Origin of the sequence: Paenibacillus lentus, assembly GCF_042714055.1 — a bacterium.
Lineage (GTDB): Bacteria > Bacillota > Bacilli > Paenibacillales > Paenibacillaceae > Fontibacillus > Fontibacillus lentus_A.
This window is the reverse complement of the sequence record NZ_JBHGVC010000001.1, coordinates 115,344-230,686: the sequence shown is the minus strand read 5'-3', so window position 1 is coordinate 230,686 and position 115,343 is coordinate 115,344. Positions and strand designations below refer to the sequence as shown.

Sequence of the window (115,343 nt, the reverse complement as noted above, 5' to 3'; positions counted from 1 at the left end):
CGATCAGAATCACGGGCTGCATATCCTCGTTTCCCGGAAAAGTGAAGGGCTCCAGTCGGCCATTCTTAGCTTGGCCGATTACCGTAATCCAATCTCCCGAAGAAACTGCATAATATCCGTAAGCCGTACTTTTAGACTTCTCTACCAAAAGCGGTCGGGACGAGCCCCCCTCGTATATGCGAAAGAGATGATCTGATTCTACAGTTTCGATATTAAGCGGCAGCCAGTTCGTATAAAAATGATACCGTTCAGCCTGAATATCTAGACCGTTAACGGTTAAACCTCCCCAGATCTTGGGATTGAGGCTATCATTCAGCTTATACTCACATCCGCTGCGGCTGCATTCCCAACGGAATGGTTCCTTCTGGAGCATAGCATATTTTTGTCGCAGTGTGCCTTCATCCGTCACCGCTGTCTCACTAATAGCCACCCCCTCCAGCCTTACGATTCCTGTCATATCGGCAGACAGCTGAGTAACTGGCTTGGAATGAATAATGATTGAGATCAGTCTGCTGGAATCCCAATATAATAAAAGCATCCCTATGAAAAAGATCCAGCCAATCCCTTCTAACAATCGGATCCAGAACTTGCCGTTTGTTTTCTTTTTGGGGGAATTTAGGTATTTACGCTTGTATGTATACGTTTGTGAGTTCTTAAATTTGTTTCTTTGTTTCGGATTCACAACTACACACCTTCCCCGTTAGCTAGTCTGTATAATACGGTAATAAACAGCCGTTCGTTTCAGGATAAGCATAAAAAAAGCCTGACTGCAGATGGATATCCATGCCCATCTCACAATCAGGTAAAACAAGACTCTATGGCACTTCTTTGATAGATAAATAATGATTACGTTCATTCTGCGGACTCTTAAACATATATCGAATACCTTTACCAGCTAGGGACTCATCTTTATATCTCGGAATAATATGAAGATGGGCTTACTCTACTATATATTTAAGTTACTTTAGTGATTTTCCTGCCTGATTCTCCATTTCGTAAAACAAACAAGCCGCCCAATGGGCGACTTATTTATCAAAGCCATGTTCTGGTCATTATTAAAAAATAGTCGGCACCATTCCACCATCCATCCGGATAGGAGAACCTTTAAATGCGGATGCATAAGGACTGCATACAAATGCAACTAATCTACCTATTTCAAAAGGTTTGATAAATCGCTGTATTTCAGATTGCGGCAGGTTTGAAGTCATAAATTTTTTCTCTTTTTCCGAAAAAGTCAGATCCTCATTGGGGTACATCCCCTCAATGATTTGATGCACATTTTCAGAGAGTGTCGGTCCCGGCATGATCGTATTGACTGTAACTTCTGTTCCTCTAGTTAACTTAGATAAGCTTTTTGACAATGATAATAGCATTGATTTGGTCATTGCATACTGCGGCATTTGCCCCGAAGGCATAATGGCTTCCTCACTCGCGATAAAGATAATGCGGCCATAATCATTTTTCAACATTTTAGGCAAATAAAATTTAGTTAAGCCATTTGCAGCAAGAACATTAGTACGGAAATATTTTTCCCATACTTCGTCGTGGGCGTCCTCATATTGCATCACTTCATAAATTCCCATGTTGTTAACTAAAATATCAATATTGGGGAATTTCTCAAGTAAAGCTTCTCTTTGCTCTATATCTACAATATCGGCTGTAGCATTTTGAGGAGAGGTAGCCGGGAAATCTGATTTGATTTCATTTACAGTTCGTTCTACCTCTTCGTAATTTCGTCCATTAATGAGTACATTAACGCCTTCCTTGGCAAGTTCAATGGCAATGGCTTTACCTATGCCTTTCGTTGATCCTGTGACTAAAGCGGTTTTATTGTTTAATTCCATTTCCATAATATAATCCATTTCTCCTTTGTGCTCCGGATAAGATTATATTACCTTGTCTGAATTGTTCGGTAACTAGCATACTGCGCCAAAATTCTTGTTTAACACGCCAATAAATTTCAGTTCGTACCTAAATGTTGAGTACGCCAATTTGATGGGGTAACACCTTCCCAAAGGCGGAAGGCCCGGTAGAACGAGTTCTGATCCTCATACCCAATCAAATAAGCCACTTCTTTCATATCGAGCGAGGGGTCTGCCAAGTACTCTCGTGCCTGCTCATGTTTAGCTTGTATCAACAGTCGCTTGAAGCTCGTGTTTTCGTCAGTAAGCCGGCGCTGCAAGGTACGATCACTCATACTGAGCTCCTTCGCGACAGCCTGAATGTTGGGGCGCCCTCCAGTGAGACTGCGTTTCATGATCCATTTGACCATCTCGGTCATGGAAGGGCTGCGCTGTTGTTCATAAAGAGATTGATCCAGAGCGGGGGTCAGGATCTCCAGCAGCTCTTCGTTGTAGGAGACAAAGGGGCGATCCAAATCTCTTCGATGCAGCGTCAACCGGTTACGCTTTGCACTAATCTGGATACGGCAGCCGAAGTAAGCCTCAAGAACCTGTACATCGCCCATCGAGTTCGAAAATTCGACGAACTGTGCCGTCAAAGGGTGACCTGTGCCCCGGCGCCCAAGCTCCAGAAGGAATGCCAGCGTGATACCAACCAGCATCGGCGGTCCGGGCTGTTCGGTATCCTGCCATTCCAGTTCAATTGTACAGTGCTCGCCCTCCTCGGTGATGCGTAAGCTTTCGGGTGGACACAACTGCTTGTACCGAGCCATTCGGTTCAGAGCATCGCGGTAGTCACGAGCGTGGTAAGTCGCTAAGACGGTCGGTGGGTACTTCGCAGTTTCAAAGGCTGTCGCAAGCTTGGTGATTCCTTTGGCGGTGTCGCCAGTGAGATCGGAATAAGCCTGCCAAATCGCGAAATACTCGGCGGTGGTAACTACCGGTTCAGTAATAATAGTGAGCGGTAGTCGTGCTTTACGAGCTACGTCATGGGCGGCAATCCCTAGTTGACGTAGCCCTGCCCAAAATCCTGGCGGGATTTTAATACGTTCAGAGGAACGAGACTTCATATATATGGGCCTCCTTTTCTGCATCAACCCTTGTTACTCAATCTCTGCTGGAGTATTACTGCCAGTTCTTCGGCTGTATTCCAAGCCATGGGACGGATCTCTTTTGATTTTACAGGAAGTCTATCGGAATCGCTGCTGTTCACGGTCCATATCACCGGGATGTTCAAACCGAACGCGTATCCCGCCGCAAAATACACCTCAGGGGATTGGCCGGTTAAATCCGCAATAATCAGTTTACTGTCTGCTACAAGTTCTAAGGAATACTGTTCGGAGTTCTCTGTTTTCTTAGGTGTAAGCAATCGCGGCAGATAACCGTACTGCTCGATTTTAGGCATCAGTATTTGCAGCCACTTCGTCCGCATGTCTCCCTCATCCGAAATAAGGACGGAGCACGGCAATAATTTTTTTCCTCCAGCGCTTGCTTCTGCTTCCCTCCATCCTTTTTCCGTCAGCTGAAAGGCCATTCCTTCCCTGTTAAGCAGCTGCTCGCTTCTCAGCTTATCCATGATATACACCAGCTCTTGCAGATTCGGAGAATACGTCAGGTTGTAGCTGCTGGAGAGTGGATGAATGACAACCGATTCCCCAGGGCCTTGGGAATGTCTGTACAAATATTGCAGTAGACGTTTTCCTTTATCTTCAATGGACACAGGAATTTTCGAGGAGTTTACTATGGATTCCAAATCCTTGGCTGATAGGGCAACCTTTTCATTACAATCTGTTAGCTCCCGGATATAAGCCGATACTAAATGAAACAGATCGCGTTTCTTTTGGTGTGGGAACGAATGAATAGGCTCGTAGCTGTCTCTCAGCAGGCTGTAGAAGCCGCCAGGCGAACAAGAACAGCCGATATATTTATCGTAATCGCCTTCCGGTTTAGTGGGGACAATCTCATCGCAGAACAAACAGTGCTTCTTTATCATGACGACTCATCACCTCTTATCAATTGCTATCCTCTACCTTACCAAGATTTTTTTTAAAAATAGACAAGAAGTTTTTTCCTCTAGTTGAGAAAACGGCAGCCGAATATTCGACTACCGTTTTCTCTGCTTATATAATTTCTTTCCGCTTGTATAAATAAGTAAATAATATGATTCCCGCAACTGAACTTAGCGCTGCGCATAAACCGATAACTCCATAGCCGGCCTGAAGCCCCCGAAACAGGCCAATTTGCGAATCTGCTCCGAAAATGGCCTTCGTGATTTCGATAACTCCCCCGATCAGATAGTTGCCGATGACGCTGCCTACTCCCATTAGTGTAACGGTAAACGTAATTGCAGTATCACTGCCCTTCGGGTATCTTCTGGCGATAAAAGCCATAACCGTTGGATAGATCATCGCAATGCCTATACCGGCGGCAGCGAATAAAAATGCTAAGCTTTCTCCGCCCAAGATCGCTGCAAAAGTACAAGCGGCCGATAACCCCGAGAATACAATCAATGATAAAGTAAAGCCTATTTTATCGGTTAACGGTCCAAGCAAAAGCCGCGCAAGCGCAAAGCATAGGAAAAAAGCAGATAACATTCCTGAAGCCGAAACCGTGCTCCAGCCATAAGCTTTTTCCAGAAAGTTAACGAGCCAGCCCCCAACGGCCAATTCGGATACGACGCCAAAGGTTAAAACAAGCACCATTAGCCATAGAACGGGATCCTTGAGCAATGTTTTTAGAGGTACACGTTCTTCATGCTCGATGTCATCCCCAGGAAAAGTACTGAAGAATGCAAATACAATCGGTATGACGGACAAGAGCAGCATGATCAGATACATGCCTCGCCAGTCCAGCGTATAACCGTTGATCGTAACCTCCATTAGACCTGTCGCGATCAGTGGCGCGACCGTCGAGCTCAGGCCATAGAAGCCGTGGCTTAAATTCATCATCGTTCCCGTGTTTTTCACAAAGATGCGGGCACCCAGAATAGCCAGCCCGATCTCCAGCATCCCGTTTCCAATATACATTAGGAAATAAGAAGCCGAGAACAAGGAATAGTGCTGCGAGAGGAATATGAATATACCTGAGACGGCCATCGCCGCAAAAGCAGTTATCGTTACCCGCTTTATTCCCCATATCTTTGTCAAATAGGCTGTGAAAGAGCAAGCGATTAAATAGCCAAGCGCATTCAGGGACAACAAGGTCCCAAGCTGTGATTCGTTTAGCATAAAATCCAGTTGAATTCGCGGAATGGCAGGACCTTTTATATTTTCCGAAAATCCGAAAATGACGAATCCTATGAATATTGTTGCGAGCTGCATGGCGTACATTTTGTTGAAATTTCCTGATCGTTTCCCCACTCTTAGCTGCTCCTTATCCGTTATCTTTTTTCTATGACTCGCAGGTGATAGGCTAGGCTCTCCAGTGTCTCCGTCACCATGCCTTTCATGTATTCCTCGTTCGTGTCGTTTTTAACAAAAAGCTTAGGCATGTGCTCTTTCGGGATGTGTCTCACACACCCCTCATATATTTTATCCAGCTGCGTCTCACGGGGCAGATCCCCTGTTATCGCTATGGATACCGGGTTAATCAATGCAATGACGGAGGTGAGTGTTTGAACAGCCAGCCGGACAAAGCCTTCATCGGTGTGTAATTGCAGCAACTGCTCCTCTCGGGAGATTCCAAAAGGCAAAAAAGAAGCCTCTCCAGCGAACTTCGTGTTACCGGATAGTATTTGGCCGTTTACGATAAAACCTGCACCGGGAAAATGGTTCTTTGGAAACGTAACAACGGCAAATGTTTTTTCCTCCTCAAAGTTTTGTAAATGGTAAAATCCATAGACCGTCATATTCATATCGTTTTCAATAATAACCGGAATTGTATATTTTTCTTCCAGATACGGACCCAATGATTTGCCTGCAAGGTCAGGGACATCACAAACACCGATTACGCCGCAATAGGCCACCCCGGGCACTCCAATACCAATGGCCTGTGCATTGCCGTGCTTGTTGAGCAATTTGCCGACAAGGCTATCGACCTCATCGACATCGATATGCTTTAGTTCTAATATGGCATCTTCGACGGTCTCACCCACAAGATTAACGATACTGTATCTAATAGAGTGGATGCCTCCTTCCGTCTTGATTAGCAAACAAACGACGCAGCCAAAGTCAGCGTTATACTTGTACTGCATCGCTGGTCGACCGCCGCTTGGTTCATCCGGTTCCACCTCGATCACTTCGCCGATTGCCACAAGTTCGTTTAATATGGTGCCGCATGTGGCCACGCTTAAGCCGGTTAAGTTTGCAACGGATGCTTTGGTTGCCGTCCCCTGCGCTTTTAAAGCATTTTTTACTAGCTCAATGTTCATTCTTTTTACTTGACTCGTATTATACGAGACAGGCTGCACTGTTCATAACCCCATTTCATAATACTTATTAAAAGTATTTTAATAATCGGATTATACCTTCCCTTTCTTGATCAGTCAATTGCGAAATAAGGAACAGATCAGCGGCTGATAAGCCAAAGGCATATTTTCGTTGTTTTTCGGGATAATATGAAGGATTAGTATATGGAAGGCGGGGTGAGAACCATGAGCGAAAATAGCTTGGTACTTCTCAAAGAATTACTCTCCGATAATCCAGATATCGTATTTAAATCATTCCTCATAGATGGTAGGACATGTACGTTAATCTACATCCCAAGCATTATCGATAACATGACCCTTCAAAAAAACATTTCTCATCTATTACATGTAGAAAGTCAATCCGACAGTAAATGGGATCATTTCCGCACTAGGCTAGAGCAGGGGCAAGCATTTCCTATTTCTTATCAAGCCGAATCAAATTCTAAGCATGCTGCTGAACTGGTCGTGCAAGGAAAGGCCCTGCTTTATGTACAAGAACTCGCGACTTTTTATTATTTTGATATCGTACAATACCAGAAAAGATCGATTACCGAGTCGCAAAACGAATTAGTCGTCACGGGTCCGCAAGAGGCTTTCATCGAAGATATTCACAGCAACCTTTCATTGCTTCGCCATAAGCTTAGGCACCCTAAATTGAAATTAAAAGAATATACGATTGGAGATTATTCTAATACATTAGTCTATGTTGTATATATTGAGGGGCTTCCAAAGAAGGAGATTCTGAACAAAATTGATAAAAAGCTACAAAGTATATCCGTAGACGGCGTTTTTGGAATCAGTTATATAGTTGAACAATTCAAGGATCAACCTTCTCTTTTTCCCATTTTTCAGTACACGGAACGCCCTGACGCGGTTGCTGCTTCCATTCTGGAAGGCCGGATAGGCATATTAATGGACGGAGTCCCTGACGCTGTCATTGCACCTGTAAGCTTCTTCTCCTTGCTACAATCCTCTGAGGATTATTATCAGAATTTCTATGCTGCCAGTTGGATTCGGATCATTCGATTTACATTTTCTATTTTATCTTTGCTTCTGCCCGCTTTATATGTTGCAATTACGACTTATCATCCTCAAGTGCTGCCAGCCAATCTACTGATCACAATCTCTGCGGCTCGTGAGAACATTCCCTTCTCAGCATTATCTGAAGCTTTAATCATGGAGCTCACCTTTGAAGCACTCCGGGAGGCGGGAACACGAATTCCTAAGCCTGTCGGACAGACGGTCTCCATCATCGGCGGGATTGTCATTGGACAAGCCGCTGTTCAAGCTGGAATCGTATCCGCTCCTATGGTCATTGTTGTCTCTATTACAGGAGTTGCATCTTATATTATCCCTCATTTAGAGCTGGGGTTGATTCTAAGGCTGCTTCGTTTCCCCTTTCTTATTTTAGGCGGATCGATGGGACTGATCGGCATATTCGCCGGATCATTTGTCATCTACGCTCATTTAGTCAGCTTAAAATCTTTTGGAGCTCCATACTTGCAGCCGGTTGCTCCTCTGGTCTTTTCCGATTGGAAGGATACATTCCTACGCGTCTCCTCACCTCTAATGAAAAAACGCAGCAGCGCCTTTTCTAGAATCATGAACCGAAGGAGAGACAATTAACATATGAGAAGATCGCTTTTGAACATCGTTTTCTCACTGTTAGTTCTATCCATGATGACCGGATGCTGGTCCAAAGTGGAGCTGGATGAGCGTGTTTTTGTTAACGGATTATATCTGGACGTTGGTAAAACCCCTGGAACCGTGGCCGTGACTATCAGCACCCCCCTCTCGAATCGGCTTCAATCTGGTCAGGAAAGCGGTGGCGGCAGCAGTAGTGAAAAACCATATTCCCTGCTCACCCAACAATCGACAAGTATTAGCAAGGCCCTCGAGACTATTCACAAAGATCTTTCCCGCCAGCTCAGCCTGTCAGAGATAAAAATAATTATGATCAGCCAAAAATACGGTAAACAAGGGATTTCCGATCTACTAGAATGGATCAAAAGGGAGCCCGATGTCCCGATCGGAGCCTATATATTGGTTACATCCGGAGATTTACAGGAGACTGCACATCTAACGCCCGTTTTTGAGCAGTTACCTACAACTGTTCTTCTGAGCTTTGCTTCCCAAGGTTATATGTTAAATACAACGATTAGAGACTGTATCGTTTCGGAAACGGCAGGGTTAGGCTTTGCTGTTACCCAACTGAAAACCGGTACGATCATTTCGGCTGCAGATGCCGGCAAAAAAGAAGCTTGGGCAGGGATACAAGGCGCTGCTTTGTTTCAGCAGGACAAGCTAAAAGGAGCATTGCCCTATGAAGAAGCCAAAGTTATAGCTTGGGCTAAAGGAAATCTTAGGTTTCCTATTTACTCCGTTCAATGGGATGAGACACGAGGCAATGCCGATGTGAAATTCACTTACACGAACGGACGAACCTCCGTCAAGATGACCAATGAGGGGCCGGTCTTCACGGTTCACCTAAAGGGGAGAGCTAGCATCATTGCTAAGAAAGATGCCTTGAACCGTCCAATCAAAGACATCAGCGGAATTATTATGGAACGGCTAAATCATAGAATCTCAGCTGACTTTAACAAAAGTATAAAGGCATCTCAAAAATCAGGTGCTGATGTCCTTCAGCTTGGATTTCTATTGGAGTGGAACTACCCTGCTTTTTGGAACAATGTAAAAGAAAAATGGCCGGACTACTATAGCCATCATGCCAAAATTAATGTGGTAACGAACTTCAGCTTCGATGATTTCGGCAAAGAATACTGATCTGAAGGAGAGAAAAAACATGAAACCGAACAACTGGCGGTTGGCTAGATTTGCTTTTGTTTATTTTAACTCCCAGGCCTCCATTTTTTTAATCCCTTCTCTGCTGGACACCTCTAATTATCAGGGACTTGCTGGTATCGTGCTCGGATCTCTCCTGAGCCTGGTCGTTTTATGCGCAGTCGTATATGTTGGGAAATTGCAGCCTTCGGCTTCTTGGGTAGAATTCGGCAAACAAATCATGGGCAAAGGACTCCATAGCCTCATGATTTTCTTACTGCTGGTGTGGTGCGTATATTATGCTTCCTATGACATTCAAAACTTTGTTTTGTTTTTCGGTACAAATTACTTAAAGGGCACGCCGCCCTGGTTTATTCAGATGATTATTGGTTTGGTGGTGATCTATGTCGTCAGTAGAGGGGTAAGAACCATCGTGTATATGTCTGATGGACTTTTTCTAATCATTCTTTCCTCGATCTTGTTTATTTATTTCTTTTTTGCGCAAAAAGCGAACTTTCAGATGTTACCTGCCTTAATAAATTATTTTGATTTCTCCACCTTTTTCAAAAACACCTTGGCAACCTTTTCGGTAGTCACGGAGTGGGTTGTATTCCTCTTTCTTTCCCCTGAATTTAAATTTGGAAAGGGGACTTTTCAAAAGCTCGCGGTTGCTTCGGCAGGGAATTGTATCATCGTCATGGTGGGTTGGATCTTCACTTTGTTAAACTTTAGTCCTCATTATGCTAAACAGATTCAATATCCTTTCCTCGAAATCATTCGAAGTATGATCAACGAAGGGCTGCTAGAGAATTCAGCACCATTTATCATCGGTGTATGGACGGCCTCTATGTTCATCCATTGCTCTTTCCTGATTTATGTGGCCACAAAATGCATGGCATATTTAACGAAGGGTAAAGGCGAAGCAATCATCCTCCCCGTTTTAGTTGTTATAGCAATTGCTATCGCGTTATATTACGCCTATCATTTATCAGCATATCAAAAGCATTATTTTTCTTTTGCTGTAGTGCTTATCTGGATTTTCATTGAGTGTCTACCTTTGTATTATGCGATTGTGGCCATGATTAGGTTCCGAAAAAGGCCCCTTCATAGAAAGGAATCGATCCAATAACATATGACAAAATCTATTGATTTCATTTTTCATCTGAATCAGCTGCGGGTATCCAACCGGCTAGCAGCGCTCCCCCCTCGGGATGGTTGCTTACGGCAAGCTCTCCTCCGTGTCGTCTAACAATTCTTTGCGAAATCGTTAACCCTAATCCGCTGCCTCCCGTCGAACGACTTCTCGATACTTCTCCACGATATAGAGGTTCAAAAACGCGTTCCAGTTCTTCCGAAGAGAAGCCCGGCCCGCTGTCGCGTATCGTAAACTTTACTTTGTTGCCATCTTTATAACATTGGACAATAATTACATCACCCGAGGGTGTATGTCTGACAGCATTATCCAAAAGATTGTTCACAGCACGCTCCAATAAGTGCGAGTCGCCGCTAATGATGCAATCATCTGTAAAAGGCTTTGAGATAGAGATGTGCTTTTGCTGCGCTAGCGGACTCAGGCTGTCAATGGACTTTCGTATGATAAGGTTTAAATCAACTGTGTTGTTGCTGAGTTCCGTCTCCAAATACTCCATTTTTGTAAATGTGAAAAGATCCTCTACCAGGCGATCCAATTGAGCCGATTTTTCTTTACAAACCGCTAAGTATTTGGCTATTTTCTCCGGGGATTGAGCGATCCCCTGCTCCAATCCCTCCAAATAACCTCGTAAGGCAAACAACGGTGTCCGTAAATCATGCGCGACAGCAGCAATCACGAATCGGCGTTCATCTTCCAATTCTACTTGTTTTCGGTATGAATTCTGCAGCCCCTTTACCATAACTTCAAATCCGTCGCGTACTTCAGCGATTTCTGTGACCCTCGACAAAGGCAGCTCCACATCCCAATCTCCTGCTGCAATTTGTCTTGCTGCCGCGCTCATCTTCTCCAGGGGTTTAAGCAGAAACCGTCTCATTTCAATACCGACAATAAAGAAAGCCAGCAGCAGACCGGCAAATGCCGAAATCATTTGAACGGTATTGGACTTGGGCACATAAAGAATAACCCTTCCCAGCAAATGACCGTCCTCGATGACGGAGAACCGTTCCGTTGACGTGAATGCGCGGCGTTCTGGATTAGAGCGATATATTTCCTGTCCTGACGCAGATTGAATGGCGACATCTATCTTCGCTTTCCGCAGCTCTTTATGCAGTTGGTCTTGCCAGCTTGGATCCATCCATTGATCCGAGCCCGCTTCGATCAGTTGAATCGTCTGGGTCAGCTGTCGTTGCAGATTCTCATTTTGCGAGTGATACTTTGTGATGCTAAGCGTTTTTGTTTCCATCAAGTGAGCTGTGACAAAGAAGATCCACGGCAATAAAAGTATGAGGAAGAAGCACAGCAAAGTAAAGGTACGAATGCGAATGGTGCTCATGTTATCCTCCCTCGAAGCGATACCCTACTCCCCACACGTTGACCAGGTGTTGCGGGTGGTTCGGATCGGATTCAATTTTCTCGCGAAGCCGGCTAAGATGGACTCGAATCGTATGTCTATCGCCCACCCCATCCCAAAATTTTGCAAGTAATTGTTCATATGAAAAAACATGTCTCGGGTGCTCGGCAAATAAACACAGCAGCTCATATTCCTTTGGTGTGAGCACTACGTTTTTTCCTTCCACGATCACTTCTCTTGTAGACAGATTTAACTGGATACGGCCATAATTCAGAATTTTTTCCTCCATTTGCTGCTTGGAAGCTGAACGCCGCAATACAGCTTTTACCCTAGCAACAATTTCTCCAGGTGAAGCGCTTTTAACGATATAGTCATCACCGCCGAGGGTCAGGCCTCGAATCTTGTCCACATCATCACTGCGAGCACTCAAGAAAAGGATAGGAACGTTGCTCTCCGCCCGAATCCGGCGGCATAGCTCAAATCCATTCTGTCCCGGCATCATGATGTCAAGAACAATGCAATGTATGGAACTCTGCTCAAACAAGGCCCATGCTTCGGCGGTGTCGCAAGCGGTTATGACACGAAAATGATCGTTCTCCAAAAAATCCCTCAATAGATCGACGATACTTGGGTCATCATCTACAACAAGTATCGTATTGAATGCACTCATAAATATCCCACCTTCACGTCCTAGTTTATCATTTTTTCTCCAGGAACAGACGGAACCTATGTTTTGTGATGGTTTGTTATTGTTTTGTGACTTTTTTACAGCTTCGTTTGAGATATTCGTTTGTTATATTTCTACAAAGCAAATTTGAAGGGGGATTGCATCATGCTAAAAGTTCAAATCGTGCTCTTCGATGGCTTCGACCTTCTGGACGCCATTGCACCTTACGAGGTTTTTTGCGCCGCTGCAATGAATGCCGAAGACACATTAAATGTAGAATTGGTCACCGCCGAAGGGCCAAGATCCGTACCAAGTGGCATCAACGGATTAAAAATTGAAGCAAGCGGCAGACTGAACCCGGAACAAACGGGCATCATTCTCGTACCTGGCGCCTCCGGCGACGTTGAGGGAGATGGCCCAGACTCCATCCCGGCTATTCTGAACAGAGCCAAGAATACGGAGTTGACCGGTATGATTGAACAAGCACTCGGGCAAGAAGACATCGTAATCGCCACGGTATGCGGCGGTTCACTGCTGCTTGCCATGGGAGGGTTGTTGGAAGGCAGACCAGCGGTAACCCATCATATGGGTATGGATGTACTTGGAGCAACCGGAGCTATTCCTGTCCCCGCGCGTATCGTGGATGACGGCAACCTGGTCAGCGGCGGCGGCGTAACTTCCGGACTCGATGTAGCCCTGTACCTGGTGGAACGTGAGCTTGGATCCCGTATCTCACATGCGGTAGAGCAATTGTTCGAATTTGAACGCAGAGGGACGGTTTGGAGAGAGTCAGGAATGCCTCCTATTAGCCGCCAAGCATTGACGGGCGATGAACCGAGCATTGCGTTAGACACAGCGGTGATCAATTGCAGTACCCTGGATAACAGCATCGCACAGATCTCTGTCTTCGAGGGAGATTGGGATGCGACGATCGTTACGCCCATCGGCAAATTGCAGGTCAAGCTCTCGATATCAACAAGTAAACATATGATTCAAGGTACGGCAACACAAGGAGATGAGACGGTCGAATTTTTAAACCCCGTATTTCAGGACAACCGGCTTATTTGGTCGCTTCGAATCACGAAACCTATGCGATTAAATCTGAAATTCGAAGTTACAGCCAACGGAGATCACATGACCGGAATTGCCAAAGCCGGTATACTGCCGGCATCCAAGCTGACAGGAAAACGAATTAACTAACCCGATTGTATATCGGTCATAAATATGGAGCCACGGGGGTTTTTGAATCACATGAAAAATCGGAGAACATTTTACAGACTTTTGGCGATTGTCACCGTTCTATTTATCCTTTACGCTTTGCTGAAAAGTTATATTATCGATCCCGGAGCTGCAGGATTTTTAAGCCATAAAACCGGACTTAAGCGCGAGCTGAATCTCCCGGTCTGGTTGAACGTCATGTACATTCACGTTGCATTTGCATGTATTGCGATGGCGTCGGGGCTGCTCAACTTTTCAAATCGGATTTTAAAAAAAAGCCGCAAATTCCATCGCATCAACGGCTATATTTACTTGGTGTCCGTACTTATTGTTGTGGTGACTTCCGGATATATGGCACCTTACGCCACTGGAGGAAAAATAACTAGTATAGGGTTCAATGCGATAAATATTGTATGGCCGCTTATAACCATTAGAGCCCTCTTCCTAATCAAAAAGAAACGAATGATTCAGCACCAGAACTGGATGATCCGAAGTTACGCCTTTTGTTTTACGAACCTGCTGATTCATCTCGTTGCCTCCCTCTTTCATCAGGGATTCGGGTTCGTATACGCGGCGAGCTACACGATCGGCGTTTACGGCTCTATTGTTTTGCTGCTCGTTATTCCTAGTGTCATCATCCGAAAGGTCAATCCATCCAAAGAACCTATCCCAAAAGAGACAAGAGTCTCTGCTTAAGGGGCTCACTATAATGAAGCTTTCTTGGATTATAATCCTTGAAGCTTCGCTTTATCCTGTAATGTAAACCCGAGTACGTACAAAACCCGCAAAAGACCTGATTTACAAGGCCATCCGCGGGTTTTAACTTCTCCCCAATTCACTTTATTTCCACTTGTGTCCCCCAATAGCACAGGCAGCCCAAATTCAGCCCTTAAAATTTATCGAATGATTATCTTTCAAATCGCCCGACAACTTTCCGACGTCAACCTCTTTACCGTCCATCCATACGGACGGGCAAGATCGTCCATTCTCCTCTACCCCGCTATGCACCACGATCTCGCATTTAGGACATGCCAGCTTTTTGACCAACTGGATTAGCGATTTGCTGCGGGCGCTTCCATCCGAGAATACTTCAATCTTCTTGCTCATTAAATTTCCTCCCTTGCTTAATACTTTGGAAGAGCGGACAATTCGAAAGTGACTCGTTCGAGTGACGTGCTGCACGCTCCAGAAGGGTCTTCATCTCCCATAGCTGCTCTATTCTCTTCTCGATTTCCGCTATCTTCTCCTCAGCATGGCAGCGCAGCTCTGCTTCCGAAACTGCAGCACCGTCTCGCATCGCAAGCAAATAGAGAATTTCCTGTAACGTGAAACCGATCGCCTGTGCCTCGCGAATCCAACGGATGTCGTCTACGACAGATTCGTCATACATGCGATAGCCCGCTTTCGTCCGCGGCGGCTCCGCAATCAACCCGCGTCTTTCATAATACCTTACGGTTTCCAGGTTTACGTTGGCCTGCTTCGATAATTCCCCAATCGTTAGATATGCCATACACCGCTCCTCCTTCAAGGTTCATCTTACTTCCTGTACTTAGCTACGGAGTCAATAGGCTGTTTACAGCTCTCTCATTTTTTAAAAATTCCAAACCGCTTAAAACGCCTGTAATCGACCTTTTTAGGCGTAAACACCAACTAATGTACCCCAGCATTACCATCGTCATATTTAACGAAAATAGAGGTGTAAGAACGCGTTAAAATGCATGTTTCAAACCACACTCCCCTGTGTTATCATCACCTTAGTCTTATTGTGCGACAGATTATTAATATTTACCGTGCTCTAAAGACTAGGGTACAAATAAAATGACAAGGAAGATTGTGATGAACACTAACATGAATTACCGATTTGCTAATGAAAGAATTCCAAAGCTAATTCTCTCGCTTGCTGCTCCTGCCGTCGTTGGGCAGGTCATTAATGCACTATACAATGTAGTTGACCGAATGTTTATTGGAAGGATGCCGGAAACAGGGACGCTTGCCTTATCTGGCATCGGCGTAGGATTTCCGATGATCATGGTGATTTCAGCTTTTGCTGCGCTTATTGGATTTGGCGGAGCGCCTCTCGCTTCAATTCATATGGGGGAAGGGAATCCCAAAAAAGCAGAAGAAATGATGGGCAATTGTTTTGTTATGCTTCTGATCGTTTCAGTCGTGCTGACCCTATCTATTCTCATCTTTAAAACTCAGTTATTAACTTTATTCGGGGCAAGTCCGGATACTTTGCCGTTTGCAGACGATTATATGGGAATATATTTATTGGGCACGGTCATGGTGCTCCTATCCTTAGGCTTAAATCAATTTATTGCGGCACAGGGATTTGCAAAAACGGCAATGATCACAATATGTGCAGGGGCAGCCGTGAATACGATTCTTGACCCCGTTTTTATTTTCGGGATGAATATGGGCGTCAAAGGCGCGGCACTGGCTACAGTAATATCACAGACCATCTCAGCGATATGGGTGTTGTGGTTTCTCACTTCGAAACGAACCCATCTACGTCTGCGAATCAAATACATGCGCATCAACCCTAAAATTGTTATAAGTGTACTTACATTGGGACTTTCCCCGTTTATAATGCAATCGACGGAGAGTCTTATTCAAATTGTATTCAACACTTCCCTTGCTAAATATGGCGGAGACCTGTATGTCGCTGCAATGGGAATTATGAGCAGTCTCATGCAAATTTTCACCCTGCTTTTGCAAAGTTTTGCACAAGGGGCACAGCCGATTATAGGATTTAATTTTGGATCCGGTGATTTTAAACGGGTTAAATCTACTATAATCTATTGCAGCATTTTTTGTGCTGTTTTTGGGTTAGCTATGTGGAGTATCGCTATTTTTCTGCCCCAGCTTCCTACTATAGTCTTTACGAATAATCCCGAGTTGATCACACTAACGGCCAAGCTTATGAAAATATTCTTTCTCGGTACGTGCATTTACGGCCTTCAGTTAGCATTTCAGCAAATTTTTATTGCCTTGGGACAAGCTAAAGTTTCTATTTTTATTGCCATCTTGCGCAAAATAATTTTACTTATTCCGTTGGTATACATACTTCCAGTATTCATCGAGCCCAAAACGGATGCCGTTATTATTGCCGAACCGATTGCAGATGTCTTAGCGGCTTTAACTTGCTGCGGTTTATTTGGATTAACCATAAAACGGCTTCTAGATCCCGATAGAGCGGTACGGCGTCCTTAAATTTCATCGTCTACTCTTAAGAAGCTTCGATTTGCTCGGGACGGGACGGCTGTCGGTACGAATCTATGCATAAAAAACCCAGTCCGCTTACTGGACTGGGTTTAGCCTAATTTAGCCTAAAAGAAAATAAGCAGCAAAGTGCCAACTAAAAAGCAATAATACGTGAAGTAAATGAGCTTGCCTCTCTTCATAATTCCCATAAACCATTTCATGGCGAAATAGGTCATGAACAGTGTCGCAATAAAGGCCGCTATGTATGGAATGGCCAGTTCGCCTTTATTAGGTTCATTCATAAAATCAGAAAACCCGAGCACAACACCGCCAAGGCTAACAGGAATATAGAGCATAAATGCGAAACGCAGCGCTGTATCCTGTTTGATGCCGGAGGCAATGGCAGAAATAATTGTAGCCCCGGAGCGGCTAATGCCAGGTGCAAGTGCGACAGCCTGTCCTAAGCCAACTAAAATGGCATCCTTCAGCGTCATATCCGCCTCGTTTTTAGTGCCTTTCATATTACGGATTAAAAATAAGGCGATACCTGTAACAAATAACATGATTGCAATCGTCGTCATACTTACACTGTCTGCAATAAAATCCTTTAGGACGACCCCAAGGATACCTGCTGGAATCGTACCGATGATGATATACAGCACAAACCGGAAATCGCTTTTGTAGCGTGTATCCTTGGTTAGCAGATAGCGGATTGAATTTTTGATTAGGCGTATGATATCCTCGCGATAAATCCATAATACGGCGAGTAATGAAGCGGTGTTCGTTAGAATCGCAAACGTGAACCCCTGTTCACCCAGCCCTAAAATCTCACTCGCAATCATCACATGTCCACTAGACGATACAGGAATGGGTTCTGTAAAGCCTTGAACAAGCCCAATCACGATCATTTTTAAAATAAATAAAATGTCTGTCTCTCCCATAAATCCTCCATGTCTATTACAGTATGTATCTTGCTTTTAGTACTCACTCTTTCTATTTTACATAAAATTAATAATTAAATCGTTCTATTAATATAACAAAATCATATGGCAAGTGACAATTTCGTCACCTGCCATGTGTTAGAACATATCGATTGACTAATAGAATGGGTATGCTGCTAGACTGTATAGACGTGGTTAATGACCTGCCCTGACGTACCTGTACAGTACAAGGTGACCGTAAGAGCTGCAGCTGACGTATCTAAGAATTGAATATCCCCGCTGGCCTGTCCCACGCTCCGAACCTGCTCGTCCGAGGTAGTTAGATGAATGGTTATACAGTTCGCTACATCCCACTTCAAATAGTACTTGTAACTGCCATCCGGCTGACGGCTTCGGCTATATGACAGCAGCTGTACTTTCAAAAAATCCGTAACCGTGATCGTCATGCGCTCCTGTACAAGACAATCCGGTCCCATACAACTAAGAATGTATTCTGTAGATGCATCCCCAGGCACAACGGATATCGAGCCACCTGATACTCGCCCAATACCTTGATTCAAGTAAATCCCATATGCATCTTTTACTTCATAGGACAGGATAACCGGATGACCAAACAGCGTTGCATGATCCGGACAATTGGATGTAAACCTGGTAATAACGGGACGCTCCACATAGACCGTTGCAGTACGGGAAATTTGCTCATTTGCGCCAAGAGCATACAATCGAAACGTGGTATCTGTGAAAATCTCTACCTCACGACTCCCCACACGATCAACCGTAATGTCTCCCGGTGTGAGTACGCACTTTACGGCATCCCCAGCTACAGCCCATTCCAGTTTTACCGTATCGCCGACAGCAACTTTAGTTCGGCTGCACTCGAAGTCCAAAATCTTAAGAGGCGGTCTCTTCTTAAAATAAGCAAGAAAATCAGTCCCTCCCAAATCCTCTTCTGACCCGTCAGTCCGAGATGGCCATGTTGCCCCGCCGCTCATCGGAATGTTAGTAAAGCGAACCGCCACGTAGACCATTTTCTCCATTTCGCCAAAAGAGACCAGATTACCGACGCTAAAATACATCTTGTCTCTTGGAACCAGGTCATAGTCATTAAGGGGGTATAACTTGAAATACACACCATAACGATCAGGATCATAAGCTTGCTCCACACCCCAGTTATACGGAGCATAGCAGATCATTTTCTCCGCCCATTCCTTCGTGGTCAGATAAGCCTCTCCGCGGCCAATTGGAAAATAAACATAGATGACTGAAATTTGATCTTGCTCTGCTCCAATATCCGGAATCGGCGCCCCCTCGGGCAAATGATTGATAAAGGAAGCGGTCTCCACACAACTGACATTGACTACTTCAACATCCAGCGAGTTTGGAAACAATAAATCCTTCCCCTGTTTGTGCTCGCTGAGCAGAATCTTTTTCTCCCCCAGGGCATTAGCTTGGATCAAACGGTCCATGACATGACCTCCCCCTCGAGCAGCAGAACGGGATAGGCACTTCCATCACTTTTGGTACAAATTAATTTTGCACCAAGCAGCTTTTCTGGATTTTTCGGTTTATCAGGCCTTTCCGATAAATATTCAAACTCCCCTGAGCTGACTGTTGCAGCATTATGCCAGTTAGATCCGTCTTCCGTAAACTGGAAAACAACTTCCTTCGTGTCCTGGGTTCTCCATGTCCACTTGGTATGGATATAATGAGGATAGACACGAGCATGGCTTCTAAATATTTGCGGCTTATCCAAAGTGAGTCCCTGTAGATGAAGTGCGGCATACTCCGTGTAAATGCGCCCCTGTGCGCGCAGGACGACCTGAGGCTTGGAAGGCATTTGAATTTCCATCGTACCACGCTCTTTTACAGACATATAAGCTGCGCCCACCGCAAGCTGTAAAGCCTCACTATACTGTGTTCGCCATATCACCTGCCTCGCAGCCGGATCATAATCCAGCTGCAAGATGTCCGGAGGCTGCACATACAAATTCACAATGGCGGCAGTCTCCGCAGCGTTTCCTTTTAGCGACAGACGGTATTCCATACTCCGATTCAGATCAACTTCCACACCGGGAGCCGGCAAAGTAAAAATGTTAATCCCGCCGGGTGTAATCTGCCCGTCTTTTGCCCCGCTGATCTGCCATTGCAAGCGCGGCTTCCCACTCCCGCCAGTCGTCGTTTGTTCGCTGAAAAAACGATGAATCTGAGGAACGGCCGGCTTTTTCTGGATGGGAAACACCTTAATGATATCGTCAATGCCCACCACATTTTTAATCTCAGCATACACATAAGTTAACCCAACCGGTGCATAAGACTGGATGTTCTTGCCTCTGAAATAAACGCTAAACAAGGTTTCAATGATTTTTTGATTATAGCAGCTAATGACAAAGCTAATATGCCTCTCTTCTACAACGCCCTCTGCGACAGACCAATCACTGGACTCCGTTTCGAAAGTGATCAGCTTCCCTCGCTCCGCATCGATGAAATCCCCTGCCTCTGTTCCAAAAGGAAAGAAAAAACGAATATACGACGTATCCTCCACCGGTTCGCGGTTTTGAAGTTTTTTGAGAATGGCTTCGGCGGTGAGCTTCTGGGGGTTATTAAATACCATTTGATGTACCCGATCCGGATTAAGGAGTTGAAAGGTTAATACATTTTTCACGCGATTATCAAGATCCAGAATCGCATGATCGTTCACCGCGATATGATTGTCGTCAACGTCCAGCAAGTATCGGCAATGATTAAGCAGCCCCTGCTCATTTTGTAGTTTCTGTTCCATGCGGCCCCCCTACTTTTAACTTCAGCCATCCTTCCACCGCCCGGAAAGGAGGTTTGGCCAGAAAAGCATTTCCGTTGGATGGATGAAGATTTTCGGCTTCGATCCATTCCTCCGCCTCGCCAGGCGTGATGAACTCCCAATCCCGATTAGGCAGCTTGGTCAGCGGCATAACATAGCTTTCTTCTCCTACCAGCAATGGCCCTGCATACAAGGTCAAATAAAGCTTATCCAGAGCAGCTTCAATGCGATCCAGCGGGATGCGCTGTTCCGAAACGGGCAGCATTCCGCTGATCAGATGTATACTTGCGAGCGGATCCATAATTAGGGAGATGGTTGTTCCTTCGACCTGATCATCTGCTGGAACTTCAACCCGGCGGTTTTGTTTCAAATAATCGGTCGCTGCATCAGGTTCGGCAAAGGCGCTGTTGAACTGCTTATAGTCAGATTGGCCATCTTGAATGAAAAAACCAATGACCCCGTCCCCTGTATGATGCTGTTCCCCAATCCATAAAGGCATCTCAAACTGCTTAATGGATGTATCTGGTATAGGTACAGGCTTCTTCGTATTGCCTTCAAGCAATTTATAGCCTTCAGGCGGCCCGGCTTGCACCAGCTTGACGTTGGCTTTGGCCAATACAAGCGGTTTCCCCACAAACAGGCTTAATCCGCTGGCACTTGCTGATTCAGGCTGTTGAATATCCCACAACGCAGAGTCAATCAACTGAAGAAATGGTGTAAGCACATCCTCGTGACGCTCCTGACTGCGACGTAATATCTCACTCAACAAGGCTTTCATATCCGCATTCATCGTAGCTGGAAGCTCTTCCGAGCCGGCTGCAAAAAATGGCTGGTCATTCGTAGACGGCATACCTGGCGCATTTCTCCACTGAACACGATCCCCATCAAACGCCGTTGCAATCAGACTTCCAAGCATCACACCCTCTTCGTCATAGATCAATAGGCTCTGGTCTGTATGATTCGGGATCATCCAGCCGCAGATCGGAGAGTCCGGAAGGTTAAAATCGCAAAACTCGGGGCTTCTTGCCTTGATCCAGTTGAATCCAAGCCGGGTAGGCTGCATGAAACGAGGAGGCAGCATAATGTACTGTCCCATCGGCGCCTTCGACATCCTCAAATCTTCTGCAATCGCATATTCGTTACAGACAATATCTTGAAATTGGCCAAAGGTATCAATCAATCTAAGCTGGTCGAATTTAAAGAATCCTCCCCTTAAAGGTGAAAAAAACTCGTTGAACAACGGCTTTTCAATGGCAAAGTCCTTCAAAGCATTGCTGACTAGAGCTGCTAAATCGATGCTTCCCTTGTGAAGCACCAGGACAGGAAAGCGCAGCGCTAGCTGACTCATCAAAAATGTTTCATTAAATCCATCTAACGCCTGCGACAAGTAATCCGATTGATCCAGCGCCCCAAATGTCTGAGCAAGCTCAGCTCCAAGCTGCTTGACGACCATCGCTTGCAGCTGTTCCGCGATATGAGGCGTTATAAAAATTTTCCCCTTCATCGCTACAGAATCTTTGGTAACGGGCATAGGGCCGTTAAATACATAATCCGTCCCTTGAAATGTCCAGCTACTCAGTTTCGGATGGCTTTGGGCAAGCTCTCTGTCGGGATAATACAGACCGCGCCAGCATAGCAATACAGGATTCCAAGGCGGTTTCCAAAGATTTATAAATAAACGTTCCGGAAACTCTGCTCCTTTCTCCACCAGTCCATTCTCCATGTCGCGCTGCACTTGACGAATATACTCGGTCATCTGAATCCGTTCCTCTTTTGAAAAAGGCAATAACCCTAGCTGCTGTCCGATCAATGTTGTAATCAGCTCAGCACTATGCATGCTAAACAGTGCACCCTCAAGCAGTAATTCCGGATAGCTTCCCTTCACTTCCGTTTCAGGCAATAGTTGATTTGTGCGGATCACTGCGGAATAGGCGCTTCCTCTCAATGTAAAATCAAACTGCAGAGCCTGTACCGTTTCTTTCAGAAGCCGGCATTTTAATGGATGTCCCTCTCCGTTTACCAGATTCGAGTCGAAGAGCGATCCTCGATTGGCACCTGACAGAAGCAGAACAGGCGGATTCGGCTCATAGTATCGGTCTCCCGCAGTCTGCTGCAAATCATAGAACTCTTGAATGGAAAGGGTTAATTGTTGCTCCAGGATCTGAAGACGTTCCTGAATCTCTGCAATTTCGCTTTCGGATTGATCCAGCGCCTGAATTTCTTCCGCTATTTTCTGCTGATACACGGCCATCCATTTTTTCGCTTCTCCGCTTTCAAAGGGATCTCTGATATGAGCCTTAATCATGTACTTGCACCAAAGATCATAAATCGCCGACCGCTTGGCATCAGCACCAAATAGCTGCTGATACAGTTCATGGACCCCCTGCTGCAAATTACGGAATAAAACTTGATCGACTGGTGATAAATCCGGCAAGTCTTTGTAATCCTTGTCATTGATCTTGCTCTGAAGTTTGTACGTATTTTGAGCAGCAGCCATTTGAAAACGCCTGTCATGTTCTGCATAGTCTGCCTGATAGATCCCGTTCAAGTTCAGCAATTTATGACTTTGATCATTCAATAGCACACGCATCAAACGCTCGTTCGACTCCTCTTTCATACCATGCAAAGCCGAGAGCGCTTCTGCAGACGTATTGCCCACAGCCAGCTTGGGCATAGGAAGATTGCGGATGACTGAACCGTTATAATCGATTCTGTCATTGCTCCAATGCAAACCCGTTACAATGCCATGCAAAGCCAGGGAAGCAGGATACATCAAGCCATCCGGGGACTGCCAGCCGTACCGGTCCCGGCATATATCTGCAGATTCTACGAGAGTCAGTCCATCCTTGTAAAAACCTCGCACCACATAGCTGATACTAATATTTTCGAGGCGCCTGCCCATCTGATCGGTCAATTCATCATAAAAGCCAAATACATTACGATGATACGGATACATGGCAGAAAATGCGGGATTTCCCGGCCCAAGAGCGGTAAGCGTGTCCAGCCTCTCAGCAGGCTCGGCCATGTTCGCTTCAAAGGGATAAGACCGACCCAATATCCGATAAGGCCTTGCTGGATCATCGAGCTTCGGGAACGTCAAACTTCCTTCATTTCCGTATTCAGGAGCGCTTGCCTTTTCCAGTGCATCACTTTCCACAACCCAATGCCTGCATAATAAAACATCCGCTTGTTCGTCAGATGACCATAAACGAGAGATGATCCACCTCTCTGGCACTTTTGGATATTCAGGCTCCTGGTTCTCACTGTCTTGGGAGCCCTGCCTCAAGCCTTCAGGCAGAATCCAATGCAGATGAACACCTGGCTTTTCCTGTGTTTTTTCACTCATAATGCCGGAAGGCACTTCATCGCCCAATGGGTTGATAACGATCCGGGAAAAGTCGTCAGGTATATTGGCAAAGACAGTCGGTACGGGACTTGCTCCAACCATCATCGCTTGGATCTTTATCGGAACACACAGTATATTCGTATCCGGTCCGGTTATTGTCATGGACTTTTCACCTCTTTACAAGTTCCACATAAACTCAACGAAGGTCTCGTCTTTCCCGGTATCCACAACGATACTCCGATAGCCTTCCTCATCCTCAGAGCTGACCTCCAACGTGACGCGGATTTCGAGCTTCATCTTGGCAATACTGGCGCTGAAGTCTTTCGCAGAAAGTTTATTCTTCCACTCCGGGGTCGCTTTGAGATGAATAACCCCTGTTGCCTGATCCGTTTCCAGGCTTACAAACTTGGAGTTGTTGCAGTATTTAAATACTTGTCCTGAGGGCAGATGTTTCATCGAGATGCTAAGATCAGCATAATCCAGCATTTTGAACCCATCCGCCAGTTTCAACTGCAGATCGATAGGAGCATACAAATCTAGATGGGCATTTCCTTCTTGCGAAATATACATGGCGTTTAACGGGTAGTTATAATCAGCGCTTCCACTTTCTGAGCCATTCACAATTTGTATTATCGGCCTTTTGTTTTTACTATGCGGTTCCAATAGCTCCTGGCTCAGAATGATTGCTGCACTCCCGTTGATTGAATATTCCTTCTCGAATGTCTCTTTCCTCGACTTGCCCTTTTCATCTTGCCAAACCAAATCCATCAGGGCAATCAAGTTCTGATTTTGTTCTGGAATGTTCAGCGAAAGCTTTTCATGGATCGTCTGTGTATTTTTGTAGGTGTAAGTGGATGAAGCAATTTGCTCCTGAGTATCTGCATCAAAAATGCTGACCAGCATACCCAGCGATGGCAGCTTGGTCGGCAAAGAGGCGGAAATGATAAGCTCATAGCGATCTCCGCAAAAATGTGGATCAGAGGTATCACAAGTTATCGCATCTGTACTCCACTCCTCGGCATTCAACGTATCGCACGCCTCCTTTGATTTTCCCATCACTGCATCTCTGACATCTTGAAGCATCAGCAAGAAATCAAAATAGCCCTGCTGGTCCGGTTTTAAATGTGGATTAAAATCCACGATAGACTGCCGCACCGCATCTTCATCATAATCATATTTCAAGCCAGTCTGGCTGCTCCAATGCCGCTTCAAGTCTTCATAGTTATGGGCATCGGTATTCCAACCCTTAGTCAGCGTAGGCAAAAGATTATTTCTCCAGTCCTGATCTGAAGGTTCTTCCCCGCGAAAATAGCTCAAGAACCCATACACGGCCTTAGCTGCATTGGCAAAGCAATCATTATTGATCCGGGTGTAGCTGACCGGAGGTATGCCTCTAGACAGAATGAACTGCACGTTATAGTCGTCGCTGACCCCGCTCGTTCTGAATTTGCCCACATTCGGATAGGATGCATATTTTTGCGGGTCGTATTGCTCCGTAATATTGTTGAAGGTTCTCGTATCTTTCACTTCCACTATGGCCCAACGATTCACATCGCTCGTATAACCGTTGAACGGAACATAAGCAAAGCTGTCTGAGGCAATATGCAGCAATACCCCAAGGCGTCTCAATGCATAAAGTGCGTCAGGTGCTTCCAAATTTGAGCGATACTGCTCTTCTGCTCGCTCGAATAATAGTCTAAAAGTATTGCTGCTTCGGAGTGTTTGAATAGGAGCAACCCGATACTTGCTTCCATCAGCCGCGACAGTATCAGAAAAGTAATAAAAAGGAATCAGAATCTCTTCCTGGTTTTTGCGGCTTGTTAATGCATCCCGATCGTTCTCATCTTCAAGTGCAGACAAAAGCAAGGGAATCTTGCACATATTTGCCCCCTTGGATGGTTCACAAAGGCCGCGGTCTTTGATGGCTTCAGAGATTTGATCTTTCGGCAAATACAATGCCGCTTCCTGGTGATTGTCATTAATAAACTGGCAGGTTGCTGCGATCAGTTGGGCTTCCTGCTCACTGTATCCCGATCTGGAGGCGATGGTTTTCACCGTGAAATAATGAAAATTAAGCTTCATATGCAACCAGCTCCTTTACACGGTTTTGCAGCATGGAATCGCCAAGGAGCAAGCCGTTGCCGATCAGAATCGTTTCTTGCTCAAACTCAAAGTTATACACTTTATCCTCATAATCCGACCACTCTACTGCAATCACCTCTTCTAAACCTGATACGGTTCGTAACCGCATGCCAACCTGTACATCAATCGCAGGCAGAAGCCCCTCTTCAGTACAGACGATATGATCTGGCGTCATCCGCACACTGCGTTCGGAAGTAGAAATTTTATAGAGTTCAGCTTCATGTCCCGTCAGTACCTTTTTGACTTGAACGCTGTCTCCTTCAGCACTTCGCACCCGCTCACCGATCTGAATCTGATCTGCGCGCTTCAGTGTTCCGTCTGCCATCAAGATTTCAGTATCTCGGGCAAGGCATCCCCATTGAATAAAGATTTGAGCGCATTGAATGTTGAGCTTGTCGTAGTCCTTGCCGTCACTTTTCACGGAAACACCTACGGTGATAGGAGGAATGCCCTTACAAGACATAGCCACGCCGAAGCTGGAATAGAAATCCACGTCCGTATAGACTCTGTTCTCGATTTTCCTGAAATCGAGTATATTGTTCCACGATTCCGGAAATATGAAAGTCATTTTAGTACAGCGATTTTGGTCATCAAAGGCATCTTTACGCTGAATAATAGCATCGGAATTGCAATAATGATTGATCGTCCCATTAACCATATTTTTCAACCACATCCGGTAGCCGTATGTTTCATCAAAGCCGGTAATCCACCATCGATCCGCAGCCTCAACGGTAACGGAAAAAGGAACGCGGACAAGAATTCTCCTATTGTCTCCATCCTGGAACGGTTGATCATCATTGGTATAATCGTAATCGGGGATGGCCCCTGCACGTCTATAGGATATTTTGACTTTCGTATGATTAGGGTCTTTGCGATGAGATTCTTTAATGACAGGGGCATTTAGTGTAAAAGATTTGATCATGTCCGTGTTGCCACCCAACGTAAATCCTACGGATTTTGTAACGTATCCTTTCAACTGGGCAAGCTCAGATTCATTTTTGGCTTTATTCGAACAATAGAACGTGCTCTGAATCATAAATTCCCGAGGGGTATCTTGGAAATATTGAGGATAATCGGCTTGGATTTTGCCTTTGTACTTTGAGGAATTGACAACGTCTTCCGCTGTAGTATGCAGCAGCATTTGATTGGTCACGTCATAGAGCTGGGAAACAACGACAATTTGGTCCTTTACTTCAATATAGTCCGCCATAATTTCGGCCATCGTTGTTCCTTCTATGGAAGCAGCTAGAGACGGATCCGTTTGGAGGGTTTGACGAGCATGAAATATCATGTTCTCGATGGCTATTTTATCTTCGGGTCCTTCACGATAACCATCCTTTGACACATTCACTGATCGCTGTAGAGGCTTTGTCCTAAGTTCCTGAAGCGTAGACGCAAGATGAGGATATTTCTGATTAAAACTTTCCAAGCCGCCCACTTGACTCAGAAAAAAGCGGTAGTGATCATCATCGGCAAAATCAAGCTCCAGCATGCCTGTCTCGGGATCAATCTGCCCCAGCACCTTGTTATGGAAATCCGGTAAAAAATGATACACGCTACATTCTCCTTTCTATATGAAACTCGCGATTTATTAGTCAGCGTCTGTTCTAGTCACTCTGCCTATATATGGAGTTTTAATCATCTGTAGGGCAAACTCGGCAGAAGTAATCTCCTTATTCAAGAAATCTTTCATATGTTTTGCCGTTTGGCATACATCAATGGTACGCAGCTTTTCATTGTGAACGGCAACCTCAGCCGTATATTTTTCAGCAAGCAGTTCTCCGCTTTCAAAACATCTTAATCGTTTATAAAATCGCCCGTTGATATGGTTGAACCCAAAATAGAACCCCTCCGGCGGCTGCGCAATTTCCAGTGTATAGGGGACTCCGTCAAACAAGCCGATCAGCACCTCATCGGATACTTGCTCGATTCGCAAAGCCCGCAAAGGTGTGCCTTCGGATGAGAAGGCCTGAAATTCCAGCCCTCGCCAGCCACGTACCAAAGGGGACCGCAGAATAAACCCTCCCATGATGTGCACGCCTTCCTGAAGCTCCTCAGCTGCAACCAGCTTCTTCTGCAGAATGGGCCGAACGGCTTTCATTCCTTTGCCGATCTGCGCAAATACCGCATCGATCATTGCTTGATCATGGGATAAATCCATGGAAGCATTTCTCCCCAAGCTGCATGCTCCATCTACAAGCGCCTGCTGCCAGTTTGGATTGACGTAAAATAAGCGAATGGCATTGCTCGGCAGCATACTTTCCGAAGCGATCAAATAGTGAAAAGGCACATTACTCAATAAACACAGCTCACTTAGCCAGGCAATCAGCTCATCCTCGGGATGGTCTGGACTTACTGGCCGATCATCTGCGAGTGCAGCAAGCTCGCCGAACACGCGATGAACATGCCTGCGAAGCACAGGGGCGAAATTTTCCCAATCAGTCCTCGCTTGCATCAGCAATCACCTCACTCAAAAGCGATTTATAACGATCGTTCAGCTGCTGTAAAACGGTTTGTTTTCCGCTATATTGAGTACCTTTCTCATCGAAATTCCGGGCAGCTTGCACAAACGGATGTCCAATGGATTCATCGTCCTGATAATCTCCAATACTTCTGTTGGCAGACTGGGAAGATAGGTACCTGCCTAACAGTCCGTGATAGACCGAAGTCCGGGCCAGCATTTCATTGCTCTGACGCCACGCGTATAACTTTTGTCCGTAAGATTGATCCGCCAAGGCCATCGACTTGCCGATCTGCCAAGCGCTGGAATAGCGAATATCCATCATGCCCATATCCGGATCATACGCCAGCAGCTGATCCGCAAAACGTGAGCACCTGGTTTCCCTTTTCGATTCATCATAAGGAATCAGAGGCGATTGGTACCACGAAACGGTCTGGCTGCCGTCCCTAACATGATGGTTCATCGGAAAGTATCCTTGGCCGCATAATTGCTGAATTTGTTCGTTGCTTCCCTCGTAGGGGGTTGACAACATAGCTGCGTCGAGCGAAGCTACCGTAGAGCCAAAATCAAAAGCAGCTCTTGCCATAGAGAAGCTCCAATTCGCCAGCACCATCATTCTGGCCGTATGACAATGAGCCAAAGCTGCTTGCCGGCCTTGCTCATCTTCAAGACAAGCTTCGTATCCTTCCAAGGATACCAGAAGGGCCGTATGGCGTATGGCCTGCCGATCATCCTCTGGCTCCAGACAAAACCTGTTCGCTACGACGGTCGCAAACCAGTCATCCCTGACAGAGGCATCGGTCACTTTATGATCCAGACTTACTCCCTTTCCATGCGCTAACAGAGATAATGCCTCAGCGTAAGGGAGAATTTCGGCCAATAAATCTACAGGAATATGTACGTAAGTACAAGGATCATCCGGTTTCTCATAAGCCTCCATGACCAGTGAAGGCACAAATATTCCGGTTTCGGGTTTAAGCGCTTCTTGGCAGGTACTCTCAACCATCTGGATGCCTTCCGTCTCGTCAAATACGAGCAAAGCCAGCCAAGCCATATTCGAATGGCTGTTCAGCAGCATTTTCTCCCAAGGCAAAGTCCTTCGATTCAGCACGATATGAGGCAGGCAATTTGTATAGTCGCCGACAGCCTCTCTCGGCGGATACACCGAATAAATCTGATCCGGCGGTAAACGGAACCTTTCCGTTGCGACCGTAAAGTCAATCATTTCACTCGCAAGCCGGCAGTTGATATTCGTCACAGCTTCAACCTTGATTTGATAGATCCCGGCCTTCAAAGGCGGTTCACATCTTTGCGAGAAACGGATCGATTCCCCCATAACCACTCTCCTTTCCATGTTTTATGGATTAGCTTCCCTGCTGCCTGTTGTACGAAGTTCAGGAACAGCAAATAGTACCGCTTGCGGATCATTCGCCAGTGACCGCATCTTCGCTTGATTCCATGTTCCAAATGCAGCAGCAGTATCACTCAGGAGCTTATCCCGATTCGGATTGCTGCCAATCGTGGTTTGTACGACTTTCATCACGGTTTCGGGATCTGTAGGATAAACCTTAGCCGGTTCAAAAACAGGGACGCGATAAATGATATCTCTGGTGATTGGTTCTCCCGCACTCAGAACCGCTTCATCATAGGCACCTTCCTCAGGAAGGATATGTACGAGAGAAACTGAATCTTTTACGGTGACAGACATGCCCATGGGCACATCTTTGAGCATTGGCGAATTTGGGTCTGCGCCGCTCTTCCCCCAAAGTGCAGACGGTACATTCTTTATTTCAGGTACTGCATGCAAGCCGGATAAAGATGGCTCATCACTCAAGCTGCTGATGGTTACATGCTGCTCCATCCGAACATCGCTTAGTCCCATAGGCGCGATGCCGAATCCAGCTTGTCCGCTCAGAAGTTTCTGACCATTAAAAAACAGATCGGTACAAGGCGTCTTCTGCTCCATCAAAAAGCGGGCCCTGAATCCGTCCACCACATAAGCTTCTCTGCCATCGGCGGCCTGATATTGCGCTAGAAGTCCATCGGTAATCGTCACACTGCTGAGCCTGGCTTCATTTGTCGGCATAGAAAGCGCGGGAGCATACTTGGCGTTACGGTCTTCAAATGCACCAGGGATAAAACTATCCGCAAATTCACCCCATTCAATCGGTTTCGGCTCATTCGGGCTATTAGCTCCAAAACCAATCGTGAAGGAGATAATATACCAGTTCACTCTGACTTTGCCGGAAAATTCGGGGCCCCAAAGCGACAAGCCAGCTCCTAATTCAATCTTGAATGTTTTGCCGATGCCAAAAATGCTGATGCGATAAGATGCACCGATACTGATATGAACCCTTGCTTGATAAAAAAAGGGCTTCCATTTTAAAATAAAATCCGCGGCAGCGAAGAACCAGGCTTTAAGCCTGCCCATTTCAAAGAGAAGCTTTAAACTGGCCCCCGCCATCATACAGGAAGGAGTCAGGGCAAAATAGCATTCGCCTTTGATCGAAATGTTTTTATTTACAATCCAGGTCACACCCAGAGGCGGTATGGAAGGATAGTGGATGTTATGAAAAGCCGGATGATGACATCCGCCCAAGGTCACAATGAAATCGCCGCTATACGTTCCCTTGAACCAGAATCCGATCGCAAATCCACCCGTGAGCTTACAAGCGGGGTCAAATAAAAACGAGCGGTCAGTCAACGCGGCCATCATTATAAATTCTCCCTGACCAGGATCAAAAGCCACCTTCAGGGCCAATTCAGCCCGTATGATGGGACTGGCACCACTCACTTTAGGCGGGATGGATGCATTGGATAGTCCAAGCAATGAAATCACGAGCCGGTTCCCCATCTCAATATTGAGCAATGCAAAGCTTTCCAGCACGCCGTACGTCAGAAATCGTATGCCGGCAGAAATGAAATACTGACCGGAATCTGGGACAATCGACTTACTCAGCGCTCCTAAAGCCTGCTTAGGCGGGGTATTGGGCTTAAGCCCCGAGTCGTCCCCCATGGCCGCCGCCACCAGCGGGAAGGTTCTGACCCCATTTAAGTCCGGCAATTTTAAAGAGCGATTCACCCCGAAACCAAGCGCCAAGCCATTGACGAAAAAGAAAGGCGGTCCACCCAGCGGCAAACCCAGCATCAGGTAGGCAAAAAACGTCTTTTCACCGCTGCCGGGCATCTCACCGTATGATCCCACGGCCTGAAAGCTATACTGGCTGATCTTTAAGCCGAGAATCCCGTTGTATAGCTCTTCTTCGCGGGATTTATACAATCCGCCTATCAAGCTAAAGCCCGGCTTCTCCAATGTCACCATCAAGCCGCCTAACCCAAAGCCGATATCTGTCAGTTTCTTCAAAGAAGTCGAGACGTAAAGCTCATAGAAATCCATTCTTAACAACGCAATCGTAAAGCTAGCATCCAGGTAAAACGTGATCTCCGACTCTACCAAACTGACTCCTATTTTGGAAAAATACAACACGCTGAAGCCTTTATTGATATCAAGCCAGTAAATCGTATTTTTCGGAGCTTGAGACAAAGCCGTAAGAGCCGGGGGCTTCGAGCGCTTGTATTTTGGTTTTGGCTTCAAAGATTTGATATAATCCACATTTACATCTACAGCATGCTGTTTAATGACCAGCTGCGAAAGAAAAGAAAAAATAAATTGAACCTCCGGCGTATATCGCAGATCAATGCCTTTGAAGATAAATCCATCCCCTGGATCACAAAACTGGCCGATAATCGGAAGGCTGGAGAACTCCAAATTTCGGTCAAAATCGAGTGCCAACTTATAACTTCGCTCTTGTTTGTTCGGACTCTTCGAGGTGTCCAACTGTAATTTGCCAAAATGACGAATGACAGCTTCGAAGTCCAATTGACTGCTTGACGATGCATACTTAAGTCCTACGTTCTCGATAAACAACTCAAATTTCAAACAATCCGGAAATACAATATCAAAGTACGCAGCCACATCGTTCATTTCAAAAGCAAAATCCCGATTGATCCACTCTCCTGAAACGGTAGTTCCTTTCCCATCCTTAAGAAAAACAATTTGAAACAGAGCGTCCTTGATGTAAAACTCACTATGCAGCACGACGGTTAACGATTTGGCGGATTCAGCATCGTATGCTTTCATCGCATGACGTCTCCCTGGATCAAGCTAAGAGCTCGTCAATATTTTCAAGTTGCATGCGCTCAATGATTTTTTTGCGATCCGTGTTATACACAGCGAGCCCCAGTGATTTAATATGAAAGAGCTTTAAACTCTGATCCGGTTTTACCGGATTCAAAATAACAAAGTTGAATGCATACTCACAAGGCTTGGTTCGTCCCTCAATACTGGACTTATCAACATAAATAAAGAGCTGTCTGATTTGTACGCTAATTTCCGCAATGCTTTTCAGCCCCATAGATTCAAGCGTGCCCTTCATGCTATCTTCGGAGACTGGATCGCCGCCGCCAAAGGATTTGATAATGCTGTTAATCTCGTCAATTAGCTCTAATAGAGTCATGCTTTGAGGCTCCGCATCCGTTGGCATAACGAGAATTTTCGTTTTCGTTTCCTTTTCCTTTTCCTCAGATTTGCCCTCGATCACCTGATACTGATATACGCCTTTCAGGTTACAATTCAACAACGTCAAATCAATAAAAGCTTGAATATTGATGCCTGGAGCCGCCCCGAAATTTCCTACAACTTGACTTTGACTCATCTTATTCATCCTCTCCCAACAATTGATATCATTCGAACCGATGTATATGAAAGCTGCGATGCTGAATCGCTATAGAAAGAAAGCCAACCATCCTAGCATGATTCAGACAGTTGGTGAACTGGTAGATGAAAAAGACGGTGAGATATTTCTACATCGCGATAGACCGAAACGTTATGAATCTAACACGATAAGCAGAATGCAAATAGAGAGTATTAGTATGTACAGAGATTATCATACTCTATTGTGATTTAGTGGTAAATAGAGGTTAAAAATTTAATTAACTCGATTATGCAAGCCTGGGGAAGAGATGCGATCAACTCGGATCTCAGAAATGTGCATCAGAATCCGACTTATCGCAAATACTGGACAAGCAGCGGTGCGTCATTCCGTGTAATGGATTGTACTATTGGAAACAGGAGGAAAAAGATCCTATACGGTGAGGGTGGTCATGAAAGACCGGACATTGATCGACAACAGCAGGCATGATACGGATGAATGCATTTGGGAAATGGATTTGAACCGGGCCTGGGTTAAGCGCTGATTTCCCGGCGCCCGGATCATTGATTACTTCTACTCTTCTAAAAAATTCACTTTCGCTTGTTTGTTTAAAATAAGGTTTACTTTCTCCACACTCAGTAACATGAAAATAAGAAAAGCAAGCACAACAAGCGGTAATAAGGTTATGCTCGTTTGCGTGGCGATGAGTCCAAAAGTTGGAGGAAGCAATGTGGTTCCTGTATAGGCGACAGCCATCTGGTAGCCCATCAGTTTTGCTGAATTCTCTCTCCCAAACCGGGACGGCGTTTCATGGAGCAGTCCAGGATAGATAGGCGCAAGGCCGAGTCCGATCAGAATGAACCCTAATAGAGAAAAAGAAACCGGTAGCGGAAGCAGGAGAATGATCCCGCCGACAATACTAATCAGCTGACCATAACGGATCAGCACGCGATTGCTTACTTTCAGCGTAATAAAGCCGGTAATCAGCCTGCCCACCGTTATACCGCCATAGTATAAAGAAATCCATCCCGCAGCCGTCTCTGCTGTAATATTTCTTGCCCCAACCAAGTAACTGGCTCCCCACAACCCTACCGTGGCCTCCACCCCGCAATAGAATAAAAAGGCGATAAGGGTTGGTTTGACGCCTTTAATACGCAGAATGCCGACTTTGGCAAGCGTCTCCGATTGCAGTTTATCCCGTTCGACTGGCTCATCGTTCTGCGGAGGCTCAAGTTTTCGAGCTGTAGCGACCCGCTTCCATAAGGGTAGCGTAACAAGCAATACAATAACGAGTATAAACTGAATGATGGCAACCGCAGCATAACCTCCCCTCCAGGAGTTTTGGCCTGCAATATAGGCGGACATAATGATGGGTCCCATCGTTGCTCCTACACCCCAGAAGCAGTGTAACCAATTCATGTGATGAGCCTTATAGTTTTCAGCTACATAATGATTCAAGGCCGCATCAACGGCACCTGCGCCCAGACCTAGCGGAATGGCCAGAATGGCAAACCAGAGCATGGAGGGTGCCATAGAGAAACCAAGCAGCGCTCCTGCAGTCAGGAAACAACTGAACAAGGTGATGGTTCCTGTACCCCATCGTTGAATCATGCTGCCGCTTGCCAAGCTCGATACGATGGTTCCCCCTGCTATAATCATGAACACGATTCCTGCAGATCCGAATGAAGATCCAATGTCAGGCCATATCACCGGCCAAGCCGATCCAAGCAAAGAATCCGGAAGCCCGAGGCTTATAAATGCCAGATAAATAATAATCAAAAACCAGGTTGCCAAGAGTACACCTTCTCCCATTGAGAATGAAGTTTAATTACAGTTCTACAACTTATAAAAAGAGCTTTATAAAGTATCTTTATTTAATATGCATCAGGCATTTTTCTTTGTCAAGATACGTAACGAAAACAACCCCTGAAATCTAATTCGAGGGGTTGTCGTTAACTGAATTGAGCCAGGCTCGGCTCCAAAGATTTGAGTGTTAGCCAGCGCATGCCAGCCTCGAAATCCTGTTGAAATGTCTGCTGCAAAACCACAGCAGGATATGACGGCATAGGCTGCTGAAGCTGATAAGATTCCCAAGCTGTATTCCAGACATCTGCTTCCACTCTGTCCTGATAGATCACGATTTTGTCTGGAGCAAGAACGGCATTAACGGTTTGAATGATCTGGCAGACGGCATCCACAAATGCTGACTTACTCATCTCACGCTGCCAATCTGGACCGTGTGGAAGAAATTTGATTTCTCCCGACATGCCATTTTTTCCTTTGACCATCTTTCCATCCAAATAAATTCCCATGCCTGGCGGATATCTCATGGGGAAATAGATGCCGAGCACACACTGCTCCAAATCGATATTCTGCCTCATACAATACCCGCTGATCGCTGCATTAACATCATTCTCGACTATAACAGGCAGCCCAAACTCCGATTCAATTCCTTCAATTATACGAGAACCTCTCAACTCCTGATGACTGCTTACCGTAATCTCACCATTGACTGCCTGCCCAGGGATGCCTATGCCAATTGCCTTGATGGAAGGATACAATGTGAGGAAATGCCCAATAATCTCATAAAACCTCTGCCGATCAAATGCAGGCATAATATATTCTTCTTTTGACACGATGCGATCTTCCAAATTCACAACCGTCGCTGACACCAGCTCCTGACCCTGCTGCTCTTTCAAATAAAGAACGAGCCCAAGGCTGAAATCATAGTTGTAACGATAGGTTTGGGCAGGTCTCCCTCCGTTCGATGGAACGGTATCATCTTCAAGAAGCTCCCCCAGATCATGCAACTCCTTGACCAGGGAGTTTATCGTAACTACGCTCAGCTTGGTAATTGAGGCCAGTTGGGGTTTGGATGCTGTCTCAATACGTTTCATGACATGGCGTACATGGTTCAAATTGATTTCTTTCATCAAATTTGCGTTTGCCTTTCTCATACGCCCCCCCCCTTTATTCATACATTGAACTCTTGATATCAGTTATAAATATAACTTGATTCTACATGAATGTCGCTTGGTTTTCATCCTTTGCTTCTTAAAAAGCATACTATAAAAACTCAAGTATTCCGAGTATCCTGTTCCGTCACGAGGTCGTATTTGTGTACAGATATCTTTTCTAGTACAACCGTTCGGAATATGTGGTTAATGCTTTCTTAAACCACGCTTCATTAGCCTCCATTACGTCCTGCTTTCCTGCAAACATAAGTAGGGTATATTGGCGCGAAGAAAGGGTAATGGCTACAATAACAGTGGCTTTCGTGCCATTGCTCGTTCCGGTACCTTTAAAGTAGATAGCATCATATTCTTGGATCTTTATGGACTCAGCCTTTGTCCATGTGGGATTTTCTAATCCAGAATCATTAATATAAAATTCATATAGATCCTCTACAGTCAGGGCGTCGTCTTCGGAAGCTTCCTCACCATAAGCATAGAACCACGTATTGTCTCCTGGATGTATTGCCTGTAACTGAGCATCTTGATCTATGTTTATTTTCTTCCATTCTTCTGTAAGCTCGATCTTCATTGCAGCCAGTTTATTATCAAATACTTTAGGCTGTTCATTTTCCATTCCAAGAGACTTATTTTGCTCTTCAACCTTTTTTAACACTTGGAAGGACTCTATAATACGTTTATACTCTCTTTCATATATTAGAAAATCCTCAACAGGACTAGAAATCATCATTACATAATAGGCATTATCTTTAAGCAGCGCGGTAATTAGTAAACCTTGCGTTTCTCCTTTATACTCACATCTTCCTTCCAGTTGATAAGCGGGCTGTCCATCAATTAGAAGCTGCCTCCAGCCAATTACTTCTCCTTGTTGAAATTGTTTATAATAATCAAATCTTCCATCTACAATTTCTTGAAGAGGTGTCTCCTCCGTTTTTCCTGAGGCGAACTCCCGCATAAGCAGCAATTCCGCTTTCCGATCATTTTTTAAGATGAATTCACCGATTTGGTTAATATCAGTTCTGGCCTCTCTCCAATTTAAGGGTACTGTAATTTGCAATGACTGATCATCATTAACCATCGTTTGACTGTTGGTGGAGTCAAATACTTCCTTCTCTGCTGGCTTAAGCACTTTAAATGTTCCAGTCATCTTCTGCAAATCCTCTTTATTTGAGGAATACGACAATTCAGAGATGGAAATTGAGATCAGATAGAATGCACCATCTTTATCTAGAAATGTCTGCATCCAAAAATATTGCGAATTGTTTTGTACATATTTGATAAATCTCTCTCTAGCCGGTACTCCATCGATCTCCAGCAGGCGCTCATCTATGATAGTGATTTGTCCTATTTCCGCATTGAATTCCTCTGTCCATTTTTCTAAATCCATATTCTCGTTTGCATCTGCATGAAGCTCCTGAATAATGTTTAAAACAATAGAAGCTTCATCATTATGTGTGACAAGGCGGTTATTCCCGTTCGGTGAGACTTCTCTCGTTATCCAATCTCCAGGAACAGAAATTTGCACCGTTTCGTCTTCGCTCAATACGGTTTTGGTTGGCTTGTCAAAAAGCATGAATTCGGGTATGTTTGCTGTTGTCTCCCCCGACATCTCTTTTTTAATCGACGTACAAGCCGTTAGCAATATTAGCATTGCCATGACGGCAAACCACGTCTTAATCCTCATAGATTTCATAATTTCTCTCTTCCTCCCCATGCTTTAACTGAACTCATCTAATATCGGTTAAAAAAAGGAAATTTGTAATATCTAGGACGCGACTGTAACTGTACTTGCTTACCGCTGAGTGATGTTGTAACATGCAAATATAGCTATCCGTTTAAAAGTTTAAACATTTAATCATATTAAGTGAGGTCACACATGATATGGGAAAAGAAGCTCTGAACATCTTTCGGAAAAGCCTTCCTGTTCTTCAAACCTTAAGCGACGCGCACCGTCAAGACATCTTACTCCTTCTTTCCGAAAGCGGTAGTTTGACGGTGAATGAGATTACGGAACGAATGACATTGTCGCGGCCGGCCATTTCCCACCATCTCAAGCTGCTAAAAAATGCGGGCGTGCTCCAGGTCGAACAACAGGGAACACAGCGTTATTATTCATTGTCCCTGGAAGAATCCGTACAATTGTTAAAGCAATTATTAGCCACATTAGAACGAGATTGCTTATAAGTGAGGAGGTAGCATATGAATATGGATAATTTAACATCGAATCAGGTCGATCAAATCCTGCAAGCGCATCGCCGATATTTTCACAACGGTAACACGCGAAGCATTCCATTTCGCCTGGAACAGTTAAAGAAGTTGTCAGATGCGATCCGACGCCATGAGCAAAAATTGCTGTCTGCCTTGTACAAGGACTTGCGCAAAAATGAGTTTGAAGCTTATACGACGGAAATTGGATATACACTGAACAGTATCCGTCATTCAATGAAACACTTACGGCAATGGGCAAAGCCACAAAAAGTAAGAACCCCCATGTATCATGTGGGTTCTAAAAGCTATATGTATAAGGAACCCTATGGAACCGTCCTGATCGTCGGACCGTTTAATTATCCGTTCCAATTGTTGATCGAGCCGCTCATTGGGGCGATCGCAGCAGGAAATTGCGCCATCTTAAAGCCTTCCGAGAATACTCCTACCGTTGCTGCCGCCGTCAAGCAGCTGATTCAGGAAACCTTCGATGACAGTTACATTCGTGTGATTGAAGGCGAACGAGAAACAACCTCGGCTTTAGTGAATGCGCCCTTTGACTATATCTTTTTTACCGGCAGCGTACCTGTAGGTAGAATCGTCATGGAGGCCGCTGCCCAAAATCTTGTACCGGTCACGCTTGAGCTTGGTGGCAAAAGCCCTGTCATTGTAGATCGGACGGCGGATATTGATGCAGCAGCCAAAAGAATTATATGGGGAAAGATGATTAACACAGGCCAGACCTGCATAGCCCCAGACTATATACTTGCGCACTCGGATATTAAAGCGGAATTGATCGAAAAGATGAAAACAGCTATCACATCCTTTTACGGGCCGGATGCAAGACAGAGCAGCGATTATGGCCGCATCGTGAATGAACGGCAATTCGATCGATTAGCAGCAATTCTGGAAAAGGATCGAACTAATGTGCTGTTCGGCGGAAAAACACTCCGGGAAGACCTTTATATCGAGCCCACCCTTCTTGATGCCACTTCCTGGTCGGATGCGGCGATGCAAGATGAAATCTTTGGCCCGATCTTACCCATTATGGGCTTTCAACAATTAGAGAATGCGATTCAGACGATTATTTCCCGCCCCAAACCGCTAGGCCTATATTTATTTACGAAGGATAAAAGTGTCGAAAATGAAGTTCTTACCCGAGTATCATTCGGAGGCGGCTGCATCAATGACACTATCACACATGTGGCCAATCCCAATCTGCCGTTTGGAGGAGTTGGGAACGCAGGTATTGGCGCTTATCATGGAAAATACAGCTTTGACCTGTTCTCCCACACGAAAAGCATCATGAAAAAGAGTACAAGGTTTGACTTGAAGATCTTGTTTCCGCCTTACGGCGACAATCTGAAATGGATAAGAAAGATATTGCGTTAAATTTCTTTCTCCATCACGTAGTCGTCCATAACAAAACCGTTTCCGATATCGGCTACTTGGGTTCGGATGGTTTTAAACCCTTTTTTCTCATACATCGCAATCGTAGAAGCATTATGCCGGTTGACTGTAAGCCAGATGGCGCCTAAATTCCGGTTCCGGCAAATATCCACCAGCAGTTCCATCGCCCGGCTGCCATAGCCTTGGCCGCGATATTCTTTTTGTAGATAAAACTTGCTGAGAAACAGCTTACCATCTTCTTCCTTGATACCCAGGTAACCAATAGGGCTGTACTCAATGTTCATAAAATAATATTCATATCCCTGATTCGTAATTTGATCCGTCAACGCCCGAATGGATTGAAATTTCTCAACCATGTAATCGATTTGTTCATTGGAAATGATAGCGACGAAATATTCGTGCCAAATCTCCGATGCCAGATGGGCCAAAATCGCAATATCTTTCTCGGTATCGATTTTCGCTATAGACAGCTGCAAATAAAATCCCCCTAATTGCAAGATGCATGAATTAACGATGACTGCTATTTCAATTTCTACTTTCTAATTTAAAAGAAATCGCCGCTTTCTCTATTTGATGATCTGAACTTCAGGTTCTGGAATGAACCCATATTCCTTGTAAATCGCTTCAGAAATGATCCTTTGCAAATGAAGAATATCTCCCGCCGTGGCATCATTTACATTAATCAACATATTGCCATGGTGAGGGGAAATCATTGCACCACCGTACGTTGTCCCTTTCATTTGCAGATGATCGACCAACGCGCCAATGGATTGTCCGATATCATAATTATTTTTAAAATAGGATCCACATGAATGATTTATAAAATGCTTATTTTTAGAGCGATATTCTTCGATCTCTTGTATGAAAATCGGTGTTTCAGGCTGCGAAAGTCTTTTCATCTCACCAGAGAAAAACGCATGAAATTGCATTAAATTCGATTTGTTATCTTTCATTAGCATATATCTTTCCAGAATCGATTCTATCTCTGTTTCACTCAACGATGGATAGTCTTCTACAGTTATATCCGCGCCCAGCACAATCCAGGGCTTTTCTTGGAATATAGACTGTTTATAGCCATACTTGCACTCTTCGACGGGTATAGACTTGATCTCTAAGCTCGGTTCAGCCATATCCAAATAATAAACCCTGGAGATTACATCTCCTATTTGCCCATGGTAGTACTTGGCATTCATGTAAATACCAGCGCCAAAACTGCCCGGTAATAAATGCGTGAATTGAAAATCTTCGCTTTGAATTAACTCTCCTGCAAGAGCTAGCATCGACATCGGTATTCCAGCTGACACAAACCACTCGTTGTCTTTAACATCGAATTGCAATAGTTCCTTTAAAGAAACATACATAATGTTTGCACTCGGTTGATCTGAAAATAAAACATTGCTTCCAATTCCAAAAATAGTATATTCTAACCCCTGTTGACTACAATATCGTAGAAGTTCAACTAACTCTGTTATAGAACGTGGGCTTGCAAAATACTCAGCTCTCCCACCTATGCCATACGAGCAATGGTTCGCTAATTTTTCTTGCTTATTAATGAATTGTTCGATTTGACGTGGCTCTTTATGTGAAATCAATCGTGTTCACCTTTCTATCTCTGTGGTTGATTTGTATTATTCATTTTATATTTATCTTATCATATGAAGCTGATGCCTAAAAAGTCAAAAAAGCGCCCGAATACCGGACGCTGCGTGCCAGATGTTATCTTGTCGAGTTCATTTCTTATCCACTAACTGTTCCTATTCGATGGGAAGAAAGCTTTACATTCGCTTCGATTGTATCCCATAGCTTATCTTCACGGATCTGATCAAATTCCATGCCAATAAATTGCTGTTCGATTTGTTCATTATGAACAATGCTAAGACTGTCGGTATAGATTTTTAATTTTTTGATCTTACCATTCTCAACACTTAGAAGAGCCTGAACAATGCCAAGAGATGCTTTTCTTTCGAGCATGACATCGTACTTCGGACACTCCCCATATATCCATCCGGGATCTTTGTACTTTTGCAAATTTTTAGGTTTGTAACATTGGCTATTATACTCTAGCGGCTTGCTAGTCCCTCCATAGTCTTCTTCAAAATAGTACATAAGCGAGTCGATCAATTTGCCCACTGAAAAAGAAGGTTTGAGTGTTTTCAAATTAATGACTCTGCTTTTTACCGAAGTAATTCCTTTCGCTTCCATCTTTAACTTGGAAGGCTTCAGCACTTTAGCTAATTGGTTCACATCTACATCGACCATTAAAGTCCCATGATGAAATTCATTGCCGTCCTCCGCGTAGAAAGCATGCCCGGAAAATTTTTGGCCCTGTATCGTCAAATCGTTTCTGCCGGACAGTTCAACCGCAACATCAAAGGCTTCAACTGCTTTTTTTATTACATTTAGCTGCTTTTCTAGATCCTTATTGCTCTCTTTATAAATGAAGGTGAAATTCACATTACCTAAGTCGTGGTAGACTGCGCCCCCACCTGAAATCCGCCTGGCCAAGCGCACCCCATTCGAACTCAATTGCGAAACATCACATTCAAGATAGGGATTTTGATTTCTGCCAATCACGACGGTTTTTTCATTTTGCCAAATATACAGGATTACCTCATCCTGTTGAACCTGTTTTAGCAAATCTTCTTCCAGTGCCAAATTATAATAAGGATCGTGCTCGCTTGAAATAACAATCCTATTCATCGAAATGCAAAGCTCCTATGCTCAGACCCAGTATAGCTTCATGAATAACTTCTCCCGTCGTTGGATGAGCAAAAATGGTATGCGCAATTTCGCTTTCGCTTATATTGGAATTAATCATCACCGTTAAAGTACTAATCAAGGCAGAAGCTTCGGGACCTAGGATTGAGGCACCAATCAGATTGCCGCTGTCCAGATCTTTAACCAATTTGATGAATCCCCTTGCTTCTCTCATCGTTAATGCCTTTCCATTGGCCTGAAAAGGGAATTTACTCACCTGAATGTTTTTACCCATCAGCTTAGCCTGGTCTTCGTTTAATCCAACTTCAGCTATTTCGGGCGATGTAAAGATGACATTAGGCACCAAATCATAATCAACATGTCCGTCCACACCCAACATATGATCGACCGCTGCTATTCCTTCATGCGAAGCCACATGGGCGAGTTGGATGCGATTGGTTACGTCACCGATCGCATAAATATGATCGACCGAAGTTTTCAAATGTTCATCTACAGCGATGCCTTTTCCATTGTCATTGAGCTTAATTCCCGTATTCTCAATATCCAACCCATCAATATTCGGCGTTCTGCCAATGGCCACCAATACCTTTTCGCTCGTAATAAACTTTTCGGCGCCATCCTTTTCAAAAATAACGACAGCTCTTCCTGTTTGATCCTTCTCAATTCTTGTAACCTTGGCTCCTGTATAAACACCTATCCCTCGTTCAACAGCAATATTGGAAATCTCTTCTGAAACATCTTTATCTACCATAGTCAGCAGCCTGTCGCAGAATTCCAACACATGAACCTGAACTCCGAAATTGGAATATAGGAAGGCAAACTCCATTCCGATCACGCCGCCACCGATAATTGTAACTGAGCTAATGTTCTCCCTGTATGCAAGAGCAGACGTACTGTTCATAACAAAATCATGATCTATGCCCGGAAGATGAATATCCGAAATCTTTGAGCCTGTCGCAATTAAAGTGTTTTTTGCATCTATGGTGTATTCATCTTTCCCGTTCTTGACGAGCACCTGACTGTCGTTAACAAAGGAAGCCGTTCCCTTTATGACTCTGATGTTATTTTTGCTCAGAAGATATTCAATACCTGATACCAAAGTACCTTTGATTTCATCTTTTTTATCAATCACTTTTGCCATATCCAATTCAAGTTCTTTGACGGCTAGTCCGAAATCATCGGCATGCATCATTTGATGGAAAACCTCGGAGGATTTGATTAAAGCCTTCGTAGGGATACAGCCTACATTAAGGCATGTTCCGCCCATGTTATCCTTCTCCACAAGAACGGTTTGGATTCCTTTCTTTGCTGCATAAAGAGCAGCTACATAGCCTCCAGGGCCGGCACCGATAATTAATAATTCAGTCGCCAGCTCTTCCTTTTTACCCTGCAGCAGCCCGCCAAAATAATCCAATTTCGGCTTGGCGGGTACGGATTCTTCGGAAGTCACCTCAAACAGGCTTTCCCCGATTTCAATTTCCTGCCCTTCCTCGACCAGCACTTTATCTATTCTACATTTGTATTTGGATAATAATGGAGAATTTCCTTTTTTGCTCTCCATCTGAAGTAATGCTTGACCAACTTCTACCTGATCTCCTTCGGCAACATTGAGCTTTCCGATTTTCGTCTTCTTGTCATGCCCTGTTAGTTTCTCCAGCTTAATGATCATGATGATTGCCTCCGATTATACGTGATGTGATGCATTAGTTGTGAAAAATAGCAACCCCCTGCCCTTGTCAGGAGGTTGCCGTGATTAAGCTCATTTAAAGTCCTTTTCAAACTCGTCAATGGAATCTTTGAGTAAAGTTACAGAATAAGCCATGCTTGGCCCGCCGCCGAATGCTACGGCAACCATAGCCGCCTCTATGATCTGTTCTCGGGTAGCCCCTGCTTCCAAAGCTTTGTATACATGAAAAACGATACAGTATTCGCAGCGGTTGTACGCGGCAATCCCTATGCTGATTAACTCTTTCGTTTTCGTATCGAGAGCACCCTCCGCATAGCTGGTGCCAAGCAAATTCATAAATGCATTTACGCTCTCCGGATTCGTTCCGGACAATTCTTGCAAGCCACCCATAAAGTCATTCAGCATTTGTCTAACATCCTTCTTCATTCTTACCAGCTCCTCATTTGTGAATTTATTCACTTGTTATCTAATTAATACTTTACACTGCATTGGTTGCTATGTAAAGTATTTTAGAAAAAATAATCAAGCAAATAACTCAAAGCTGCTTTTTCCTTCATTATTTCGTTAAATTTGATACCATTTTTTCCAGTACATTCTTGAAAATTTCCAAGTCTTTTGAGGAAATGTCTTTCGTCGCATCCTCATGAAAATTTTCTCCTAATGGCAGGAGCTCTGTCCTTAATTGCTCTCCCTTTGCTGTCAGGTTAATTCTTATAATTCTGCGATCCGCTGTATCTCTAGTTCTAACGCATAAATCGTCCCTTTCCATCCGCTCCATAAGTCTGGCGATGGAAGATTCGTTGGCATTCATCTTGAAGGCTAATTCTTTCTGAGAGATATTTTTTTCCTCGCCAATAAAAAAAAGAGCAATCCATTTCACTCTAGTAACATTATTTTCTCTTAATCGCGCATTAAATGCGTCGACGATTTTTTTGGAGGCTGTATTTGTAATGAATCCGATACAATCGTTAAGATTAAACACGATGGGATCCCTTCCTTATTGTTTTCAGATAAAGTAATCTTCGTACGTTCATTCTAAACTATAACATATCATAGTAATCATTTACTCCAGTACTTTTGTCGTCTAACTGCTGTTTTTTTGCAAGGCTACGTTTAATCTTATTGTTGATTTTTAGCAAAAATAAAACCGCACAAGAATAAAAAGGCGGCTAAATTTTCACTACAACAAAAATTCAATTCGAACTTGCTGCTTCATATCCGTAATCTCGTTCGACCTTGCAAACTCTCGTTTTGTATTTGAGATACCATTCTGACATTCCTTTACGTTGTGCAATTAGATGTCTCTCGTTTTGTTTCCATTTTTGTATAGCTTCGAGAGAATCCCAATAAGACACAGTGATGCCTAAACCTTCACGCACACTTTCTACTCCCAAAAATCCAGGTTGGATGGATGCAAGCTTCACCATTTCATCTGCCATTTCAGCATAACCATTATCTCCTTCTGTTCGTTCAGAAGTGAAGATTACCGCATAGTAAGGTGGCTGTGGTGTTTGGGCAATACCGCTCATATAAATCCTCCATTTTATAATTATTTGCAAAGCCACTCTAAGCCTTCCTGCTATTAACGACCAATTACGCCAGAGAAAGTCATCTTCTGACGGTTGCAGGCAACCATGACACAGATTTGATCGTTACTTATGCAGCTACTCTATTATAGAACAAACGTTCTTAATCATCAAATATTAACAATATAATTTAACATAGCCTTTTGCAAAAAAAATGGAGACCCGCTGCTTTAGAGCCGGATCTCGGCATGTTACTTACAGTATTCTTGTTCATATGAAGCTGCTGAATCACTAGAGCTTAATCGATCTCTTTACCTGTAAATAGAGTTACTCTTTCTTTAACAAGCTCGGTATATTCTTTTTCCATCTTTTCGGCGCCCACTTGATTCAATTCGGCGATAAAATCGTCATAGATTTTTTCGAAATCACCTGGCTTGGCCAGTACCGCTTCTGGAATTCGCTTGCGAACGATATCCTACGTTTTATTGTAAATAATTTGATAGTCTCCGTCCGTCGGTACCTGCATATTGTACAGAGCTCCCCACTCTTTGACTGGAAACTCATCTTCGCTTGGGAAAAGATCCTTCCAGGTGGTGGCGTTATACGCGGCCAATGTTTCCTTCTCGGTTTCCGAGTAGCTGGCGATGATTTGTTCAGGAAAGTTGGTTGTGAGACGCTGTATCATTCAAAGTTGCTTTGTTTCCCCACAGTGTAAGATATCCTGATCGTTCCTGTAATGACCAGCTTTCCGGCTGCGGATTTCGCAAAAACGTCTAGTCAAAGCCTAGCAGTGAATGTTTAAAGTCATCTCGAATCGGCTTATCCGGCCAGCGGCTTTCTGGCAGCGGCGGCGCGTCCGTGACGGGCTCCACCCGGCCGTCATTGCCAATAATTGGCCACCCATCGTCCGTCCAATTCACGGGCGCAAGGAAAACCTCTCGCCCAAGATAGTGTTTCATAGGATATGAGACGGGCCTAATGCCTAAACAAACAGCCCACCAGCTGCCATCTTGAATCTGCACCAGATCCGCATGTCCCGTCGCATGTATGCTGCTCTTCATGCTTCTGTTCGAAAGAATGGGATTATGGGGACATGATTCATAGGGCCCATACGGATCCATGCTTCTGGCGATCGTTACCATATGGCCGTATTCGGTTCCACCTTCGGCGATCATTAAATAATAATAGCCATTGATCTTATAAAGATGAGGAGCTTCTGGATACGCCCCACCTGTCCCTCTCCAAATGAGACGGCTTTCCGTCAGCATTTTTCCGGTTTCAATATCAATTTCGCATTGGTAAATCCCGTCCCCCTGATCGCCTGTTCGGGTGGACTGAAAGTAGACATGGCCGTCGTCATCAAAGAACAGTGAAGGGTCTATGCCGTTCTGCGCCACCGGTATTGGATCAGACCACAATCCGGATGGCTGCGTACTTTTCACGTAGAAATTTCCGATTCCGCCAAGGTTAGTCGTCGTCAAATAGAACCAACCGTCATGATAGCGTATCGTCGGTGCGTAGATTCCGCCTGAACTCCATGCATTAGCAAGGGGCAACTGCTCTTCTGTCGTTAGGCAATGGCCGATTTGCTGCCAATTTACTAGATCTTTGCTATGAAAAATAGGAACACCGGGAAAATATTCAAACGAGCTGGTGACCAAATAGTAGTCGTCGCCCACACGGCAAATGCTGGGGTCGGGATAAAAGCCGGGGATTACAGGGTTGGTATACTGCATCTAAGCTACACTCCTACTCCTTCAAAATTTTGCAATACTCCTAATTCTCGATCTGGCATCCATTAGACAGACCATGTCAGGCTTCATTGATCATTTTAGTTCACAAATCGGAGTTTAACCTTGATTTTCAAGTCATACGAATAGCATGAAATAGACTTAACGATATGATCAACATATTGTAGCGAACTCCTATCGGTTTGAAGGGTGATTCGGAAATAAAAACTAACGAAAAAAGGCATCCAATAACCCTGCATTGGCTGCCTTTTCCGCTTATTCTTACTGAAGCTGCTTGCGATACCAACAATCCCACTCTCTATGATTGATATAACGAAGATAGTCTATCTGCCGTTTGCCTCCATGTAAAATTCTGAATTATGCTGCTTCTTCCCTTCGCCCCCATATTGCGCCCAAGCTCTTTATTTTTTCCCAGTCTGATCAAATATTCTGCAAAGCGTTCAGCTTGCTGATACTCGTCAATTAAAAAACCATTGCTCCCGTGTTTCACAATTTCAGGGATGCCGCCAATTTTCGAAGCAATAACAGGCAATGCGGAAGCCATTGCCTCAACATTTACAAGTCCAAAGGCCTCATGCTTTTGGGACGGGCAAACAAAACAATCCGCGATCTGGTATATCTTATGAATATCTGAATGTTTCTGTTTACCGACCCACTTTACGGGGACGTTCAATTTAGATGCTAGAGCTCGTAACTTCTTCAAATACGAACTGCTCCCCCTCCCTGCAACGACCAATTGTATTGGAACCTCTTTCCTGGCAAGGCTAACGGCTCTAAGCAATACTGGGACACCCTTGCGCGCAATAACTCGACCAACAAACAAGACGGTATATTTGTCACCTATACCATACTTTTTCCGATACCGTAACCGTTCAGCCTCCGTTGCCGGGTGAAATCTGGTAGTATCTACCCCAAGTTCAACAGTTCGAATTTTTCCTGCCTGATCCGGAAAACGGCTTATTAATCTTTGTTTCAACGAGCTGCTGTTTGCAATGATGAATTGGGCATGCCTCAAGCTATTTGCAACATGGCTGGTAGCCGGTACAAACGTGAGTGAATGCAGGAATAGCGTTACCTTCATTTTGGGAAAGGCCTTTTGGATTAGTGACATGTAATGAGGACGATTGTCAACCTGAATGACGTCATATGTCTTCCCCTGAATAAAACGAAGAACAGAGGCAATATATACCTTTGAATTGCCGGATCGAACTCTGACAATGTTCACACCGCTCTCATTGCTTTGAACGGGAAGCCCCTTTGAAGCTCTGCTTACGACAGTCACTTTATGTTTTCTTGAAAGCTGTTTGGCAATCGCGAGAATACATATTTCTACCGATCCATTCCCAGGAACAGGAATTTGCTCAGGGGCAACAATTAAGATATTCATTGTTCTTCTCTCCCTCTCAGGGTACGAATTCCGCTTGAATACTAACTATACTTATTCGATCTTTTGAGTTGGGTATAGTCTTATTCACCTTGTTATCAGCCTTTTTTTGTAGATAGATGTACCAATAGTCTATTTGTTTATAAAATGGACGGTTTCCCTGCTCAGGCAAAGAGAAATGAGCATACAATATAAAATCGAAAACATTACGCAACATCAAGATAGGTCGGGAGGGTCAAAGGATTGAGCGAAAAGAAACTTCGCAGTGTAGTGATGAGCAAATGGATTAAAACAAAAGTACTTCTTGAGAGAATTGAGGTTCGCCCTTTTATTCCTGACACCCGTAAGTTCAGTAATTCTACCCTGAGGAAGATGCTGGATCTTTATAGCATGGTTTACGTTAAGCCAGAGAAAGGAAGCTTTGGCAAAGGAGTTATACGTGCACAACTTCTGAAATCCGGTAAATATACGTACCAAATGGGTACGACAGAGAAAACTTTTGGGGATTATGAATCATTTCTCAGCTCCATACAGAACATTACAAAAAAGAAGAGCTATCTTATTCAGAAGGGTATTCATTTATTGAAATATAATAAGCGGCGTTTTGATATACGGGTTATGGTACAACTGAACCCCAAAGGAGAATGGGAAACGACAGGCCTCATCGGGAGAGTGGCTCATCCTGAAAAGATCGTGACGAATTATCACAGTGGGGGCAAGCCGATGGATGTAAAGCCTCTTCTTGCCGCCCACACCTCAAATAGCGAAATTCAAAAAGTGATTCATACCCTGAAAGAGTTGGGTGTAACCACGGCAAAATGCCTGCATAAAAAATATCCTGGCTTCAAGCAAATTGGATTGGATATTGGACTCGATCATTCTTGGACACCGTGGATTATTGAAGTGAACACGAATCCGGATCCATATATATTCAACCAATTAAAGGATAAATCGATGTACAAGAAAGTCATTCGTTATAGAAAGACAGCAGTGAAGTAGTAAATAACTTGGCTTTTATAATCAGCAATTTCCTGTTCATCATAAAAAAAAAGGCCGCTAAATTGCGGCCCTCTGTATTTTCATCATAGTTACAGTCGAAATACTCCTCATAAAATATTTAGTCTTTTACAGCCGGGAGTATGCATTCCTTAATCAGTGTCCACCGATCATGAGGATTCATGATGAATTCTGAAGCAATGGCGATGACCAGGTCTTTTTCTGGAATGCAGCAAATGACATTACCGCCATCGCCTAGAGCTGAGTATGCAAATATTCCGTCCTCTTCGCGCAACCACCATAGGTACCCATATTTATTGGGGTTCATCACTATTGATTCGAGAATCCATGCCTCCGAAATCAATTGTTTATTATGCCAAAAGCCACGGTTCAGATATAGTAGACCAAAACGTGCCATGTCGCGCGGACTTAACGTTAGTCCCCAGCCTCCAGTGGAGTAATTGCTAGGGTCATGCACCCATCCCTTCACATTTTTCCCGAACAAATCCTCAAACCCAAATGATTTCATTTCAAAATCCGGGATTTCTTTCATGCCGATGGGCTGGAATAAGTGCTCGTTGGCAAACTCACGGGCACTTTTTCCTGTGCTGCGAGTGAGGATCGCGGAAAGCAGATGCGCCCCTGCGGTCGAATACTTAAAGGCTCCAATGCTTCCTTTTTGGCCTAGCATATCCAGCGTATACTTTACCCAATCAGGCTGCATACACATCTTGTCCAGCGGTTCATGCCAGTCCTCAAATGGATAAGGAGCCGTCATAGTAAGCAGATGTCGAATGGTGATTTCTCGTTTCTGCCTGTCGTCAGCATCCGGAACATATTCGGGGAAAAAATCCAGTACCTTCTGGTCTACGCTTTTCATATATCCTGCATCTATAGCGATCCCGATAAGTGCTGATAGAATGCTTTTCGTGACAGATGCCACATGGTGCGTATCCTTCGGGCCGTAGCCATGATAATATTTTTCATAAGCAATATATCCTTTGCGCACAATAACAATACCGTTTATATTGCTATACTCTGATATGATCCTAGGTTCAAGTTCTGACAGCCTTGCTGAGTCGATGCTCAGGGTTGCCGGGTCTACAGCCTTCCATTCTGCAGTTGGCCAGTAGTTTCTTCGCATGATATGCACCTCACTTTACAGGAAAATATACCTCGGTAACAATTCCCTCAGGAACAGCAGCTTGATCGGGGTCGGTTACATATACTTCATAGGGGGCTTTCACCATTTCATAGCCTTCCATCTCTACCCATTCTCTTAGCTTCGCATAAACCGAAGTCAATTCCGAATATGATCCCTTTACCACAGACCTGGCGCAAAAGCCGCCAGATAAAACTCTCGTTCCCTCAACAGTCTCCTTGATCGGAATGGCAAACTCCGTATCATTGCCGGCAGGATTGTACTCAGCGCTGTGATAGAAAGTCATTGGCGTGCCAAGCAAGGTAAGCTTTTCAGCAGCAATCTTCTCGTACAGCCTGCTAAAATACTGTCCATATCCTAAAGCATAATCATCGCCACTCATCATCTGACGTATATAAAGGATATTCATAGGCGGGGTTTCCACAAGCTCCACCTCGATATGGTCAAGGTACGACATAATAGGTATGCCTTTCTCTAAAAATACAAGGTCACTGCTTATTTGTGTAAGGGTATATTCTAAAGCATGTAGCTTTTCCTGTATTTCCTTTCTTTTGCGATTAAAAATAGAGTAAAGCTTCTCTTCTGACCGATCTTTCTCCAATTCCAGAATGGATTTAATTTCCTCCAGTGAAAAATGATAAGCTTTCAAACGGCTGATAAAGAGCATCTTTTTTAATTGCCCGATGGAATAATACCTATAACCGTTATCATAATTTATTTCATCAGGATGAATTAATCCGATTTCATCATAATACCGAAGCGTTTTCGCAGATACTCCGCATATCTTTGAGAATTCTCCAATCGATAACAAGAGGTCACCTCCATTCCGCATATTAATACTTTGATCAATCCAACCATACACCTTACCCTAAGGGCAAAGTCAACCGCAATCCCATAGATCAATCATCCGAATACATTTTTTGGAGTCGGGTTAAGATGAAAGTAATCATTTTAAGGAGGGTTTCATTTTGGGAGCGAATAATGAAATGAATACTTCAAACGAACACGACGTGAAGCGCGAGACATTGACAACGCGCCAAGGCCATCCTGTGAAAGATAACCAAAATATTCGCACGATTGGTAACCGCGGTCCAGCTACACTCGAGAATTACCATTTTATCGAAAAGATTTCCCATTTTGACCGTGAAGAGGTGCCGGAGCGTGTAGTACATGCTCGCGGAACCGGAGCATTCGGGTATTTTGAAACCTACGGAAAAGTCGGAGATGAACCGGTAGAGAAGTACACTCGCGCAAAGGTTTTCGCCGAAGCCGGAAAAAGAACACCGCTAATGGTTCGTTTCTCCACAGTGGCGGGAGCAAAGGATTCGCCGGAAACCGCACGCGATCCGCGTGGCTTTGCTGTGAAAATGTATACCGAAGACGGCAACTGGGATCTCGTTGGAAATAACCTGAAAATATTCTTCATTCGAGACGCGATGAAGTTCCCCGATATGATTCACGCGTTTAAAGCGGATCCCGTTTCCAACGTGCCGCATCCTCAGCGAATGTTTGATTTCGTTTCCCGTTCGCCTGAAGCAACGCATATGATTACCTTCCTGTTCTCTCCATGGGGGATTCCAGCGACATACCGCCATATGCAGGGTTCTGGCGTAAATACCTACAAATGGGTCAACGACAAAGGCGAGGCTGTGCTAGTGAAATATCACTGGGAGCCGAAGCAAGGGATTCGCAACTTGACGCAAGAAGAGGCCAACGCGATCCAAGCGAAGAACGTCGGTCATGCCACACAAGATTTATTTGAAGCGATTGAGCGCGGTGATTTTCCGGAATGGGAGCTTTTTGTGCAAATCATGGAGGATGATTATCATCCAGAACTGGATTTTGATCCGCTCGATGATACGAAGCTTTGGCCGGAGGATAAGTTCCCATGGCTGCCGCTGGGCCGAATGGTTCTGGATCGCAATCCGGTCGATTTCCATGCGGAAATTGAGCAAGCCGCCTTTGGTACGGGGGTACTGGTTGATGGGATGGATTTCTCTGACGATAAAATGCTGCAAGGCCGTACCTTTTCTTACTCCGATACGCAGCGCTATCGTGTAGGTGCGAACTATTTGAAATTGCCTGTAAACGCTCCGAAGGTACCTGTTCGCACGAACCAGCAGCGAGGCCAAATGGATATCCGTGACCCTAAAGAGTCTGGTGAGAACCCGCATATCAATTATGAACCATCAATGATTGGCGGATATCAGGAAGCAAACAAGGAAGATCGTCCGCAGCATCGCCCGATGTATAATGCGGCAGCAATGAGTGCGCCAATCGATCGTCCCAACAACTACGGGCAAGCGGGCGATACATACCGGAGCTTTGAAGACTGGGAGCGCGAGGAACTGATCAAGAACCTGTCCGAAGCGCTTGCGGTATGTGACAAACGAATTCAGGAGGCCATGATCCAACACTTTACCCAAGCCGATGAAGAGTACGGCCGTCGTGTGAAGGAAGGTATCGAAAAAGTGATGGAAGAAATTCAAAACATGAAAAAGGATCACAACGTTCCGGGGCGTGAAGCAGGCAATTCGAAATTCGGCCAAGGTTCATTAGCCGCGAACGAAGCCACAAAAGAGGCTGTGAAGAAAAGCCACGAAGCTGATCCATATTAAAGATGTAAAGGCTGCTTAAGCGTCAGGGAAAACCGACCGCTGCAGCCTTTTTTTGCTCCTCGTTTCACATCTGTATAGAGTTTGAATCAAATACTTATAACTACATATCTTTGTGGTAATTTGTTCATATTAATTAGGGTATGATATGAAGCTGCTCCAGGAGGAGATAACTATGGCAAACATTGTGTTTATTTCGCCTAACAAATACATTCAAGGTCAGGGGGCCTTGCAGGAAATTGGAAAGCATATCAAGGAGTTGGGACGCAAGCCCCTTGTCCTCGCTGATGAAGTTGTTTGGAACATAACGAAGGAAACGATTAGCGAAAGCTTATCGTCGGAGAAGGTTGATTTTCAATTTGTATTATTTAAGGGCGAGGCTTCTGTTAATGAAGTAAGACGGATTGCCCAAGAAGGACAGTCGCAATCCGTTGATTTTGTAATTGGCGTCGGCGGAGGTAAAACACTGGATACCGCCAAGGCGGTGGCAGACGAGCTTAAGTCGAAGGTGGTCATCGTTCCAACCACGGCATCGACCGATGCTCCAACAAGCGCTTTATCCGTCATTTATAGTGACGAGGGTGTATTCGAATCGTATAGGTTTTACAACAAAAACCCCGATCTGGTGCTGGTGGATACCACCGTTGTAGCAAAAGCTCCAGCCCGATTATTTGCTTCCGGCATCGCCGACGCAATGGCAACATGGGTGGAAGTTCGAGCTACGGTGAGAAACCGCGGCAGCGCTATGTCGGGAGGCAAACCAAGCATTGCTGCCCAAGCGATTGCGAAGGCCTGCGAAGAGACACTATTCCAATACGGAATTCCCGCCTATAAAGCTGTAAAAAAAGGGCTGGTCACCCGGCATGTTGAGGCGGTTGTCGAAGCTAACACTCTTCTATCAGGTCTTGGTTTCGAAAGCGGCGGCTTGGCGGGCGCACATGCCATTCACAACGGAATGACGGTTTTGTCTGGCGAAATTCATCATTTGACTCATGGTGAGAAGGTAGCTTACGGGACACTTGTCCAGTTGGTACTTGAACTCCATCCTGAGGAAGAAATCCTCAAGTACATCAACTTTTACCGCGAACTGGGACTTCCAACAACCTTGGAGGAGCTGCACCTGGAGAATGCTGCCTATGAGGACTTACTGAAGGTCGGCGCAGCCGCCACCCAACCGAACGAAACGATGGCTAACCTGTCCAATGAGATAACGGCCGAGCAAGTAGCTAACGCCTTGCTCGCTGTAGATGTCCTGAGCAAACAGAATTGAGAAGCAGCCAGCCCACCGGACACCGGTGGGCTTTGTAATATGCAAAAATACATAGATCAAGCATGGAACGGTTCCTTTACTTCATAAGATGTTAAAGATGAATCGTTGTCAGGAGGGTACCATTATGCAGGTACGAGTTCGATCAGGGGATACGTTGTGGTATTACGGCCAGCTTTTTAATATGCCTCTAGCTCTTATCATGGATTCAAACCCAGGGCTAGATGCCGCAAATATTTATTCTGGCCAGGAAGTTGATATTCCTGGTTTTGTGTTCATCGATTATCAAGTGAAGCCTGGGGACTCAATCTGGAGGCTGTCCAGGGAACGGGGGTTCCCTCTCGATGCGCTTCTGCTGCTTAATCAATCGGTAGATCCGAACAATTTAGTTGTTGGCCAGCAGCTTCGGCTTCCGCTCAGAGTCACCTGGTTCGTCGTTGACGTGAAGAAGCCTTACGATTCGCAGGCACTTCTCTCCGACCTCAATCGGCTCATCGAAATTTATCCCTTTCTTCGATGGCGCAGCATTGGAGCTTCCGTCATGAGCCAACCGATCCCGGAAATCAGAATCGGACGAGGAAGCAGGAATGTTCACGTAAACGGCTCCTTTCATGCCAATGAGTGGATTACAACCCCGGTATTAATCAAATTTTTAAATGAATATGCACTTGCATTGACGAACGGTATCGGAATTCGTGGTCTCTATATGTATCCTTATTATGAGGCGGTTACCTTATCTATCGGTTCAATGGTCAATCCTGACGGGGTCGATCTTGTCATTAACGGCCTTCCAGGAGAGGAGCCTTTCCGCAGCAATGTATTGTCCTACAATCGCGGCAGCACTGACTTTCAGGGATGGAAAGCAAATATTCGCGGCGTCGATTTGAACGACCAGTTCCCCGCACTTTGGGAACTTGAAGCTGCCAGAAATCCTAAGGAACGAGGCCCGCGGGATTATCCCGGCACGGCTCCGCTGACCGAACCGGAAGCCATCGCTATGGCTGAATTGACGCGGCAAAGTGATTTTGCGCATGTGCTTGCTTTCCATACCCAAGGCAAAGTCATTTACTGGGGCTTCCAGAACTTGGAGCCGCCTATTTCAGAGACAATGGTCAATGAGTTTGCCCGAGTAAGCGGCTACGAACCTGTACAGACGATAGAAAGTTATGCGGGCTATAAAGACTGGTTCATACAAGACTGGCGACGCCCGGGATTTACGGTTGAACTTGGGAGGGGCGTAAACCCGCTACCCATTGGACAATTCGACGAGATCTATGAAGAAAGCCTGGGAATCCTTCTCGCCAGCTTGTATTTATGATGGATCGCCAAAGCAGCTAATTTACCCTGGGTTACCTGTACCTTCATTTCGTTGTTCATCCACATTTTTCGTTACAATTATTTTATGAATACGCCGCTTGCCTACTTCCGCTACTTTATATAGGTATCCGTTAAATTCGAATGCAGGCTGTTCCTGCTTGGTTGGAATACGTCCCAGTGTTCCGATGACAAAACCGCTTAAGGTGTCATAATTGTCCTCAGGGAGGTTCGTGGATAAAATATCGTTTACTTCATCCAGATGACAAGTGCCTAAGAAAATATAGGTTCTCTCATCCACCTGCTCATATTCGGCTTCCTCTTCATCATACTCATCATAGATCTGTCCCACGATGTCTTCGATCAAATCTTCAAGCGTGACGATGCCGGCTGTACCGCCGTATTCATCGACGACTACCGCCATATGCTCCCGGTTCTGCTGAAGCTCCTCTAGAAGCTCATCGCCTTTCTTGGACTCTGTTACGAAATACGGGGTTCGGAGAATGGATTTGATATCCCATACTTCCTCAGGACTAGATACTAAATATCTGATGAGATCCTTGACATGCAGGATCCCGATGATATTATCGAGACCTTCTTCATAGACAGGAAATCTGCTGAAGCGCTCTGAAGCTGCCATATTGATGATTTCATCCCGTGTAATACCGGCATGAATCGCAATCATATCCACGCGGTGTGTCATGAGCTCGGAGGCTGTTTTATCGTCAAAATCAAAAAGATTATGGATGATCGTCCGTTCACTTTGCTGAATCGTTCCTCTCTCCAAACCGGCATCCACCAGCATACGTATTTCCTCTTCCGAGGCCTCTTCATCCTCCGCATTAGGGTCTACGCCAAACAATCGAACCGTCAAATTTGTAGACGCCGTCAGCAGCTTCACAAAAGGGGATGCAGCAATAGACAATGCATGGAGAGGAATGGCTGCGATCATGGCAATCGGCTCGGGCTTCTTCATGGCCAGCCGCTTGGGCACGAGCTCGCCAAATACCAATGTGAAGTAAGACAAAATTAGCGTAATCGCGATGACGGACAATGTATCAAGCAAAGCTGGGGATATCGTTACTCCCACCGAGAGCAGATAATCTACCAGAACGCTGGAAAAGCTGTCAGCTGCAAAAGCACTGGCTAAAAAGCCGGCCAGTGTAATCCCAATTTGAATGGTTGCCAAAAATCCACTGGGCTCGGAAACCAATTTATGAATAATGGCCGCTTTCCGGTTACCCTGCTTGGCCATCAATCTAATTTTGTTATCATTAACTGAAATTAAGGAGATTTCGGATGCGGCAAAAAATGCATTGATCATTATCAAAACGATCAAAACGATGATTTCAAACGCCAAGTTAAACAGCCTCCCAGTGATAAAAATGAACAGTGTTTTTTAAACCTGCCCTAATTAACAGTATAACTTAGTAATAAAAAAACAATCATTAAAAATTTACGGCAGCGAAAACGAAAGCGGCGAGCCCCCTGAAGATCAGGCAGCTCGCCGCGTAAGCTTGTACTACTATTTACTAATAATATGGAGCAGTCATCCAGCTCACGGATTTGTCCGACATTATCAATTATTCTGGCAGCTGTCAACTAACTAATGATCCGGCTTATTTATTAAATACGGATGATACGATCCCTTTCTGGACAAACTTAAAACATAGTTATATCTAGAATCGAGGTTCAGAATATGATCGATCGTAATTGCAATTCTTCCTCATTAAAAGAGCATTTAGAGCAACGCCTCAAAGAAATATCTTCATTAGCGCGACATAATATCGAACTATTGAACAACGAGAATGTCTGTCTCGTACAAGAATTCGAAAGTATGCGAAACATAATGACCGACATCGTAACGACGGCGGCATCCTTTTATTTAAAATGCTATTTATCTCCATATACGTCTAAATATGAGGATTTGACGATTGGCGTACAGAATTTATCCGAACGCAAGCATGGCGCGCTAATCGTTGTTGAACGAAAGGATCCCCTTGAATCGCTCATTCGATCCAACATTCCGATTGGGGGGACGCTGTCCCATTCCTTGATCGAATCGATATTTTTTCCGGGAAATCCGCTGCACGACGGCGCTGTTTGGGTTCGCTCCGAAACGGTTGTGTCTGCCGCTAACGTTCTTCCCCTGTCCAATATCAACGTAACGAACAGAAAATTGGGGACGAGGCACCGAGCGGCAATCGGGTTGTCCGAACGATGCGATGCTATAGTTCTTGTCGTTTCTGAAGAAACAGGGCAAGCATCTTTTGCCATTAGTGGCGCCTTGCATCCAATTAATCTAGATAGCTCTTAAAGCGTTCCCTTGAATGAACAGCCTATTTCGATTATAAATACGAGACAAACTCGCCAACCGGTTTACGATATCCCCTTAACCTCCGGCTTTCTTTCTTTTCTTTCCCGATCGTAATCATTAATACGATTTCATGCGTATACGGGATTTTTAATAATTCCCGTACTTTTTCTTGGTCAAACCCAATCATTGGACAAGTATCCCATCCATGGTTTTTGGCTGCCAGCATGAAGAACATAGCCGACAAGGAGCCATTGCGAACCGCATCTTCTTTTTTAAATTGCTCTCCTCGACTCTCATAAAACAGTTTATTTTCTTCGATGATATCCTGAACTTCAAAATCCTTCAATATTCCCAAAGCCAGCATCCCTTGATGAAGTCTTTCCGTTTGCTCGTACGCTTGGCGATCCGCCGTTACGATGATTACCGCTGAAGCAGTATGCACTTTATATTGGTTGTAAGCCGCCTCGCGAATTTTTTCCTTCATTTCATCATCCATCACGACGATGTACTCGCTGGGTTGCAAATTAAAAGAAGACGGGGCAAGCATGACATCTCTAAAAATAGGATCTAAATCCTTTTCCGTTATTTGAACACCCTCTATGAAATTATTAGCAGAACGACGCTGGTCAATTAATTCGGTGAACTTCACAGCACTTCCTCCGTTCGATTATTAAAATTGTATTCCTCAACTTTTGTCTTGCAAAATATCTCCAAGCTTGGGCTTAGCGCTTCCGAACTGAAGACGGTATAGCCAATACATAGTCACTACCATCAAGCACATGACGATAAAAATGTTACTGTACACATAGGCATTTTCATTTGCTACAAATGGATTAAAGCGAAGTGTTGTCTGCTGCTGATCCAGCATCTTGCCTATGATGCTCATTGATATTGCACCTGAAATAAAATTCAACATTGAAAACAGCCCCATGCCAACACCGACCTGTTCTTTAGCGAGCGTTCGGGAAATCGTATTTGACATTGTAATCTGCATGAAGGTTTGACCGACATTCCCGGCAATTAAAATAACTGCAATCATGTAAGGCGTCGCGCCAACAAAGCTCGAAAGCAATGCATAGCAGATTAACAGCAAAAAAGATGCAGCGGACATTAGAAATACGTTGCCGCGCTCGTCGGCCATTTTCCCGCCCAAACGACCTAACATGGCGGAAACGACGGCTGCCGGAAATAATACGAATCCGATGTTTCCTGGAGAAAGATCGTTTAGAGCTGCCAAATATTGTGGAGTCATGAACGTGAGCGCGAAATTCATTGAAGTCGTTATAAATGCAATGAACAGTCCGATTGAGAAATTTTTATTCGCAAAAATAGTTGGTTGAATGAACGGATGCGAAGCTTTTCGTATTCTGAACACAAATAAAATAAATAAGATAGCCCCGATAACAAATAGCAGCCATTGGCTTTGCGTGATAGCTAATAGGAAAAAGGTAACTGTCCCTGCCAATAGTCCTCCGCCCAGGAAATCGATGTGTCCGGCTTCCCCCTGATCATCGTCCAAATATTTGCGGAAAAACGGAAGCGTGATCAAGGATATCAATGAAAATAAGAATAACCACCTCCAACTGCCAAAGCTTGAGATCATCCCGGCGACAACAGGTCCTAACGCACCTCCAAGAGCTAATCCAATCGCCGACGTTCCAAGCGCTCTTCCCCGCTTTTCGGGAGCAAAATAGCGAATGGGAATAATCATCGCCGTTGCTGGTAAAACGGCTGCCCCGGCAGCCTGCAATATACGTCCAAGAACAATCATCCAATATTCGGATGCAAACGCGCCAATGATTGATCCGACGGCAAAGAGCAACAGCCCAAATGTCAGCAAATCCTTTAGCTTATACCTGTCCGCAAGTTTCCCGAACACGACCGATCCGATGGCATATAGAACCATATAGCTCGTCATAACCCAACTTACCTGAGATGGGATCAGTTCGAACTCTTTTCCGATCATTGGCAAGGCAACATTAAACATCGTCCCATTCATGACCGAGAATATCAATGCGAAGACGAGAACTCGCATTAGCTTGTCAGCTTTTTTGTCAGCTGCATCATGCATCATCATACTTCCCTCCAATGAAATGATAAAAAATAATATAGCGTAATGCACACTTTAGAGAAAGTGACTTTAACAAGCTAAACGGGTTATAATATATGAATCATAAGAACGGCTAATATAGAATTACATGCTAAGGGAGACGATACAGTTGTCCATAAATACGAATGATCCTATAGCCATTGACATCATTCATTTATTAATTAGAACGACCCACACGATTCAAAGAGATTTCAAGACGCAAATTTCATCCATCGACCTTCCCTTCAAAATATCAGGCCCTCGCTTACGCATGCTGTCCACAGTATCGGAGGCAGGAAGAATCCGGATGAGCGAATTGGCGTCTAAACTGGATATTCAAGCTCGAACCGTAACTGACTTTGTCGACGCGCTTGAAAAAGATGGTCTTCTTATCAGAATCCCTGATCCCACTGACCGGAGGGCAACACTTATTCAACTTACAGAGTTGGCACAATCTCATCTCAATAAAGCCCTTGAACAACAAGCGATAATCGCAGAGCAACTAATTCAAAACCTGACTGCTGAGCAACGCAAAGAACTGATGGAGTTGTTATTGCATCTTATTAATGACAAAGATCTTTCTGGCCCTTGCGTAGACGACCTCGACTAATCATGAATATAACCCTTGGCAACAAATGCATCCGTAGTCTATGCTGCCTTTTTCATGAGTAATGCTATAATCCCATCAAATACTGAGGTTCCTCATTATGAGGATACTTATAATATTCTTGCTTGTCAATAACAGCTGTCATGGAGTAATGGTACGTCACATATTTACCGGCTTCTCCTTATAAAACAACCAGATGGATCGTCAAAATGAATAAACACAAAAAAGAGGATAGCCCACCAAATTACAGGGGTTACCCTCTTTCTACTATGAAAAACTAACTTGATGACGTTTCTGGAGAAATGTTACAGCCTGTCTTTCACTTACCTCTCAAAACGGAACCAACCAAAATCGAAATTACTTCCCGGCAAAAAGATGAACGTTACCTTCTGCATTCCCGTGATTTTATCGAGATCGAATACTCGCTCTTCATATCCGTCGGACTGCGTAAACTCGACAAGCTGGTTGCTTTCGCCATCCTGAGAGGCAAACCGGATATGAATCGTATTCTTATCGATCGGTGAGCATCCGTAGATGACAAGCTTCGCAGCACCTTCACCCGTAAAGTCCATTTGCTCAAAAACCAAGGAAACGTTATTGCCGATTCCTTCAACACTGTTATCCGTAATGGAATATGTGTCCCCGTATATGCGGTCGCTTTGGGCGGCACTGTTCTGCTCAAAGGCTCTGTTTTTCGGCACAAAAGAAAAACCTTTGATATGCACCTTCTGCCGCAGGACGAAACAAATCGATGTCACGCCGCGGAGCGTTTTGGACAAGCGATACGTTTCAGCTTGGTACACATTCCACTGGGACTCCTTCTGATAGATGACACTGGCCAGCGGCGAACTGCCTTCCTCACCCGGCATGCCCTCCCAAATTTCCAAAGGATATTCTTCGCTGGATAGGGCAAAGACGGGGATCGTGATCGTATCGGAGCCATAAGGCCCAAAATCAATATCGCGGAATCCGACCTGGGTTTCGCCGTCCCTGCTTGTTGCTACGCCTCTTTCGTTCCCGTTGCCAACGTCGCCTTTGCTATAATCGTACAGTCCTGCTGAAATAAATTTATATGGATCTTTATAGGCAGACCCCAAACCAGTCGCCGTAAACTCCAATTGGGATATCTGCTTGATTTTATCTGTACCATTCTTGCTCATGCACCGCAGCCTGAATTCTCCATCTCCTAGAGCGGTGATCTTCGCTTCATGACCATTCGCTTCTACCTTGGCAATATTCGATTCGATTCCTGCATCGTTCACGACGGCCCATTCGACTTCCTGGTATGAAGCAGCTGGCGGATGTAATTTGGCTCTTACCACCATTTCCTGTCTCAAGGGATCAAATTGCTGTCCGGCCTCACTAATCAATTCGATCTTGCGCAGCGGAACCTCTTCCTCGTTCCCCATCATGCAAGGCAGCTCTTCATTCTCCGCCCGCGCAGAAATTCCAGCGATTATGCCGTCCTTGGCGGGGAGAGATTCGAATTGCTCTACTCCGGTTTCTAATCCCTGGGAGGTCACCTTAATCCGAATCTCTCCAGGCTCCAAGGCAGCTCCGATGATGGCCATCAGCTTACCGCTGAATAGCCTTCTGCTCCTACCTTTGTACGGGTCGTAATCCGTGCTGTCCCCATTATCGAGGCCGAGCAGCCTCCCGGCTCCTGTTACCTCGACATGTACCCTGTTATTGGCATTTTCTACAATATGGCCGTTTTCGTCTTCCATCATGATTTCTACGAAAATAAGATCCGTGCCATTGGCCAGAAGCTGATCTTTATCCGCATTTAGCTTAATTTTCTTGGCATCTCCAAAGGAGGCTTTAACATCTGTTGCAATAATCCGGCCTGTCTCATCATAGGCGATCGCTTTCAGCTCACCTGGCGCATAAGGAATTTTCCACCAGCCTACTAGCTCGGTTCCATGCTCATGATCAATGTCATGAATACCTACCGTTTCGCCATTGAATTGCAGTTCGATTTTCGGCGCATTCGAGCAGACCCGAACGTCGATCATTTGACCGGGATTGAAATCCCAGTAAGGCAGAATATGCACCATGGGCTGGGTTCTGTAATCGGTCCAGGCCGATTGATAAATATAGTATGAATCCTTTGGAAATGTAGCCGTGTCAATCTGTCCAAAATACGAATTCTTTGTATGATACGGTGTAGGTTCCCCAATATAGTCAAATCCGGTCCATATAAATTGCCCCAGCGAGAAAGGCGTGTCCCTTTCGGCCAGAATGCATGCCTCCGCAGACTTTGCGCCCCAGCTCGTGGAGCTGTTGCCAAGGGCGGAGCACTGCTCGTCATCATCGGCAAGAATGGACTTCTCGAACGGGAAATGATAAATGCCCCGGCTTTGCACAACGGAAGCCGTCTCACTGCCATAGATGATCCAATCCGGATGCTCCCGATGATGCTGCTCATAATATTTTTCCGCATAATTATATCCCGCGACCTTGACGATATCGGCACACTGCTGCGCGTTCTCCCAAGGCATGTAGTTCGAGCCGATCGTAACTCTCGCATTTTGTTTCGGATCATATTGCAGGACGGCATCCATCAGCATTCTTGTGATTTCCTGCCCTCTCTCATCCGCATGCGTATCATAAATTTCATTGCCAATGCTCCACATCAGCAGGCTTGGGTGGTTTCGATCCCGCATAACCCAGCTCTTGACGTCCCGATGGGCCCATTCTTTGAAGAACCGGGCATAATCATATGTAGTCTTCGATCTTTCCCACATGTCAAAAGCTTCCGAAACGACGAGCATTCCCATCTCGTCCGCCAAATCCATCAGCTCTTTGGCAGGCATGTTATGGGCGGTACGTATCGCGTTTGCGCCCATTTCCTTTAAGATGACAAACCTTCTCCGCAGAGCGGCTTTATTAAACGCGGCTCCCAAGGCTCCCAAATCATGATGCTCGCAAACCCCATTCAATTTCATCTTTTCTCCATTGAGAAAGAATCCTTGGGCAGGGTCAAGCTCGATGCTTCGAAATCCGATAGAATGGGAAACGGTTTCAATCTCCTGCTCAGTACCACCCTGCGGATTTTCTTTCTGATTTGCTACGGCCGGACGCAATCGGGTGATGAGCTGGTAAAGATAAGGCTCATCCGGGCTCCACAGCTTGGGCTGCTGAACCATCAGCTTTTGCCGATTTATGATGACAGGCTCGGCACCTGCGGTCATTTTGTCTGTCATTTTGGCGATGACTCGTCCTTGATCCAGGAGCATATGCGAGACATATACATCCTCATGCAAGCTCAGCTCGGTGTCGACCTCGACCTCCCAGCCCTGATCCAATTGCTTCGTCGAAATATAAACGCCATCCGTTACGATATAATTGCTAGTCCTCTCTTTTAACCAAACATTCCGATAAATGCCGGCCCCCGAATACCATCTGCTGTTGGGGCTTTGATGCACGACCTTTACCAGGATTTCATTTTCTCCCTCGGTGATGGCATCCGTAATCTCAAGCTCAAAAGAGGAATACCCGTACTTCCACTCGCCTGCAAATTGACCGTTGACATATACGGAAGAATCCATATAGATTCCATCAAAGCATAGCAGAAGCTGTTTATCATCCTCGGTATATCTAAATTTTTTGCGATACCAGCCAATGCTGTCCTCATAGAGATCCAGTGTATTATAGATCAGCCAATCATGGGGAATGTCAACAGGCTCAAATGAGAGACCTGCATATTCCGTCGTCTGGAGGCCGCTTTTTGCAAACTCCCATCCATCATTAAAAAGTGTCTTCTTATTCATGGTCGGCATGCTCGCTTTCTTCATAAAATTAATAAACGATTGTATTGCATCGTATTCTTTTCCCCCTACTATAGCACGTTTCTCTACGTGGCAAGGGCGATTTGAAAGGGTTCTAAGTTTTTCAAAGCATTTTCTTTAATAAGCGAAAAACAAACGATTGCACTCGTGTATTTGTCTCTGACCGCATTTTAAAAGCTGCATAAAATATATTATTCTACGAAAAGGAGTGATTTAATTGGCAAACAGAGATGTGCGTCTGGCTCTTTGGTCTGGCAACAATTTTTCAGTTCGTCGAATTCTTCTCAGACGGGGAGGAGTTGCGATTCGTGATTTAGGGGCGTTCCGGTTTAACAACGCGCTGTCGAGTTTCCGACTGAGAAATGTTGTTCAGAGCTCTCAAGTCACCTTGGTACTGTTTTCGCAAATTAACTTCCAAGGTTCATTCCGTGTGTTCCGTGGCAGCCAAAACGTAGCGAACTTAAGCAACTTTAACTTTAACAATGTCACATCTTCATTAGTTTTGGTTGGCCGCAATCTTACGAACTCCGAAATTGCTCAAATTCAAAGCTCAGGCAGACCGCCTCAAGACGTACTCATTATCAGACAATAATACCGAAAAAAGGGTGCCCTCCGGGCACCCTTTTCTTTTAAGTTTTTAAAGCATGATTACCTACGTCTCTACCATTGAGATTCTTCTTGCAAAATCAACAAACTGGAACTTGTCCAGCCGATGTCTCGACTCCGTATATTGAAAAAGCGTTGTATCCTCCAGGTGGACATACCCCCGAACGACAACCACATGCGTATCATCTTTTAAATCCATATACTGATGGTCCATATCCGTAGCTCGCTCTACACTAATGACTTTTTCTGCGTAGCTGATCTTCAGCTGAAGCTCCTGCTCCAAATATTGATAAATGGAATCCGCCGCAATGTCCTTCGTCAAATTCGGTACGATTTCGGCAAGCAAATAATCGATGTCCAGAATGATGCGCTCCCCATCGATTTCCCTGGCGCGAATGACCTTCCAGACTGGCTGCTTCGCCTCGATCCGCAGCTCTTTGGCGATATCGTTCCCTGCCGGAGCGCATTCGGTAGCATAGACTAGAGTTCGGCTCTTTTTTCCTAATCGCTCGGATAGCTCCTTGTAGCTAACCAAGCCCGATATCGGAAACTTGAGCCTCCCGGTATCCAGAACGAAGGAGCCCTTCCCTTTTACTTTGTTGATATAACCGTTCTGAGCCAACAGATTCAGGCCCTTGCGGACGGTCTCTCTCGAGATCTGATAGGATGCCGCCAGCTCATTCTCCGAAGGCAGCTTGCTACCAGGCGGGAGCTTTCCCGCATCGATTTGTTCAGCGTAATCCTTGTATAGAGTTAAAAATATATTGTTCTTCATCACCTGATCACCATCATTATTGTACCATGATTTATGGCAATGTCATTACAGTCCATCCCTATCTACAGGTTTCAAGGAGCAAGTGACACGCGAAGTACCAGATTTTGATTTTGAATCGCATCCCCGTCGTATTCCTTAATCACCTGAATGCCCTCCTGACCATCCGGTACAATAATCGGTGTAATGATAGGAAGACCGGCTTGCTTGATGCGCTCTTGATCGAACTCCAGCAGCAACTGCCCCTTGGTAATGCTTGATCCCGTTTCTACATAAGCGGTGAAGCCTTCCCCTTTCAAGGAAACCGTATTAATGCCTACATGAATCAAGACCTGAATTCCGTTTGTATCGGTAAGAATCAAAGCATGCTTGCTCTTGATCAGATGGGCGACTGTTCCATCAAATGGAGCATATACCTTGCCTTCGGACGGCATAATCGCAATGCCTTGACCCATCTGTTTCTCCGCGAAAGCCGGATCTGGAACCTCGGATAAAGGGACGATTTGTCCGCTAAGAGGAGCTGCGATTTCCACTGTAAGCTTCTCTGAATCTACGCTTGCCTCATTTTTCGGCGAAACCGCCGCGCCAGAGCTGCGAACAGCTTCATTGCTTGCATTACTTGCTGTTTCGTTCGTAACTGATTCTACAGTCGCACCCTTATCCACCGAGCTGTCATCCGCCCTATTTGACATCCGATATTTGCCGTACAGCAGCGTGCCTGTAAAAGGAATTACAAGTACAATGGCCATACCCAGGAAGAATACGCCCCATTGGTTCGGGAAGATCGACAAGAACCCCGGAATGCCGCCTACACCGATAGAAGAAGCAAGAACATTATTTATCGCTAGGAGCAAGCCTGCGATCCCGGAGCCGATCATTCCGAAAATGAAAGGATATCTGTGACGCACATTTACACCGAAAATCGCCGGCTCGGTCACCCCCAGAAAGGCGGAGATCGATGAAGTCACGGCAAGCCCCTTCGCTTTCTGCTCTTTCGCAATGAACATCATAGCGAGAGCTGCCGCACCTTGCGCAATATTCGCCAAGGCCAGCATCGGCCACAGGAAGGTTCCGCCTTGACTGCCGATCAGCTGAATATCCACGGCGAGGAAAGTGTGGTGCATTCCCGTAATGACAAGCAAGGAGTACAAGCCTCCATAAATCAGACCGCCAAGGGCTGCGACGGAATCAAAGATGCTGATTAGTCCCGAGGTAAGAACATTGCCTATGGCAAACGTTATCGGTCCAACGATGATGAATGCCAGGAATCCGGTCACTAACAGAGCAACCGGGGCCACAACAAGCAGCTTAATGGAATCGTGCACCCGCTTGTTCAGGAACTTTTCAATCTTCGCTAATATATACGCAGAGACAAGCACGGGCAGCACTTGCCCCTGATATCCGATCTTCTCCACTGCAAATCCGAACAGATCCCAAACCGGCACCGTACCTGCCAGCTTAGCGTCAGCATATTGATAGGCGCTCATAAGATCCGGGTTTACAAGAATCAGGCCTAACACGATCCCCAATAACGGATTGCCCCCAAATTGCCGTACTGCCGACCAGCCGATCAGCACGGGCAGGAAAGCAAAGGCGGTGCTTGCAATAAGGTTAATGATCGAAGCTACATCCGCCCACTCCGGGTGCACATCAATGAGAGATTGACCTGCGTAGAAAATGCCAGGCCCTGTAAGAATATTATTAATGCCCAGCAGCAGACCTGCCATCACGATGGCCGGCAAAATCGGAATGAATATGTCAGCCAGCGTCTTGACGGCTCGTTGAAGCGGGTTTTGCTTCTTACTAGCAAGCGTTTTCACGTCATCCTTGGTTGCACGCGAACCTCCGGTAATTTCAATCATTTCGTTGTAAACCTGATCGACAAGACCCGGCCCGATCACGACCTGAAATTGACCCTGAGTAGAGAATTGTCCCTTGACGAGTTCATTTTCATCCAATGCCTTGGAATTTACCTTGTTTTCATCTACAAGGGCAAATCTTAATCTGGTTACGCAATGCGAAGCGGCTTCAATGTTGTCTTTACCGCCAACGGCTTCAATGATCCGCTCTACATTTTTACGATCTATGTTCGCCATAATCATCGACTCCTGACTATTAATTATTATATTTAATATAGTTAATTAACTTCATTAGTTAATGTTATTAATTATCCACATATAGGATCCGTAAGGTGGAAGCTTGACACGAATTGCTAGCTCCGGCGATTCCTCCGTATTCCCTAGAAGAAGCTCCGTGGAGTGCGCTTTAGAGAGTGTCTCGACGAACCTGTTTGCTAGCTCGAACAGCACCTCCTCCCGGCTGAAATTTGAAATAACAAGCAGCGTTTGCTCCTCATTTATTCGGGCGTAGGCATAGACCTGAGGGTGCCCTTCATCAAGGCGAACATATTTCCCGTCCGTCAATACCGGAAGGCTCTTCCGCAGTCCGATTAACCTCCGATAATGATGATAAATCGATTTTGGGTCTTCTACCTGTGACTTAGCATTGATGCCTGGATAACGTTCATCGATCTTGATCCACGGGGTACCGGTCGTAAATCCAGCCTGATCGCTATCGTCCCACAGCATAGGCAGCCGCGAGTTGTCCCTGGAGCGAACCCTTACGATTTGGGCTGCTTCTTCGGTTGTTTTTCCCCTTTGCAGAAGAATTTCATACATATTCCGCGATTCGATGTCGCGAAATTCGGAGATATCGCTCCATTTGGGATCCGGCATCCCGATTTCTTCGCCCTGGTATACATAAGGCGTCCCTTGCAAGCCGTGCAGCGTGGTGGCTAGCAGCTTGGCGCTTTCTACCCGGAATTTGTCGTCATCCGTAAATCGACTCAGCGCTCTTGGCTGGTCATGGTTGTTCCAGAACAGCGCATTCCAGCCTCCGCCCTGCTGCATGCCGGTCTGCCATTCGGAGAGCAGCCTCTTGAGCTCCTCGAAATCATACGGCTTCAGTTCCCATTTCTGGCCGTTCGGGTAGTCCACCTTCAAATGATGGAAATTGAACGTCATGGAGAACTCGTTCTCCTCGGGATTAGAGTAACGAATGCAATGCTCCAGCGTAGTGGACGACATTTCCCCGACCGTAACGAGGTTGTAGGGCCTAAACACTTTGGTGTTCAGCTCTTTCACATATTCATGTACACGAGGCCCATCGGTATAGTAGCGGCGCCCATCCCCTGGTGGAACCGACCCGTCATCATTCGGAAATCTCTGATCCTTGGAAATCAGGTTGATAACATCCAAACGGAACCCGCTTACCCCCTTCTCCGCCCAAAACGTGAGCAAATCCACGACCTCTTGTCTGACCTTCTCGTTCTCCCAATTCAGATCCGCTTGGGTCTTATCGAATAGCGTCAAAAAATACTGCCCCGTCCCTTCGTCATACTGCCATGCCGAACCGCCGAATTTGGACTGCCAATTGTTAGGCGGCCCTCCGTCCGCGGCAGGATCCTTCCAAATATAATAGTCGCGATAAGGATTATCGCGGGAGGACTTCGCTTCCTTGAACCAACGATGCTCCGTGGATGAATGATTCACCACAATATCGATCATCAGATGCATGTCCCTTTTCTTTAACTCGCGTACAAGCTCGTCAAAATCCTCCATCGTCCCAAAAGCAGGATCGATGTTGTAATAATCCGCCACATCGTAACCGTTATCATTTTGCGGAGATACATACACCGGCTGCAGCCATACGATGCCGATGCCTAATCCTTTTATATAATCCAGCTTCTCAGTAACCCCGCGAATATCGCCCGTCCCCCGGCCAGTCGTATCTTTGAAGCTCTTTGGGTATACCTGATAAACCGTAGAAGTCCGCCACCAATCTCGAGGCTGGTTAACCTTGGTTTGCATGAAGCTTCCCCTCCTAATCTTCTTGTATATACAGGTTGTACGTAAATCATAATACTTGTATATACAGGTGTCAACCATATAAGTATAAATACCCTTTTCTTGCTAGATAGACTACTATTTTTAGCAATATTCGAAAAAAAATTACTGCATGAGGATGAAGGCGGAACCAAATAACAAAATAAACCACGTAGAGCAGCCAGATTCCGCTTATAGTCTGCCATGCGATATTTAGGGAGCTACAGCTCCGTAACCCATACCTTCTGATATCCAAAAAAGGATCCCACCCTCCACTTGATCGTGGAAGGCGAGATCCTTTTGTTCATTTTCAAGCTTTTCTCATAATGCGTTTGGAATAGTCGCTCTTATCGGGCTATTCCTCCTCATCATTGGCAAAATTCAGTACAGCATCGTCTACTTGGGCGACCGTTCCTAAATCGGGAATGTCCGTCAGCTCAATTTCACAGTTCGCTGGAGCGGAATGAAGTTCGAACAGAATGATCTCATTCTGTCCTTGGCGCAGCAGCGGACCCGGGATATACAATGAACGCTGCGGCCCAGCGCTCCAGTAGCGTCCCAGATTGAAGCCGTTCACCCAGGCAATGCCTTTATGCCAGCCGTCAAATCGCAGGAACGTATCGCCAAGCGTATCCGCCTCGAAGCTTCCGCGGTAAAATGCTGGCTGCTCTTCCCTGCGTTCCTCAGACACTGTAGCGGCATCACCTGCATCATATTTAAGCCCCGCCAGAACCTCTGGCTGCAGCGGCAGCGGCCGAACCGTCCAATCAAATTGGAACTGATTGTCGATTCGTACTCCCTCCGTAATCCCTTTCGCATCGCGAATGAGCGGCCCGTAATTAACTCGGCCCATATTCTCGACGAGAATATCCAGCTTTGCTCCCTCGGCCGGTACGGAAATATCCAGCGGCTGCGGATTCCAGCGCTCAATGACACCGAGCAGGCGCCCATTCAGGAATACCTGAGCACGATCACGCACGTCCTGGATGTACAGCTTCTGGCCGTGACGCGGACCTTTGACAAAGGTGCTGTACAGGATGAACCCGTAGGACTGCCCGAATTTCTCCATCGGTCGTACGTTTACACTCTGGATCGGCCTGGACAGCTGCTGTAGAGCAGCATCCGTGAACAGCTCCGCCTTCTCCGTCAGTTTTATTTTCCCATAGGAAACCTTCGGGATCGGCTCCGGGAACGGACAGTCCGGTGTAAATCCGTGCTTGGCAAGCACTTCTCTGACAGCCTCCAGCTTCTCCGTACTGTCACCCCATTCTGACAGAGGAGCATCATAATCATAGCTTGTCGTCGTCGGTTCATAAGTGACGATATGATTAGCCCCATTGTAAAAACCGAAGTTGGTTCCGCCATGGAACATATACATGTTGATGGATGAGCCTTCAGTCAGCATTTCATCGAGTACTTTGGCAACATCCGCTCCGTCCCGGACATGGTGATCCTCCATCCAATGGTCGAACCAGCCGTTCCAGTATTCCATCACCATCAGCGGTTCGTCTTTCCGGTATTCCCGGTATTTCTGAAACGAATCCTTAACCCGGGAACCGAAATTAACGGTGGCGTGCACATCAGGAAGTGTCCCTCCAAGGAGCATTTCATCGGTAGGGCCGTCCGAAGTGAATAAAAGAACATCGATGCCCCGATCGATCAATCCTTTGCGCAAATAATCAAGATACCCCGTATCATTCCCGTAGCTGCCGTATTCATTTTCTATTTGAACAGCAATTATCGGTCCGCCCTTGGTAGAGAGGAGAGGCACAAATTTAGGAATTAACTCGTCATAGTAACGGTCAACCTTAGCCAAGTAGAGAGGATCACGACAGCGAAGCTGAAGGTCGCTATACGATAACAGCCAGGCTGGCAATCCGCCGAATTCCCATTCCGCGCAGATGAACGGGCTTGGCCTTACAATAACATGCAGCCCAAGCTCTCCGGCCAAACGAATAAACGACTCGACATCTGCCATGCCTGCGAAGTCAAATTCTCCTTCCCTTGGCTCATGCACGTTCCAAGCAATATACGTCTCCACCGTATTGAATCCGCTGGCCTTCAATTTCAATAACCGATCCTTCCAATATTCCGGTACCACTCGGAAATAATGGATTGCTCCGGAAATAATCCGATAGGGCTGTCCGTCCAGTAAATATTGACCTTGATTCCAAGTAAGTAAGCTCATGTATATATTTCCTCCGCTAAAAATGAGATGTTAAATATGTTGCTTAGAATCCGCCTCACTGACATGGTTTATTTCTGAGCGCCATATATAGCAAATTTACGTATGATCGGATTAGCAACAGCTTCAGTAATCTGCAGCCGTATTTTCTCTGCAAACATAGGGGTTACTACATCAATCTTCTTGTGACCGATGGCAATGCCGTGCACGATCTCCTTCCATTCTCCATCCGCGTATGCCTCGAGGACGTATTGACGCACCCTTTCTCCATACGCAATATCCTCCATGAGCACGACGTGGTCGATCAACGCCGGCACAGGCAGCTCCAATTCGATCCGATGACCACTGCCTGATGCCTCAGTTAAAGGATGATCGAATCTGCGTCTGATCCCCTCTCCAAATTCCAGCAGACGCTTCACATCTGCCTCAGGCAGAAGTCCGCGGTTGTCCGGAGATACATTGAGCAGGAGAGTCGCTCCATGGCCGACCGAGCGATAATAAATATCCATCAACTGGTCTAGAGATAACAGCGATTCCTCGTCATTCGGATGCCAGAACCACCGATCTTTACGAATCGGTACATCGCATTCTGCGGGTACCCAGGCCGGCGTCTCAGGCAGCCATTGCAATGAGGCCTCGCTAAACATACTGCCTTTAGCGGTCGTCGCTGTATTCCAGCAAGGATAAGGGGCAAGCCCGTCCTCATTGCCTACCCAGCGGATCGTAGGAGCGCCCATATTGAAGATCATCGCCCCTGGCTGATGCTGCTTGACAAGATCCATGATCCGCCGCCAGTCATATTCGCGCCCCTCAGAGCCTGCGCCGTCGAACCAGATTTCTACCAGCGGGCCATAGCCGGTAAGCAATTCCTCTAGCTGTCGACAGTAGAAATCATCATATTTTTGGGGGTCTGAGTAGCAGGGTTCATGCCGATCCCAGGGAGATAAATAAATGCCGAAGTCAATCCCCTCCTCGCGGCAGGCGTCGGCACATTCCCTGACTACATCGCCGCTTCCATTGCGCCATGGACTGGAAGCAACGGAATAATCGGTCGTCGAAGTGGGCCACAGACAGAAGCCGTCATGATGCTTCGCGGTCAGAATGAAATAGCGGAATCCCGCCGCTTTAGCCGTTCTGACCCATTGCCTGGCATCCAATTGCAGCGGATTAAATAATTTGGGGGAATCCTTGCCCTCCCCCCATTCCTGATCACAAAAAGTATTGATCCCGAAATGACAGAACAGCCCAAGCTCCTTGTCCTGCCACGCTAGCTGCTCTGGAGTCGGCCGAGCCAAAAAATCTTCCGAGTGCTGCTTCTCCAAATCATTATTCCTCCTTTTTCACGCTCACACAGTTTTTCTGCTGCATCATATTGGAACGATTCGATAGCTCTTCCCACGCTCTGCAGCAAATGTATATTGATAGCCCGAACCTAAGCTTAAACTTCCAATGGGAACAGGAGAATGAGTGGAATCGAAAACAGCCAGCTGTATTCCGCTAAACAAAACGCAGTCCCTCGTATGCTCGGAATAAATCTCTGCCGCTTCAAGCTTCCCTTTTTCCCATTGAATATCGACCACATATCCGCCCCTGGCGCGTAAGCCCTTGACTGAACCGCTTAACCATGCGGAAGGCAAAGCGGGCAGCAGGCGAATTTCACCGCCATGGGATTGCAGGAGCATCTCCTGAATCGCAGCGGCTCCTCCAAAATTGGCATCGATCTGAAACGGAGGATGGTCACCGAATAGATTGGGATGCACCGCCTTCTTCAGCAGCTCGCGAAGACTGTTATGCGCTTCATCCCCTTCGCCGAGTCTCGCCCAAAAGTTAGCGATCCACGCCTGGCTCCAGCCGGTATGTCCTCCCCCATACTTCAATCGCCGCTCCAGTGTTTTACGGGCCGCTGCCCCAAGCTTAGGCATTCGGTGGGGTATAATCTGTTCCCCTGGATGAAGAGCAAACAAATGTGAAATATGACGATGCCCCGGCTCATGTTCTTCATAGTCAACGGCCCATTCCATAATCTGGCCATACCTGCCGACCTCAGGCTGCGGAAGCTTCTCCCTTACGCTTGCCCACTGTCCGATCAGTTCACCATCGAGTTCCAGGTATTCGGCTGCTTCAATGCAGGCCGTAAGCACAGCATAAATAATTTGCGAATCCATAGAAGGGCCGGAGCATAAAGATCCAACCTGACCTTTTTCGTTAACATAGCTGTTCTCCGGCGAGAGCGATGGAGAAGTAACGAGATAGCCGCTCTCATCATCGATAAGAGCATCCAGAAAGAACAGCGCGGCTTCCTTCAGCACCGGATAAGCCCGTACCCGCAAAAACTCTGCAGAAAGACTATACCTGTAATGCTCCCATAAATGCAGAGCCAGCCAAGCTCCTCCCATGGGCCAAAAAATCGCCGGCGTCCACGCTCCGTACAAGCCGCTCTCCGCCCACAGATTAGAGGAGGAATGTGCCACAAAGCCCCTCGCGCCATATAAGGCTGCCGCTGTTTTCCGTCCATTAATGACCAGCCGATCGATAAAATCGAACAAAGGCTGATGGCATTCCGGCAAATTCCCCGTCTCGGCGATCCAGTAATTCATTTGCAGGTTGATATTCAGATGATAGTCGCTCTCCCAAGGCGGTGTGAAGCTCTCATTCCAGATGCCCTGCAAATTGGCCGGTAAGCTGCCGGGCCTCGAGCTCGCCATCATTAAATAACGGCCATATTGGTAGAACAGCGCCTCTAGCTGCGGATCCTCTCCCCCTTGCCGATAATTCAGCAGCCGTTCCGAGGTAGACATGTTGAGCTCCGCACCTTCAGTATCAGCAGCTAGCGTTTCTACAGCTGCAGCCGCCTCTCCTGATGGATCACCTGGAATAAGTTCCAAGCTCACGCGATCAAATAAAGCCAGGTGGTCGGCCTTATGCGCATCCAGCAATGATCCATATGGCAATGAAGCGGCGGATTCTATTTGCCTGATAGCTTCGCGAAACGGATCGTCGCAGCGGAAGGAGGTTTGGGCTGCAAGCAGCAAAGTGACGGCATCCGCTCCCTGAACGTCTAAATAATTAGCGGTAGCCTGACAGTTTCCGCCAATCGTGCATGCGCTGAGCACGGCGGCAAACCTTACACCGTCCGTCCCGCATGCTCCCTCCATCGCCAAAGTATGTTCATTCTCCCGTCTCATCTCTCCATCGAATGGACGTCTGCTTAGCCGGGCTGTTAGACTAATGGCCCCCGGCTTCGATGCCGTCATACGGACGACAAGCACTTGATGAACAGCACTAGCGAAGACTTCCCGGTCATAGCGAACACCATCCGCTTCATAGCTCACAGAAGCAATACCTGTCCTAAGATTCAATTCGCGGCTGTAATTCATAGCTTCTGCCCGATCGTGGTCGAACTGAAGCAGCAAATCTCCCAGCGGCTGGTAGGGACCAAAATATTGTGGCGCATTCGTAAAATGCAGGAGCATCTGTCTCTCGGCCTCATTAACCTCACCGCCGCGAAGCAGATTCCTAACATCATTCAGCTTCTTCCACGCCTCAGGATTATCGCATTGCTTCGGCCCTCCGTACCAGATCGAATCCTCATTTAATCCGATTCGTTCCGAGGTTACGCCGCCAAATACCATCGCACCAAGCCTGCCGTTGCCCATCGGGAAAGCCTCCGTCCAGATCCGGGCAGACTGCTTCTCTATAAGCTTGTTTATCTCGTTCGTCATCGCTCTACTCCTAATTTATTAGTCCAAAGTAGATAACAAGGGCCGTCTCTCATGTTCAAACGATCATTGAGACGGCCCTTGTAAGTTAATTACTAAATATTACTTCAGAACTCTAATTACTTGATAACACCTTTCTCATTGATGATCTTCGTTGCTTCATCAACCATCCATTTTTGGACATCATCGATCGGTTCATTGCTAAGCATAAACTTACTGAAGCCGTTGTTGATCACCTTGGTGATTTCTGAAGTTGCCGTTGTCATCACTTCTGGAGCATCGAGGAATTGAATGTCATCACTGAACAACGTATATTTGAGTGAATCAATATCATACATATCTTCTTTGCCGGCAACGAGCTTCGTCAGCAAGTCTTCGTTGTTGGCTCCCTTATACCCGGAGAACTCTTGTCTGTTGTCCGATTCTGCGGTAGTCATGAATCTCATCAGCTTAAATGCAGCTTCCTTGTTCTCCGAAGTAGAACCCATAGCGATTTGCGAACCGCTGGTGAAATATTTGCCTTCATAGTCTTTAGGCTCTGCCCCCTGCGGAGGAACCGGTACTGGCGCAAATGCCGTCTTGAAAGTATGCGGATATTGCTCCGTATTGCCTGGATCCGGGATCGTGAAGTTACCCGTCAGAATCATAGCGGCATCTTCATTGAAGAACTCGGTGCGATAGTTAAGCTTCGCTGCAAGAACATCTGCGTAAGTCTTAGCTGATTTGTCAATCGTCTCCATGTCTTTACGCAATTGGAAGAAATACTTATAGGATGGGTCAGCCAAAATCGTTGTACCGTCGTCATACACGAACGGATCCTTCATCATCGTCTGTGCAGGAGCATTCATGTACAGCTCCCAAGTATGGAAGTAAGAACCGTAGCGTTTGTCAACGCCTTCGCCCTTCGTTAACTTCTTGGCATATTCACGGTAGTCATCCCAGGTCCATCCAAATTTAGGGATTTCCAGACCAGCTTCATCGAGCGCATCCTTGTTCAGCATGACGTAGTTGATGCTCTTGGTGTACTGCATCCCGTAATATTTGCCGTCTACCTTCGTGTTTACATAATATTCATCTTCAGGCACAATGCCTTCCTTATCATAGAACTCGTTCAATGGCGCGAGCGCCCCGCGAGTTGCCCGTTCAAGAGCAGCTCCTAAGCTTGGCAATTGCACAACATCAATCGCTTCCCCGGAAGAAATGAGGAAATCGAGCTTCTTCATCATTTCCATGGAATCCCCAGGTACGAGAATGACATGCTCGACCTTGATGTTCGGATTTTGATCCATAAACTCCTTCAGCATGGCATCGGTTCCCACGGTTTGAGCATCGTTATCCCAGTTGTAATACTTGATCGTAACTGGCTTGTCGGATGAGTTGCCCGATGCTTTCCCTTCGGCTCCGGTATTCCCGGATTTTCCACATCCGCTCACTAGCAGGCTGATGGCGAGAATTGTACCGAGAATGATGGAAAATCTTTTTTTACCCTTATGTGTCATCTTACTTCCCCCTGCACTGAAATTTTAGTGTAGTGCTTGTACATGTCCCATTATAGGCGGTTGCATCAAAGGCTAAGTGCAAAATTTTGATGTTATAGGAATACATTTTTGACTTTTATGATAACGCTTGCTCCCAAATTTGGAATCAGCCTTTTACGCCTCCCAGTGCAATACCGTTAATCACTTGCTTCTGTAGGGCGATGAACACGATCAATAATGGAATAATCGCTGACACGGCCGCCGTCATCATAATCGCATAGTTGTTCGTATAGTCGTCTCGGAACAGCGACATCCCGAGCGGAATGGTATACAGATCTTTATCCAGCAGGAAGATCAGAGGATTCTGATAATCATTCCAAGTCCAGATAAATTTAATGATAGCTACAGTCGCTAACACCGGCTTACAGAGCGGAATCATGATCGAGGTGAATATTTTAAAATGGCCTGCCCCGTCAATTCTCGCCGCTTCGATAAATTCATCGCTGACCCCGACCATAAATTGCCGCAGCAGGAAAGTGAAATAGATCGAGAACATGCTCATCAGTATGATCGCTGCATGTGTATTGTATAGTCCAAACCAGCGAATAAGCAAGAAACGAGGAATCAGTGTCGCCTGATCTGGAATAATCATAAAGGACAAGAGCGCCAAGAACACAATATTGCGTCCTTTAAAATTGATCTTTGTCAGCGCATAGGCTGCCATGGATGAAATAATGAGAGTGATACAGGTGGTAATAATCGCAATCTTGAATGAGTTGAAGTAAAATTCATAGAATGGAACCTTCCCCATCCAAACCGCCTTAAAATTATACACTACATTAATTTTCTCGGGAATCCATTGAATCGGAAAACGCATAACATCCTTCTCGTATTTAAATGCGGCCGAGACCATCCAGATGAGCGGTATGAGGAACACGATGGACAAAGCGCCCATGAAGACGGTGACTATCGTTTTTGACATGTTTTTACGGATTAGCTGCATTTGATATTCCCCCTAGTCTTCGTTTCTCATTTTCCAGGTCAGCGCCGTAAGCAAACCGATGATCGCGAACAGCAGCCAGGAAATGGCAGAAGCGTAGCCCATATTGTAGTATTTGAAGCCTTCCTCATAAATCCGGTATACCAGCACCGTCGATGAATTGTTCGGGCCGCCTTCCGTCAAGTAAGCGATAATGTCGAATACTTTAAACGATCCGATCAGCATCGTGATCAGCAGGAAGAAAGTTGTAGAACGCAGCATCGGCACAGTAATGGAGAAGAACTTCTTGAAGGGCCCTGCCCCATCAATTTCCGCTGCTTCATAGATTTCATTGGAGATATTCGTTAATCCGGCCATATAGATGATAATCGTGTAGCCGAGGCTCGCCCATGAACCGATAATGGCGATGGACAGGAGTGAAGTCTTCGGATCAACCAGCCATTTGGGAGGATTGGAAAATCCGAGATCCATCAAGAACTGGTTAATCGGCCCGAGCGATGGGTGGAACAATGCGCTCCAAACTGCCGCAACCGCGATAATCGAAGAAATATACGGAATAAAGAACGCTACTTTGAAATAATCTTTGAAAAATACGCTGTTGTGAATAAGCACGGCCATAACCAGAGCGATTGCAATCGGAATGGGAACCGTCATAATCATATAGAGGACGTTATTTTTCACAGCTTGAATGATCGTCGGATCCTGGAACAGTTTTACATAGTTATCAAGCCCGATAAATTCGATCCCTTTAACCCCGGATAACAAATCCCATTTCGATAAGCTCAGATATAAAGAAAATCCAAGCGCGAATACGTTTAGAAACAACATACCGATGATTTCAGGAGCTAGGAAAAGCCAGCCAATCAATGCATCCTTTCGGTGCGGAGTCAAAAATTTCTTCCGTGGTTCTCTGTGGGTGCCCGGTACAGGTTGTTTTACTGCCTCCACGTTTTATCACCTCTACAAATTAATAAGTTTTCATTATAGTAATACATCGAGAGACAGGATGTAGGAGTGATTATGACCAGCCGCGTGCATAATTTTGACCTTCTTTTTTTAAAAAATAGCTCCCCCTGCTCCCCCTCAATACGCAAAAAAAGCGCAACAAATTGTCAATTCAATTTGCTCGCCTTTTCCAGCCTAAGTCCTTATAATCATTTACGTGCCGAATGCTTTGCCTTATATTCACTTGGCGTTAAGCCGACATATTTCTTGAACACTTTAGAAAAATAGGTTCTGTCTGAATACCCGAGCCCGATGGCCATCGATTCCAGGTTTTGATTAGACATCTTCAGCATTCTCGTCGCCAGTTTCATCTTGTATTGATGCACATAATCCGTAAAGGTAACCCCGGTCATCCGCTTGAAATAGCGGGAGAAATAGCTCGGGTTCAAAAACAGATAGCGTGCCATATCAATCGAAGTGATATTATCAGCCAGGTGCTGCTCGATATACTGCTGGATCACCTGGAGCTTGGGCTCCTGCGTCGCATTCGCTCCCTGAATGTCCCTGCTCTCCATAATCTGAATCAGCTTTCTTTCTACCAGTTCCATGGAATCGCTCAACGTCCGCGACAATGTCAGGTACTGGAACAAATCCTCTTCAAACTTCAAATTAGAGAACATCAGCTCAATGCCTCGCAGCATAAAGGACAGCTCCCGTGCAAAATCTCCCGGATCGAGCATTAATTCACGTGCATTTTCGACGATTTCAAGCAGCGTGCTGCGGATGGAATCCAAATCATGCTTGATCACGGCTTGCTCCAGTTGCGAGATGCAGCTGTTCAGGAAGCCTTGCGGAGCCGGCTGGAACATCAGCACTGCATTCCGGGACGCATCAGCTACAGTGTAATCGGAGCCTTCATAGAACTCGATTTTGTTCTGCATCATTTGCTGGTAGACAGAACCGATCGAATCCAGCTCCATTTTGTCTGTCACCGTGACCACACTAAGCTGAATCTTGAGAAAATGAACACACTGGGAACGCAGCTGCTCTAGAAAATTGTTGAAATGAAGAATTTCATTTTGAGCCAAGTTCATCCGAAAATTGTACAAAATCGTAATATTGTCCTTCTCCAAAAAAGGGGTAACCCCTTCGCAGGATTCAGCCAGCTCCAGGGCAATATTATAAATAGCGTACATAATCAGCGAGTATTCGCTCTGCTTGTAGCGTTGATCGAAGCTGGAGAATTGAACGTTGACGACCCCCAGCAAAAACCACGGGTAATTCCATGAGATCCCGATTTGCGAAGCATAAGCCATCGTCATTTCGGTTGGCGCCCTGTCGATCACTCTTTTTAGCAGATCCTGACGGAATAGCTGACTATTATAATTGGATGACTTCCAGCGAATCAGACCTGTTCGGGATTTCAAGATCGTTACCGATTTCTCCAAGCTCTTCTCCAGTTGCTCCGCAGTAAGCTGATCCTTGATCAAATAGTCGTCGGCCTTCAGCTTGACCGCTTGCTGCGCGAAATGAAAGTCTTCATGGCAGGTTAGAAAGATTACGCGAATATCCGGCTTCATAGAGGTGAACGTGTTCGCAAGCTCAATCCCGTTCTTTTGCGGAAGGCCAATATCCGTAATTAAAATATCGGGCTGTACCTCTTCAAACATATGCATCGCTTTCACGCTTGAATAGGTGGTTCCGACAATTTGCAGATTGTTCGCCTCCCAGTCTATCATCTGCTTCAGCACTTTGAGCATGGGAACATCGTCGTCGATAAGCATCACCCTGTACATCTATTCATTCCCTCCTGATAGAAAATCATGATTAGCGCCTAGTGGCAAATACAAAGAAGCTAAGGCGCCGCCCTGCAGACGGTTGCTCATGGACAAAGTGGCTTCCTCTCCAAAGGTCAGCCTCAGCCTCTGAACGACATTGATTAACCCGACTCTTTGATAGGAACCGTCCTGATCATCATCAAACATCAATCTGCGGTTAAGCCCCCCAAGCGTTTCTTCCTCTACACCGCTGCCATTATCCTCAACCTCAATGATGATTCCGCCTGGAACCTGCCGGGAGCTGACTGTAATGGTCGGCAAAGGATGATCTACCAATCCATGCACAATCGCATTCTCAACCAGCGGCTGCAAAATAAGCTTGGGGACGATGAGCCCTTTCGTCGCAGGATCCAGGTCAATCTCCAGCTTAAGCGGGATTTCATTGCGGATCTTCATAATATCGACATAGTGAATTAGAAGCTTACACTCTTCCTCCAGGCTGGTAGGTTCATTAACCTTCAAATAAGCCCGGAGCAGGTTCATGAGCGAATCGATGATTCCGCTATGTAGCTTGTCACTCGATAGGATCAAGCTGCATTTAATAGAATTGAGCGTATTGATCAGAAAATGCGGACGAATCTGCATAAACAGCGCTTCCAATTCCATGACCCGCTTCTGTTCCTGCTCCTGCTCGACATCATAGATCAGCTGCTGCAGTTGATCCAGCATCGTATTCAGCGTCTGCCCAAGCTCAGCGATATCATCCCTGCCCTTGACCTCAAGCCTTGCATCCAGGTTCCCCATCCCGAATTGGCGGACTACCCGCTGCAGCTTATGTATCGGGCTGTGCAGCCTTTGGGCGATGATTACCGAAGTCGCGGAGAAGACAAGGAACAGCAGGATGACTCCAATAAGTCCAAGATAGAAGGTGCGGGAAATTTGACCCGACCATTCTTTCGCTGACGCCTCATATACGAGCTTCCAGCTTGATTTGGAGATGTTACGGACAGTTCTAACACTGCCCTTGGAGTCCGTTGGATCCAATGACAATTCATGATTCCCAGCGATCAGTTCGCCGGAAGAATCAAATATCGCCACCTTGCCGAACTCTACAGGGCTGAGCTGCTTGCTGAAATAAGATTCCCCGATCGAGACGAGCAGCACGGAAACATGCTGCTTCTCGCTGCCGTCATAAATCACTCTGGCAATATAATAGCTTCTGCTGCCCAAGCCACTGTCGGCCATGCCAAGCCATTGAAGCTTCTCAGGCTCATTCAGATCAACACGCTTCATAAGCTTGTCTACCGTGGATCTGAACCCGGTTAAATTCTCTGTGCCGGAAGATATCACGAAATGCTGACGATTTACGAGATACATGCGGACATTATTATTCAGCGGCTTGCTGTTCATGAGATGGAATAAATCCTGTATCTGCGTAAACAACACATAATCAGGGTATTCTTCAATCCGTTTTGTATCGGCAAAAGCTTTCAAATTCGCCCGAACATTGGTATCGTTTACAATAAAATGTGAAGCAAACGTCACATCATCCACAGTCTTGTTCATCTCTTCAATCATGACGTTCAGGAAATTCTCATTGCTAAGCTGCAGCTTCTCTACCATTGAACTTCGGATTAACAGAAAGGATACGGTCGAAACTGCGATAAGCGGAATAAATATAAGCAAAAGGAATGACAGCTGAATACGTTTATAGTATGTTAATTTGAACATGCACTCCCGCGCCTCTCTCGTACTATTATTTTTTATTCTAGCAGGTTGTCATTCCTTAAGCATTTGTTAATTGATTACAGTAGCCTTCCTTTTCTCTGCTGGACCGGAAATAAGCACCACTTCGCCAAAGATCTGCACGCCATCCACCACATAGGAATCATATTGGCCTGATGGAACCCTATGACTAACAACGAGAATATGCTCGCTATCCAGCTCCGGATGAATAATGCGGCAAGCCTCTGCCTGCGCATCGTCCACCTGTTCGCCCGTATGTCGAAATACGGGGATTTTGGCGATTTGCGGGCGTTCCGTCTCACCAGGGCGCAGCGGATACAGCACCTGCATCATAGAAGTTATCCCACTGCCGTTTCGTGAGTAGGTCACATGGTGATTAGACTCTAGCAAATTGTATTCGGGGGAAATAACACCTTCAGAAATTTCAGCTCTCATCGCCTGACTCTGAACCGGTATAATCAGCAGATTGGCTTCGTCTTTGTTTTGCGTAAGGCAGGCGAGCGAGTTGTCCTCCAGAGCAATGTCCCCTGGCGCAAAATGAAAATGCTGTCTGAACATATGCGCCTCTTTGCTGCGGAAGCGGTCAACCAGCAGCCAGTAATACGGCTTGATAAAAATAATTCTTCGATCCGTGAGCACCGGATCGTCCAAATGAAGATAGCCGTCATGGCTGCCTTCGACATAGTCATAGGCTGGCCGGCTAACCCACTTGCTGCCTGACGGCCTGGCGATGCGATGATAGGACCAGGTATCCGCAATTTCCGTAAATCCGATGCCATCGACGGTAGTCGTATTATGCGCTGCACTTTCCTTCAATGCCTTTCTGAGCGGCGTATGGTCGCTATAATTGTATCTGCCTAAGTCAGTCAAAAATTCTTTCCCATAAGCATAAAGATCGAAATGCAGCAGATCGGCATGCCCATGTCCTCCCCCAAGCGGTCCGCAGTGGAAATACAGGTATAAATCCTGCTCACTCCAGCCTGAGCGCATAACATAATGCCCGGAATGGATGAAGGCATGGGACAGCTCCGGCGGCTCAGCCGATGCCATGCGGTCATAGCTGCGAATCCCTTCGATTCCGAGCAGCCAAGCACTATCATAGTCCATTCGCGGATTAGCCCTGAAGCGCAGCGTCTCATCCTTGAACAACGCGGCAGCATAGGTCAATAACGAGCGGACGTCATTGTCATCACTATCCCCGAACATAGGCTGTCTATGATTCGGCTTGGCCCAATACAGAGAAGCTATGGCCATCTCATATACTTTGCCTCGGAAATCCTCATTTAGCTCTAGTCCATTGATTTCGGCAAAATACATGCTATCGAGATAGCAGCTCATCACCTCATGATGATAAGTCGGCGATTGCTCCCAATGTATTCCGTCCGCCATCACCTGAATTCGTGCCGTCTCCTCCAGCCTCTGTTCAGCAAGGCTGCGCCACTGTCCGGAAGCAGAAAATTCGGGAAAGGACAGAGCAATTTGCAGCAGTCCGCTAGTTTCCAGCACACCCCAATTGCTAATTCTCTTCCAGCTTGTAAATGCAGCGACCAGGTACCGGGCATGCTCAGCCAGGGATATCAATAGTTTCGCCAGCAAGGACGGCGTAAACTGCGGACAATCCCAAACATAGCGCAGCGTCTTGGTCCAGTTGCTGCCGCGCAGTCCGGCTTCAATAGTACGCCAGGCCAGATTGTCGCTTGCCGGCTCATGCGGCACCGGGTTGCTGTCGATCCAATCCTCAAGCTGGCGGCACAACGCGGCTGCGTATTTATGATCTCCGGTCATGGCATAGGCTTGACCGAGAGCGATCCAATAACGGTGCCGATTCAGCATGTAGGCCCATTCCGGATCAACGTCAGGAATATAGTGCCAGTCAATCGCATCATCGAACGTTACCGGAACCTGGGTTCGTTCCATATCCCAGGGGAACTGAAACAGAAATGTCTGATCCACAACCTCATCGGCCGTTTTTAGGACCGCTGCCGCTTCATCTGCACAGTATTTTTTTACGTAACCGGTAATTTGAGCCGTCTCTTCCTTCGGCAATCGGCAGCCGGGCACTTGGCGCACTCTGTAATACCGATGAAGTGCTAGCAGCGCATCTTCATTGCGATTTTGCTTGACCGCTTCAGCCACATCGGCTAATTCTGGGACTTCTAGATTCAAAAGCGAGAAGAGCGAACGCAGCTTGTCCTCGTCAGTAGCGTCTACATGATTAACGTTCATACCAGTATCCCTTATACCCTTTCTCAAGGCGCAGCAAGGCTTCCAGATAGTAATAATCGCCCCAGATCATATAATCATCCGGCGATAGTCCGCCGCGTACGTAATAAGAGCCATGCTTCAAGAGTCCCTCTGCATCTTCTCCAATTGTGGAGTAATTCTTCACCAAAGAGGTCAAGGAATCGGTTAGCCCCTGCTTGAAGTAGTCCCGATCCGCATCCTGCTCATCCAAATGCTCGAGCAATTCCAGCAGACCGGCTGCGACGATTGCGGAGGCCGAACTGTCACGATAGGTGTCACGGTCTACCGGAGCATTAAAGTCCCAATAGGCGACATGATCCTCAGGCAGATGCGCAAGAAAATAACGTGCCATGCGTCTAGAGGTTTCGAGATATACGGGATCCCCAGTGTAACGATAGGCCAGAGCGAAGCCGTATACGCCCCAGGATTGTCCCCGTGTCCAGGTTGATCCGTTCGTATAGCCTTGATGTGTAGCGCCTCCAATGGGCTCTCCGCTGCTTGGATCGAAGAAGAAAGTATGATAAGAGCTATCGTCCCCACGCACAATATACCGTCTCGTCTTCTCAGCTTGCATGAGCGCAACCTCGCGATATTTCGGATCCCCCGTCTGCTGCTCCGCCCAGAACAGAAGCGGAAGATTCATCAGGCAATCAATAATAATCCTTCCAGCCTCCTTCGGATCTCCCTCCCGGCCCCAGGCCTGGATATAGCCTCCGGCCGGACGCCAGCGCTTCAGCAGTAGATCCGCAGCCTGAAGCGTCAACTGACGAGCACTCTCATCTTTCTCAATGATCCACTGCGCCTTCGAGGACAAAGAATACAGGAAGCCGATATCATGATGATCCAGCACGATCTTAGCCTCGAAGCGGCGCCGGAAATCGTTCACTGTCTCTACTGCTTTCTGACGGAAAACCTCATCTCCCGTATATTCATAGCACAGCCACAGCATGCCGCTCCAGAAACCATTCGTCCAATCCTCGTTATCATTCAACTGATAGACGCCGTCCGTACTCACATGCGGGAATCTTGTCCCGAACCGATCTATATTCGCCCTGACTTTATTTACTGCATCTTCTATCGCTCTATTCCACATTCTTTGCTGCTCCTTTCGAGTCCCTGTTCTCTTAAGCTTATAATAAGAAGTGCAGTGTATTACTAATAGGGGCTATTTTTGACCTTCATGTGCATAATTTTGACTTTCGACCCGGAATCCAGAGCGTTCCGCTATTTGTGGATTAAAGTTACTCCCCGAAATGCATCATTCCAGTACGAATCTCGCAGCTGCTCATCGGGAACGTCAAGATTCACGCTTACGCTGCAAATGCCTTCATCCAGCCATTCATGATCTACCAAACGGCCATCATTCGTATAGTTAATAATTAAAAGATGCGGATTTCCTTTTACGATGGAGGATAAGCTTTGTCTTAATCGTATCGCCTCTTCATAGCTGCAACGCTCGCGTACAAATAAAGAAGAATCGCTGTTGGCAGCTAAGCTCATAAAATGGTTGATACGTCTGTCCCTTTTTTCTTTAAACTCGGCGTAATTAGTAATCCTAGGCTCCTCACTCTGGATTGGAAAATCGTGAAAGGAATACATTTGGTATTCCGTGTCCATGACCGAATAAAAACCATTATGCGTTCCCAGGATAGCTAAGTTTTGCTCATCCATATACCCGTGGAAACGATGATCTAACAAACGAATAAGCTGATCAGTATTCTCGGAGATCACCCAATCGATAGGTCCGGAAAAGTTGCGGAGCGATAATCTCTTTAACTGGTAAGCAACCATGCAATTATATCCAAGGCTCATGATGAGATCATAGGGCCGGTGTAATTCAGATTGTCTCATTCGTCATTCCTCCCTAGCAATCTTTTACTAGTATTATATTCACGCTGCTTGCTATGAACTGGATATTCATCGGGTGGCAAACAAATATTTTAAAAAAATAGCCCCCGTCTCTTAAAGAGACAGGGGCCTTCCGGTTCACCTGGTGCTGCTTCGGTCAATTGCCGGAGTCTATTCTATTCTATCTTTATTCCGCCAAGACTAGCTCCTTTTACAAATAAACGCTCGATGTTCTTCTCCACCGTTGGGTCAGGGATGAGCGGCGGGGCTTGGTGAGGCTTGCTGCGAGCGTCAATTATGACGTTATCGCAAGCCCAATGCTTGTTATCGTAATAGCTGTTCACGCCATGGATATCATGAGAAGGATTGCTGCGCGTAAAGGTTACCCACAGGAAATTGCTAAGCGATGCGCTCAGAAACTCACTGTCATCACAGAGGATAATCATCGGGCAGGACGGGAGTTCTCCCCTAGAGGCAATCGCTTTGCTTAATTCCTCAATTTCCTGATTCGCACTGGCATAATCCTTGAACGCCGGGCTCTGCATGGCCACAACCCCTGGCATAACGAATCTCACATTTTCGTAGCCGCGAATTTCCTTTAAGCTATCCGGCACCTCTCGGCAAAGCTCACGCTTCTTCTCTCCATAGGCCGCAAACACAACCTTACTTCCGCTATTGAGCCCCGTACCCGAATAATCAAGCGTATCAATGGTCGTATTCGTTTGAAAATGAATGTCGCGATGCAGATCGATCCGCTCCAGAATATAGCTCAAAAATTCCACTTCGCGATACGTACTGAGCGGCTGCTTCTCCTCTGCGGTAATAAACAAATATTTCGCCAAGCTAAGCTGATTCGTCCCCAAAATGTGGTTTGCAATCGTTAGCAGCTCTGCCGGCTGTTTGACTTCCTGATACGGCGTGTAGCGTTCGCTGCCTATGGCAAACAGCAGCGGATGCACGCCCGCAGCGTCGACGGCCTGGACTTCCTTCACGCCGGGAATTTCCTGCTTGATCGCATCTCCCGTCAGCTCATGAATCAACTCGCCGAACGCCGTATCCTCCTGCGGCGGTCGGCCAACAACCGTAAATGGCCAGATCGCATTCGGCTTGGCATACACTTTATGTATCCTCATGACAGGGAAAGGATGAATCAAGCTGTAATACCCCAAATGATCGCCAAACGGCCCCTCGGGCTTCGTCTCGCCGGGATGAATTTCGCCCGTAATCACGAAATCGGCATCATGGCTAAAGCAATACCCGTCTACGTAGCTGTAACGAAAACGCCGGCCAGAGAGCATCCCCGCAATCATCAGCTCGCTCATTCCCTCTGGAAGAGGCATGACGGCAGCTAACGTATGTGCCGGAGGCCCGCCCACAAAACAGCTTACCTTCAGCGGAATTCCCTGCTTATTCGCTTTCTCTTGATGAATGCCGATGCCCCGGTGGATTTGATAATGCATCCCGACATCCTTGTTCATTTCATATTCATTGCCGCTAAGCTGCACGCGATACATGCCCAAATTCGAATTCATAATGCCCGGCTTGTCTGGATTTTCCGTATACACCTGCGGCAATGTAATGAATGCACCGCCGTCCATCGGCCAATGCTGGATTTGCGGCAAATCGGAAATTTGAATCTCCTGCATATGGGCCGGTACCCCGCCATGCTTCTTTAAAGGTAGTGCCGTCAATGCGGCCAAGCCTGAACCCATGCTTTTCATAGGTTGTTTTAATGCCTTCATAGGATCGTTACGCAATGCGATCACACTCTCGGCAGCCTGCCAAGTATTGCGAAATATGAACTTACTGCGTTCAATAGTGCCAAAGAGATTCGAAACGGCCCGAAATTTCGAGCCTTTGACATTTTCAAATAATAATGCCGGTCCACCTGCCTCATAGACGCGCAAATGAATGGCGGCCATTTCCAAATAAGGATCAACCTCCTCGCGAATACGCACCAAATGTCCGTGCCTCTCTAAATCAACGACGCACTCTTCTAAATTGCGATATTTCATAGGTTAGCTCCATCCATTCTCAAGAGATATTCGTAATCGATCAGATATATTTTACGATCGTTGCTGCTTCCATCATGATAACATATCAGGCGCTAGCGGTAGTAGTTTAGCAGTATCTCTTACCTATTTCGGAGAGAATATGCTATAATGGCTTGGTATTTTTTCTCAAACTCTAGATTTGGAGGCGTTTTAAACATGCGGCAAAGCAATTATGCAAGGGTACAACATTTAGGGGAATACGCATCATTGACCCTATAAACTGCGGTTCCCCTTCACTTAAAGGGGTTACATGCAAGTGCAACACCAAAATGAAGTTCACACATCGCGTTTTATTCTTTGGCTCAGTGTTTTGACATTTTTCAGCGTAATGAACGAAACCATGTTTAGTGTTTCATTACCGGATATTGCCGCTTATTATGGCATTGCGCCATCTGCGGCCAATTGGACGAATACTTGCTTTTCGCTGTCTTTCGCCATTGGCGTAGCGGTGTATGGAAAGATATCCGAACATACGGGCATGAAAAAGCTGCTGCTATTCGGCATGCTGACCTATGGTTTCGGCTCAGTTATTGGCCTGTTGTGCCATGCCTGGTATCCAGGCATGCTGACCGCTCGTTTTTTTCAAGGCGTTGGCGCTTCGGCCGTTCCGTCACTAATTATGGTGATGATCGTCAAAGTAGTCGATCCGGGAAGACAAGGAAAAGCATTTGGACTGATCGGATCTGTGGTTGCCTTTGGGGAAGGGCTTGGCCCGGTTATTGGAGGCGCGGTTTCCGGCTATATTCATTGGTCCGTATTATTTGCGCTGCCGTTGGCATCTCTCCTGGCCCTCCCTTTCGTATTACGGATATTGCCTGACGAAATATCGAAAAGAAAAGCGTTTGATTGGATCGGGGCAGTTCTGCTGTCGGTCGGCATTCTTGCGTTTGCTCTGTTCACTACGCTGTACCATTGGGTTTACCTAGCTGCAAGTCTGGTTCTGTTCGTGCTTCTCGCCTTTCATATCCGCCGAAGGCAGGAACCATTTCTGGAACCGTTCCTGTTTCGGAAAAAAGGGTATATCGCCAGGGTACTTACGGGTGCTTTGCTACTCGGTACAGTCGCCGGGTTCATTGTCATGGTACCTTATTTAATGAAGGCCGTATACCATATGCCGACCAGCCTCATCGGAAGTGCGATTCTGTTCCCGGGAACGCTAAGTGTCATCCTGTTCGGAATGCTCGGAGGAATTCTGGCTGACCGACTGGGTCATATCATAACGATGTTGTTCGGGCTCGCCATGATTGCAGCCGGTTTCTTAATCGTACTCTTCTTTGTAGATCGGGGATCTTGGTTGATTGCAGGCTCGATGATCCTGACGTTTGGCGGTCTCTCGTTCGTTAAGACCATCGTATCCGCCAGTGTCGCCAAGACACTGGAACCGGAAGAGGCAGGTTCCGGAATGGGCATGCTCAACTTCGCCTGCTTCCTGGCGGAAGGCATCGGCATTGCCAGTGTGGGCGGGCTGCTGACAAGACCGTGGCTAAGCACTCGTTTCATCGGAACTGTTACGACTCAAGCGGCCGCGCTTTATAGCAATATGATGCTGATTTTTATGGCACTCTTAGCGTTTGGCGGCATCCTGTTCATCATCACCTATAAGCGTAAGCGAAACCGCCAATAATTATCGGGCTATCCCAACGGTTGGATAGAAGAGACCCTGATCGACTGTGAAATATTTTGAAGCAGCTAAAGAATCAGGTGTTCGAAGGCTAATCATAACGATTCCAAATGAACGTGAAAAGCAGCTTAGATCTCAAATACAGAGGTTCTAAGCTGCTTCATTTATAGATTGACGCAGGTATTCAATTTAGTCTTCGAATTCAACATTATGAAACACTTGCTGCACATCCTCCAAATCTTCCAGGGCGTCGATCAATTTTTCGAATTGAGCTTGTACATCCTCCGGAAGGCTCACGTAGTTCTGGGCCAGCATCGTCAGCTCTGCTACGGTAAATTCTGAAATTCCTGCACTTCTGAACGCCTCTTGCACGGCATGGAATTGATCAGGCTCCGCGTAGACGATCACCGTATCCTCTTCCTCGATGATGTCCCTTACATCCAGATCGGCCTCCATCAAGATCTCAAAAACTTCGTCGAGCGTTTTATCCGCCACGCCAATGACCGCCGTAGCATCAAACATATAGGATACCGAACCGCTTACCCCCATGCTGCCGCCGTTTTTATTAAAGGCCGACCGTACCTCAGGTGCTGTTCGGTTCACGTTATTCGTCAATGTATCGACGATGACCATGGAGCCGTTTGGCCCAAAGCCTTCATATCTCAGCTCTTCATAAGTTTCTTCTGCGCTGCCCTTTGCTTTATCCAGAGCCCGGTCGATGATCGCTTTAGGCACATTGTATGTCTTGGCGCGTTCAAGCACGACCTTTAAAGCCCGGTTCGATTCAGGATCCGGTTCACCCTTCTTGGCAGCTACATAAATCTCGACACCAAATTTCGCATATATACGACTTGTATTCGCATCCTTGGATGCTTTTTTTTCCTTAATATTATTCCATTTACGACCCATGATGTTCCCGCTTTCTTTTATTATTTTCGTTCCTATTATAACATCTTCCCGCATTTTGAAAAATTACGGAACGTCACATAAAACAAAAAGACACATCCATCAGGGACGAATGTGTCGTGGTACCATCCTATTTATGACTGCTGCATGCTAGTAAGCTAGGCGACCCTCATAACGATAACGGATAGGCTCGCAGCGGATCTTACTGCGTTTTATTTCAAATACAGCGGAATTTCCTTGACGCCCCGCACGATCATGCCTTGCCGCCATTCGAGCTCGCTGGCATCCCCCTTCAGCCGGATATCGGGATAACGCTTCAACAAAGTGTTGATCGCTATCTCTACTTCCAACCTGGCAAGCGGGGCACCCAGACATAAATGGATTCCTTTACCGAAAGCCAAATGCGGGCTCTTCTCTCTTGTGATATCAAAGAGATCGGGATCATTAAATTGTTCGGGATCGCGATTCGCTGAAGTGAGAGATACAATGACTAAGTCTCCACGGCTCATCGATACTCCCTTAAACTCCAGATCTTCTCTGACCCAGCGGGAGGTACTGAACTCAACTGGACCGTTATAGCGCAGCATTTCTTCAATAGCCTGTTGAATAAGCTCCGGTTGATCTTGCAATAATTGAAGCTGATCCGGGTGCTGCAGTAAAGAGAGTATACCGTTGCCGATCAAATTGACTGTTGTCTCATGCCCGGCAATGATGAGCAGCATGACGAGATTATACAATTCGTCCTCCCTTAGCCTGTCTCCTTGTTCCTCGGAAATAACCAGTTGGCTAATCAAATCATTCCCGGGTTGTTTTCTGACTTTGGCAATCCAATCGACCAAATATTCCCTGAACTCCAAAGTTAGATTGCGTGTCTCCTCATCCTGGCCTGAAAATTCAATAAGCGCATTCGACCATACACGGAATTTATCTCGATCGGAATTCGGAACACCCAGCATCTCGCTAATCACAATAATTGGCAAAGGAAATGCGTAATCATCGATTAAATGGATCGATTCTTGCCCCTCTACCGCAGCCAAAAGCTCATCCGCGATTTGCTGTATTCGATCTTTCATCCCGGAAATTAATTGCGGCGTAAATGCTTTTTGTACTAAACCCCGTAATCTCTTATGATCCGGAGGATCGGAGAACAACATATTATCCTTAAAAAAGATCACATCTTTATTAATTCCTGCATTCCTCATATCTTTCACGAAACGCGGATCCTTCAAGGCATCGACAGCATCCTCATATTTGCTGATGATCCAGCCGTGCTGGCCATCCGGGAACAGTGTGCGCATAATCGGTTCCTTATCTCTCATTTGCGCGTAAACAGGAAAAGGATTCTGGATGAATGCTTTAGTAAATAAATTGTCGCCTAAAGACGAACTGGTTGGCATTGGAATACGCTCCTCTCTTCATCGTTAAGAAATTCTGGAACTTTTAAGAAAATATTACCATGACATTCAATTCAATAGCAAATAAACGTAATTTTGCTAATTTTCCATTCCCTCGCTACAATTAAATATCATAATAAATCGCTAGTCCACTTCTCGTGAAGAAGCCCATTTAGGCCTAAAAATATTTAACCTGATTAATTACATTAAATTAATACCATTAATTATTTGAATTTATGGTTCGCGCATGAGATAATTCACCCAATGAAGAAAATGATGCAAGCAGACTGAAAGGAGCAATAAAAATGAACATTGCAACCATAGGAACAGGTTTCATTGTCGATACCTTCCTGGCCGCAGCAAAGCAAATCGAGAACCTCAATTGCGCAGCCATGTATTCCCGTAAGAAGGAAACCGCGCAGCCTCTGGCTGACAAATACGGCATCCCGACAATTTATACGGAGCTCGAAGCTCTAATGGCAGATCCAATCATTGATTTCGTGTACATCGCTTCCCCGAACAGCTTGCATTTTGAGCAGGTTCGCATGGCACTCGATCATGGCAAGCATGTTATCTGCGAAAAGCCCTTCACCTCGACGGTTGCAGAGCTGGATCAGCTCATCACCCTGGCAAAACAGAAGAATCTCATGCTGTTCGAAGCCATTACGACGCTGCATCTGCCGAATTACCAGCTAGCCAAGGAACAGCTCGGTAAGCTGGGAGCGATCAAATTCATACAGTGCAATTACAGCCAATATTCGAGCAGATACAATCAGCTGTTAAACGGCGGTGAAACGCCCAACGTCTTCAATCCCCAATTCTCCGGCGGTGCACTGACCGATATTAACATTTACAATTTGCACTTTGTCATAAATATGTTCGGCACTCCTGAGTCAGTTAGCTACACCGCAAATAAGCACCCGAACGGCATTGATACCTCTGGAGTTTTGGTGCTGAAATATCCTGAGTTTATTGCGCAGTGCGTAGGCTGCAAGGACACGAATAGTATGAATTTCGTGCTAATCCAGGGGGAGCAAGGCTATCTTCATGTACAGCAAGGAGCCAATGGCTGCCGTAAGCTGGTTTTGCATGCGGATGGCCAGGAAACCGTGTTGAACACGCAAACAAACGATAATTTGCTGTACTATGAACTGGCCGCATTCAAGCAAATGTACGAAGCACAAAACTTCGAGCAATGCTATGCGCTGTTAGAGCATAGTCGCTCCGTTATTGAAACCGTCGTACTAGCGCGTCAGGATGCAGGAATCGTTTTTGCTGCAGACGCGAAGGATACTTTAAGGTAATTGCTCCAAACACAGATAAAAAGCTGCATCACAACGAAAAAGGATAGATATTCCCGGATTCCGGGGGGTCTATCCTCCTTTTCGCTCTTTTCCTTCTTATCCTTCCTCTTCTCCTCTCTTTATCATGTCCACACCCATTTTTAAATGACTAGCCTAACGACTAAACACATTGAATTGCATTGTCATATAAAGATATATGGGGGGTTACCAAAGATGAGAGGAGAATAAAACTATTCCAATGAATCCGCATAAAATTTGTTTCATCTATTGTGCTGATCAAGAGGATTTACTCCAAGAGTCGATTCGCCACACATCAGCGCTTAGCATCCCAGACGGATATATGATTGAAATCATAACGATTTCTGACGCTAAAAGCATGACCTCCGGCTACAATAAAGCCATGTCCATGACGGATGCCAAATATAAAATATATTTGCATCAAGATGTCTATATTCTCCATAAAAATTTTATTATTGATACCCTCGAAATTTTTCAGCAAAACCCTAGACTCGGCCTTATTGGCGTCATTGGTTCCGCCTATGTCCCGCCCAATGGAATATGGTGGGAATCCGGAGAGAATTACGGTCAGGTTTACGGCAGCCACTCGGGAAATATGGAGCTTCTTGCCTTCAATAACAGCAAAGAAGGCCACTCTTACCAGCCAGTTGCTGCAGTCGATGGTTTACTGATCATGACGCAAGTCGATATTCCTTGGCGTGAGGATTTGTTTCAGACCTGGGATTTCTATGATATATCACAATGTATGGAATTTTTCCGGGCAGGATATGAGGTAGGCATCCCCTTTCAGGACACCGCCTGGGTTGTGCATGACTGTGGAGTAGCTAATTTAGCCAATTACGAGGACAATCGCCTGCAATTTATTCAGGAGTACGAGAAGGATATCCGTGCAAGCTTTGCTGCGTATTATGAGAATCGATTTAACGACCTTGTACCCGAGACGACTTCATATCACGGCTTGAACTTATCTTTAATCGAGAATCATATACGACAATATGAGGTCAGTATCGATCCAAAAAAAACAATCCAAAAGGAGAGCTGCAGAACAGTGGAATTTAATGGTGAATTTCAGATTTCTGAATGGCTTAAGTTAGTCAAAGAGACGGAAGGTTACTTAATGGAGCTCGAGATCATTGCCCTCTTCCATTTGCCCTTACTTGTGGATCATCTTCCCGGTGAAATCGTTGAAATCGGCACCTTTAAAGGAAAGAGTGCGATAGCTCTAGGCCTAAGCAGCCAACACCTCACTACACGCAAACGTCCTGTTCACATCATCGATCCCTTCTCGCACCCTGCCTTACCTGCAAACTATGAAGATGATTTCGATTCAAACATAAGAAATGCTGGTCTTAAGCCTCACATTCAGAAAATAAAGAAACCTAGCCAAGAGGCTTACAATGACTGTCCTGCCGAGATCGCAGCGCTATTCATAGACGGAGACCACAGCTATGACGGGGTAAAGCATGATATTATTCACTATGCTTCAAGAGTAGTTTCTGGCGGAATCATTGCCTTCCATGATTACTCCTATAAAGATTGCCCAGGATATGAATGGGCGGAGCTGCCAGGTGTCACTAAGGCAGTTGATGAGTTGTGCTTAGAGGACAATTTTGCTTACCTATGCGATTATAACAGCCTGCGACTTGTCCGTAAGCTCTAAAAGCAGTGATCACAAGCCATGACCACTAAGACTCGTCTTGCTATTATTGACACAAAATTCCCTTGGAAGTTAAGTGGATTCCGTTACTGGGAAAATGTTGAGATGCTTGTCCAACGTCCAAATACTCTATTTTTTGCCACTGAGCCTAATCCTGATGAATTTCCTACCGTCGTGCATCCCTTCTCTCAATTCAAAAGCATAGCCGATTCCGAGGAGATTACAGACGTTTATTGTGTTTTTTTGAACTTGGCTATAAGTTTGCTAGGAGCATGTACCCTCCCTGACGGAACTCACATGCCGGGCTCAAATCCATTTTTAGATATTCGATCATTCCTTCTTGAACGGCAGATCAAGCTGCACACAACGCTGTATCCTGGAGGCGGGCTCGTTCAAGAAACTAGACCTGAATTTCTAGATATTGTGGCAAAAAATTGTGCAACCGTCTTTACGAATATTGAGGATGTTCTCTTAAAGGTCAATACGAGTATTTATCAACCTGTAGTGATTAATACTGAGCTATATAATTACGTAGCAAGAGCATGGAAACATCCCATTCATTTAGTTTTTTGCGCCTTCAATTATCCTAGAAAAGGATTCTCATTGCTTGTTCAAGCTTATAACAGCCTCAATTCAGATGATTTTCATCTCCATATTATCGGTGACTGGGAGGAGCAGCTTACTCAATTAACTAATAAACGCTTTACATTTCATGGCATTCTAGTACCTGAAAAGTTGAAGTTGCTGTATCAAACTTGTCATGTATTTATCAATTGCAGTACTTATGACCACATGGCATTAGACGGTTTTCCCACTACTGCTGCCGTGGATGCCATGGCTACCGGATGCCTACTCTTAACAACGAACCCACGCAATGACCAGCTCATATTAAAAGAAGGAATTGATTATTTAAAAATAAACACAGACGAACAGTCCCTTCTCCATACTCTGTTCTGGATCAGAGGTCATTTCCATGAAGCTAAGCGTATAGCGCTTAATGGTTCAAAGAAAATCAAAGCCAGTTTTGATCGTAAGAAGGTTGTTACAGCAAAGCTCGCTCATATGGTCGAAAATCGGTAAAGCAGATTCTTTACTGCCGCAAACGCGATTATTTCATATATACCCGACAACAAAAATCCCCTTCGATGAACAGTGAACATCCATGTGAATATGGATTATAAAATCATTGTCTATCGCAAGGGGATTGCATCATTCATATTAGGCTTTTGATTTTTGACTTTTTATACACAGCGGGAACTCCTGCATAAAGTACATTAGGCGGTACATCATCCTTAACAAAAGAACCACCACCGATAATAGACCATGAACCAACGGTCACTTTCTCCCGAATGGCTGAACCGGTGCCAATAAAGACGCCTTCTCCCAGCTTTACATCGCCGCTAATGTTCGACCCCGGTGAAATGGTGGAGTATTCACCAATCGCAGCATCATGAGCCAGGGTCACATTTGTATTCACAATAACGAAATTTCCTACATGCACATTAATACTTAAAACAGAACCCGCGCAAAGTATGCTATTCATACCAAGCTGAGGGCTGTATGATAAATGTACGGAAGGATGCACAAGCGCAGGAGCAAATCGGAAGCGGCCCTCTCTCGTCTTATCCGCAAATCTTTTCTTAAGCACAGGGTCGCCAACCCCGCTGCATACGACTTCTATGTCATTCTTGTATTTGTGAACCTGCTCAATATCCCCTAGCACAGGAATGCCATCTACGATGCGATTACGCATCTCTTTGCGTTCATCCAAAAAACCAATAACATCCCGGCCTAATACCTTGCAAAGGGCGAGAACTTCCCGCCCCATTCCTCCGCACCCCCAAATGACCAGCTTAGCTTCACTCATCAGCGAGGTGCCTCACGATCAGTTGAACCTGCTCCTGCTCAATGTCCTCCCAGACAGGCAAGCTAAGAATACGGTTGCTAATGTCTTCTGTGACCTTTAGCGATGATCGAGGATGCAGCTCAAACATTTTTTGACGATGACACGGGGGCGAGAAATAAGTTCTTATTTGTATGCCCAGCTTTTGCAGTTTTTTTACGTAATACATATTGTCCCGGTTAGATGGACATAAGAACGGATAAAATTGATAAGCCACCTTACCTTTGACGCCTTGAAGCCTCCACCCCGCCTCCGCCAGCTTTTGCTCTTTCCAGGCTTGCTCATACCATGCTCCTATTCTCTCCCGGATCTTAATTTTCTCTTGAAATACGTCCAAAGTGGCCAAACCTATAGCCGCCGTATATTCCGAAATTTTTCCGTTCAAACCTAGCTGTCCTGACTCTCGATCATCATTAAATCCAAAGTTTGAGGAGCTTCGTATGCTCTGAATCAACGTATGATCCCTACTGTACACGATCGCACCTTCTCCGATACCGAAGGATTTAGTCGCATGGAAGCTGTATACGGTCGCACCTCCAAATCCCGGCTCAACTTGTTCCTCCAAGGTCGAGCCGAAGCTTGAGGCAGCGTCTATCACAACCGGAATACCGCGCTGAAGCAAAGATTCATAATAAGCTAGATCGAGATGCGTACCAAACGTTGCGTAAGGAACAACTACCGCGACCTCATCTCCAAGCTCCTCTAAAGCTGCTTCAAGCAATTTTTCATCCATACACCAATTTTCATCGTCGATATCGATATAATAAGGCTCTAAGCCGCACCACATCGCACTTAACGGAGTTGCTGGAAAGGTGAAGCTAGGCATAAGGGCATATTTGCCTGGTCGCTTCATTTCAGAAATAGCTAATAAAAGACCTATTGTCGCATTGCTGACAGTTACAACGGCCCCCTCATTGTTAAAGTATTCCTGAAGAAGGCGCTCCTCGAACCTTCTGTTCAGAGGACCGTTGTTCGTATAAATTCTTGAAGCATCAATTTCCTCCAAATAATGCTGGTAGGATTCCTTCGGTACAACTTTCGGTTTAAGAAATGGAATATATTTCATGGGCATCACTACTCCTAATGTTTCATAGTCAGAGCCTCGGGATATCTTGCTGTCTTTATCCCAAGCTCTACCATGCGCCGAACTTTATTCCAATCCCCGGGTTCATTGAGCAGGTAGGATTTCGGATCCCAAGGAATGCATTTTAACCAATGGTGATAAAACATGGATGAGGTCGTTATCTTAGCACACATCAAGGGTTCCGCATCATTTAGCACCCATTGCTCCGAATTAATCAAATAGTAAAAGGGATGATAAATCAAATCTGCCCGCGTTTCCCTTGCAAAGTTCACCAGCCTCTCGATCCGGTCTTGCGAGAACTCGTCATCATCATCTAAATGAGTAATAAAGTGGCCTGTAGCCAATTCCAAGGCTCGATTCGTCGGGATGCTTCCCGCCACTAGCCAGCGTTGATAGGTTTCCTCGGGGTATTCCCCTCTACTCGCCCTATTCTCAAACTTGATTCTCGGGTCATTGAATTCATCAATGACATCTGCGGTGTGGTCGGTGCAGCAATCGCCTATGACAATAATCTCCAAGTTCGTGTACGTTTGCTGCACAGCTGACTTCAGACTGCAGTTGAGCAGAGTATCGGCACGATTGTATGTCGGTATGCAAATTGAAACGAGCGGCTGCTGCAGATCGTATATTTTCTTGTACTCTTCGGTGCTAGACGCTTGTAAGAAGTCGTTTTTCGTCACCATGGAGTTCACCTCTATGCTCGAGATCTGTTAAAACATAATTAAAATTGAAATTTATTTTCTCTACCAGCAGCTCATTATTCGTAAAATATAAAGAAGGCCCTATTTTACGAATGCCATGAATCGGTTTACCGAGATAAGTTTGTACGCAAGCAATGACGATCGTTTGATCGTTACAAATTTGCAGCAGCCTTTCCTGCCACTCTTCTCTCGGGGAATTCCAATTATCCGGGCATTTAACAAATACGGAGCTTTTGTTGCTTGCCGCAACGATCTCCGCGATTTTATCCGGGTCAACGAGGTTCGTGAACAAAGAATGCGGCATTTTAGGCTCTGTCCATGTCCTACTCCATTTCGTCTCGTAGTAGGCCTTATTGGTGAGAAACAAGCTCCTCTTCTGTTCTTCATCCCATTGATTGAATGTGGCGCTGCCATGGTGATAGACAAAAGCATCCTCAGCAATAGCAAGCCTATACCCAGCTTGCAGCATGCGCAGGCAATAATCGTCATCTTCAAACATGCCGCAGCCAAAGCTTTTATCTAAGTGACCTAATTTTTCGAAGATTTCCTTCTTGATCATGACGCAGAAGAAACCAAGCATATCCGTATATCTGAATCTTTTATCGAATAATGCATGAAATTCATCCAGCCACGCAGCATTAGCCCCGTAAACTTCATCCCCCACAAAAAAGTCCAGCTTCTGATCATTTCCTACGAAATTAGACATCGGGCCAACGGCTGCGATTTGGTGGTCTGTCTTAAAGGGCTGCATTAAACGAGGAAGCCAGTCTTTTGATACCATCGTATCGTTATTCAGCAGCACTACATAATCTCCTGTAGCGTTAATTATTCCAATGTTATTTCCTCCGGCGAATCCGTCGTTTTCGGACAGAAGAATCGTTTTAATATTAGGGTGAGTTAGCTTCAGTAAGTTGGCTGGCGTCTGATCTGTAGAAGCATTATCAACAATGATAATTTCGAATCGGGGAACAGTGGTATATTGCAGAAGGCTTCCTAGGCATCGATCGGTTAATTCCCAATTATTATGAGTGACTATGATAATACTTATTTTGGGATACAGCTGATTTAAAATAATGGATTGAAATTCATGGTAACGATCTTTCCACGTATTGTCGGCTGCATACTGCCGGCGTTTCTTCGCATTCGTAGATTGCTCAGCCTCTTTTTCATGGAAAGCCCGCCAAATAGCAGTTTCAAATTCCATCGTTCCAGTTGCAATGGATACATAATCTTTCATTGGAGCGAGCTCTGGCAATGCCGTAGATACGATGGGTTTGCCGGCTGCCATGTACTCATAGACCTTCACCGGGTTTGTAGCCAATGTCAAGGCGTTGATCTGAAAAGGAATGATGCTTACATCAAATGCATGCAGGTAAGCTGGAAGCTCCTTATAAGGCTTCTCCCCTAATATAAAGACGTTATTTAGCTTCTCTATATTTGAAGTATCGCTATAATACGTATTTCCGATTAAAACAAAATTCCAATCCGGATTCCGCTCAGCAATCTCAAATACTAAGTTCATATCAAACCATTCCGCAATAGCTCCAATATATCCGATGATCGGTTTTCCAACCATCGAAATATCGAGGGGCAGCTGCTGCGGCTTTACAGCAAAGTGATCGAATTCTCCTGCATTGCGTATCAAATGTACGGACGAATTGAAATTTTGTGCTTTTTGATAAAGGATATCGGATGAAGTAACTACGGCGTCAGCCTTCTTTATCAGCTCAGGCTCTAATGCAAGAAGCTCTGCAGACGCATTGGAGAAGCCGGCATGCTCATCCATACAATCATAAATGACTTTGTTATCCTCCAAATCGAAAACAATTGACGACCAGAACGGAAGATCCACGATCGATACGGTCTGATGAATATTGAATTTTTGCTTCAAAACCTCAATGGACCATTTCATATACAGCTTATCTAATGGGTGCTTAATCGCATCACGGTAAGCGTTCAAGCTATTATACGAGCATAGTTTGATCAGCCAGACATTCTCTTCGGCTTCTTTAATTTGCACTGTTGCTTGGATCTCATCGAATGTAGCATCAGGACGATTTAATTGCACCGTTTCGATCGAGAAATAAAATACTTTATATCCGTGCCGGGCGAACTGTTGGCAGATTTGCTGCGGTCTTTGCCATCTGTAATCCCAATCAATAATCGGAAAGCGGAATAAAGTGATATTAAGGGGATCTAATTGCGGCTTCATGGGGTCTAGCACGTAATCTTTAATTGGCATTACATTTTCTTTTCCAGCTTGCACCGGAAATGAATTCTTATTTTCTTCCGTTCCGATGTGCTCGTTAATCAGATGATTATTCGAAATCGTTTGCGACTGAGCTGGCATTTCCGGAGGAATGGACTGAAATGCGGGAACCGTGACTGCTATAGAGTCCTGTTTTTGTTTGGCTTGAATCCTCCTATTCTTTGTCGTTTCCCAGTACTGAATTCTTCGGATCAACCTCCTCTTTTGTATTCGAGCCTGCCTTCTTCCTTTCTTCCATCGAACGACACCATTTAAAATCCTTAATAGCCTTCGCTGCTCTTTGGTATACACACGGATCCACCTTTCTGCACCATTTATATGCCTAGGTATCTTCTAATGATTTGAGGATGCTGCCCTGAAAACGGGATTGTTCTTACTTCATATTCGTCATGACGGTATGACCAATCCGGCTCGCCTGTATTATTGTATAAATTCACATCTCCCCGCCTGTTATCGTTGAATTTGAATCTTTTTCCGAAAGCGTAATGATAATGGTAAAGCGGTACATCGATATACTCGGATGGCAAAGACCAAATATCACTGGATGGCCCCTTCAGCGTACAATGATGCTTCTGATCCCGATAACGTATGCCAATCCCATTTCTCCACATTCGAATAATCTCATTCGACCATCTCTCGTCATTCGGTGCATTGACGCGCACCGTCCAGGGATCCTTCCAGAAATTGACGATTGGAAATTTCAATACATGGGCACTCGTCTGAGCCAGTCTATCCGGCAATACCGTATTCAAAGCATCATCAAATATCTCGTCGGCGTCGATATTGGCAATCCATTCCCCTTGTGCTTGATCGACCATAAAATTTCTTACCTCAGATTCATTCCAATCATCCGTATAAGCGGTACCTTGCTTATTGCTAAATAAACGAATGTTGTGCTGCCTCATAAACGATTTAATTATGGGGACTGAATTATCGCTGCTGCCTCCATCCACAATAATAACTTCATCTGCAAAGGCGGTTACTCTTTCCAGAAACAGCTTCAAAAAGGTTTCTTCATTCAGCACTGGCGTTATTACCGTTATAGACATTAGTCACCACACTCCAAATATCATATAATCCACAGTCTATTCCCTTGGTCGGGCGGAGAACATCGGCAATTGCCCGATTTATATGTAAAACAACTAATTGTTTAAAAATAGCCTCGTGTCCCTGGCACTTTTTCATGCCGCTGCATATCCTTCAGAGATATTACGAATTTAGACAGTTTCAGATGAGAAAGGAGCGCATCCTTTGAAGACAGATCTAGTTATTGTAACGTATAATTCCGCCTCATATATTCAGAAATGTATCGAGGCAATCAGATCATATACACCTCCGAACTACACCATTATCGTTGTCGATAACGGAAGTACAGATGCTACAATGGCATATCTTCAAACCTGCTCCGACATCCTGTTGATTGAGAACGATGGAAATAAAGGCTATGCAAGCGCGGTTAATCTTGGAATTATGAGCGGTACTTCAGAAACCATCGTTGTCATGAATCCTGATGTGTTCGTGACAAGCGGATGGCTGCCGCCGCTCATGAATGTACTCTGGTCGGACGAAAAAACGGCTATCGCAGCACCCAAACTAATAAACAGCGCCAATCAACTAGTTGGGGTCGGAACGAATTTTGATTGGAGTTCTCCTTATTTTCTTTGTCCAAATGAACCTGGAATATTAGAGGAGACGAGAGCATGCTTAGCGATTAACGGGGCTTGTTTTTTGTTGAAGAGGCATTTATTAGAGAAGCTTGGTTTATTGGATGAACAGTATTTTCATTATTTTGAGGAAACGGACTATTGCTTTAACGTCATTCATTTAGGCTATAACATCTTATTCTGTCCGGAGAGTACAATATATCATGAATATTTCCCGAATCCTGAGCGCGATGAGGCCATCAAGCAGTATTGGGAACAAAGTGAAGCGCGATTTAATCGTAAATGGAGCTATCAGGGCAACGGCATTGTTGCTAAAAACGAATGAAAAGAGGGTGAACTGGATTCTATCCAGCCACCCTCTTTGTTTTAACAAACATGAATTATTTTTTGAGATCGAGTTGGAACCTCGCACCTTTATCACCAGCAAATACAATTACACCGTTCTTCGGCAGTTTTACAGTATTGATGCCGCTGACCAGCTCATAGTTCAAGCATAAACCTTGCTCATCATAGACGGCGAATGAACCATTAGAGGGTACCTTTACCTTCAGCGTCCGGCCGGCCGCCGTGTCGGGAACAGTGAACCATCTGGCGTAGCCCTGATCCTGTATCGTCAAAAATGAACGCGCCCCTGAATAGAGCGGTTTAACAGCTTCTTCCCGCACGTACAGGCTTCCGCCAATTTCTAAATACTCTATCCCGCTGCGTGTAAAAAAATTGTAATCCATGGTGTCTCTGCCGCCCATCGTCGGAATCTGCAGCTCGCTGATCGCTTTGTTCGCATCAACCATTTTATTGTTCAGTAAATAATTGGGCGCTTCCGAATAAGTAGTTAAAGTCTGGACAGGCATAGCTACTAAATAGAGAGCAGAAGTATATTTTTCGTTGAGTGCATAATATTTCTTGCCCTCTCTTTCTTTCCAAACCGCCTTAACCGTCTCTGGCAAGGAGTGATCTTCCAGCTTCTCTGCCATATATTCCGATAAAGCCGTCTGTCCCAAGCCAGGCATCGTTAGGTAGGTTCTGACCCATAAATAAGCGCGTCCGTTCTTCTCCCGTACGAAGCTTGCTTTTGCGCTGCCGTCCTCTTTGACAAAGGAACCGTCCGCCGTATAGATGAATTTCTCGACTGGATAGTCCGGTAGATTAAGTACAGAAAGCGCCAATTCGCCGTCTTCACTTACGTCCACCTTCATTAAAGCTTTACTGGCTCCATAGATACCTGCATGCTCTGCTACCTTCTTTGGCATCGGAGCTTTTACGGGATCGTCAAAGGATTTCTCCGGCTTCAGCTCAGGGATAATGCCTTTTTCTTTTAGCGCGCTAAGGAGTATTTCATTCGCCAGGATTTGATCCGTCATGCTCACGCCGCCGGATGTGACTACAGCTGCAGCCATATTGTGTTCCGGAAGCACTACGAAAGAAGAATGATAGAGGATTGTATCTCCCCCTTTGGACAGGGCTTGGATGCCATATTCACTAAAAGGGAACATGTTCACCGTATCCCAGCCGAGGCCATAGGACACCGATGTATCTGCCTCTTCTGGCCACATCCCCCTTCTGTACTCTTCCTGCTGCATCGCCTCTGCCGACTCTTTGCTTATGATCGAAGCGGCTTGCCCCGTAAATATTTGTGAGAATTTAGCCAAATCTTCCGCAGTCGAGTAGATGCCGCCTGACCCGATCACGTTCACCGTTTCGTTTGGAAGCTGACCTGAATACACCGGATAATACAGCGGGGCCATTTGGCTTGATTTGACATTGTCCTGCGGCGTTTTTGTATGCGTCATATTTAATGGCTTCGTAAAATAGGTGTGAATATAATCCGTAAAGCTAAGTCCGCTTACCCGCTCCACCAAAATCTCAGCCAGCGTAAATCCATCATTGCAATATACCGAGAATGCTCCTGGATCTGCCTTCAAATTTTGCTCAGCAAGCTGCAATAGTAAATTGTCATGGGCATAGGTGTCGTTATCTTCAAACAATAATGTATTCCGAAGTACTCCTCCTTGAAGCCCGGAGGAATGATTCAGCAGCATACGCGGCGTAATTTGCTTATAACGCGGGTCTTTCATTTTAAATTCCGGTATGTAGTGAACGACGGGCTGATCCAAATCCACCTTCCCCTCATCAACCAGCTTCATGACCGCTGCGGCAGCAAACATCTTGCTGGAAGATCCGATACCATACATGGTCGTGGTCGAAACATCCGCCTTTCCCTTCGCCTTGTTTTTGCTCGCAACCCCGGATATTACAATTTTACCGTGATCGATGAGGGCGTATTGTACACTGTTCGTATTGTACGACTCCAGCAGCACAGCTGCCTTCTTCGCGGCCACTTCCCGAGTCAGCTTATATTCTCGGTCATGGTTATGGGCTTGCGTGGCACCCTCTTCCCTTTGCACGCTATCCGCCGCTACGCTTCCTAGCGGTGTTAGCAGGCTGAACAATAGCATGATAGATAGGACGATAAAAGCTTTTTTATTTTTATTCATGTCTCTCTCCCTCTCCAGTTTATTCATAATGGCGAATCATAGATAATACGACGAAGGAACTTGTTTCGTTCAACGCGCCAATATTAAACGTATGAAATCTCAACTCCCGGCATGCGTATAATAATCAAATATGAGTTGCTTAGTCCTCGAAAAAAAAGAATCCGCAGAAAATGCGGATTCTGCGGATTCTTCACCTGATCTATACCCACTTATCGTTGTTTTGCCTATACTTTCCTAGAATAGCTGCATTATATGGCTCCTGCCGCGCCCTGGAATTGCGCCCCATGCAGTCGGCTGTATACACCTCGTTCTGCCAGCAAATCCTCATGCGTTCCCTGCTCGGCAATGCCTTCCTCGGTCACGACGACGATGCGATCGGCATTCTTGATCGTTGCCAGGCGGTGAGCGATGACGAGCGTCGTCCGTCCTTGGGACAGCTCGGCCAGCGATTGCTGGATGACCAGCTCCGTCTCCGTATCCAATGCGGAGGTAGCCTCATCCAGAATAAGAATCGGCGGATTCTTGAGGAACATGCGCGCGATGGCCAACCGCTGCTTCTGCCCGCCCGACAGCTTCACGCCCCGTTCACCAATCACCGTCTCCATCCCTTCGGGCTGGGTGCGGATGAATTCGTCAAGACGGGCCCTACGCGCCGCCTCCCAAATTTCCTCCTCCGCAGCATGAAGCTTGCCGTACAAAATATTTTCACGAATCGTACCTGCGAATAAGTATACATCCTGCTGCACGATGCCGATTTGATGACGGAGCGACTGCATCTTAATATCCCGGATATCGATGCCATCGATCGTGATCGCGCCCGCCTCCACCTCGTAAAAACGAGGCAGCAAGCTGCATAATGTCGTTTTTCCCGCACCGGAAGGGCCAACGAAAGCCACGGTCTCTCCCTGACGTATCGTTAGGTCGATATTGCTTAGCACGGTCGACTCACTATCATAGCCGAAGGATACTCCCTCAAAACGAATCTCTTTTTGCAGCTCGCCGATCTCAACCGCGTCTGGTTTATCTGCAATATCCGGCTCGGTGTCCAGCAGCTCGATGTAACGTTTGAACCCGGCAAAGCCTTGCGGGTAGCTCTCGATAATCGCATTGATTTTCTCAATCGGCCGGAAGAAGACGTTCGTCAGCAGCAGGAAACCGATAAATTCGCCATAAGACAATTGCCCGCGGATGACGAACCAGGTGCCGCATACCATAACGAACAACGTAACTAAGCGCATCATCATATAACTGATGGCCCCGTTCTTGGCAATCAGCTTATACGAGAGCAATTTCGTGAGACGGAAACGACCGTTATTCACAGCGAATCTTTCCTTCTCATGCTCCTCGTTCGCAAACGCCTGAACAACGCGGATACCGCCTACATTATCCTCTACGCGAGCGTTAAAATCGCCTACATCGGTAAACAGCTGGTGAATCGCTTTGGTCATTTTTCCGTTAAAGTAGACGACCAGCCAAATAATGACGGGTACGGCAATGAAAGTTATCACAGCCAGCTTCCAATTGATAAACAACATGAGCGTGAACGAGCCGGCCAGCGTCATAACCGCGATGAAGAGATCCTCAGGGCCATGATGGGCCATCTCGCCGATCTGCATCATATCATTCGTCAGCCTTGACATCAGGTGGCCTGTCTTTGTGTTGTCGAAAAAGCGGAAGGACAATTTCTGGATATGTTCAAACAGCTTTTTGCGCATATCGGTCTCAATGTTAATCCCCAGCATATGCCCCCAGTAATTGACGATATACAGCAGCACGGTATTCAAAAAATATAACACCAGCAGCCCCAGCGATGCCCATACAATAAGATTCCACTCTTCATTCGGCAATAGATCGTCCACAAAGCGGTTTACGACCAGCGGAAATCCCAGCTCCAGCAAACCAGCGATCAGCGCACAGCCGAAATCAAGCAGGAATAATCCCTTATAGGGCCGATAGTAAGCGAAAAAACGGCGAATCATCATATTCATTGCGCTATTTCCAGCCCCTTTTCTAATAAATTCAATAATGACAGTATTAACTTGACTCCATTCCGGCCAGCATGTCAGCATTCCTCTAGGCTAAAGCGTTCAGTACATCGTTCATTTTGCGGTGATGAGACAGAACGCCGTAATTCATCCAGGCCATAAAATCAACCTCATAGACACACCCATTCTTGACGGCTTCAAGGGCTCGCCACGTTGGCGAATCCAGGATAGCCCTCTCCTCTCCTTCATAGATGGAATGGCGCTTGTCAAACGCAATGAACAGATGATCGGAATCAAGCAATTGCAGCTCGTCCAGCGGCAACACCGCGTTCCTCTGCCGATTCGTGAATTGCTCGACGAAGGCAGGCGGCTTCAAACCTAAATCCCCGTACAATATGGGACCTGTATAACCCTGCTGCGGGCCCGCATACAGACTGATAGCAAGAGCCGATATGCGCAAGCAAGCTACGGTCTGACTGCGAGCGGAGCGTTTGAGCAATTTTCTTGCTTCATTGGCCTTAGCCCTGTATTGTGCAATCACATCATCCACGATATCTGTCTTTCCGAGAAGCTCAGCCGTCTTTCTTAGCGTCATACGCCAATCCTCTCCGGGATGCAGGAGCAGATATGTAGGGGCAAACTGCCCGAGTGCATCATTTGAAATCCAGCGCTCAAAGCCTCTGTCCAGCATAATGAAATCCGGCTTAAACTGGGAGAATGTTTCCACGCCTTCAGCGGCAATATCGAATACTGGGACATCGTCTAATTGCAGATAGTCTTGCTTTCCCCATTTCGCATGGAAGCTTTGCACCGCGGGCGTAATCCCGAGCGCCACCAGGAAATCCTCGAGAAAGAGCCCCGTCATATCCTTGAACATACGCGTATAACTCCACCTTGCTACCTGGGCCAGCCCGGCCAGCTGCTCCACCGTCCAGGTGCTCTGGTAGTGCTGCTGAAGATGTTCGATCGAGCGCTTTACGGCAGTGCGTATATCGTCATTGTTCATCCCAGAGAGGTTCTGTTGGAAAATAAATCGCAGCAGTTCCTGGAAACGTGCGTGATTTGCAAATGACTCCATCTCATCGGTAGCATACCGATGTTCGTATATTTTTTCAACATAACTCATGCATTCCGAGAATGGATGGCATAGCACCTCACCCGAGCAAGGAACCAGCCCGCTTCCCATGGATGCAGACAAGTAGGCCGCCCGTACTTCAGAACTATCCATTGCACATGTGCATGTGCTATTCGGCCCGGTCAATCGCCAGCCTTCGAACGATAATTGATAGTAAGACAGACCATCATGTCCAGCTTGAATCGTCATAGTGGTAGCGGGAGAAGCAATAAAGCACTTGCCTCGCATTAAATTATACTTGTTTCCATCGATCACCGCTAAGCCGTCTCCACTATCAAACAAAAGCATGCTGTAGCCGCTGCTCAGCGCGTTCCCTTCCTCTTGCTGCCAATCAGCAGCCCGGTCGTGATACTGAATATCCTTCAATATATAAATAGAAGCGGGACAGGCGACCTTGTTTTCTGCTTGATCCTTCATTGTCATCTACCTCAATCCAATACTTGATTCATGAATGTGTCTTGGACAACTCTCAAATCGTAGAAAAAGAAAGCTATTCAACTTCCGTTGAAAAGCTCTCTGCAACTAGAGTGTGATGAATCTGCTTATTAAGCTACTTTATTTAATGAACCATTTCAATAAATCATCGATTTTCATCATATTGGCCGTAATGGCGCCGGATTGCCAGTGCGTTCTTTCGGCCGAATAGACCTGGCCCTTCTTCACCGCAGGAACCGATTTCCACAGCGGGCTCTCCAGCAGCTTCACCGCTTCTTGATTCTCTTCAGAGGTCCATGTTCCGTTAGATGGGAAAATAATGATGTGTTCGGCGTCCAGTTCGGGAATGACCTCCTCCGACAAAACCGTTTGAAATTCCTTCATGTCCCTGGCAAAAGGATGAGGGGTCAGTCCAAGCCCCTTATAAATATTACCGGTATATCTATTCTCGATGCCGAAGAGGGTAAGCGTCTTGTCCCCTACATTTAAACGGAGCACGGCAACAGTCTCATCTCCTGTCGCTTTTTCCAATTTAGCCTTTGCGTTGGCAACATTTTGCTCATATTGGCTGATGACGCTCTCTGCTTTTTCAGGTATACCTAGTACATCGGCAATCGTACGAAGAATTTCTCGCGGATTCTGAAGAATCCCCTCCTGCAGACGATAAGTCGGCGCCACCTTGGAATATAATTCGTACTGTGCCGCATCGACCGCACCATCAACAAGATTAAATCCGGGCTTGCCTCAAGGAGTGCCTCCATGCTGCCCGTAATATCGAACGTTGGAACATCCAGCGCTAAATAATCCTGTTTTCCCCAGTTAGGATGATACCATTGCACTACGGGGGTAATCTCAAGAGCCGTTAAATAATCCTCTAAATAGATGGCAGCCACTCGCTGCGCCTTGACCGGGATTTCCACTTCCCCGAACTCGTCCCGGACGATTCGCGTACCGCTTGCTTCAACCGCCGCTTTATTCCCATTCCAGGAAGTATCCTTATTTTGCGTGCTTTGCCCATTCTGGCTGGACTGCGACTCTTTCGACGACTTCCCTGATGATTCGCTTATCCTTATCACGACTAGCCTTCTGGAGCAGTCACTAATGCAAAACGAACCGCCCGGCTGATTAATGCAGGCAGCACCGAAATATGGCTCTCTCCAGCAAATTCGCAATACTCCACCCGTAAACCTCGTTCAGCCAGCACCGACAAACGCTCTGCCAGCCCACACGCATTCTCAACCATTCGGCTGGGATGGTGCTGCTCCAGCTCCCCTGCCGTGATCATCAGATTGAGCTTCATGCCGTCCGTCGGCTCATTTCCTTGTGCCATGCGGGACACGAACCTCAACTCCGCTTCGGTCATGAACTCCTTATTCCAATGGATGGAGGGGCTGCCCGCAACATAGCTCTGAAACATATCCGGATAGTTGAATAGGGTCTGCAATACAAATAGTCCGCCCAAAGAATGGCCTAAAACAGTCTGTCTGCTGCGATCAATAGGAAATTTACGTTCGATTTCCGGCTTTAAATCCTGTTGAATAAATGTGGTGAACGCATCCACGCCGCCCAGTTCAGGCCATGGCATGCCCTTCGGTTCTTTGATCAGCTTATCGGGAGGAGTCGGCATCGTATAATCATAATAGCGCGCAGGGTCAAACAATAAATCCGACGGATAACCGATGCCGATGACCACGGCGGGGGATACGCCGGTCTTCTTCCGCATGCGCGACTGTGCGCGTACCGCATCTACCATGGTCGCGAACAAAGCGTTTCCGTCGAGCAGATAGACGACCGGATACCCCTCGGGAGGCGGAGCCTCGGTCGGCTTAGCCGCGAAAATACGATACTCTCGGTTCGTAGTGCTCGACCGCATATCCCAAAACTGCGAGTTTGATAACGTAAATGGTTGAATCTTAGGTTCCAAGGTAACCAATCCCCTCTTTATTTTTGCACGGCTACTGCTCTTCTCATTTAGAATTCAGGAATTTGTTCTTCCTTTCGCTCTATAGAGCAGAAATATAAAATAAGGCACGCCAATAATCGCTATAACGACGCCTATCGGCAATTCCGATGGAGTAAATACTGTTTTGCCGATATAATCCGACATCGTCACAAGCAGCGCCCCTACGACGCTGCAAACCGGGAGCATATGCCGATGAGCATGCCCGACAAGACGTCTGGCGATATGCGGGGCCATTAGCCCGACAAAGCCGATTCCGCCCGACACGGACACACAGGCGCTTACGATGCCAATACTGCCCAATAAGAGCATGGCTTTCTCTTTTTCCGAGGCAACCCCCACGCTGATTTGGCTGTCTTCATCCAATTGAAACAAATCGAGAATGTACGACTTCGATGCGATCAACGGAATGAGGATCACGAGCCAAGGGAGCGTGGAAACGATATATTTCCAGTTCGCGTTATAGATGCTGCCCATATTCCATACGGCGGCCATTTCAAAATCGCCCGGGTTCATTTTTAAAGTCAAATACAGCGAAACAGCGCTCAATCCCGAGCCGATAGCGATACCTGTTAGCAGCAGCCGCTGCGACTCCAGCCTGCCGTTCTTCCAAGAGAAGATGTAAATGAGTATTGCGGCAATGAGCCCTCCCATCAGCCCAAACAGCGGCATAGCAAGGATCGACAGCCAGCCGTCGCTGCGAATTTGTCCTTGATAGAAAAAGAGGAATATCACCATCGCTGCACCCGCACCGGAATTTATCCCCAAAATGCCGGGATCCGCTAATCCGTTTCGGGTAATGCTCTGAATGACAGCCCCCGCCATGCCTAACCCTGCGCCTACGAGCAATGCGATAACGATTCGCGGTAATCGAAATTCGAAAATGACCAAATCATGATCCGGCTGCGGCTGAATGCGCAGCAGCGTCCGGATGACGTCACCAATGCCTATGTCAAAGGTGCCGTTCGTTAGGCTGATATATGAAGTAACTAGAATCAGGGCAAGCCCGCTGATTAGGATCAGTACAAAACGCCGATTCGTCGGTTTATGCACGCTTTCCATCCCCCCTGGATCGAATTAAGTAGAGGAAAAAAGGAACGCCAAGCAGGGATGTCACGACTCCGATCGGCATTTCGTAGGGATAATTTAAAAATCGGCTCAGAACATCGCAGAGAGCCAGGAACAGTGCTCCGACGATGCCGGAGCAGGGAATGATCCATTTGTAATTTACACCGGTCAGGAAACGAACGATGTGCGGGACGATTAAGCCGACAAATCCGATTTTACCCGCTAGTGCAACCGAAATTCCCGTCAGAATGACGACCGTCAGCATCGTCGCAAACTTGATGAGCTTCGTTTTTTGCCCCAGGCTCAGGGCAATTTCTTCTCCTAGGCTTAGTACCGTAATTGACTTTGACAGCCAAACGGCCAGCGCAATGCCTATGATGGCGAATGGAATCGCCAGCTTGATCAGCTCTGGATTCAATTGATGCAGCCGTGCATTATACCAAAAGCTGATGTTTTGCGATACTTGGAAATAGGCGGCGATCGCCGCGGACATACTGCTTAAAAACGTGCCGATAATCGTGCCCAGAATCGCCATCCGTACCGGCGATAATCCGCCGGGCAGCAGCGCTGCAAGCCCAAAAACAATTACGATGCTGAATGCCGATCCGACAAAAGAATATGCAATCATTTCCATGGAGGATGAATCCGGCATAAATACCATGCAGAGCGTGATGGCAAATGCCGAACCGTCGGAAACGCCCATAATGGAAGGGGATGCAAGATAGTTTCTTGTCATCCCCTGCATTAAGGCCCCGGATATGGCCAGGAAAGCTCCGATGAGCAAAGCGCCGACGACTCTAGGCAATCTGGAATGGATAATAATTTGATGATTCACATTTCCTGCATCGAATTGAAGCAGCGCATCGCGGATCGTGCTTACCTCGATATTTTTCGCGCCGTACAGCACGGATAACAGAATTGTAAGCACGATCAGGATCGGCGAGCTCCATAGGATCAGAACAGTCGCGGAATGCCTTGCTCGCATATCGATGGCTCACTTCGCTTCAACTAATTTACTGTTCTTCACGGCTTCCAGAAAAGCAATTTTGCTGTAGGCCGTCCCGCCCTGAGCGATAGGATCCACGATATTCACGAATAGGTTCTCATTCTTAACGGCGTTAATGCTGCTCCAAATCGGATTGCTCTGCAATTCCTCCAGCGCTTTCGGCGTATCCTTATTCTCTGCTTCCGAGAATTGGACGAACAGATAGTCCGGGTTCATCTCGGACAGCTTCTCCAGCGAAATGATTTGCTGTGCCTTCGCCTGCTTCACTTCCTCCGGCACGCTTGCTCCCAGATCTTCATAAATCGATGGATTGAAGAAGACGTTCTCCGGATAAATGGCTATGCTGCCGGAACGAAGTCTTACGATCAGTACCTTTTTATCCTGCAAGGTTGGGCCGATCTTCTCCTTCAATTCAGCTGCTTCCTTCCGGTATTTATCCAGCACCTGCTTGGCTTGCTCTTCCTTGCCGGTTAGCTCTGCGAGCAGGTTCAAATTCGCTTCCCAGTCTGTAGAAATATGGGATACAGGGATCGTAGTGCTCACTTTGCCCAGCTTCTCTATCGTTTCGGCCGGAAACTTGGTGCTGGCCAAGATGACATCCGGAGCCAGCTTTAGAATCGTCTCCACGTTTGGCTGCGTCTTCTCCCCAATCGAGACTGCGCCTTCCGTGATGTCCGCAAATAACGGCTCGAACGAACCGCCGGAGGTCATCGCGCCAGTCGGTTTAACTTCAAGCACAAGGGCATCCTCCATCGATTCTACCGACCCGGTGATCACGATTTTGTCCACCTGAGCTGGAACCGTGTATTCTTGGCCTAAATATTGGATCGTTCTGATCTCAGCTGTGGCATTCCCGTTATTGGCTGAGGCATCCCCTTCGGAAACAGAGTTCTGCGTTTGCTGATTGGCCGAGCTTGCGTTCGCGGGCTTGGCCTCTTCTTTTGTACCGCACGCGGTTAAACCAAGCATCACCGCCAGCGTCAAAGCGAATATCGTTTGTTTCTTAAACATGTTTTGCTCTCCCCTCATCCTGTCATCCTTGAGATTCCATCTGTTATCACCGATAATCATTCTCAATTACAGATTATAGGCTGTCTTTTCCGAATAGAACATGGACTAAATCCAGATTCATTTAGGATGATATCCATACATGTGAAGAATTAGACGTCAATCGCGTGGTGACAAAAAAGGCGGGATCATCGTCCCCCAAGGATCAGAGTCGCTGGTCAACACATCGTGATCGGCTTCGGAATATGCTAAATCATGGATCACCAAAAAAAGCTGCTGCCCAGTGGGCAGCAGCTTTTTGGAGTGATTTCCGTATAAATATATTATTTCAAAATACTCTCCACAACATCATCTATAATTTGCCCATTCGCAATGACGCCGGTATACAGCCAGCTCGATTCATTATCAAACTCATAGATCTGACCGTTCTTTACCGCCGGAAGCCCGGCCCAGATCGGATCGGCGAGCAGCTCTTCCATCGACACTCCGGGGCTGACAATAAAAATGTAGTCGGCATCCAGCTCCGCCAGCTTTTCCGCCGAGATCGGGTTCCAATTCGCTTCAGCCGAAGCCGATATATC

At 46.0% G+C, this 115,343-nt stretch carries 87 protein-coding genes and 3 pseudogenes (2 of these 90 cut by a window edge); 20 read left to right on the top strand and 70 right to left on the bottom strand.

The window, feature by feature from the left end; all coding sequences use genetic code 11:
- The 6 genes from ACE3MQ_RS00955 to ACE3MQ_RS00930 form a co-directional block, all read right to left on the bottom strand.
- A protein-coding gene (locus ACE3MQ_RS00955; protein WP_379389675.1) for a hypothetical protein crosses the window boundary here: on the bottom strand, positions 1-538 show its 5' portion. Its footprint begins 161 nt before the window's first position; only the first 538 of its 699 coding nucleotides appear in the window; the start codon lies at positions 536-538; its stop codon lies off the left edge, out of view.
- Positions 539-1,055: 517 nt separating this feature from the next.
- Complete coding sequence (locus ACE3MQ_RS00950) at positions 1,056-1,850, bottom strand: SDR family NAD(P)-dependent oxidoreductase (protein ID WP_379389672.1); 795 nt, start codon at positions 1,848-1,850, stop codon at positions 1,056-1,058.
- Positions 1,851-1,960: 110 nt separating this feature from the next.
- On the bottom strand, positions 1,961-2,971 hold the full coding sequence (locus tag ACE3MQ_RS00945; protein WP_379389670.1) for a helix-turn-helix transcriptional regulator: 1,011 nt from the start codon (positions 2,969-2,971) through the stop codon (positions 1,961-1,963).
- 23 nt (positions 2,972-2,994) lie between these two features.
- Positions 2,995-3,894 (bottom strand): hypothetical protein, encoded by a 900-nt coding sequence (locus tag ACE3MQ_RS00940; RefSeq protein WP_379389668.1) that lies wholly within the window; start codon positions 3,892-3,894, stop codon positions 2,995-2,997.
- Between the two features lie 127 nt (positions 3,895-4,021).
- On the bottom strand, positions 4,022-5,230 hold the full coding sequence (locus ACE3MQ_RS00935; protein ID WP_379390687.1) for an MFS transporter: 1,209 nt from the start codon (positions 5,228-5,230) through the stop codon (positions 4,022-4,024).
- Between the two features lie 50 nt (positions 5,231-5,280).
- A complete protein-coding gene (locus ACE3MQ_RS00930) occupies positions 5,281-6,309 on the bottom strand; it encodes an ROK family protein (RefSeq protein ID WP_379389666.1) in 1,029 nt (342 codons plus the stop codon).
- 183 nt (positions 6,310-6,492) lie between these two features.
- On the opposite strand from ACE3MQ_RS00930, the gene ACE3MQ_RS00925 reads away from it, so the two are divergent.
- From ACE3MQ_RS00925 to ACE3MQ_RS00915, 3 genes are read left to right on the top strand one after another with little or no spacing between them, the layout of a single operon-like run.
- Positions 6,493-7,932 (top strand): spore germination protein, encoded by a 1,440-nt coding sequence (locus ACE3MQ_RS00925; protein ID WP_379389664.1) that lies wholly within the window; start codon positions 6,493-6,495, stop codon positions 7,930-7,932.
- A 3-nt stretch (positions 7,933-7,935) separates the two neighbouring features.
- On the top strand, positions 7,936-9,090 hold the full coding sequence (locus ACE3MQ_RS00920; protein ID WP_379389662.1) for a Ger(x)C family spore germination protein: 1,155 nt from the start codon (positions 7,936-7,938) through the stop codon (positions 9,088-9,090).
- A 19-nt stretch (positions 9,091-9,109) separates the two neighbouring features.
- A complete protein-coding gene (locus ACE3MQ_RS00915) occupies positions 9,110-10,216 on the top strand; it encodes a GerAB/ArcD/ProY family transporter (RefSeq protein WP_379389660.1) in 1,107 nt (368 codons plus the stop codon).
- Positions 10,217-10,238: 22 nt separating this feature from the next.
- Here the strand turns inward: ACE3MQ_RS00915 and ACE3MQ_RS00910 are convergent, their stop codons facing one another.
- Together ACE3MQ_RS00910 and ACE3MQ_RS00905 are read right to left on the bottom strand one after the other, a co-directional pair.
- The gene (locus ACE3MQ_RS00910; protein ID WP_379389658.1) at positions 10,239-11,573 is read right to left on the bottom strand and encodes a sensor histidine kinase; all 1,335 of its coding nucleotides are present in this window, start codon (positions 11,571-11,573) and stop codon (positions 10,239-10,241) included.
- A gap of 1 nt (position 11,574) precedes the next feature.
- The gene (locus ACE3MQ_RS00905; RefSeq protein WP_379389656.1) at positions 11,575-12,261 is read right to left on the bottom strand and encodes a response regulator transcription factor; all 687 of its coding nucleotides are present in this window, start codon (positions 12,259-12,261) and stop codon (positions 11,575-11,577) included.
- Positions 12,262-12,423: 162 nt separating this feature from the next.
- Here ACE3MQ_RS00905 and ACE3MQ_RS00900 point away from each other — a divergent pair, with 162 nt between their 5' ends.
- Positions 12,424-13,458: a DJ-1/PfpI family protein gene (locus tag ACE3MQ_RS00900; protein WP_379389654.1), complete on the top strand. Its 1,035-nt coding sequence runs from the start codon at positions 12,424-12,426 to the stop codon at positions 13,456-13,458.
- A gap of 51 nt (positions 13,459-13,509) precedes the next feature.
- The gene (locus ACE3MQ_RS00895) at positions 13,510-14,172 is read left to right on the top strand and encodes a DUF2306 domain-containing protein (protein ID WP_379389652.1); all 663 of its coding nucleotides are present in this window, start codon (positions 13,510-13,512) and stop codon (positions 14,170-14,172) included.
- Between the two features lie 186 nt (positions 14,173-14,358).
- Here ACE3MQ_RS00895 and ACE3MQ_RS00890 read toward each other — a convergent pair whose 3' ends face one another.
- Positions 14,359-14,583 (bottom strand): hypothetical protein, encoded by a 225-nt coding sequence (locus tag ACE3MQ_RS00890; RefSeq protein WP_379389650.1) that lies wholly within the window; start codon positions 14,581-14,583, stop codon positions 14,359-14,361.
- Positions 14,567-14,986, bottom strand: a complete 420-nt coding sequence (locus ACE3MQ_RS00885; RefSeq protein WP_379389648.1) for a MerR family transcriptional regulator — start codon at positions 14,984-14,986, stop codon at positions 14,567-14,569. The genes ACE3MQ_RS00890 and ACE3MQ_RS00885 overlap by 17 nt, the downstream gene beginning before the upstream one ends.
- Before the next feature lie 326 nt (positions 14,987-15,312).
- Between ACE3MQ_RS00885 and ACE3MQ_RS00880 the strand changes: the two genes are divergently transcribed.
- A complete protein-coding gene (locus tag ACE3MQ_RS00880; RefSeq protein ID WP_379389646.1) occupies positions 15,313-16,689 on the top strand; it encodes an MATE family efflux transporter in 1,377 nt (458 codons plus the stop codon).
- Between the two features lie 116 nt (positions 16,690-16,805).
- Here ACE3MQ_RS00880 and ACE3MQ_RS00875 read toward each other — a convergent pair whose 3' ends face one another.
- The 13 genes from ACE3MQ_RS00875 to ACE3MQ_RS00815 form a co-directional block, all read right to left on the bottom strand.
- Positions 16,806-17,621 carry an undecaprenyl-diphosphate phosphatase gene (locus ACE3MQ_RS00875; RefSeq protein WP_379389644.1) on the bottom strand — a complete coding sequence of 272 codons (816 nt, stop codon included), beginning with the start codon at positions 17,619-17,621 and terminating at the stop codon, positions 16,806-16,808.
- A gap of 176 nt (positions 17,622-17,797) precedes the next feature.
- Complete coding sequence (locus ACE3MQ_RS00870; RefSeq protein ID WP_379389642.1) at positions 17,798-19,087, bottom strand: hypothetical protein; 1,290 nt, start codon at positions 19,085-19,087, stop codon at positions 17,798-17,800.
- On the bottom strand, positions 19,075-20,400 hold the full coding sequence (locus ACE3MQ_RS00865; protein ID WP_379389640.1) for a hypothetical protein: 1,326 nt from the start codon (positions 20,398-20,400) through the stop codon (positions 19,075-19,077). The genes ACE3MQ_RS00870 and ACE3MQ_RS00865 overlap by 13 nt, the downstream gene beginning before the upstream one ends.
- Positions 20,378-23,926 (bottom strand): hypothetical protein, encoded by a 3,549-nt coding sequence (locus ACE3MQ_RS00860; RefSeq protein WP_379389638.1) that lies wholly within the window; start codon positions 23,924-23,926, stop codon positions 20,378-20,380. The genes ACE3MQ_RS00865 and ACE3MQ_RS00860 overlap by 23 nt, the downstream gene beginning before the upstream one ends.
- Positions 23,927-23,941: 15 nt before the next feature.
- Entirely contained in the window at positions 23,942-25,846 is a 1,905-nt protein-coding gene (locus tag ACE3MQ_RS00855; RefSeq protein ID WP_379389636.1) for a DUF6765 family protein, read from the bottom strand.
- Positions 25,836-27,461, bottom strand: coding sequence for a Hint domain-containing protein (locus ACE3MQ_RS00850; protein ID WP_379389634.1), 1,626 nt, complete (start codon positions 27,459-27,461; stop codon positions 25,836-25,838). The genes ACE3MQ_RS00855 and ACE3MQ_RS00850 overlap by 11 nt, the downstream gene beginning before the upstream one ends.
- Before the next feature lie 36 nt (positions 27,462-27,497).
- Complete coding sequence (locus tag ACE3MQ_RS00845; RefSeq protein WP_379389632.1) at positions 27,498-28,361, bottom strand: hypothetical protein; 864 nt, start codon at positions 28,359-28,361, stop codon at positions 27,498-27,500.
- On the bottom strand, positions 28,345-29,703 hold the full coding sequence (locus ACE3MQ_RS00840; protein ID WP_379389630.1) for a hypothetical protein: 1,359 nt from the start codon (positions 29,701-29,703) through the stop codon (positions 28,345-28,347). Before ACE3MQ_RS00840 ends, ACE3MQ_RS00845 begins: the two co-directional genes overlap by 17 nt.
- A 21-nt stretch (positions 29,704-29,724) precedes the next feature.
- The gene (locus ACE3MQ_RS00835; protein WP_379389628.1) at positions 29,725-32,508 is read right to left on the bottom strand and encodes a DUF6603 domain-containing protein; all 2,784 of its coding nucleotides are present in this window, start codon (positions 32,506-32,508) and stop codon (positions 29,725-29,727) included.
- 19 nt (positions 32,509-32,527) lie between these two features.
- Complete coding sequence (locus tag ACE3MQ_RS00830) at positions 32,528-33,082, bottom strand: hypothetical protein (protein WP_379389626.1); 555 nt, start codon at positions 33,080-33,082, stop codon at positions 32,528-32,530.
- 570 nt (positions 33,083-33,652) lie between these two features.
- Positions 33,653-34,873: an MFS transporter gene (locus ACE3MQ_RS00825; RefSeq protein WP_379389624.1), complete on the bottom strand. Its 1,221-nt coding sequence runs from the start codon at positions 34,871-34,873 to the stop codon at positions 33,653-33,655.
- A gap of 158 nt (positions 34,874-35,031) precedes the next feature.
- Positions 35,032-36,036, bottom strand: coding sequence for an ROK family protein (locus ACE3MQ_RS00820; RefSeq protein WP_379389622.1), 1,005 nt, complete (start codon positions 36,034-36,036; stop codon positions 35,032-35,034).
- Between the two features lie 178 nt (positions 36,037-36,214).
- The gene (locus ACE3MQ_RS00815) at positions 36,215-37,744 is read right to left on the bottom strand and encodes a hypothetical protein (RefSeq protein ID WP_379389620.1); all 1,530 of its coding nucleotides are present in this window, start codon (positions 37,742-37,744) and stop codon (positions 36,215-36,217) included.
- Between the two features lie 188 nt (positions 37,745-37,932).
- On the opposite strand from ACE3MQ_RS00815, the gene ACE3MQ_RS00810 reads away from it, so the two are divergent.
- On the top strand, positions 37,933-38,235 hold the full coding sequence (locus ACE3MQ_RS00810; protein ID WP_379389618.1) for an ArsR/SmtB family transcription factor: 303 nt from the start codon (positions 37,933-37,935) through the stop codon (positions 38,233-38,235).
- A 21-nt stretch (positions 38,236-38,256) separates the two neighbouring features.
- Positions 38,257-39,648: an aldehyde dehydrogenase gene (locus ACE3MQ_RS00805; protein WP_379390685.1), complete on the top strand. Its 1,392-nt coding sequence runs from the start codon at positions 38,257-38,259 to the stop codon at positions 39,646-39,648.
- Here ACE3MQ_RS00805 and ACE3MQ_RS00800 read toward each other — a convergent pair.
- The 10 genes and pseudogenes from ACE3MQ_RS00800 to ACE3MQ_RS00755 form a co-directional block, all read right to left on the bottom strand.
- Positions 39,645-40,142, bottom strand: coding sequence for a GNAT family N-acetyltransferase (locus ACE3MQ_RS00800; protein ID WP_379389616.1), 498 nt, complete (start codon positions 40,140-40,142; stop codon positions 39,645-39,647). The genes ACE3MQ_RS00805 and ACE3MQ_RS00800 overlap by 4 nt on opposite strands.
- Before the next feature lie 90 nt (positions 40,143-40,232).
- Positions 40,233-41,258, bottom strand: coding sequence for a UDP-N-acetylmuramate dehydrogenase (murB, locus tag ACE3MQ_RS00795; RefSeq protein WP_379389614.1), 1,026 nt, complete (start codon positions 41,256-41,258; stop codon positions 40,233-40,235).
- A 145-nt stretch (positions 41,259-41,403) separates the two neighbouring features.
- Positions 41,404-42,366, bottom strand: a complete 963-nt coding sequence (locus ACE3MQ_RS00790; RefSeq protein WP_379389612.1) for a lipoate--protein ligase — start codon at positions 42,364-42,366, stop codon at positions 41,404-41,406.
- Positions 42,359-44,053 (bottom strand): dihydrolipoyl dehydrogenase, encoded by a 1,695-nt coding sequence (lpdA, locus tag ACE3MQ_RS00785; protein WP_379389609.1) that lies wholly within the window; start codon positions 44,051-44,053, stop codon positions 42,359-42,361. Before lpdA ends, ACE3MQ_RS00790 begins: the two co-directional genes overlap by 8 nt.
- Before the next feature lie 90 nt (positions 44,054-44,143).
- Entirely contained in the window at positions 44,144-44,497 is a 354-nt protein-coding gene (locus ACE3MQ_RS00780; RefSeq protein ID WP_379389607.1) for a carboxymuconolactone decarboxylase family protein, read from the bottom strand.
- Between the two features lie 130 nt (positions 44,498-44,627).
- Positions 44,628-45,053, bottom strand: coding sequence for a MarR family winged helix-turn-helix transcriptional regulator (locus ACE3MQ_RS00775; protein WP_379389604.1), 426 nt, complete (start codon positions 45,051-45,053; stop codon positions 44,628-44,630).
- Positions 45,054-45,264: 211 nt separating this feature from the next.
- Positions 45,265-45,600 (bottom strand): antibiotic biosynthesis monooxygenase family protein, encoded by a 336-nt coding sequence (locus ACE3MQ_RS00770; protein WP_379389602.1) that lies wholly within the window; start codon positions 45,598-45,600, stop codon positions 45,265-45,267.
- 295 nt (positions 45,601-45,895) lie between these two features.
- A pseudogene (locus ACE3MQ_RS00765) lies at positions 45,896-46,267 on the bottom strand (ABC transporter substrate-binding protein); the annotation flags it as partial.
- A 1-nt stretch (position 46,268) separates the two neighbouring features.
- Positions 46,269-47,333 (bottom strand): annotated as a pseudogene (locus ACE3MQ_RS00760) (family 43 glycosylhydrolase); the annotation flags it as partial.
- A gap of 313 nt (positions 47,334-47,646) precedes the next feature.
- Positions 47,647-48,735: a glycosyltransferase family 4 protein gene (locus ACE3MQ_RS00755; protein WP_379389600.1), complete on the bottom strand. Its 1,089-nt coding sequence runs from the start codon at positions 48,733-48,735 to the stop codon at positions 47,647-47,649.
- A gap of 240 nt (positions 48,736-48,975) precedes the next feature.
- Between ACE3MQ_RS00755 and ACE3MQ_RS00750 the strand changes: the two genes are divergently transcribed.
- Complete coding sequence (locus tag ACE3MQ_RS00750; protein ID WP_379389598.1) at positions 48,976-49,731, top strand: YheC/YheD family protein; 756 nt, start codon at positions 48,976-48,978, stop codon at positions 49,729-49,731.
- Between the two features lie 118 nt (positions 49,732-49,849).
- Here ACE3MQ_RS00750 and ACE3MQ_RS00745 read toward each other — a convergent pair whose 3' ends face one another.
- On the bottom strand, positions 49,850-50,872 hold the full coding sequence (locus tag ACE3MQ_RS00745) for a serine hydrolase domain-containing protein (RefSeq protein WP_379389596.1): 1,023 nt from the start codon (positions 50,870-50,872) through the stop codon (positions 49,850-49,852).
- A gap of 10 nt (positions 50,873-50,882) precedes the next feature.
- Positions 50,883-51,701, bottom strand: coding sequence for a MerR family transcriptional regulator (locus tag ACE3MQ_RS00740; RefSeq protein ID WP_379389594.1), 819 nt, complete (start codon positions 51,699-51,701; stop codon positions 50,883-50,885).
- Between the two features lie 175 nt (positions 51,702-51,876).
- On the opposite strand from ACE3MQ_RS00740, the gene ACE3MQ_RS00735 reads away from it, so the two are divergent.
- The 3 genes from ACE3MQ_RS00735 to ACE3MQ_RS00725 all read left to right on the top strand — a co-directional run bounded on the left by ACE3MQ_RS00735 (position 51,877) and on the right by ACE3MQ_RS00725 (position 56,090).
- Complete coding sequence (locus ACE3MQ_RS00735) at positions 51,877-53,508, top strand: catalase (protein ID WP_379390683.1); 1,632 nt, start codon at positions 51,877-51,879, stop codon at positions 53,506-53,508.
- Between the two features lie 172 nt (positions 53,509-53,680).
- On the top strand, positions 53,681-54,775 hold the full coding sequence (locus ACE3MQ_RS00730) for a glycerol dehydrogenase (RefSeq protein WP_379389591.1): 1,095 nt from the start codon (positions 53,681-53,683) through the stop codon (positions 54,773-54,775).
- Positions 54,776-54,899: 124 nt separating this feature from the next.
- Positions 54,900-56,090: a M14 family metallopeptidase gene (locus tag ACE3MQ_RS00725; RefSeq protein ID WP_379389589.1), complete on the top strand. Its 1,191-nt coding sequence runs from the start codon at positions 54,900-54,902 to the stop codon at positions 56,088-56,090.
- Between the two features lie 21 nt (positions 56,091-56,111).
- Here the strand turns inward: ACE3MQ_RS00725 and ACE3MQ_RS00720 are convergent, their stop codons facing one another.
- Positions 56,112-57,446 (bottom strand): hemolysin family protein, encoded by a 1,335-nt coding sequence (locus tag ACE3MQ_RS00720; protein WP_379389587.1) that lies wholly within the window; start codon positions 57,444-57,446, stop codon positions 56,112-56,114.
- 339 nt (positions 57,447-57,785) lie between these two features.
- Between ACE3MQ_RS00720 and cdaS the strand changes: the two genes are divergently transcribed.
- Positions 57,786-58,403 (top strand): sporulation-specific diadenylate cyclase CdaS, encoded by a 618-nt coding sequence (cdaS, locus tag ACE3MQ_RS00715; protein WP_379389584.1) that lies wholly within the window; start codon positions 57,786-57,788, stop codon positions 58,401-58,403.
- Positions 58,404-58,434: 31 nt separating this feature from the next.
- Here the strand turns inward: cdaS and ACE3MQ_RS00710 are convergent, their stop codons facing one another.
- Together ACE3MQ_RS00710 and ACE3MQ_RS00705 are read right to left on the bottom strand one after the other, a co-directional pair.
- The gene (locus ACE3MQ_RS00710) at positions 58,435-59,052 is read right to left on the bottom strand and encodes a nitroreductase family protein (RefSeq protein ID WP_379389582.1); all 618 of its coding nucleotides are present in this window, start codon (positions 59,050-59,052) and stop codon (positions 58,435-58,437) included.
- A 36-nt stretch (positions 59,053-59,088) separates the two neighbouring features.
- Positions 59,089-60,474, bottom strand: a complete 1,386-nt coding sequence (locus tag ACE3MQ_RS00705; RefSeq protein ID WP_379390681.1) for an MFS transporter — start codon at positions 60,472-60,474, stop codon at positions 59,089-59,091.
- A 154-nt stretch (positions 60,475-60,628) separates the two neighbouring features.
- Between ACE3MQ_RS00705 and ACE3MQ_RS00700 the strand changes: the two genes are divergently transcribed.
- A complete protein-coding gene (locus ACE3MQ_RS00700; RefSeq protein ID WP_379390679.1) occupies positions 60,629-61,102 on the top strand; it encodes a MarR family winged helix-turn-helix transcriptional regulator in 474 nt (157 codons plus the stop codon).
- A 320-nt stretch (positions 61,103-61,422) separates the two neighbouring features.
- Here ACE3MQ_RS00700 and ACE3MQ_RS00695 read toward each other — a convergent pair whose 3' ends face one another.
- On the bottom strand, positions 61,423-64,872 hold the full coding sequence (locus ACE3MQ_RS00695; protein WP_379390677.1) for a glycoside hydrolase family 2 TIM barrel-domain containing protein: 3,450 nt from the start codon (positions 64,870-64,872) through the stop codon (positions 61,423-61,425).
- A 235-nt stretch (positions 64,873-65,107) separates the two neighbouring features.
- Between ACE3MQ_RS00695 and ACE3MQ_RS00690 the strand changes: the two genes are divergently transcribed.
- Positions 65,108-65,482: a hypothetical protein gene (locus tag ACE3MQ_RS00690; protein WP_379389580.1), complete on the top strand. Its 375-nt coding sequence runs from the start codon at positions 65,108-65,110 to the stop codon at positions 65,480-65,482.
- Positions 65,483-65,542: 60 nt separating this feature from the next.
- Here the strand turns inward: ACE3MQ_RS00690 and treR are convergent, their stop codons facing one another.
- The 15 genes from treR to ACE3MQ_RS00615 all read right to left on the bottom strand — a co-directional run bounded on the left by treR (position 65,543) and on the right by ACE3MQ_RS00615 (position 89,110).
- The gene (gene treR / locus ACE3MQ_RS00685; protein WP_379389578.1) at positions 65,543-66,271 is read right to left on the bottom strand and encodes a trehalose operon repressor; all 729 of its coding nucleotides are present in this window, start codon (positions 66,269-66,271) and stop codon (positions 65,543-65,545) included.
- Positions 66,272-66,342: 71 nt separating this feature from the next.
- Entirely contained in the window at positions 66,343-68,364 is a 2,022-nt protein-coding gene (gene treP, locus ACE3MQ_RS00680) for a PTS system trehalose-specific EIIBC component (protein WP_379389576.1), read from the bottom strand.
- Between the two features lie 54 nt (positions 68,365-68,418).
- Positions 68,419-70,137, bottom strand: coding sequence for an alpha,alpha-phosphotrehalase (treC, locus tag ACE3MQ_RS00675; protein WP_379389573.1), 1,719 nt, complete (start codon positions 70,135-70,137; stop codon positions 68,419-68,421).
- A 370-nt stretch (positions 70,138-70,507) separates the two neighbouring features.
- Entirely contained in the window at positions 70,508-72,340 is a 1,833-nt protein-coding gene (locus tag ACE3MQ_RS00670) for a glycoside hydrolase family 35 protein (protein ID WP_379389571.1), read from the bottom strand.
- Between the two features lie 68 nt (positions 72,341-72,408).
- On the bottom strand, positions 72,409-73,659 hold the full coding sequence (locus ACE3MQ_RS00665) for an alpha-L-fucosidase (protein WP_379389569.1): 1,251 nt from the start codon (positions 73,657-73,659) through the stop codon (positions 72,409-72,411).
- Positions 73,660-73,704: 45 nt separating this feature from the next.
- Positions 73,705-76,059, bottom strand: coding sequence for a glycoside hydrolase family 95 protein (locus ACE3MQ_RS00660; RefSeq protein ID WP_379389567.1), 2,355 nt, complete (start codon positions 76,057-76,059; stop codon positions 73,705-73,707).
- A 116-nt stretch (positions 76,060-76,175) separates the two neighbouring features.
- Positions 76,176-77,555, bottom strand: coding sequence for an ABC transporter substrate-binding protein (locus tag ACE3MQ_RS00655; protein ID WP_379389565.1), 1,380 nt, complete (start codon positions 77,553-77,555; stop codon positions 76,176-76,178).
- 145 nt (positions 77,556-77,700) lie between these two features.
- A complete protein-coding gene (locus ACE3MQ_RS00650; RefSeq protein ID WP_379389563.1) occupies positions 77,701-78,537 on the bottom strand; it encodes a carbohydrate ABC transporter permease in 837 nt (278 codons plus the stop codon).
- A gap of 12 nt (positions 78,538-78,549) precedes the next feature.
- Positions 78,550-79,482 (bottom strand): carbohydrate ABC transporter permease, encoded by a 933-nt coding sequence (locus tag ACE3MQ_RS00645; RefSeq protein WP_379389561.1) that lies wholly within the window; start codon positions 79,480-79,482, stop codon positions 78,550-78,552.
- 206 nt (positions 79,483-79,688) lie between these two features.
- Positions 79,689-81,275 carry a response regulator transcription factor gene (locus tag ACE3MQ_RS00640; RefSeq protein WP_379389559.1) on the bottom strand — a complete coding sequence of 529 codons (1,587 nt, stop codon included), beginning with the start codon at positions 81,273-81,275 and terminating at the stop codon, positions 79,689-79,691.
- A complete protein-coding gene (locus tag ACE3MQ_RS00635; RefSeq protein ID WP_379389557.1) occupies positions 81,276-82,988 on the bottom strand; it encodes a cache domain-containing sensor histidine kinase in 1,713 nt (570 codons plus the stop codon).
- 66 nt (positions 82,989-83,054) lie between these two features.
- Complete coding sequence (locus tag ACE3MQ_RS00630) at positions 83,055-85,229, bottom strand: alginate lyase family protein (protein ID WP_379389555.1); 2,175 nt, start codon at positions 85,227-85,229, stop codon at positions 83,055-83,057.
- Complete coding sequence (locus tag ACE3MQ_RS00625; RefSeq protein ID WP_379389553.1) at positions 85,219-86,340, bottom strand: glycoside hydrolase family 88 protein; 1,122 nt, start codon at positions 86,338-86,340, stop codon at positions 85,219-85,221. The genes ACE3MQ_RS00630 and ACE3MQ_RS00625 overlap by 11 nt, the downstream gene beginning before the upstream one ends.
- A 131-nt stretch (positions 86,341-86,471) precedes the next feature.
- Positions 86,472-87,098 (bottom strand): DUF1796 family putative cysteine peptidase, encoded by a 627-nt coding sequence (locus ACE3MQ_RS00620; protein WP_379389551.1) that lies wholly within the window; start codon positions 87,096-87,098, stop codon positions 86,472-86,474.
- Positions 87,099-87,271: 173 nt separating this feature from the next.
- Positions 87,272-89,110 (bottom strand): UbiD family decarboxylase, encoded by a 1,839-nt coding sequence (locus ACE3MQ_RS00615; RefSeq protein WP_379389549.1) that lies wholly within the window; start codon positions 89,108-89,110, stop codon positions 87,272-87,274.
- A 289-nt stretch (positions 89,111-89,399) separates the two neighbouring features.
- On the opposite strand from ACE3MQ_RS00615, the gene ACE3MQ_RS00610 reads away from it, so the two are divergent.
- Positions 89,400-90,773 (top strand): MFS transporter, encoded by a 1,374-nt coding sequence (locus ACE3MQ_RS00610; protein ID WP_379389547.1) that lies wholly within the window; start codon positions 89,400-89,402, stop codon positions 90,771-90,773.
- 186 nt (positions 90,774-90,959) lie between these two features.
- Here ACE3MQ_RS00610 and ACE3MQ_RS00605 read toward each other — a convergent pair whose 3' ends face one another.
- Positions 90,960-91,679 carry a YebC/PmpR family DNA-binding transcriptional regulator gene (locus tag ACE3MQ_RS00605; protein ID WP_379389545.1) on the bottom strand — a complete coding sequence of 240 codons (720 nt, stop codon included), beginning with the start codon at positions 91,677-91,679 and terminating at the stop codon, positions 90,960-90,962.
- 209 nt (positions 91,680-91,888) lie between these two features.
- Positions 91,889-93,073: a cytochrome P450 family protein gene (locus ACE3MQ_RS00600; RefSeq protein ID WP_379389543.1), complete on the bottom strand. Its 1,185-nt coding sequence runs from the start codon at positions 93,071-93,073 to the stop codon at positions 91,889-91,891.
- 302 nt (positions 93,074-93,375) lie between these two features.
- Between ACE3MQ_RS00600 and ACE3MQ_RS00595 the strand changes: the two genes are divergently transcribed.
- The 3 genes from ACE3MQ_RS00595 to ACE3MQ_RS00585 all read left to right on the top strand — a co-directional run bounded on the left by ACE3MQ_RS00595 (position 93,376) and on the right by ACE3MQ_RS00585 (position 97,129).
- Positions 93,376-94,374 carry a Gfo/Idh/MocA family protein gene (locus ACE3MQ_RS00595; protein WP_379389541.1) on the top strand — a complete coding sequence of 333 codons (999 nt, stop codon included), beginning with the start codon at positions 93,376-93,378 and terminating at the stop codon, positions 94,372-94,374.
- A 238-nt stretch (positions 94,375-94,612) separates the two neighbouring features.
- Positions 94,613-96,052: a glycosyltransferase gene (locus ACE3MQ_RS00590; RefSeq protein WP_379389539.1), complete on the top strand. Its 1,440-nt coding sequence runs from the start codon at positions 94,613-94,615 to the stop codon at positions 96,050-96,052.
- A gap of 18 nt (positions 96,053-96,070) precedes the next feature.
- Entirely contained in the window at positions 96,071-97,129 is a 1,059-nt protein-coding gene (locus tag ACE3MQ_RS00585; protein WP_379389536.1) for a glycosyltransferase, read from the top strand.
- Positions 97,130-97,262: 133 nt separating this feature from the next.
- Here the strand turns inward: ACE3MQ_RS00585 and ACE3MQ_RS00580 are convergent, their stop codons facing one another.
- From ACE3MQ_RS00580 to ACE3MQ_RS00560, 5 genes are all read right to left on the bottom strand, one after another.
- Complete coding sequence (locus tag ACE3MQ_RS00580; RefSeq protein WP_379389534.1) at positions 97,263-97,916, bottom strand: acetyltransferase; 654 nt, start codon at positions 97,914-97,916, stop codon at positions 97,263-97,265.
- Positions 97,909-99,018: a DegT/DnrJ/EryC1/StrS family aminotransferase gene (locus ACE3MQ_RS00575; RefSeq protein WP_379389532.1), complete on the bottom strand. Its 1,110-nt coding sequence runs from the start codon at positions 99,016-99,018 to the stop codon at positions 97,909-97,911. Before ACE3MQ_RS00575 ends, ACE3MQ_RS00580 begins: the two co-directional genes overlap by 8 nt.
- A 14-nt stretch (positions 99,019-99,032) precedes the next feature.
- Complete coding sequence (locus ACE3MQ_RS00570; RefSeq protein ID WP_379389530.1) at positions 99,033-99,719, bottom strand: glycosyltransferase family 2 protein; 687 nt, start codon at positions 99,717-99,719, stop codon at positions 99,033-99,035.
- Positions 99,685-102,201 (bottom strand): glycosyltransferase, encoded by a 2,517-nt coding sequence (locus ACE3MQ_RS00565; protein WP_379389528.1) that lies wholly within the window; start codon positions 102,199-102,201, stop codon positions 99,685-99,687. The genes ACE3MQ_RS00570 and ACE3MQ_RS00565 overlap by 35 nt, the downstream gene beginning before the upstream one ends.
- 119 nt (positions 102,202-102,320) lie before the next feature.
- A complete protein-coding gene (locus tag ACE3MQ_RS00560) occupies positions 102,321-103,055 on the bottom strand; it encodes a glycosyltransferase (protein WP_379389526.1) in 735 nt (244 codons plus the stop codon).
- A gap of 202 nt (positions 103,056-103,257) precedes the next feature.
- Between ACE3MQ_RS00560 and ACE3MQ_RS00555 the strand changes: the two genes are divergently transcribed.
- Positions 103,258-103,995 carry a glycosyltransferase family 2 protein gene (locus ACE3MQ_RS00555; protein WP_379389524.1) on the top strand — a complete coding sequence of 246 codons (738 nt, stop codon included), beginning with the start codon at positions 103,258-103,260 and terminating at the stop codon, positions 103,993-103,995.
- 55 nt (positions 103,996-104,050) lie between these two features.
- Here the strand turns inward: ACE3MQ_RS00555 and ACE3MQ_RS00550 are convergent, their stop codons facing one another.
- The 9 genes and pseudogenes from ACE3MQ_RS00550 to ACE3MQ_RS00510 all read right to left on the bottom strand — a co-directional run.
- Positions 104,051-106,165, bottom strand: a complete 2,115-nt coding sequence (locus tag ACE3MQ_RS00550) for a serine hydrolase domain-containing protein (RefSeq protein WP_379389522.1) — start codon at positions 106,163-106,165, stop codon at positions 104,051-104,053.
- A 248-nt stretch (positions 106,166-106,413) separates the two neighbouring features.
- The gene (locus tag ACE3MQ_RS00545; RefSeq protein ID WP_379390675.1) at positions 106,414-108,144 is read right to left on the bottom strand and encodes an ABC transporter ATP-binding protein; all 1,731 of its coding nucleotides are present in this window, start codon (positions 108,142-108,144) and stop codon (positions 106,414-106,416) included.
- Positions 108,145-108,238: 94 nt separating this feature from the next.
- Complete coding sequence (locus tag ACE3MQ_RS00540; RefSeq protein WP_379389520.1) at positions 108,239-109,702, bottom strand: ABC transporter substrate-binding protein; 1,464 nt, start codon at positions 109,700-109,702, stop codon at positions 108,239-108,241.
- Between the two features lie 138 nt (positions 109,703-109,840).
- Positions 109,841-110,823, bottom strand: a pseudogene (locus ACE3MQ_RS00535) (ABC transporter substrate-binding protein).
- Entirely contained in the window at positions 110,799-111,593 is a 795-nt protein-coding gene (locus ACE3MQ_RS00530; protein WP_379390673.1) for an alpha/beta hydrolase, read from the bottom strand. Before ACE3MQ_RS00530 ends, ACE3MQ_RS00535 begins: the two are co-directional and overlap by 25 nt.
- Before the next feature lie 105 nt (positions 111,594-111,698).
- Positions 111,699-112,733 (bottom strand): FecCD family ABC transporter permease, encoded by a 1,035-nt coding sequence (locus ACE3MQ_RS00525; RefSeq protein WP_379389518.1) that lies wholly within the window; start codon positions 112,731-112,733, stop codon positions 111,699-111,701.
- Positions 112,726-113,733: a FecCD family ABC transporter permease gene (locus tag ACE3MQ_RS00520; RefSeq protein ID WP_379389516.1), complete on the bottom strand. Its 1,008-nt coding sequence runs from the start codon at positions 113,731-113,733 to the stop codon at positions 112,726-112,728. The genes ACE3MQ_RS00525 and ACE3MQ_RS00520 overlap by 8 nt, the downstream gene beginning before the upstream one ends.
- A 9-nt stretch (positions 113,734-113,742) precedes the next feature.
- Positions 113,743-114,765 carry an ABC transporter substrate-binding protein gene (locus ACE3MQ_RS00515; RefSeq protein WP_379389514.1) on the bottom strand — a complete coding sequence of 341 codons (1,023 nt, stop codon included), beginning with the start codon at positions 114,763-114,765 and terminating at the stop codon, positions 113,743-113,745.
- A 320-nt stretch (positions 114,766-115,085) separates the two neighbouring features.
- Positions 115,086-115,343 carry the end of an ABC transporter substrate-binding protein gene (locus ACE3MQ_RS00510; RefSeq protein WP_379389512.1) on the bottom strand. It continues 759 nt past the right edge of the window, so only the last 258 of its 1,017 coding nucleotides appear in the window; the start codon falls outside the window, past its right edge; it ends in the stop codon at positions 115,086-115,088.

Bases quoted from the DNA above. Each gene is read 5' to 3' on its own strand.
- ACE3MQ_RS00950 (WP_379389672.1), bottom strand. From the start codon at position 1,850: ATGGAAATGGAATTAAACAATAAAACCGCTTTAGTCACAGGATCAACG.
- ACE3MQ_RS00945 (WP_379389670.1), bottom strand. From the start codon at position 2,971: ATGAAGTCTCGTTCCTCTGAACGTATTAAAATCCCGCCAGGATTTTGG.
- ACE3MQ_RS00940 (WP_379389668.1), bottom strand. From the start codon at position 3,894: ATGATAAAGAAGCACTGTTTGTTCTGCGATGAGATTGTCCCCACTAAA.
- ACE3MQ_RS00935 (WP_379390687.1), bottom strand. From the start codon at position 5,230: ATGTACGCCATGCAGCTCGCAACAATATTCATAGGATTCGTCATTTTC.
- ACE3MQ_RS00925 (WP_379389664.1), top strand. From the start codon at position 6,493: ATGAGCGAAAATAGCTTGGTACTTCTCAAAGAATTACTCTCCGATAAT.
- ACE3MQ_RS00920 (WP_379389662.1), top strand. From the start codon at position 7,936: ATGAGAAGATCGCTTTTGAACATCGTTTTCTCACTGTTAGTTCTATCC.
- ACE3MQ_RS00915 (WP_379389660.1), top strand. From the start codon at position 9,110: ATGAAACCGAACAACTGGCGGTTGGCTAGATTTGCTTTTGTTTATTTT.
- ACE3MQ_RS00910 (WP_379389658.1), bottom strand. From the start codon at position 11,573: ATGAGCACCATTCGCATTCGTACCTTTACTTTGCTGTGCTTCTTCCTC.
- ACE3MQ_RS00905 (WP_379389656.1), bottom strand. From the start codon at position 12,261: ATGAGTGCATTCAATACGATACTTGTTGTAGATGATGACCCAAGTATC.
- ACE3MQ_RS00900 (WP_379389654.1), top strand. From the start codon at position 12,424: ATGCTAAAAGTTCAAATCGTGCTCTTCGATGGCTTCGACCTTCTGGAC.
- ACE3MQ_RS00895 (WP_379389652.1), top strand. From the start codon at position 13,510: ATGAAAAATCGGAGAACATTTTACAGACTTTTGGCGATTGTCACCGTT.
- ACE3MQ_RS00890 (WP_379389650.1), bottom strand. From the start codon at position 14,583: ATGAGCAAGAAGATTGAAGTATTCTCGGATGGAAGCGCCCGCAGCAAA.
- ACE3MQ_RS00885 (WP_379389648.1), bottom strand. From the start codon at position 14,986: ATGGCATATCTAACGATTGGGGAATTATCGAAGCAGGCCAACGTAAAC.
- ACE3MQ_RS00880 (WP_379389646.1), top strand. From the start codon at position 15,313: ATGAACACTAACATGAATTACCGATTTGCTAATGAAAGAATTCCAAAG.
- ACE3MQ_RS00875 (WP_379389644.1), bottom strand. From the start codon at position 17,621: ATGGGAGAGACAGACATTTTATTTATTTTAAAAATGATCGTGATTGGG.
- ACE3MQ_RS00870 (WP_379389642.1), bottom strand. From the start codon at position 19,087: ATGGACCGTTTGATCCAAGCTAATGCCCTGGGGGAGAAAAAGATTCTG.
- ACE3MQ_RS00865 (WP_379389640.1), bottom strand. From the start codon at position 20,400: ATGGAACAGAAACTACAAAATGAGCAGGGGCTGCTTAATCATTGCCGA.
- ACE3MQ_RS00860 (WP_379389638.1), bottom strand. From the start codon at position 23,926: ATGACAATAACCGGACCGGATACGAATATACTGTGTGTTCCGATAAAG.
- ACE3MQ_RS00855 (WP_379389636.1), bottom strand. From the start codon at position 25,846: ATGAAGCTTAATTTTCATTATTTCACGGTGAAAACCATCGCCTCCAGA.
- ACE3MQ_RS00845 (WP_379389632.1), bottom strand. From the start codon at position 28,361: ATGCAAGCGAGGACTGATTGGGAAAATTTCGCCCCTGTGCTTCGCAGG.
- ACE3MQ_RS00840 (WP_379389630.1), bottom strand. From the start codon at position 29,703: ATGGGGGAATCGATCCGTTTCTCGCAAAGATGTGAACCGCCTTTGAAG.
- ACE3MQ_RS00835 (WP_379389628.1), bottom strand. From the start codon at position 32,508: ATGAAAGCATACGATGCTGAATCCGCCAAATCGTTAACCGTCGTGCTG.
- ACE3MQ_RS00830 (WP_379389626.1), bottom strand. From the start codon at position 33,082: ATGAGTCAAAGTCAAGTTGTAGGAAATTTCGGGGCGGCTCCAGGCATC.
- ACE3MQ_RS00820 (WP_379389622.1), bottom strand. From the start codon at position 36,036: ATGAGAAAGGCAAACGCAAATTTGATGAAAGAAATCAATTTGAACCAT.
- ACE3MQ_RS00815 (WP_379389620.1), bottom strand. From the start codon at position 37,744: ATGAAATCTATGAGGATTAAGACGTGGTTTGCCGTCATGGCAATGCTA.
- ACE3MQ_RS00810 (WP_379389618.1), top strand. From the start codon at position 37,933: ATGGGAAAAGAAGCTCTGAACATCTTTCGGAAAAGCCTTCCTGTTCTT.
- ACE3MQ_RS00805 (WP_379390685.1), top strand. From the start codon at position 38,257: ATGGATAATTTAACATCGAATCAGGTCGATCAAATCCTGCAAGCGCAT.
- ACE3MQ_RS00790 (WP_379389612.1), bottom strand. From the start codon at position 42,366: ATGAATAGGATTGTTATTTCAAGCGAGCACGATCCTTATTATAATTTG.
- lpdA (WP_379389609.1), bottom strand. From the start codon at position 44,053: ATGATCATTAAGCTGGAGAAACTAACAGGGCATGACAAGAAGACGAAA.
- ACE3MQ_RS00780 (WP_379389607.1), bottom strand. From the start codon at position 44,497: ATGAAGAAGGATGTTAGACAAATGCTGAATGACTTTATGGGTGGCTTG.
- ACE3MQ_RS00770 (WP_379389602.1), bottom strand. From the start codon at position 45,600: ATGAGCGGTATTGCCCAAACACCACAGCCACCTTACTATGCGGTAATC.
- ACE3MQ_RS00755 (WP_379389600.1), bottom strand. From the start codon at position 48,735: ATGAATATCTTAATTGTTGCCCCTGAGCAAATTCCTGTTCCTGGGAAT.
- ACE3MQ_RS00745 (WP_379389596.1), bottom strand. From the start codon at position 50,872: ATGCGAAGAAACTACTGGCCAACTGCAGAATGGAAGGCTGTAGACCCG.
- ACE3MQ_RS00735 (WP_379390683.1), top strand. From the start codon at position 51,877: ATGAATACTTCAAACGAACACGACGTGAAGCGCGAGACATTGACAACG.
- ACE3MQ_RS00730 (WP_379389591.1), top strand. From the start codon at position 53,681: ATGGCAAACATTGTGTTTATTTCGCCTAACAAATACATTCAAGGTCAG.
- ACE3MQ_RS00725 (WP_379389589.1), top strand. From the start codon at position 54,900: ATGCAGGTACGAGTTCGATCAGGGGATACGTTGTGGTATTACGGCCAG.
- cdaS (WP_379389584.1), top strand. From the start codon at position 57,786: ATGATCGATCGTAATTGCAATTCTTCCTCATTAAAAGAGCATTTAGAG.
- ACE3MQ_RS00705 (WP_379390681.1), bottom strand. From the start codon at position 60,474: ATGCATGATGCAGCTGACAAAAAAGCTGACAAGCTAATGCGAGTTCTC.
- ACE3MQ_RS00695 (WP_379390677.1), bottom strand. From the start codon at position 64,872: ATGAATAAGAAGACACTTTTTAATGATGGATGGGAGTTTGCAAAAAGC.
- treR (WP_379389578.1), bottom strand. From the start codon at position 66,271: ATGAAGAACAATATATTTTTAACTCTATACAAGGATTACGCTGAACAA.
- treP (WP_379389576.1), bottom strand. From the start codon at position 68,364: ATGGCGAACATAGATCGTAAAAATGTAGAGCGGATCATTGAAGCCGTT.
- treC (WP_379389573.1), bottom strand. From the start codon at position 70,137: ATGCAAACCAAGGTTAACCAGCCTCGAGATTGGTGGCGGACTTCTACG.
- ACE3MQ_RS00670 (WP_379389571.1), bottom strand. From the start codon at position 72,340: ATGAGCTTACTTACTTGGAATCAAGGTCAATATTTACTGGACGGACAG.
- ACE3MQ_RS00660 (WP_379389567.1), bottom strand. From the start codon at position 76,059: ATGACGAACGAGATAAACAAGCTTATAGAGAAGCAGTCTGCCCGGATC.
- ACE3MQ_RS00655 (WP_379389565.1), bottom strand. From the start codon at position 77,555: ATGACACATAAGGGTAAAAAAAGATTTTCCATCATTCTCGGTACAATT.
- ACE3MQ_RS00650 (WP_379389563.1), bottom strand. From the start codon at position 78,537: ATGCAGCTAATCCGTAAAAACATGTCAAAAACGATAGTCACCGTCTTC.
- ACE3MQ_RS00640 (WP_379389559.1), bottom strand. From the start codon at position 81,275: ATGTACAGGGTGATGCTTATCGACGACGATGTTCCCATGCTCAAAGTG.
- ACE3MQ_RS00635 (WP_379389557.1), bottom strand. From the start codon at position 82,988: ATGTTCAAATTAACATACTATAAACGTATTCAGCTGTCATTCCTTTTG.
- ACE3MQ_RS00630 (WP_379389555.1), bottom strand. From the start codon at position 85,229: ATGAACGTTAATCATGTAGACGCTACTGACGAGGACAAGCTGCGTTCG.
- ACE3MQ_RS00625 (WP_379389553.1), bottom strand. From the start codon at position 86,340: ATGTGGAATAGAGCGATAGAAGATGCAGTAAATAAAGTCAGGGCGAAT.
- ACE3MQ_RS00620 (WP_379389551.1), bottom strand. From the start codon at position 87,098: ATGAGACAATCTGAATTACACCGGCCCTATGATCTCATCATGAGCCTT.
- ACE3MQ_RS00615 (WP_379389549.1), bottom strand. From the start codon at position 89,110: ATGAAATATCGCAATTTAGAAGAGTGCGTCGTTGATTTAGAGAGGCAC.
- ACE3MQ_RS00610 (WP_379389547.1), top strand. From the start codon at position 89,400: ATGCAAGTGCAACACCAAAATGAAGTTCACACATCGCGTTTTATTCTT.
- ACE3MQ_RS00605 (WP_379389545.1), bottom strand. From the start codon at position 91,679: ATGGGTCGTAAATGGAATAATATTAAGGAAAAAAAAGCATCCAAGGAT.
- ACE3MQ_RS00600 (WP_379389543.1), bottom strand. From the start codon at position 93,073: ATGCCAACCAGTTCGTCTTTAGGCGACAATTTATTTACTAAAGCATTC.
- ACE3MQ_RS00595 (WP_379389541.1), top strand. From the start codon at position 93,376: ATGAACATTGCAACCATAGGAACAGGTTTCATTGTCGATACCTTCCTG.
- ACE3MQ_RS00590 (WP_379389539.1), top strand. From the start codon at position 94,613: ATGAATCCGCATAAAATTTGTTTCATCTATTGTGCTGATCAAGAGGAT.
- ACE3MQ_RS00585 (WP_379389536.1), top strand. From the start codon at position 96,071: ATGACCACTAAGACTCGTCTTGCTATTATTGACACAAAATTCCCTTGG.
- ACE3MQ_RS00580 (WP_379389534.1), bottom strand. From the start codon at position 97,916: ATGAGTGAAGCTAAGCTGGTCATTTGGGGGTGCGGAGGAATGGGGCGG.
- ACE3MQ_RS00575 (WP_379389532.1), bottom strand. From the start codon at position 99,018: ATGAAATATATTCCATTTCTTAAACCGAAAGTTGTACCGAAGGAATCC.
- ACE3MQ_RS00570 (WP_379389530.1), bottom strand. From the start codon at position 99,719: ATGGTGACGAAAAACGACTTCTTACAAGCGTCTAGCACCGAAGAGTAC.
- ACE3MQ_RS00560 (WP_379389526.1), bottom strand. From the start codon at position 103,055: ATGTCTATAACGGTAATAACGCCAGTGCTGAATGAAGAAACCTTTTTG.
- ACE3MQ_RS00550 (WP_379389522.1), bottom strand. From the start codon at position 106,165: ATGAATAAAAATAAAAAAGCTTTTATCGTCCTATCTATCATGCTATTG.
- ACE3MQ_RS00545 (WP_379390675.1), bottom strand. From the start codon at position 108,144: ATGATTCGCCGTTTTTTCGCTTACTATCGGCCCTATAAGGGATTATTC.
- ACE3MQ_RS00540 (WP_379389520.1), bottom strand. From the start codon at position 109,702: ATGAAGGATCAAGCAGAAAACAAGGTCGCCTGTCCCGCTTCTATTTAT.
- ACE3MQ_RS00530 (WP_379390673.1), bottom strand. From the start codon at position 111,593: ATGCGGTCGAGCACTACGAACCGAGAGTATCGTATTTTCGCGGCTAAG.
- ACE3MQ_RS00520 (WP_379389516.1), bottom strand. From the start codon at position 113,733: ATGCGAGCAAGGCATTCCGCGACTGTTCTGATCCTATGGAGCTCGCCG.
- ACE3MQ_RS00515 (WP_379389514.1), bottom strand. From the start codon at position 114,765: ATGTTTAAGAAACAAACGATATTCGCTTTGACGCTGGCGGTGATGCTT.